The sequence below is a fragment of the Bacillus sp. FSL K6-1145 genome, from assembly GCF_038003425.1.
Classification (GTDB): Bacteria; Bacillota; Bacilli; order Bacillales; family Bacillaceae; genus Bacillus; species Bacillus pumilus.
Genome location: NZ_JBBOPC010000001.1, coordinates 3,459,727 through 3,575,069, shown reverse-complemented (window position 1 = coordinate 3,575,069; position 115,343 = coordinate 3,459,727). Strand labels below are relative to the sequence as shown.

Annotated in this window: 113 protein-coding genes and 2 riboswitches (2 of these 115 only partly in view); of the genes, 82 read left to right on the top strand and 31 right to left on the bottom strand. The window is 42.5% G+C overall.

The features are described from left to right. Positions 1-94, bottom strand: the beginning of a protein-coding gene (locus MHH41_RS18180; RefSeq protein ID WP_251190588.1) for a TetR/AcrR family transcriptional regulator. It extends 557 nt beyond the left edge of the window; only the first 94 of its 651 coding nucleotides appear in the window; its start codon is at positions 92-94; its stop codon lies off the left edge, out of view. A gap of 161 nt (positions 95-255) precedes the next feature. Between MHH41_RS18180 and MHH41_RS18175 the strand changes: the two genes are divergently transcribed. The 7 genes from MHH41_RS18175 to MHH41_RS18145 all read left to right on the top strand — a co-directional run bounded on the left by MHH41_RS18175 (position 256) and on the right by MHH41_RS18145 (position 7,021). Next, complete coding sequence (locus tag MHH41_RS18175) at positions 256-1,368, top strand: CdaR family transcriptional regulator (RefSeq protein ID WP_340866630.1); 1,113 nt, start codon at positions 256-258, stop codon at positions 1,366-1,368. Positions 1,369-1,485: 117 nt separating this feature from the next. Next, complete coding sequence (locus MHH41_RS18170; RefSeq protein ID WP_050944605.1) at positions 1,486-2,757, top strand: GntP family permease; 1,272 nt, start codon at positions 1,486-1,488, stop codon at positions 2,755-2,757. Between the two features lie 31 nt (positions 2,758-2,788). Then, positions 2,789-3,928: a glycerate kinase gene (locus MHH41_RS18165; RefSeq protein WP_340866629.1), complete on the top strand. Its 1,140-nt coding sequence runs from the start codon at positions 2,789-2,791 to the stop codon at positions 3,926-3,928. A gap of 92 nt (positions 3,929-4,020) precedes the next feature. Then, positions 4,021-4,359 (top strand): zinc ribbon domain-containing protein YjdM, encoded by a 339-nt coding sequence (locus tag MHH41_RS18160; protein WP_003215145.1) that lies wholly within the window; start codon positions 4,021-4,023, stop codon positions 4,357-4,359. Positions 4,360-4,684: 325 nt separating this feature from the next. Beyond that, complete coding sequence (locus MHH41_RS18155; protein ID WP_212045746.1) at positions 4,685-5,614, top strand: ABC transporter ATP-binding protein; 930 nt, start codon at positions 4,685-4,687, stop codon at positions 5,612-5,614. Continuing rightward, a complete protein-coding gene (locus MHH41_RS18150) occupies positions 5,611-6,564 on the top strand; it encodes an ABC transporter permease (RefSeq protein WP_050944602.1) in 954 nt (317 codons plus the stop codon). The genes MHH41_RS18155 and MHH41_RS18150 overlap by 4 nt, the downstream gene beginning before the upstream one ends. Positions 6,565-6,592: 28 nt before the next feature. Next, entirely contained in the window at positions 6,593-7,021 is a 429-nt protein-coding gene (locus MHH41_RS18145) for a DUF4064 domain-containing protein (RefSeq protein WP_003214965.1), read from the top strand. Positions 7,022-7,066: 45 nt separating this feature from the next. Here MHH41_RS18145 and MHH41_RS18140 read toward each other — a convergent pair whose 3' ends face one another. From MHH41_RS18140 to MHH41_RS18110, 7 genes are all read right to left on the bottom strand, one after another. Continuing rightward, positions 7,067-8,395 carry a CitMHS family transporter gene (locus tag MHH41_RS18140; protein WP_003214912.1) on the bottom strand — a complete coding sequence of 443 codons (1,329 nt, stop codon included), beginning with the start codon at positions 8,393-8,395 and terminating at the stop codon, positions 7,067-7,069. A gap of 297 nt (positions 8,396-8,692) precedes the next feature. Beyond that, positions 8,693-10,759, bottom strand: coding sequence for a beta-galactosidase (locus MHH41_RS18135; RefSeq protein WP_340866628.1), 2,067 nt, complete (start codon positions 10,757-10,759; stop codon positions 8,693-8,695). 23 nt (positions 10,760-10,782) lie between these two features. Further along, positions 10,783-11,991, bottom strand: coding sequence for a glycoside hydrolase family 53 protein (locus MHH41_RS18130; RefSeq protein ID WP_340866627.1), 1,209 nt, complete (start codon positions 11,989-11,991; stop codon positions 10,783-10,785). 11 nt (positions 11,992-12,002) lie between these two features. Beyond that, positions 12,003-12,845 (bottom strand): sugar ABC transporter permease, encoded by an 843-nt coding sequence (locus tag MHH41_RS18125; RefSeq protein ID WP_003215217.1) that lies wholly within the window; start codon positions 12,843-12,845, stop codon positions 12,003-12,005. Between the two features lies 1 nt (position 12,846). Next, positions 12,847-14,085, bottom strand: a complete 1,239-nt coding sequence (locus MHH41_RS18120) for a carbohydrate ABC transporter permease (RefSeq protein WP_080984766.1) — start codon at positions 14,083-14,085, stop codon at positions 12,847-12,849. Between the two features lie 138 nt (positions 14,086-14,223). Then, complete coding sequence (locus MHH41_RS18115) at positions 14,224-15,489, bottom strand: extracellular solute-binding protein (RefSeq protein ID WP_340866626.1); 1,266 nt, start codon at positions 15,487-15,489, stop codon at positions 14,224-14,226. 172 nt (positions 15,490-15,661) lie between these two features. Further along, on the bottom strand, positions 15,662-16,657 hold the full coding sequence (locus MHH41_RS18110; protein WP_137054150.1) for a LacI family DNA-binding transcriptional regulator: 996 nt from the start codon (positions 16,655-16,657) through the stop codon (positions 15,662-15,664). A 172-nt stretch (positions 16,658-16,829) separates the two neighbouring features. On the opposite strand from MHH41_RS18110, the gene MHH41_RS18105 reads away from it, so the two are divergent. Continuing rightward, positions 16,830-17,729, top strand: a complete 900-nt coding sequence (locus MHH41_RS18105; RefSeq protein WP_003214942.1) for a LysR family transcriptional regulator — start codon at positions 16,830-16,832, stop codon at positions 17,727-17,729. A 217-nt stretch (positions 17,730-17,946) separates the two neighbouring features. Here MHH41_RS18105 and MHH41_RS18100 read toward each other — a convergent pair whose 3' ends face one another. The 3 genes from MHH41_RS18100 to MHH41_RS18090 all read right to left on the bottom strand — a co-directional run bounded on the left by MHH41_RS18100 (position 17,947) and on the right by MHH41_RS18090 (position 21,613). Continuing rightward, positions 17,947-19,623 (bottom strand): hypothetical protein, encoded by a 1,677-nt coding sequence (locus MHH41_RS18100; protein ID WP_212045741.1) that lies wholly within the window; start codon positions 19,621-19,623, stop codon positions 17,947-17,949. A gap of 82 nt (positions 19,624-19,705) precedes the next feature. Next, positions 19,706-20,116 carry a hypothetical protein gene (locus tag MHH41_RS18095; protein ID WP_003215061.1) on the bottom strand — a complete coding sequence of 137 codons (411 nt, stop codon included), beginning with the start codon at positions 20,114-20,116 and terminating at the stop codon, positions 19,706-19,708. 12 nt (positions 20,117-20,128) lie between these two features. Further along, positions 20,129-21,613: a lipase family protein gene (locus MHH41_RS18090; RefSeq protein WP_340866625.1), complete on the bottom strand. Its 1,485-nt coding sequence runs from the start codon at positions 21,611-21,613 to the stop codon at positions 20,129-20,131. A gap of 127 nt (positions 21,614-21,740) precedes the next feature. Here MHH41_RS18090 and MHH41_RS18085 point away from each other — a divergent pair, with 127 nt between their 5' ends. From MHH41_RS18085 to MHH41_RS18045, 9 genes are all read left to right on the top strand, one after another. After that, positions 21,741-22,241 (top strand): DUF1433 domain-containing protein, encoded by a 501-nt coding sequence (locus MHH41_RS18085; RefSeq protein ID WP_226804485.1) that lies wholly within the window; start codon positions 21,741-21,743, stop codon positions 22,239-22,241. An 84-nt stretch (positions 22,242-22,325) separates the two neighbouring features. Beyond that, positions 22,326-22,808: a DUF1433 domain-containing protein gene (locus MHH41_RS18080; protein WP_340866624.1), complete on the top strand. Its 483-nt coding sequence runs from the start codon at positions 22,326-22,328 to the stop codon at positions 22,806-22,808. Between the two features lie 69 nt (positions 22,809-22,877). Next, the gene (locus MHH41_RS18075) at positions 22,878-23,357 is read left to right on the top strand and encodes a DUF1433 domain-containing protein (RefSeq protein ID WP_340866623.1); all 480 of its coding nucleotides are present in this window, start codon (positions 22,878-22,880) and stop codon (positions 23,355-23,357) included. A gap of 63 nt (positions 23,358-23,420) precedes the next feature. Continuing rightward, positions 23,421-23,900: a DUF1433 domain-containing protein gene (locus MHH41_RS18070; protein ID WP_340866622.1), complete on the top strand. Its 480-nt coding sequence runs from the start codon at positions 23,421-23,423 to the stop codon at positions 23,898-23,900. Positions 23,901-23,997: 97 nt separating this feature from the next. Beyond that, positions 23,998-24,933, top strand: a complete 936-nt coding sequence (locus tag MHH41_RS18065; protein WP_340866621.1) for a nucleoside hydrolase — start codon at positions 23,998-24,000, stop codon at positions 24,931-24,933. 92 nt (positions 24,934-25,025) lie between these two features. Next, entirely contained in the window at positions 25,026-25,883 is an 858-nt protein-coding gene (locus tag MHH41_RS18060; RefSeq protein WP_268459072.1) for a MurR/RpiR family transcriptional regulator, read from the top strand. Between the two features lie 185 nt (positions 25,884-26,068). Further along, the gene (gene gntK / locus MHH41_RS18055) at positions 26,069-27,613 is read left to right on the top strand and encodes a gluconokinase (RefSeq protein ID WP_340866620.1); all 1,545 of its coding nucleotides are present in this window, start codon (positions 26,069-26,071) and stop codon (positions 27,611-27,613) included. 24 nt (positions 27,614-27,637) lie between these two features. After that, the gene (locus MHH41_RS18050; protein WP_003214692.1) at positions 27,638-28,966 is read left to right on the top strand and encodes a GntP family permease; all 1,329 of its coding nucleotides are present in this window, start codon (positions 27,638-27,640) and stop codon (positions 28,964-28,966) included. Between the two features lie 80 nt (positions 28,967-29,046). Continuing rightward, positions 29,047-30,153 carry a DNA alkylation repair protein gene (locus tag MHH41_RS18045; protein ID WP_212045733.1) on the top strand — a complete coding sequence of 369 codons (1,107 nt, stop codon included), beginning with the start codon at positions 29,047-29,049 and terminating at the stop codon, positions 30,151-30,153. A gap of 32 nt (positions 30,154-30,185) precedes the next feature. Here the strand turns inward: MHH41_RS18045 and MHH41_RS18040 are convergent, their stop codons facing one another. Next, positions 30,186-31,523: an amino acid permease gene (locus MHH41_RS18040; protein ID WP_012011793.1), complete on the bottom strand. Its 1,338-nt coding sequence runs from the start codon at positions 31,521-31,523 to the stop codon at positions 30,186-30,188. A gap of 319 nt (positions 31,524-31,842) precedes the next feature. Here MHH41_RS18040 and MHH41_RS18035 point away from each other — a divergent pair, with 319 nt between their 5' ends. After that, positions 31,843-33,357, top strand: a complete 1,515-nt coding sequence (locus tag MHH41_RS18035; protein WP_137054160.1) for a methyl-accepting chemotaxis protein — start codon at positions 31,843-31,845, stop codon at positions 33,355-33,357. Positions 33,358-33,399: 42 nt separating this feature from the next. On the opposite strand, the gene MHH41_RS18030 is transcribed toward MHH41_RS18035, so the two are convergent. Then, positions 33,400-34,383, bottom strand: coding sequence for a Gfo/Idh/MocA family protein (locus MHH41_RS18030; protein WP_212045775.1), 984 nt, complete (start codon positions 34,381-34,383; stop codon positions 33,400-33,402). Positions 34,384-34,527: 144 nt separating this feature from the next. Next, positions 34,528-34,887, bottom strand: a complete 360-nt coding sequence (locus MHH41_RS18025; RefSeq protein WP_212045732.1) for a MerR family transcriptional regulator — start codon at positions 34,885-34,887, stop codon at positions 34,528-34,530. 308 nt (positions 34,888-35,195) lie between these two features. Between MHH41_RS18025 and yidA the strand changes: the two genes are divergently transcribed. Beyond that, positions 35,196-36,008, top strand: coding sequence for a sugar-phosphatase (yidA, locus tag MHH41_RS18020; RefSeq protein ID WP_003215147.1), 813 nt, complete (start codon positions 35,196-35,198; stop codon positions 36,006-36,008). Positions 36,009-36,044: 36 nt separating this feature from the next. On the opposite strand, the gene MHH41_RS18015 is transcribed toward yidA, so the two are convergent. Further along, positions 36,045-37,052, bottom strand: coding sequence for a helix-turn-helix transcriptional regulator (locus tag MHH41_RS18015; RefSeq protein WP_212045731.1), 1,008 nt, complete (start codon positions 37,050-37,052; stop codon positions 36,045-36,047). Positions 37,053-37,181: 129 nt separating this feature from the next. Here MHH41_RS18015 and MHH41_RS18010 point away from each other — a divergent pair, with 129 nt between their 5' ends. Together MHH41_RS18010 and MHH41_RS18005 are read left to right on the top strand one after the other, a co-directional pair. Then, the gene (locus MHH41_RS18010) at positions 37,182-37,889 is read left to right on the top strand and encodes a class I SAM-dependent methyltransferase (protein WP_340866619.1); all 708 of its coding nucleotides are present in this window, start codon (positions 37,182-37,184) and stop codon (positions 37,887-37,889) included. Next, positions 37,886-38,983 carry a saccharopine dehydrogenase family protein gene (locus MHH41_RS18005; RefSeq protein WP_309216094.1) on the top strand — a complete coding sequence of 366 codons (1,098 nt, stop codon included), beginning with the start codon at positions 37,886-37,888 and terminating at the stop codon, positions 38,981-38,983. The genes MHH41_RS18010 and MHH41_RS18005 overlap by 4 nt, the downstream gene beginning before the upstream one ends. 29 nt (positions 38,984-39,012) lie before the next feature. Here MHH41_RS18005 and MHH41_RS18000 read toward each other — a convergent pair whose 3' ends face one another. Next, complete coding sequence (locus MHH41_RS18000) at positions 39,013-40,833, bottom strand: acyltransferase family protein (protein ID WP_309216093.1); 1,821 nt, start codon at positions 40,831-40,833, stop codon at positions 39,013-39,015. Between the two features lie 241 nt (positions 40,834-41,074). On the opposite strand from MHH41_RS18000, the gene MHH41_RS17995 reads away from it, so the two are divergent. The 11 genes from MHH41_RS17995 to MHH41_RS17945 all read left to right on the top strand — a co-directional run bounded on the left by MHH41_RS17995 (position 41,075) and on the right by MHH41_RS17945 (position 51,392). Then, positions 41,075-41,950, top strand: coding sequence for an aldose 1-epimerase family protein (locus MHH41_RS17995; RefSeq protein WP_340866618.1), 876 nt, complete (start codon positions 41,075-41,077; stop codon positions 41,948-41,950). A gap of 60 nt (positions 41,951-42,010) precedes the next feature. Next, positions 42,011-42,955, top strand: a complete 945-nt coding sequence (locus MHH41_RS17990; RefSeq protein WP_003214694.1) for a sugar-binding transcriptional regulator — start codon at positions 42,011-42,013, stop codon at positions 42,953-42,955. A gap of 83 nt (positions 42,956-43,038) precedes the next feature. After that, positions 43,039-43,710, top strand: a complete 672-nt coding sequence (deoC, locus tag MHH41_RS17985) for a deoxyribose-phosphate aldolase (RefSeq protein ID WP_137054167.1) — start codon at positions 43,039-43,041, stop codon at positions 43,708-43,710. A 166-nt stretch (positions 43,711-43,876) separates the two neighbouring features. Continuing rightward, complete coding sequence (locus MHH41_RS17980) at positions 43,877-45,058, top strand: NupC/NupG family nucleoside CNT transporter (protein WP_340866617.1); 1,182 nt, start codon at positions 43,877-43,879, stop codon at positions 45,056-45,058. Between the two features lie 25 nt (positions 45,059-45,083). After that, complete coding sequence (locus tag MHH41_RS17975; RefSeq protein WP_106035751.1) at positions 45,084-46,385, top strand: pyrimidine-nucleoside phosphorylase; 1,302 nt, start codon at positions 45,084-45,086, stop codon at positions 46,383-46,385. 181 nt (positions 46,386-46,566) lie between these two features. Then, complete coding sequence (locus MHH41_RS17970; RefSeq protein ID WP_003215380.1) at positions 46,567-47,010, top strand: MarR family winged helix-turn-helix transcriptional regulator; 444 nt, start codon at positions 46,567-46,569, stop codon at positions 47,008-47,010. A 14-nt stretch (positions 47,011-47,024) separates the two neighbouring features. Next, positions 47,025-47,663, top strand: a complete 639-nt coding sequence (locus MHH41_RS17965) for a nitroreductase family protein (protein WP_003214802.1) — start codon at positions 47,025-47,027, stop codon at positions 47,661-47,663. Positions 47,664-47,688: 25 nt separating this feature from the next. Further along, entirely contained in the window at positions 47,689-47,982 is a 294-nt protein-coding gene (locus tag MHH41_RS17960; RefSeq protein ID WP_339206358.1) for a putative quinol monooxygenase, read from the top strand. 189 nt (positions 47,983-48,171) lie between these two features. Continuing rightward, positions 48,172-50,553, top strand: coding sequence for an immune inhibitor A domain-containing protein (locus MHH41_RS17955; RefSeq protein ID WP_335355908.1), 2,382 nt, complete (start codon positions 48,172-48,174; stop codon positions 50,551-50,553). Positions 50,554-50,760: 207 nt separating this feature from the next. Beyond that, the gene (locus MHH41_RS17950) at positions 50,761-51,015 is read left to right on the top strand and encodes an ORF6C domain-containing protein (RefSeq protein ID WP_012011773.1); all 255 of its coding nucleotides are present in this window, start codon (positions 50,761-50,763) and stop codon (positions 51,013-51,015) included. A gap of 5 nt (positions 51,016-51,020) precedes the next feature. Then, positions 51,021-51,392: a DUF1304 domain-containing protein gene (locus tag MHH41_RS17945; protein ID WP_050944576.1), complete on the top strand. Its 372-nt coding sequence runs from the start codon at positions 51,021-51,023 to the stop codon at positions 51,390-51,392. 34 nt (positions 51,393-51,426) lie between these two features. Here MHH41_RS17945 and MHH41_RS17940 read toward each other — a convergent pair whose 3' ends face one another. After that, on the bottom strand, positions 51,427-51,591 hold the full coding sequence (locus tag MHH41_RS17940) for a hypothetical protein (protein ID WP_003214630.1): 165 nt from the start codon (positions 51,589-51,591) through the stop codon (positions 51,427-51,429). Between the two features lie 253 nt (positions 51,592-51,844). Between MHH41_RS17940 and MHH41_RS17935 the strand changes: the two genes are divergently transcribed. The 11 genes from MHH41_RS17935 to MHH41_RS17885 all read left to right on the top strand — a co-directional run bounded on the left by MHH41_RS17935 (position 51,845) and on the right by MHH41_RS17885 (position 64,260). Next, complete coding sequence (locus MHH41_RS17935; RefSeq protein WP_003215149.1) at positions 51,845-52,501, top strand: type 1 glutamine amidotransferase domain-containing protein; 657 nt, start codon at positions 51,845-51,847, stop codon at positions 52,499-52,501. A gap of 142 nt (positions 52,502-52,643) precedes the next feature. Further along, entirely contained in the window at positions 52,644-53,771 is a 1,128-nt protein-coding gene (locus tag MHH41_RS17930; RefSeq protein WP_226804466.1) for a hypothetical protein, read from the top strand. A 56-nt stretch (positions 53,772-53,827) separates the two neighbouring features. Next, a riboswitch (TPP riboswitch) is annotated at positions 53,828-53,931 on the top strand. A gap of 87 nt (positions 53,932-54,018) precedes the next feature. Continuing rightward, positions 54,019-54,705, top strand: a complete 687-nt coding sequence (tenA, locus tag MHH41_RS17925; RefSeq protein WP_050944574.1) for a thiaminase II — start codon at positions 54,019-54,021, stop codon at positions 54,703-54,705. Then, positions 54,702-55,301, top strand: a complete 600-nt coding sequence (locus MHH41_RS17920; protein ID WP_050944573.1) for an ECF transporter S component — start codon at positions 54,702-54,704, stop codon at positions 55,299-55,301. Before tenA ends, MHH41_RS17920 begins: the two co-directional genes overlap by 4 nt. After that, positions 55,276-56,874: an ABC transporter ATP-binding protein gene (locus tag MHH41_RS17915; RefSeq protein WP_340866616.1), complete on the top strand. Its 1,599-nt coding sequence runs from the start codon at positions 55,276-55,278 to the stop codon at positions 56,872-56,874. The genes MHH41_RS17920 and MHH41_RS17915 overlap by 26 nt, the downstream gene beginning before the upstream one ends. Beyond that, positions 56,864-57,598 carry an energy-coupling factor transporter transmembrane component T family protein gene (locus tag MHH41_RS17910; protein WP_106035748.1) on the top strand — a complete coding sequence of 245 codons (735 nt, stop codon included), beginning with the start codon at positions 56,864-56,866 and terminating at the stop codon, positions 57,596-57,598. The genes MHH41_RS17915 and MHH41_RS17910 overlap by 11 nt, the downstream gene beginning before the upstream one ends. Positions 57,599-57,748: 150 nt before the next feature. Continuing rightward, positions 57,749-58,588, top strand: coding sequence for a methyl-accepting chemotaxis protein (locus tag MHH41_RS17905; RefSeq protein WP_106032041.1), 840 nt, complete (start codon positions 57,749-57,751; stop codon positions 58,586-58,588). A gap of 172 nt (positions 58,589-58,760) precedes the next feature. Further along, complete coding sequence (locus tag MHH41_RS17900; RefSeq protein WP_340866615.1) at positions 58,761-59,576, top strand: YwqG family protein; 816 nt, start codon at positions 58,761-58,763, stop codon at positions 59,574-59,576. A 224-nt stretch (positions 59,577-59,800) separates the two neighbouring features. Beyond that, entirely contained in the window at positions 59,801-60,634 is an 834-nt protein-coding gene (gene licT / locus MHH41_RS17895) for a BglG family transcription antiterminator LicT (RefSeq protein WP_340866614.1), read from the top strand. Between the two features lie 328 nt (positions 60,635-60,962). Then, positions 60,963-62,870: a beta-glucoside-specific PTS transporter subunit IIABC gene (locus tag MHH41_RS17890; RefSeq protein WP_106029439.1), complete on the top strand. Its 1,908-nt coding sequence runs from the start codon at positions 60,963-60,965 to the stop codon at positions 62,868-62,870. Then, a complete protein-coding gene (locus MHH41_RS17885; RefSeq protein WP_226804460.1) occupies positions 62,842-64,260 on the top strand; it encodes a glycoside hydrolase family 1 protein in 1,419 nt (472 codons plus the stop codon). Before MHH41_RS17890 ends, MHH41_RS17885 begins: the two co-directional genes overlap by 29 nt. 54 nt (positions 64,261-64,314) lie before the next feature. On the opposite strand, the gene MHH41_RS17880 is transcribed toward MHH41_RS17885, so the two are convergent. From MHH41_RS17880 to MHH41_RS17860, 5 genes are all read right to left on the bottom strand, one after another. Continuing rightward, positions 64,315-65,439 carry a 5-methyltetrahydropteroyltriglutamate--homocysteine S-methyltransferase gene (locus tag MHH41_RS17880; RefSeq protein ID WP_050944566.1) on the bottom strand — a complete coding sequence of 375 codons (1,125 nt, stop codon included), beginning with the start codon at positions 65,437-65,439 and terminating at the stop codon, positions 64,315-64,317. An 87-nt stretch (positions 65,440-65,526) separates the two neighbouring features. Continuing rightward, positions 65,527-65,639: riboswitch (SAM riboswitch) on the bottom strand. Positions 65,640-65,720: 81 nt separating this feature from the next. Further along, the gene (locus MHH41_RS17875) at positions 65,721-67,040 is read right to left on the bottom strand and encodes a gluconate:H+ symporter (RefSeq protein WP_212045721.1); all 1,320 of its coding nucleotides are present in this window, start codon (positions 67,038-67,040) and stop codon (positions 65,721-65,723) included. A 51-nt stretch (positions 67,041-67,091) separates the two neighbouring features. Beyond that, positions 67,092-68,513 (bottom strand): four-carbon acid sugar kinase family protein, encoded by a 1,422-nt coding sequence (locus MHH41_RS17870; protein WP_212045720.1) that lies wholly within the window; start codon positions 68,511-68,513, stop codon positions 67,092-67,094. Positions 68,514-68,520: 7 nt separating this feature from the next. After that, complete coding sequence (garR, locus tag MHH41_RS17865) at positions 68,521-69,414, bottom strand: 2-hydroxy-3-oxopropionate reductase (protein WP_003215219.1); 894 nt, start codon at positions 69,412-69,414, stop codon at positions 68,521-68,523. Positions 69,415-69,612: 198 nt separating this feature from the next. Beyond that, positions 69,613-70,470, bottom strand: coding sequence for a MurR/RpiR family transcriptional regulator (locus MHH41_RS17860; protein ID WP_181462008.1), 858 nt, complete (start codon positions 70,468-70,470; stop codon positions 69,613-69,615). 161 nt (positions 70,471-70,631) lie between these two features. On the opposite strand from MHH41_RS17860, the gene MHH41_RS17855 reads away from it, so the two are divergent. Next, a complete protein-coding gene (locus MHH41_RS17855; protein ID WP_050944564.1) occupies positions 70,632-71,309 on the top strand; it encodes a DUF3298 and DUF4163 domain-containing protein in 678 nt (225 codons plus the stop codon). A 279-nt stretch (positions 71,310-71,588) separates the two neighbouring features. On the opposite strand, the gene MHH41_RS17850 is transcribed toward MHH41_RS17855, so the two are convergent. Both MHH41_RS17850 and pepT read right to left on the bottom strand, forming a co-directional pair. Beyond that, positions 71,589-71,768: a hypothetical protein gene (locus MHH41_RS17850; protein WP_003215411.1), complete on the bottom strand. Its 180-nt coding sequence runs from the start codon at positions 71,766-71,768 to the stop codon at positions 71,589-71,591. A 288-nt stretch (positions 71,769-72,056) separates the two neighbouring features. Continuing rightward, the gene (gene pepT, locus MHH41_RS17845; RefSeq protein ID WP_050944563.1) at positions 72,057-73,289 is read right to left on the bottom strand and encodes a peptidase T; all 1,233 of its coding nucleotides are present in this window, start codon (positions 73,287-73,289) and stop codon (positions 72,057-72,059) included. A gap of 226 nt (positions 73,290-73,515) precedes the next feature. Here pepT and MHH41_RS17840 point away from each other — a divergent pair, with 226 nt between their 5' ends. The 5 genes from MHH41_RS17840 to MHH41_RS17820 all read left to right on the top strand — a co-directional run bounded on the left by MHH41_RS17840 (position 73,516) and on the right by MHH41_RS17820 (position 76,926). Then, the gene (locus MHH41_RS17840; RefSeq protein WP_034321782.1) at positions 73,516-73,839 is read left to right on the top strand and encodes a WXG100 family type VII secretion target; all 324 of its coding nucleotides are present in this window, start codon (positions 73,516-73,518) and stop codon (positions 73,837-73,839) included. A gap of 4 nt (positions 73,840-73,843) precedes the next feature. Next, the gene (locus tag MHH41_RS17835) at positions 73,844-75,040 is read left to right on the top strand and encodes a DUF6861 domain-containing protein (RefSeq protein ID WP_339206347.1); all 1,197 of its coding nucleotides are present in this window, start codon (positions 73,844-73,846) and stop codon (positions 75,038-75,040) included. A 12-nt stretch (positions 75,041-75,052) separates the two neighbouring features. Further along, complete coding sequence (locus MHH41_RS17830; RefSeq protein ID WP_310425203.1) at positions 75,053-75,811, top strand: hypothetical protein; 759 nt, start codon at positions 75,053-75,055, stop codon at positions 75,809-75,811. A gap of 21 nt (positions 75,812-75,832) precedes the next feature. Continuing rightward, entirely contained in the window at positions 75,833-76,360 is a 528-nt protein-coding gene (locus tag MHH41_RS17825) for a YfjD family protein (RefSeq protein ID WP_050944560.1), read from the top strand. Positions 76,361-76,458: 98 nt separating this feature from the next. Further along, positions 76,459-76,926 (top strand): helix-turn-helix domain-containing protein, encoded by a 468-nt coding sequence (locus tag MHH41_RS17820; RefSeq protein WP_003214797.1) that lies wholly within the window; start codon positions 76,459-76,461, stop codon positions 76,924-76,926. Positions 76,927-76,985: 59 nt separating this feature from the next. On the opposite strand, the gene MHH41_RS17815 is transcribed toward MHH41_RS17820, so the two are convergent. Further along, the gene (locus tag MHH41_RS17815; protein ID WP_003214932.1) at positions 76,986-77,333 is read right to left on the bottom strand and encodes a helix-turn-helix domain-containing protein; all 348 of its coding nucleotides are present in this window, start codon (positions 77,331-77,333) and stop codon (positions 76,986-76,988) included. Positions 77,334-77,540: 207 nt separating this feature from the next. On the opposite strand from MHH41_RS17815, the gene MHH41_RS17810 reads away from it, so the two are divergent. The 6 genes from MHH41_RS17810 (at position 77,541) to MHH41_RS17785 (ending at position 83,261) form a co-directional block, all read left to right on the top strand. Further along, complete coding sequence (locus tag MHH41_RS17810) at positions 77,541-78,530, top strand: asparaginase (RefSeq protein ID WP_003215391.1); 990 nt, start codon at positions 77,541-77,543, stop codon at positions 78,528-78,530. Between the two features lie 28 nt (positions 78,531-78,558). After that, positions 78,559-79,980: an aspartate ammonia-lyase gene (gene aspA / locus MHH41_RS17805; RefSeq protein ID WP_050944559.1), complete on the top strand. Its 1,422-nt coding sequence runs from the start codon at positions 78,559-78,561 to the stop codon at positions 79,978-79,980. A 143-nt stretch (positions 79,981-80,123) separates the two neighbouring features. Then, positions 80,124-81,530 (top strand): Na+/H+ antiporter NhaC, encoded by a 1,407-nt coding sequence (nhaC, locus tag MHH41_RS17800; RefSeq protein WP_044140314.1) that lies wholly within the window; start codon positions 80,124-80,126, stop codon positions 81,528-81,530. 297 nt (positions 81,531-81,827) lie between these two features. Continuing rightward, positions 81,828-82,253 carry a YwqH-like family protein gene (locus tag MHH41_RS17795; protein WP_050944558.1) on the top strand — a complete coding sequence of 142 codons (426 nt, stop codon included), beginning with the start codon at positions 81,828-81,830 and terminating at the stop codon, positions 82,251-82,253. A gap of 37 nt (positions 82,254-82,290) precedes the next feature. After that, positions 82,291-82,554 (top strand): YwqI/YxiC family protein, encoded by a 264-nt coding sequence (locus tag MHH41_RS17790; protein ID WP_050944557.1) that lies wholly within the window; start codon positions 82,291-82,293, stop codon positions 82,552-82,554. A 281-nt stretch (positions 82,555-82,835) separates the two neighbouring features. Further along, entirely contained in the window at positions 82,836-83,261 is a 426-nt protein-coding gene (locus MHH41_RS17785) for a YwqH-like family protein (protein WP_003214784.1), read from the top strand. A gap of 45 nt (positions 83,262-83,306) precedes the next feature. Here the strand turns inward: MHH41_RS17785 and MHH41_RS17780 are convergent, their stop codons facing one another. Continuing rightward, positions 83,307-83,519, bottom strand: a complete 213-nt coding sequence (locus tag MHH41_RS17780; RefSeq protein WP_340866613.1) for a hypothetical protein — start codon at positions 83,517-83,519, stop codon at positions 83,307-83,309. A gap of 136 nt (positions 83,520-83,655) precedes the next feature. Here MHH41_RS17780 and MHH41_RS17775 point away from each other — a divergent pair, with 136 nt between their 5' ends. From MHH41_RS17775 to MHH41_RS17750, 6 genes are all read left to right on the top strand, one after another. Next, a complete protein-coding gene (locus MHH41_RS17775; protein ID WP_340866612.1) occupies positions 83,656-85,614 on the top strand; it encodes a BglG family transcription antiterminator in 1,959 nt (652 codons plus the stop codon). An 89-nt stretch (positions 85,615-85,703) separates the two neighbouring features. Beyond that, positions 85,704-87,014 carry a PTS sugar transporter subunit IIC gene (locus tag MHH41_RS17770; protein WP_050944554.1) on the top strand — a complete coding sequence of 437 codons (1,311 nt, stop codon included), beginning with the start codon at positions 85,704-85,706 and terminating at the stop codon, positions 87,012-87,014. A gap of 175 nt (positions 87,015-87,189) precedes the next feature. Next, positions 87,190-88,623 (top strand): glycoside hydrolase family 1 protein, encoded by a 1,434-nt coding sequence (locus MHH41_RS17765; protein WP_340866611.1) that lies wholly within the window; start codon positions 87,190-87,192, stop codon positions 88,621-88,623. A gap of 12 nt (positions 88,624-88,635) precedes the next feature. Continuing rightward, entirely contained in the window at positions 88,636-88,959 is a 324-nt protein-coding gene (locus tag MHH41_RS17760) for a PTS sugar transporter subunit IIB (protein WP_050944552.1), read from the top strand. 19 nt (positions 88,960-88,978) lie between these two features. After that, the gene (locus MHH41_RS17755; protein WP_024423898.1) at positions 88,979-89,308 is read left to right on the top strand and encodes a PTS lactose/cellobiose transporter subunit IIA; all 330 of its coding nucleotides are present in this window, start codon (positions 88,979-88,981) and stop codon (positions 89,306-89,308) included. Positions 89,309-89,373: 65 nt separating this feature from the next. Further along, entirely contained in the window at positions 89,374-90,228 is an 855-nt protein-coding gene (locus MHH41_RS17750) for a polysaccharide deacetylase family protein (RefSeq protein ID WP_408732766.1), read from the top strand. A 119-nt stretch (positions 90,229-90,347) separates the two neighbouring features. Here the strand turns inward: MHH41_RS17750 and fosM are convergent, their stop codons facing one another. The 4 genes from fosM to MHH41_RS17730 form a co-directional block, all read right to left on the bottom strand. Further along, positions 90,348-90,773, bottom strand: coding sequence for a FosM family fosfomycin resistance protein (gene fosM / locus MHH41_RS17745; protein WP_226804446.1), 426 nt, complete (start codon positions 90,771-90,773; stop codon positions 90,348-90,350). Between the two features lie 62 nt (positions 90,774-90,835). Then, complete coding sequence (gene ribD / locus MHH41_RS17740; protein ID WP_268459120.1) at positions 90,836-91,927, bottom strand: bifunctional diaminohydroxyphosphoribosylaminopyrimidine deaminase/5-amino-6-(5-phosphoribosylamino)uracil reductase RibD; 1,092 nt, start codon at positions 91,925-91,927, stop codon at positions 90,836-90,838. Beyond that, the gene (locus tag MHH41_RS17735; protein WP_003215082.1) at positions 91,914-92,675 is read right to left on the bottom strand and encodes a GTP cyclohydrolase II; all 762 of its coding nucleotides are present in this window, start codon (positions 92,673-92,675) and stop codon (positions 91,914-91,916) included. The genes ribD and MHH41_RS17735 overlap by 14 nt, the downstream gene beginning before the upstream one ends. Next, the gene (locus tag MHH41_RS17730; RefSeq protein WP_340866609.1) at positions 92,653-93,546 is read right to left on the bottom strand and encodes a VOC family protein; all 894 of its coding nucleotides are present in this window, start codon (positions 93,544-93,546) and stop codon (positions 92,653-92,655) included. The genes MHH41_RS17735 and MHH41_RS17730 overlap by 23 nt, the downstream gene beginning before the upstream one ends. Before the next feature lie 178 nt (positions 93,547-93,724). On the opposite strand from MHH41_RS17730, the gene MHH41_RS17725 reads away from it, so the two are divergent. The 15 genes from MHH41_RS17725 to cydC all read left to right on the top strand — a co-directional run bounded on the left by MHH41_RS17725 (position 93,725) and on the right by cydC (position 110,214). Continuing rightward, positions 93,725-94,057: a winged helix-turn-helix transcriptional regulator gene (locus MHH41_RS17725; RefSeq protein WP_050944548.1), complete on the top strand. Its 333-nt coding sequence runs from the start codon at positions 93,725-93,727 to the stop codon at positions 94,055-94,057. Between the two features lie 370 nt (positions 94,058-94,427). Next, on the top strand, positions 94,428-94,886 hold the full coding sequence (locus MHH41_RS17720) for an NEAT domain-containing protein (RefSeq protein ID WP_034620280.1): 459 nt from the start codon (positions 94,428-94,430) through the stop codon (positions 94,884-94,886). A gap of 20 nt (positions 94,887-94,906) precedes the next feature. Continuing rightward, on the top strand, positions 94,907-95,560 hold the full coding sequence (gene isdC, locus MHH41_RS17715) for a heme uptake protein IsdC (RefSeq protein WP_034620342.1): 654 nt from the start codon (positions 94,907-94,909) through the stop codon (positions 95,558-95,560). Positions 95,561-95,578: 18 nt separating this feature from the next. Then, positions 95,579-97,396, top strand: coding sequence for an NEAT domain-containing protein (locus MHH41_RS17710; protein WP_340866608.1), 1,818 nt, complete (start codon positions 95,579-95,581; stop codon positions 97,394-97,396). 75 nt (positions 97,397-97,471) lie between these two features. Then, the gene (gene isdE, locus MHH41_RS17705; RefSeq protein WP_003214804.1) at positions 97,472-98,359 is read left to right on the top strand and encodes a heme ABC transporter substrate-binding protein IsdE; all 888 of its coding nucleotides are present in this window, start codon (positions 97,472-97,474) and stop codon (positions 98,357-98,359) included. A 33-nt stretch (positions 98,360-98,392) separates the two neighbouring features. Next, a complete protein-coding gene (locus MHH41_RS17700; RefSeq protein WP_251190627.1) occupies positions 98,393-99,379 on the top strand; it encodes a FecCD family ABC transporter permease in 987 nt (328 codons plus the stop codon). Next, positions 99,366-100,136 carry an ABC transporter ATP-binding protein gene (locus tag MHH41_RS17695; RefSeq protein ID WP_003214769.1) on the top strand — a complete coding sequence of 257 codons (771 nt, stop codon included), beginning with the start codon at positions 99,366-99,368 and terminating at the stop codon, positions 100,134-100,136. Before MHH41_RS17700 ends, MHH41_RS17695 begins: the two co-directional genes overlap by 14 nt. Before the next feature lie 26 nt (positions 100,137-100,162). Further along, complete coding sequence (srtB, locus tag MHH41_RS17690) at positions 100,163-100,915, top strand: class B sortase (RefSeq protein WP_339160734.1); 753 nt, start codon at positions 100,163-100,165, stop codon at positions 100,913-100,915. A gap of 18 nt (positions 100,916-100,933) precedes the next feature. Beyond that, positions 100,934-101,872, top strand: coding sequence for an ABC transporter substrate-binding protein (locus MHH41_RS17685; protein ID WP_251190629.1), 939 nt, complete (start codon positions 100,934-100,936; stop codon positions 101,870-101,872). Further along, positions 101,869-102,882, top strand: a complete 1,014-nt coding sequence (locus MHH41_RS17680) for a FecCD family ABC transporter permease (RefSeq protein WP_050944543.1) — start codon at positions 101,869-101,871, stop codon at positions 102,880-102,882. Before MHH41_RS17685 ends, MHH41_RS17680 begins: the two co-directional genes overlap by 4 nt. 1 nt (position 102,883) lies before the next feature. Then, positions 102,884-104,005 (top strand): heme oxygenase, encoded by a 1,122-nt coding sequence (isdG, locus tag MHH41_RS17675; RefSeq protein ID WP_106029455.1) that lies wholly within the window; start codon positions 102,884-102,886, stop codon positions 104,003-104,005. 331 nt (positions 104,006-104,336) lie between these two features. Beyond that, the gene (locus MHH41_RS17670; protein WP_003214979.1) at positions 104,337-105,752 is read left to right on the top strand and encodes a cytochrome ubiquinol oxidase subunit I; all 1,416 of its coding nucleotides are present in this window, start codon (positions 104,337-104,339) and stop codon (positions 105,750-105,752) included. Further along, positions 105,739-106,755: a cytochrome d ubiquinol oxidase subunit II gene (cydB, locus tag MHH41_RS17665; RefSeq protein ID WP_340866607.1), complete on the top strand. Its 1,017-nt coding sequence runs from the start codon at positions 105,739-105,741 to the stop codon at positions 106,753-106,755. Before MHH41_RS17670 ends, cydB begins: the two co-directional genes overlap by 14 nt. Beyond that, complete coding sequence (cydD, locus tag MHH41_RS17660) at positions 106,755-108,491, top strand: thiol reductant ABC exporter subunit CydD (RefSeq protein WP_335363905.1); 1,737 nt, start codon at positions 106,755-106,757, stop codon at positions 108,489-108,491. The genes cydB and cydD overlap by 1 nt, the downstream gene beginning before the upstream one ends. Next, entirely contained in the window at positions 108,481-110,214 is a 1,734-nt protein-coding gene (cydC, locus tag MHH41_RS17655) for a thiol reductant ABC exporter subunit CydC (protein WP_050944538.1), read from the top strand. Before cydD ends, cydC begins: the two co-directional genes overlap by 11 nt. Positions 110,215-110,271: 57 nt before the next feature. Here cydC and MHH41_RS17650 read toward each other — a convergent pair whose 3' ends face one another. Further along, positions 110,272-111,309: a pectate lyase family protein gene (locus tag MHH41_RS17650; RefSeq protein WP_251190633.1), complete on the bottom strand. Its 1,038-nt coding sequence runs from the start codon at positions 111,307-111,309 to the stop codon at positions 110,272-110,274. 474 nt (positions 111,310-111,783) lie between these two features. Between MHH41_RS17650 and sigY the strand changes: the two genes are divergently transcribed. The 6 genes from sigY to MHH41_RS17620 all read left to right on the top strand — a co-directional run. Then, a complete protein-coding gene (gene sigY, locus MHH41_RS17645; protein ID WP_003214662.1) occupies positions 111,784-112,317 on the top strand; it encodes an RNA polymerase sigma factor SigY in 534 nt (177 codons plus the stop codon). After that, the gene (locus tag MHH41_RS17640; RefSeq protein WP_050944537.1) at positions 112,314-112,625 is read left to right on the top strand and encodes a YxlC family protein; all 312 of its coding nucleotides are present in this window, start codon (positions 112,314-112,316) and stop codon (positions 112,623-112,625) included. Before sigY ends, MHH41_RS17640 begins: the two co-directional genes overlap by 4 nt. Next, positions 112,622-112,834: a hypothetical protein gene (locus tag MHH41_RS17635; protein ID WP_003214995.1), complete on the top strand. Its 213-nt coding sequence runs from the start codon at positions 112,622-112,624 to the stop codon at positions 112,832-112,834. Before MHH41_RS17640 ends, MHH41_RS17635 begins: the two co-directional genes overlap by 4 nt. 312 nt (positions 112,835-113,146) lie before the next feature. After that, positions 113,147-114,517 carry an NADP-specific glutamate dehydrogenase gene (gene gdhA, locus MHH41_RS17630; RefSeq protein ID WP_253622030.1) on the top strand — a complete coding sequence of 457 codons (1,371 nt, stop codon included), beginning with the start codon at positions 113,147-113,149 and terminating at the stop codon, positions 114,515-114,517. An 83-nt stretch (positions 114,518-114,600) separates the two neighbouring features. Continuing rightward, positions 114,601-114,714, top strand: coding sequence for a hypothetical protein (locus MHH41_RS17625; RefSeq protein ID WP_003214702.1), 114 nt, complete (start codon positions 114,601-114,603; stop codon positions 114,712-114,714). A 126-nt stretch (positions 114,715-114,840) separates the two neighbouring features. Then, positions 114,841-115,343 carry the 5' end (the start) of a copper amine oxidase gene (locus tag MHH41_RS17620; RefSeq protein WP_253622031.1) on the top strand. Its footprint extends 880 nt past the window's final position, so 503 of the gene's 1,383 nt are visible here — the first part of the coding sequence; it begins with the start codon at positions 114,841-114,843; the stop codon falls past the right edge of the window.

The window sequence follows — 115,343 nt, the reverse complement described above, 5'->3', positions numbered from 1 at the left end:
TCGTTGTTTGCTGATAGCCTTTGGTAGAAAAAAGCTCTTCGGCTGCGTTTAAGATGTCATTTTTACGTTCTTCAGGATGTTTAACTGTTCTCATAAAGCCATCCTTTCTTTTGACTAGACTGTCGGTCGGTCCTTTGATTTGATTAAACCCTTTTCAATGTATCTTTGTCAATGCCTCATTTTTAAACACTTTGCATTTATTGTGCAATGACACTATGATACATTGAATGAAAATACCTTCAGGAGAGATGCCTCATGCAATTTTTAACCACTGAATTGGCACAAGAAATGGTTGAACGTACGATGCGTATTTTAGATAAAAACATCAATGTGATGAATGCGGATGGTGTCATCATTGGTTCTGGTGAACGAAACAGGATTGGTCAGAAACATGATGGTGCACGACTTGTTCTGACAAGCGGGGACAGTGTGGAAATTGACCACGAGGCGTCCTTACACTTAGAAGGAGTGAGACCAGGAATCAATTTGCCTATTTGCTTTCGTGAACAAGTAGTTGGTGTGATTGGCATTACTGGTGAGCCAGAGGACATTCGGCATCATGCCGAGCTGGTGAAAATGGCGGCTGAGCTGGTGTTAGAGCAGTCTTTTCTGCTTGAACGAGTTCAGTGGCGGCAGCGAATAGAGAGTGAAATTGTCAATCAGTTAATTTCTGATTCGGACGTTGGTGATCATCAGCTAAAGAACCGAGCTGCATGGCTGGGAATGGATTTAGATAAACGCCGAATGGCCATCATTTTTCAGCCAGTTCCATCCTCAGAAGACGCTGTGCATAAAATGATTCATGCGATTCAATACGATAAGAATGTGGATGATTTGCTTGGCATGACCTTTCGTCATGAATTGGTTCTTTTAAGGCAGCCGATTTCTGATCATTTTTTAAAGCATGTGGTTGGGCAGCTGCAAAGAACAATGGAAAAAGCAGTAGGAGGCCAGGTGCTGGTGGGGATAGGGACTGTCGCCGCCGACATAAGCCAGCTGTCATTGTCCTTTGAGCACGCAAGAGATTCCTTGAGGTTGGGGAAGGCTCTTGATCCGAAGGAAAGTATTTATTTTTTTGAATCTTATCAGCTGGAAAGGCTATTGATTACTGCAGGAGCTGTTGAAGAAAACAGTAGTTGGGTTGACTTTTACAAGCCAATAATACAAGAAGCGGAGCTTGCCCACACATTAAGAATTTACATTAAAGAAGGCGGTGATTTACAAAGAATTGTTGATCGTTTATTTATTCACAGGAATACATTGCGATATCGTTTAGATAAAATACAAGCTTTGACTGGAAAAGATCCCCGTCATGTGAAACAGTTGATGGAGCTTTATATGGCGCAGTTGATGAGTCAACTATCTTAATTGTGCATATGCACAATTGAATAAAGGAATAAATGAAAAAAGTTCATCTAGATTCACAACCCGATCCCAGTTAGTAAACGCTTACAATTAAAGAAAGACATTTTGGGGGGATCGAAAATGAGTGGAGATGTGACAGTAAGTACACTAGGAGCCATGACGGCACTTGTGGTTGCGATTGTTCTTATTCTAAAAAAAGTATCACCTGCATATGGCATGCTGGCAGGTGCTTTCATAGGCGGCTTGGTAGGCGGTGTAGATATTGTTCAGACCGTCAACGTCATGATGGAAGGCGCTAAGGATATGATTCCAGCTGTCCTCAGAATTATGGCGGCAGGTGTACTGGCTGGCGTTTTAATTGAGTCGGGTGCAGCTTTATCTATCGCCGAGGCGATCGTGAAGAAGCTTGGAGAGGCGAGGGCGTTATTAGCACTTGCACTGGCAACCATGATTTTAACAACAGTGGGTGTTTTTGTAGATGTAGCTGTTATCACGGTAGCGCCTATCGCACTTGCCATTGCGAAACGGGCAAAGCTGTCAAAAACGGGGATTTTACTCGCCATGATTGGAGGCGGGAAGGCAGGGAATATCATGTCACCGAATCCAAATGCCATTGCCGCTTCTGATGTTTTTGGTGTACCGCTTACTTCAATGATGGCTGCGGGTGTCATTCCGGCTGTGTTTGGATTGGCTGTTACATATGTGTTAGCTAAAAAGCTTGCAAAAAAAGGGACACCTGTTCTTGAAGAGGAAACCGCGTTAAGCAAAGGTGAAGTGCCAGCTTTTTTTCAAGCACTTGCGGGTCCGCTTGTCACCATTTTATTGTTGGCTTTAAGACCGCTTTTTCAAATCAATATAGACCCAATGATCGCCTTACCGATCGGAGGCATTATAGGCGCTCTTTTCATGAAAAAAGGGAAGTTTCTCAATGATTATGCGATGTCGGGGCTTCATAAAATGTCGGGTGTTGCGATTATGTTATTAGGGACAGGCACACTAGCAGGAATTGTATCAAATTCTTCCTTAAAAGATGTGTTTATTCAAGCACTCGATGCTTCGGGATTACCACCGTATTTACTTGCACCAGCTTCAGGGATATTTATGTCAGCCGCCACTGCTTCGACAACAGCAGGAACGGCGGTAGCGAGTGGCGTATTTAGCGGTACACTCATTGGGCTTGGTGTATCGGCCCTTTCAGGAGCAGCCATGATTCATGCTGGTGCAACTGTGCTTGATCATATGCCGCACGGGAGCTTTTTCCATGCAACAGCAGGAAGTGTTCAAATGGACATCAAAGAGCGGTTGAAACTCATGCCTTTTGAATCGTTAATTGGTTTGACATTAACTGTCGTATCGACCATTATTTTCGGCGTTTTTCAGTTGTTTGGCTGATGACATTTGATAAGAAACGAGGGGCTTTAGGATGAAAATTGTGATTGCACCAGATTCATTTAAAGAAAGTTTATCTGCATATGAGGTAGCATGTGCCATCGAACGAGGATTTCATGCGATTTTGCCAGACGCTGAATATATTAAACTTCCCATGGCAGATGGAGGAGAGGGAACTGTTCAATCACTAGTTGATGCGACCGGCGGGTACATGATCAATCAAGTAGTCACAGGCCCGCTTGGTGACCCTGTCGATGCCTTTTTTGGCATGTTAGGAGACGGTGAGACGGCCGTTATAGAGATGGCCGCAGCCTCTGGGTTACACCTTGTTCCGCAAGAAAAACGCAATCCGTTACTTACGACATCGAAAGGAACTGGGGAATTAATGCTTGCGGCACTAGATCAAGGAGCAAAGCATGTCATCATTGGGCTTGGCGGGAGTGCAACAAATGATGGCGGCGTTGGAATGATGCAAGGATTAGGTGCGGCTTTTCTTGATCAAGCAGGACAGGAGCTATCGCCAGGCGGTGGAGCCCTTCATCAACTAGCTTCTATTGATCTATCTGGACTTGACCCAAGACTGCAATCCGTTCGGCTGGAGGCAGCCTGTGATGTGGATAATCCTTTAACAGGTAAGAGAGGAGCGTCTGTCGTATTTGGTCCTCAAAAAGGTGCAGATGAAGAAATGGTTCAAGTGTTAGACAAGAATTTAGCTCATTTTGCTCACATAGCAGAAAAGCAGTTTACTGTATCCTTTGAAGATGCAGCAGGGGCAGGAGCGGCAGGAGGACTTGGTGCGAGTTTATTAGGCTTTTTACACGCCGATTTGCAAAGAGGAATTGACATTGTGCTGAAGGCTGTTCGGTTTGATGATGTCATCAAGGAGGCAGACCTAGTCATTACTGGGGAAGGCCGAATTGACCAGCAGACCATTTATGGAAAAACCCCAATCGGTGTAGCCAAAGCAGCAAAGCAGTATCACCGGCCTGTGATTGGTATCGCGGGCTCCCTCTCAAAAGACAGTGCTGTCGTACATGAGCATGGCATTGATGCACTTTTTAGTATCGTTCCAGGTGTAACTTCTCTTTCTGAGGCAATGAGAGATGGGGCTATTCATGTAGAAAGAACCGCTCGAAATATTGCGGCTGCTATATCAGTTGGAAGAAATAAGTAAACGATGAAAAATGTTTCCTTTTCTATCACATTCTTTCTATAGAAATGTGGTAAAATTGTATGAAATGCTATAGAAAGTTGGAGGAAACACAAATGTCTAATCTACCAAATTGTCCTTCATGCAGTTCAACGTATACTTATGAGGATGGCAGTCTGCTGGTTTGTCCTGAATGTGCGCATGAATGGTCACTTGAACAAGAACAAGCGGCAGAGGAGCAGCTTGTGGTCAAAGATGCGAATGGAAATCTATTAAGTGATGGGGATACGGTCACTGTCATTAAAGATTTAAAAGTAAAAGGCTCTTCTTCCGTTTTAAAAATAGGAACGAAGGTCAAAGGCATTCGTTTAGTGGAAGGCGATCATAACATTGATTGTAAAATTCCTAGCTTTGGCGCAATGAAGTTAAAATCAGAGTTTGTGAAAAAGGTATAATAACGAAAGGAGGCTGTCAGTAGAGGCCTCTTTTTCATTTCTTTATTCATAGGTGAAAGGAATAATCTTAAAAAAAATTCCATACATATATACCTGTTGAAAAAGGTTCATTTTAAAAAAATCAAGCCTCTTTTCACATAAAAGATTGTTGTTTTCTTAACCCTACCTTAAAAAAGGCAGAGGATTCTCTAAATTTTGCCTAATCCCCTTCACAACTTTTGGGCATTGCTGTACCATATGGAAGTGTTCTTCTATTTTTAACGGATCATGGTGTTTATCAGGAAATAGATGATAGATGATACTTAGACAAAGAAGGAGAGGTAACGTGACGAACGTTTTAGAACTGCATAATGTATCTAGGCATATTCACGGGAAAAAGATCGTTCAAGACTTGAGCTTTTCTGTCCAAGCGGGCGAAGTCTTTGGCTTCTTAGGACCAAACGGCGCAGGGAAAACAACAACCATTCGTATGATGGTTGGTCTTTCTCCAATTACATCTGGTGACATTCTGATTAATGGTCATAGTATTCAATCCTCATATCAGCATGCCATCCAAGATGTTGGTGCCATTATTGAAAACCCAGAAATGTATAATCATTTAACGGCAAGACAAAATCTTGTTCACTTTGCCAGAATGAATGGGAAAGTGGATGAAGGGCGAATTGATGAGCTGCTAGAGCTGGTCAGCTTACAGCACGTGAAACATAAGCGTGTCCGAACGTTTTCATTAGGCATGAAGCAGCGTTTAGGCATTGCGCAAGCACTTATACATAGACCGAAACTACTGATATTAGATGAGCCGACCAATGGACTTGATCCAGAGGGAATTCGCATGATACGAGATTACTTGAGAAGGCTTGCAAAGGAAGAAGGGCTAGCTGTCATTGTTTCAAGTCACCTCATGTCAGAAATGGAACTGATGTGTGATCGTTTTGCGATTATCCAAAAAGGAAAGCTGATTGCGATTGAGGATCAGCGTGCAGAGACGAATCAAGACGATTTGGTCAATTACCGAATGAAGGTCGCATCTGGTGAGCTGGCAGAAGCCCAGAAACTCATTGGTATATTTGAGGAAGGCACGACTGTAAGAGAAGAGGAGCAGTATTTATTCTTCTCCTTGTCAGAAGAGAAAATGCCGGAATTGATTCGTCATTTGAGCGGCGCGTCCATTCATTTGTACGAAATCAAAATAGAAAAACAAACCTTAGAAGATAAGTTCTTAAGCTTAACAGGTAAAAAGGAGGCAGACGTATGATACGCCTCATTCAAAACGAGTGGATGAAGATCAGTTATCGTGTTGGAACTTGGATTATGGTTGGACTTCTTGTTTTAGGTATGATTGCTACACTGATCTTTGTAGTGAAAACAAATGACAAAGATCAAGCTTCAGGTGAATGGAAAACCCAGCTAGAAATGATGAATACGGAAAACAAGAAAGAGCTCAAAGAAACAGAGACTGGTTTCTTTAAAAGAAACCTTGAAAAAGAGATCGCTATTAATGATTATCGAATCAAGCATAACTTGCCGCCAGCTGATCAGTTTAGCCACAGTGTATGGGATTATGTGAAAACAAACGCCAATTTACTTCAGCTAGTAGGTGTGTTTGTGATCATTATTGCTTCCACTATTGTGTCGGCTGAATACAAGCATGGTACAATCAAATTATTATTGATTCGTCCACCATCAAGGCTAAAGATCCTAATATCTAAATATATTACAGTACAGCTGTATGCTCTTTTACTTGTTGTGGTGCTATTTATCTTGTCCTTCATATTGGGTGCTATTTTCTTTGGACTTAGCACTGATTATGTGAATTTGGTGTATCACAATGGTGAAGTGATTGAACGTTCGCAGTTTGCAAATATGATCTATTATTATCTTGCTCATTGTGCAATGTTTGTCGTTTTGGGAACCCTTTCGTTCGCCATTTCTACAGTATTTAGAAGTGAAGCCATCTCCATTGCCATTAGTGTGTTAGCTTATATTGTGGGTGGATCAGTTACAGGTATTTTAATGCTCTTCTTTGATTGGTCAAAATATTTGTTATTTGCAAACGATCCATCCCAATACTTTATGGAACAGGTTACTCTTATCGAAGGTATGTCTCTAGGATTCTCATTAATCGTCCTAGTCATCTATTGGGCTATTTTCTTGGCCATTGCCTTAATTGTCTTCCAAAAACGAGAAGTGAAAACAGGCAGTTAAATTTTAAAAATTTTTAGGAGGTTTACACATGATTAGTCGTAAAGGTGAAAAAATTATGGGGATTATTAGTATTGTCCTCAATGCCATTGGTGTTGGATTTGGAGCATTAATCCTCTCGGTAGGTCCATCATTTTATAATGAAATTAATGAAGTGCTACAAGAGGAAGGCGAAACATTACCGATTGAAACGCTTCAAGCTTCAGTTAATGCATTTGGTACGCAGTTTATGGTCGTTTCTGGAATTGCAGCAGTGCTATCGATTGTCGGTGTTATTCTCTTGAAAACAGACCGCCGTGCCGTGATTTCAGGTGTTCTTTTCTTGGTGTCTGCTGTGACTCTTTTAATTGGAACAATCGGTCTTGCATTCGCTCCAATGGTTCTATTGTTTATCATTGGATTAATGTCTCTTATTAGAAAGCCGAATACAGACATTCACACAAGTGAATATCCTTCATAATACAAAGAAAAAGACATGCGTCGTTGTACGCATGTCTTTCTTTTTTTAAATGATACCGATTAGCATCGCCACGAACAGAAGGATAATACTGAATCCCCACATCCAAAAGAAGGAGTAGCGGATATGTTTCCCCATATCCACCCCTGCCAGGCCTACAGCGAGCCAAACAGCAGGCGCAAGCGGACTGACAAAGGTTCCGATAATATTCCCAATCATCATGGCATATGCCGCTGAAGTACCAGATACGCCAACCTCAGATGTAATGGATTCAACAATTGGCAGAAGGGCGTAATAATAGGCGTCTGTACTAGTCAGCATATCGAGCGGCACTCCAAGCATCCCGACAATAATATGTAAAAATGGCAGTAAGAAAGCTGGTAAAATATGAATACTGTCGACCGCAATGGCTTTCAGCATCCCTGTACCTTCAAGAATTCCTAAAAATGAACCTGCGGAGAAAATAACAGCCGCCATCATCAGTGCACTAGGTGCGTGCGCCTTGATTCTTTCCATCTGTAAATTTACATTCGGAAAGTTAATCAACAGTGCTAGTGACAGGCCAATCATAAACATATAACTAGCAGGAATTACGTTTAACACGAGAAGTACCACAACACAGACAAATAGAATAAGGTTCACCCAGATGAGATGATAACGCTTTAAAGAAGCGTCACCTGTTTCGCTAATAGACTGAATGGCACGATCCCAATCGGCGCCTTCTAGTTGAACAGCAGCTACTTCGTTTGCAGCAATTTTCACCCGAATTCGTTTTTCTTCCCTCTTTCCTAAAAAGAACGCCATTCCTAACACGAGCACCACCCCAATGAGCTGGATCGGAATAAGCGGCACCCAGAGTTCAGATGGATCCATATTCAAGACGCTTGCTGCCCGTCCAGTCGGACCAGCCCAAGGAATCATATTGGTTAATCCAGCACTCGTCCCAATTAATAACAGCAGCAAGTAAGGACTCATATGTAATTTTTTATAAAGTGGCAGCAGTGCAGGTACAGTTAATAAAAAGGTTGTAGCCCCTGCTCCATCTAAGTGAGCAATGATCCCAATTAAAGCAGTTCCCATTGCAACTGTGACAACATTTCCTTTTGTCAGCTTAATTAATGCTTTAATTACAGGTTCAAAGAACCCTGTATCTTGTAAAATGCCGAAAAATAAAATGGCGAAGATAAACATGGTCGCCACCGGCAATACTTTGATAATTCCTTCTTCAAAAAAGGTTTGAATGTCATTTATCCCAAATCCCGCAATCAGTGCCCCGATTAATGGCACCATGACCATGGCGACAATTGGACTTGCTTTCCCCCAAATCAGCAATACAACAATCGTTAAAATAATCAACAATCCAACAAGCGTTAACATAAGACCCTCCCCCTACAATAAACCGTTTACATTTGTTTGCTCTTTTTATCACAATGCAGTCCCACAGCTGCATTGAAAAAAAGGGTATCAAAAATATGAGCATTAGGCAACCGCTTTCATACCTATACAATGGTAAAAAAGGATGGTGAATCCATTCATGGTGCGGTATCAAACATGTCAAAAAATTTAGATAAAATATAAAGGTTCATATACATTTCTACTAATAAATATATTTATATAGGTATTTAGAATTATCTAAATAAAAGAAGCGTCCAATGAATGAACACTTCTTTTAAATTATTTTTTCAAGATGATGTACTCGTAAGGATCAAGCTGAAGCTTCTCTGGCACCTGCTCATCAGTCAGGATATTTTCATAGCTTTCCGCTGAATCTAGTGATATGTTCTGCTGCTCTTCTGTAAAATTCATCATAAACACATATTCCTGAGTGCCATCTGTTCGTTTTTGTACACTGACTCCCTCTGGAATCACCGCTGATAGGACGGGCTGTATCTCCATTTCTGCGATGAGTTCCTCGTAAAACTCATCATAAAAAATCTCCTCATTTTCGGAAGCCATATAGTATGCTTTTCCATCTCCAAAAGGATGGACAGTCAGGGCTGGCTGTCCTTCGTAGCAGCCGTTCTCAAAATGTCCTAACACAGAGGCCGTTTCAGGATGTATGGATTCGCAATATTGCCCGACATGGTAGGTGCGTCCATTCCCTGTGGTCATTAATACATGTTCATCTGGCATCAATGTGTTGATTTCCTCAGCCCAAATGCCAAGTACATGGCGGAGAGGACCGGGGAAACCGCCGAGGAAACAGAGGTCATTTTCGTCGACCATACCGCTCCAGTATGTCGCTATAAAAGTGCCGCCCCTTTTGACAAAGGCTTCGATTTTTTCTGCGACGCCTGGTTTGATCATGTAGAGCATTGGACCAACGAGCACCCGATAGGATGAGAAATCCTTTTCCATGCCGACAATGTCAACAGGAATGCCTTTTTTCCAAAAGCTTCGATAGTGAGTTTGACAAGCCTCTACATAGCGTTTGTTTGTATTATTTAAGCCTTGTGCATCATCAATGGCCCAGTGGTTTTCCCAATCATATATGATGGCGACTTCTGGTTGAACGGATGTCCCCGCGATGGGTTGCAGCTGCTCCAGCTGTTTCCCTAGATCAGCGACCTCTTGAAACACTCGCGTATGTTCATGTCCGGAATGATCGACTACCGCGCCATGGAATTTCTCGGAGGCACCTCGCCCTTGGCGCCACTGGAAGTAAAGCACGGAGTCTGATCCGTGGGCAATCGCCTGTATGGCAGAAAGGTGTGCCATGCCTTTGTGTTTGACCTTATTCACTTCATGCCAGTTCACAAGGCTCGGTGTACTCTCCATCACGAGAAATGGCTGCCCGTCCTTTAATGAACGATATAAGTCGTGAACGAAGGCAACGTTTGACGCTAATTCAGCGGTTGTTTCCCTGCCGCTATGCCATGCTGGATAGCTATCCCATGAAATTACGTCGACCTCTTTTGCAAATTGATGATAATCCAGTCCAAGAAATGGGCGCATATGCGGGTAGTCGCCCATAAAGTTGGTGGTCACTGGAATATGGGGCGTCAATTCCCGAAGCGGTTCAATTTCATTTTGATAAAAATTGATCGTTTGCGCTGTGACAAAGCGTTTCCAATCTAGGTTCATCCCGTGAATCATGTGCTCCCCGTGCGGTGCAGGTGACTCGATTTGTGACCAATCACTATACGTGTGGCTCCAAAATCCTGTCCACCATGCTTGATTCAAAGCTTCAAGGTCATGATTGTACTTGTCTTTCAAAAAGTCTCGAAATGCTTCCTGGCAGAGATCACAATGACATTCGCCACCGTACTCATTCGAAATGTGCCACATGATCAGTGCTGGGTGATCCTTGTAGCGTTCAGCGAGCAAACGATTGAGTGTATTCGTTTTTTCTCGATAAACCGTTGAGGTGAAGCAATGATTATGGCGAAGTCCATGTAAGTTACGCTGACGGTTCGCTTCGACGCGCAATACCTCTGGATATGCTTGTGAGAGCCATGCAGGTCGTGCCCCGCTTGGCGTTGCAAGAATGGCGTGTGCCCCCTGTGCTGCCAAGCGGTCCATGATGTCATCCAGCCATGTAAAATCATATTGACCTTCTTTTGGCTCTAGCTTACTCCATGCGAAAATGTTGATGGAGAATGTTTGACAATGTGCAAGCTTCATTAATCGAAAATCTTCGTCAATGATCTCCGGCATATGAAGCCATTGATCTGGATTATAATCGCCACCATGTAAGAATCCGTTTACATTTGGGTGAACGAGTGGGTAACGCTTTCCCATTTTGTCACGTCCTATCCTATTAATTACGGTGTCATTTGTTTAAATACGTCTAGAGAAGGCAGTGCTTTTCCGTTGAAATCAAACATCGCTTGATTTTCCCAAGCATTTCCGACCGTACCGGTTGTTTGGATATAAGCCAGCCCATATTGACTTGACCACGGGGCGCCTTTCGCTGGGATCCAAAGCGGCTCCCAATAAAAGAAACCTTTCCCGCGATTGTTTTTCACTTGTGAAATTTTTTCTGATAGATCTCGTATAAAAGATGCCTGGCCTTGAGGTGAAGCTGGGTAGCCGGCAGTATTGACTGAATCTTGGTTAAATGAGTTTTCTAGGTTGTCGCCATTTGCTGTTGTAAAACCGTAGGCGGTTTCTACCACGATGACGTCTTTGTTATAGCGGACGCTAATATCATTCATATTGTTAGTAAGACCGCTAAATCCGCCGTCCCAATACGGGTAATAAGATAGACCGATCGTATCGAATGAGACGCCTCGTTTGTTGATTTCATCAAACCACCAACGGGAGGCCCCGTTGTCCCCGCCATGGGCAAGGTGAAGCATGATGTTGATATTTGAATCGACAGAGCGGACTGCATTTGTGCCAGCCTTTAGCAAAGCGGCGAGCCGGTCAAATTCACCGCCGCCTTCACCCCAGCTTTTGCCGTTCGGCCACAGCATGCCTGAGTTCAATTCGTTTCCGACCTGTACCATGTTCGGCAGCGCATTTTGGGCTCTCATCGCTTTGAGTACATCCCCTGTGTAAGTGCCAACCGCTTTTACTAAATCGTTTTGTGAAAGAGATGCCCATGCTTTCGGTTTGAACTGTTTACCAGGATCAGTCCAGAAATCACTGTAGTGAAAATCAAGCAGCACTTTCATATTTTGTGCTTTTGCGCGTTTCGATAAAGCGATGGCTGTATTGAGATCATTTGTCCCGCCGTTATAGGCACGGCCTTGATTGTCGTATGGGTGGTTCCACAGTCTAATACGCACATAGTTGACGCCTTTTTCCTTTAATAGCTTGAGCGGGTCCACCTGTTTTCCATTTTGGTCGAAGTATCTGCCGCCGCTTCTCTCCACTTCCGCAAGCATGGAGCTATCGGCTCCTTTAATGAAATCACCTTGCAGTCCATTGATCGGCTGAACGGAAATGGCATCCGCTTTTGCTTCAGGTAAAATCCCTAATCCCATCAAAAAGAAAACGACAACCGTGACGAGCATCCATTTCTTCATCAAATCTCCCCTTATCCTTTTGTCCCGCCTTGTGTGAGGCCGGACACAAATTGTTTTTGTAACACAAGAAACAATAAAGCGACTGGAATCGCAATGAGTAAAGCCCCGGCTGCAAAGGTCGTGTAGCTGGCCCCCATTTTGTCTGACACAAGATTGTACAGACCGATCGGGAGTGTATACATTTCGGGTGAGCGGACAATGACACTGGAGATGATGAAATCACCCAGTGGTCCTGTAAATGAGTTGATGGCGACAACCGCCAAAATAGGTTTAGCAAGCGGCATAATAATTTGGATGAAAATTCGAAAATGCCCTGCGCCGTCCATTCTGGCTGATTCATCAAGATCCTTCGGAATCGCATCAAGATAGCCTTTCATTAAATACGTATTCATCGGAATTTGTCCGCCTGCATAAATCAAAATCAGTGCAAGATGGCTGTTAATCAGTCCAAGCATTTGAGCCAAAACGAAAATCGCAATCAGCGCTGAAAATTGAGGAATCATTTGCAGCAGTAAAAAGAGCATCAGCCCATTTTTCCGTCCTTTGAAACGGAATCTAGAGAAGGCATAGCCTGTAAAGCTAACAAGAATCAGCGTTAACAGCATTGTGGCAATACTGATCTTCATGGAGTTCCAATACCATTTTGCATAAAGTGCTCCCGGGCCAAAGAAGAGCTCGGTAAAGTGACTGAACGTTGGATTCTTCGGAAACATACTTGTGCTCATAAGGCTGTTTCCAGGATTAAAGGAAGCACCGATCGTCCAAAGCAGTGGATATAGAATACAAATGGAGGCAATGAAAAGGATAAAATAAGTAATGCTCAGGCGAATGAGCTTGTTTTGTTTTGATCCCATATCACATCATGTCCTCCTCTTTGAATGAATTCGTTCTCTTAAACTGCCAGAGTGCAATGGCGATGACAAAGATTGAAAGTAAAATCGTGACAGCCGCAGCGAGTGCATATTGAGAGGACTGCATCGTGAGTTTATAAATCCAAGACACCAAGATGTCCGTTCCCCCAGCGGTTGACCCCGCAACAGGCGGTCCCCCGCCATTAAATAAGTAGATGATATTAAAGTTGTTAAAATTAAACGTATATTGTGTGATGAGGATGGGTGCAATGGAATAGAGAACAAGCGGTAACGTGATGGACCGGAATTTCTGAAAAAAATTGGCTCCATCAATGGTCGCAGCCTCATATAAATCCTCGGGAATCGCCTGCAAAACGCCTGTTGTCATAATGAAAACGAAAGGAAATCCAAGCCAAGTCTGCATCGCAATGAGGGCAATTTTGCTCCAAAATGGATCTGTTAGCCATGGTTTTGGATCAATCCCTATCGATGCAAAAAGTGTATTGTTAATGGCCCCAAATGTATCATTGAACAGTCCAGCAAACACCAAAATGGTCACAAAGCCCGGAACAGCCCAAGGGAGAATCAAAATGGTTCTAAAAAACCGTTTTCCCTTTAAATCCTTCTGATTGAGCAGAACCGCTAAAAAGATGCCGAGGGCACATTGAAGGGTCGACGCGGCCAAAGTCCATACGACGGTCCAGCCAAGTACATCAATGAAGGTGTCTCTCCAAATATCAATGGAAAAGATATTTTGAAAGTTCTTGATTCCTACCCAGTCGATCAGATTGGCAGGAGGCGAGTGATATAAATCATAGTTCGTAAAGGCAAGCGCAAAGCTGAACATAATAGGAAAGACAACAGAAAATAGAAGTAAAAAGAAAGCAGGAGTGCTCATTAAGTAAGGAAAGCCTTGATCGATGAGCTGATGATATTGAGCACGGATGGAATGAAGTGGTACCCCTTGATCCCGTTTCTTTCCATTCATAAAAGCATCACGCATCATGAGTACATAAAAGCCGATACCAAAACCAGCTGTTAACAGCGCAATAATCCCCTTTGCTAAAAGAAAAACAGAGTTGTCACGAGGCAGCATTGTCCCAAGTGTGAACAGTCCCCAGAAGCCAATATTGAATAAATCATAAAATACAATCAAAAAAGCGGCGCCGAACAGGAAAAAGAGTGCCCCTTTGCCGTACTGTTTGTTATATATCTGCCCCATCCCGGGTATAAAGGAGAACATTAGCGCCCGTCTCCGGTGTGTCTTTGATTCCACTATGTGTGTGCGGTCTAGTTCAAGGTTACCCGTCACGTCTAACACCTACTTCATATAAAATTAGATCAACTACGGGCAGTTTGATAGACTACCCGCATTTGATGGTTATTTGGAGTGATTTGCTTTAATTTGAGAGTCGATTTGATTGACCGCATCATCAAGTGCCTTTTTCACATCTGTACGACCAGTTGCAATCAGTCCTAATGCACTATCAATCGGCTTCCACACCTCTTCCATTTCAGGATTGTTCGGTGTCAGTGTGGCGTATTTCGTTTGTTTAGAAACAGCATCCGCATTTGCGTTTTCCGTAATGGTTGGATCTTTCATCAGTTTTTTCACTGGTGGAATTTCCTCTGTTAATTCAAAACGCTTCTTTGAATTTTTTTCGTTCGTGATAAATTCAACAAATTTCTCAGCAAGTTCTTTATTTTTAGAATAAGAGGAGACGTTGTAGCTTTTTACACCTAAAAATGAGCTCATATGTTTTCCGTTAGGGAGTGTTGGCAGCTCGGCCACACCATAGTCAATACCCGCCTCTTTATATGGACCAAATGACCAAGGACCAGAAATGACGGCTGCTGCTTTTTTCTCTGTAAATAAGGAGTTGAGGACATTGATTCCTTGTTCACCAATGATGCCTTTCGGGAAAAGTCCTTCGCTAAAGAATTTTTGAATGTATTCTCCGCCTTGGATGGCGCCATCGTTGTTCAAACCAATGTCATTGACATCATAAGAGCCATCATTTTTCTGCTTGAAAATATAGCCTCCAGATCCGCCTAAAACACTTTGTGCATAGTAAATTTCATCCCATTTCGCAACAAAACCGTACTTTCCGTCTTTTGTCAGCTTTTTCGAAAGATCATACCAGCCATCAAGTGTCGTTGGTGCCTTTTTGACAAGATCTTTGTTATAAAAAAGGACAGTGGTTTCAACGGATTTTGGCAGACCATACAGTTTTCCATCTACCGTTTGTGATTGAATCGATTCGTCTGTGAAGGAGTTGATCACTTTTTGATCTGGCTTGATTTCTTGTAATAGCCCCTCAGTGACAGCTGATCCAATTTGATTGTGAGGCATCGTGATGACGTCTGGACCTGTCCCAGCTGCTCCATCTAGACGGAGAGCTTCGATTTGGTCGGCATAAGCTTTTTCGACCACTTTGATTTTCACATCATGTTGTTTTTCGAATTCTTTTACAGCGTCTTGAATCCCCTCAGTTTTTTTGACATCCTCCCACACTAGTAAGGTCTTTGTACCTGTAGATGCTGGCTGTGTTCCGCTTGAATTGTCATCTCCCGGTCCGCAAGCTGAAAGCAGAAGCACAGCAGTCCCAACGACTGCTGATAATGTCGCCCATTTTCCCTTTTTCATTAGTAATCCCCTCTCGTTCTTTTTTCACAGATGATAAGAAAACGCTTTCTTAATGTGAGAATATCAACTTGAGTAAAAAAAGTAAACATATTTTATTAAATTTATTAAGTAAAATTTTTTACTGATGTAGAGAGAAAAGAAGCCCTCCACATTGGATGGGGCTTCCAGTTGTTTAGATTGTACTTTTTCGAAAGACAGGTTCTGAGGCAATCAGCACAGTTTTCGGTAATGTTCTGCCGTCTACAAGTCTTTCTAACAGTAAATCAACTGCTGTTTCACAAAGTAAAGACGTGTGGATATGATACGTGGTGAGCGGTGGTGACACATATTGAGACACATGAATATCGTTGATACTAAAGACGCTCACGCGGTTCGGCAGAGAAAATCCTCGCTCATTTAATGCTTGTAAGCAGCCGATGGCAAGAGGATCACTAGCGACACAAAAAGCGGAAGGCAGGTCATCACCAAGCTCATCAATCGCCTTCATCATCAGCGCATAACCTTCATCTACTGAGAAATGGTGACCGACATAGACAAATCGTTCATCAAGGACATTGTGAGCCATCATATATTCACGGAAAGTCGTTTCTCGAATATCTGGAATATGTACATTCGTATTCAGATCTAGGTCTGTGCCGCCAATGAATCCAATGGATGTGTGCTCTTTTTCAATAAAAGAATCGATGATCTTTTCAACAATTCGTTTCAGGTTTGGCTTTACAGAATCAAAACGGTCTTCATCTGGCGACGTATCAATAAAAACGATATGCTGGGTGATCTCATATAATTGGTCAAGCTCTGACGTTTTAAATCGGCCGATGGCAATGATCCCTTCTGTAGAAGGATCAATGGAGTGAAGCCCATCAGATGGATTGTAAGCGGTGACATTTAAACTCCGAGTATTGGTAAGTTCCTCAATGCCTAGACGAATGGATTTAAAATAAATATCTTCAAGCTCTTCCTTTTCGGTCATCCAATAGAGAAAGGCGATTTTTTTTAATGAATGTTTGAATGTTTTCTTTTGATAGGACAAAGCTTCAGCGGCGGCGTATACTTTCTCGCGTGTTTGATCCGTGACAGATAGGTTAGGATCTTGGTTCAGTACGCGAGATACAGTCGCAATGGATAATCCAGCTTTTTCAGCAATGTCCTTTATTTTAGCTGCCAAATCAGCACCTCCTATAGAAAATATCTCCTTCTAGTATAGAGTCTTTAAAAAAATTAGTAAATATTTTTATTAAATTTTTTTCAGTTGAGCGCTTCTTTACGCACTGGGAAGGAATTAGTAAGATATATATATGAAAGGTTTTGGATTAAGATTTCTGATAGGAGAGGGACCGATGTATTACGATGCACTGAAGACATTTGTGACAGTTGTGGAAGAGAAAAACTTTACAAAGGCAGCCCAAAAGCTGCGGATTTCTCAGCCAAGTGTCAGTCTTCATATTAAGAACTTGGAGCAGGAATTCCAGACCGTTCTGCTCAATCGTTCGCCAAAGCAATTAACTGTTACACCAACTGGGGATATGCTGTACCATCGATCAAAACAAATCATTCGTTTATATGAACAGGCGAAGCAGGATATTTATGAGCATCATCATCTGGCAAGAGGGAAGCTGACAATCGGGGCGAGTTTTACCATTGGAGAGTACGTGCTGCCACAAATATTGGCAGAGTTTCATCAGCTCTATCCGCATGTGGACATTGAGGTAGTCATTGATAACACAGAGGCGATCGCCAGTCATGTCCGCTTATTCCATGTCGACATCGGTTTGATCGAAGGACAGACGAATGACAAAGAACTGACAGTAGAAACTTTTCTAGAAGACGAGCTCTATATCGTCGCGCCATTAGATCACCCCTTTGCTAAGAAAAAGGATGTCACGATTGATCAATTGCAAAACGAAACATGGATCACGAGAGAAGAGGGATCAGGTACCGGAGAATACTTACAGCACGTCCTGAAATCAAATGGACTGAAAGCACGGACATTTGTGACGTTTAGCAGCAATCAAGCGATTAAAGAGGCTGTGATTCATGGAATGGGGCTTTCTGTTTTATCTAAATATGTCCTCCAGCGAGGCAGCATTGGCGGTGAATTGGCTGTCATTTCTGTGAGAGGAATGGATTTCAAACGTAAATTCTCCTATGTCGAGTCACCGATGACAGGGGGAAATAAAAATAAGGAATTGCTTGTTGAATTGTTAAGGAAAGAGAGAAAAGACGCTTCTCCTCAGTAGGAGAAGCATCTCAGCGTGTAGACAAACCCTCGCATTCGGTGTCAGGTCTTCGCTCCGGTGCTCATGAATGTCCAATTCGCTCCGGTACTCGCCCTTCCTAGACTGCAAAGGTTTTCTATCACGCTGAAAAGAAGACAAAGGGCTAAAATCAAGATCATTTTAGCCCTTTGTCAATAATCTGAAAAGACGCTTCTCCTCAGTAGGAGAAGCATCTTTTTTATAACCCTTTAATGTTGATCTCATCAACTGGAAGGAAGATTTCACCCGTATCTGTGTATTTCATGGTGACCTGATCGCCTTCTTTTAAATAAATGACGAGAGGTTCTTTTTCAGATGACATGGTGTAGCTTTTCCCATCGTCTAGCAGGAAGGTAACGGTTGTATAATCACCGGTCTTTTCTTTGTAGACTCGTTTGACTTTCCCTGTCGTTTCTTTCTTTTCCTGCTTAGAGGAACTGTTAACGGTACCGCCGCCTTTTTGCAGAGCTGTCTTATAGGCTCTCAGTGCTTCGTTTGGTGTAGAAGCGTATGCAGCGATTTCAGGATTGGCTGCAGACACGATAAAGTAGTTTTGCAGGAATCCATTTGAATCGAGAACCGGCGTGAGCCAGCTGGCTTCTCCATAGAAATTATACAGAATCGGCATGCGACCTTTCCATTTCTTCTCGATGAAACGTTTCTCGATAATTTGCAGAGCGCCTTGAGAATCCATGTAGGACGCTTCAAGATTTCCGGTATAATAAGTCGCTTTTCCTGTTCGGGCATTTGTCAGGGCATATCCAAGCATCGAATCAACGCCCTCTTTCGGACTTGTGAAATCTGTGAAGTAGTACATATCTCCTTTTGAATCAAACACTGGACTCACATTGGCTTCTGTTCCTTCATCTGAAGGCAGCTTCACATCTGATTTTCCAAACATACTGTTCCAGAACCCGTGAATATAGTTTCCGAAATAACTGTTTTGCAGACTGACCGCTTCTGGTGAAACAGCACCATCAATAAAAGCAGGTACTTGATCTAGAGCATATTTCTTTGTTGCACCTGTTTTGGCATCAACAACGACCACACCGGAAGCTTTAAAGCCGTTACGGGCAGAGATAAAATCGCCATACGTGCGAATGTAATAAGGCTTTCCGTCATCATTGATTTCCAGCTGTGTGTCGCCGTAGAAAATCAAATCAGGGTATTGAAGGCGAATATGCCGCTCAATTTCTTTGTTGAAATAAGAGGAAGGTGTGTAAACCATCTCTGTTTTAACAAACTTTGGATTGGCAGATGAGTCGGTCGCACTTAATGTAAAGTAACCCGGCGTACTCCCTGAACGAATCCATTTAAAGAAATCCGAGAATTCCACTGGGGCGATGTACACATACTCACCGTTGACCTTCTGGATTTGCAGGCTGCCAAGCTCATAGTAACTTGTGTTTGGAACCTGTCCGAACGATTTCTTCATTTTGTTCCGAGCAAATTGAGGCGGGACACTCGCAGGTGTTTCCGTCTCATCAAACGCTTTGATTTCGACCTTTTGATCCATTTTGGAGACATCAAATTTCTCATTCGCATTGAATAGAAAAGCTGTCGCCATATAAACACCGAGCAGTAATAAAATAAGAAACAGCACGCCTTTGATCTTACGCTCCAATCCAACTGACAAAAAGGCGCCTGCTGCTGTCACAACAAGTCCAATCAACCAGAGGGATGAAGGGTTACGATCCAAATTGGTCATATAATAGAAAACAAAAATACCGACCATGAACAGCAAAGCAAGGCCTGCAATCCACATTAGCGGAACCTGCTGTTCTGTCCCTTTCTTTCTAACGATCAACTTGAGTGGTGTGAGCAAGAGGGTCAAGACAAGACCGATCACAACCGAAAACAACAAAATATATCCCACAAACAGATCTCCTTTCAAATCAATCACTCTTTTAGTATATACGAGTGAGACGAGGAAAAGATTCATCGGACGGAAGGTTCATCTAAATGCCAATCGAGTCGATGGCGGATTGAACATCTTCTTTCAGTTCGTAAAACTTGAGTCTTTGCTCGATTTTCTCTGTTAAGGCGTCAATGGCTTGTCCTGACATATGCGTATGGATGCGCTTTTGATGTTTATACACTTTGTTCTGAAGTTCATCAATTAGATCTAAAATTTTTCCCGCTTCTTGGCGGTCTTCTGCAAATTCATGTTGAAGCTGATGCCGGATGGCTCTGATTAGCGCTGTTTTCTGCTCTTCTTTGATCTTTGCTTTCAAAGCAGCCAGCTCTGCTGGTGTCATGTCTTCAGTGTGAAAGTTTGTTTGAGAAAAGACGGAGCTTGATGTATGCGTATCTGTCATTCGTTGCAAAAAACGGTCTGCATCTGTTGGTTGTTTCTTTGAAAATTCCATTCCTCGTTCTCCTTAAGAAATGCCCATATTCTTTGCCAGGGCTGTATCTGCATCATGGTATTCTTTTCCTAGCTGGCTCATATCATCTGATATTGAGTCCAGCCACCTTTTTATATTCATCGCGCTATCAATCGCTGTATCATACTCTTTGACGGAATAGAACTCATTCTCAAGTCCCTCTGTTTTTAAGTGGCGAATTACAGCATCCACATCTGATGCCGTCAGCTGGTCATACGAACCAAAACCGACAATTTGTTTGTATCTCGAACGAACTCGTTCTACCGATTGATCCACTTTGTCATCGAGTTTCTCGATTTTGCGAATGATTTGCTGTATATGGTGCTCGGCATATGTCGAGAATTTACGACCTGTGTTCATGAGAACATGCGACTTGATTAAAATTGCCACCACACTTTGCGGGTGAACATTCGACTGACTCAATTGATGTAACATGGCGGCAGTGAGAGAAGGGTTTTTTTTCAACATATCATCAATGGTTTCAACGGAGCCATCTGATGAAAAGGCATACCGATCTAAGCCATGGCTGCCGGCGAGGGCTTCAAGGAATAAATTCGCATCCAGTGAAGGATTCACACTCATTGCCCGATTGAGGAGATCTTTCATGAATTGGACGGCTTTGGAGGAATCCTCGGAGTAATCGACGCCTTCAGGTAAAGCGGCATCATACATCACTTTCACACGACCGATTTCTGTCGTATGTCGATTTAAAAGAGAAAGCCCGTCATTGAGATTGATATATTCTGTTAATCTACTGTGGTAATCACCTTTTAATGCTTTGGCTTGGAGGCCATCCGATAGATTGGGGTAAATATTCGGATTCTCAAAGGTGACCCCGCCTTTAATAAAATCATTTTTAACAAGAACATAGGACGCATTCGACCCGCCAAGTGAATGCCCTGTCACATACATCTTGGCATTTGGCATTTTCTTATGTATTTCTTTCGCATACCGATCTGCTTGAACCATTTGATTCTCTGCGCCATTTTCAAAGGGAATATTTTTAATCAGATACTTTGTATCCGAAACCATCCAATCTTGAACAATTTCATTTGTATAGGTGGTTGTGCCTGTTGTCATCTTAGTCGTCACTTCCTGTGAAGCCTTCGACCGACTAAAAGGAGGCAGCTTTGTCAAAATGGTAGAAAGAAGATCATCTGACTCTTTTTTTCCATGTTTTTTAATGGTATCTTTATATTGGCCTGCGCCAATCGGTTCAGAGCCACGGTAGGCGATGACTGCGTTTTTGATTTTGGTGAGGTCTTTGCCTTTGTTTGAAATACGATAATCCTCTCTTGAGACAAGGGTTAGTGCGTTAAGTCCTTTTTTTGTTTCTATATGGTCAATGACATACATGGTTTTACCGCTTTTTAAGCGTATATCTTTCGGATATGTATAATTAGAAATATCATAAGACTCTGACGATATATCATTATAATCTTTATCGCTAAGTCGATTAATTGAGTTTATCGTGGGCAATTTTTACACTCCTGTAATTTTTATCATAAATATTATATTATAGAGAGAAATAAATATCTATTATAAGTTTAATAATTAAGTAATTTAAAGATGAATGTTAACTTTCAAAAGGTGGAAGATATTTTATATGAAGAATAAAATCAAAATTTCGATTATTTTTATTGCCCTTATTACTATTATTTCAGTTACACTGTTTCTTTTAAACGGTAAGCAATCTCAAACAAATGAATCTGGAGGAAAGGTCATCGTGCAAGAAAAAGAAAAAAGTGAACAACAGAAGGCAGAAGAATTCGCAGAGAAAATGAAGCCGAAAATAGAAAAACGTTTGCATAAAATGGATATTCATAATTTTATCGAAACTATATCTTTTAAAAAAGGAGTAACCATTAATCCGATGGGATATATAAGAGTGAGGGGATATGTGAATGGCGAGCCAGAAAGGTTTGAGTTTTCTGCATCATTAGAATATAGATCTAATGAAGTCGGTTCTATGAGCATCTCATCTGATTTATCAGACCGTTTCGAGAATTGGGCTGATTTTGATCCACAAGTGAAAGAAGATTTTTTGAATAGCCTTTCTAAAAAAGAACGTGAACAGTATCTTAAGGATATTGGAGAAAAAGAGTAAAGCAGGTACTCACCTACCTGTTTTTATTTTTGCCAATTTCATAGATAGATTGATTAAAAGTTCATTAAGGAGTTTTTGCTTTTTATGAGAAATACAATGAAGTTTCCTATCATAATTGTGGTCGTTATCATCTCATTAACTGCGTTCATTGTACAGTACATTAATCAGAGTCTGTCAGATGATGTAGTGCAAGAAAAAAGCGATCAAGAAAAAGCAGAAGAGTTTGCAGAGAAGATGAAACCAAAAATCGAAGAAGATTTACATAAAATGGACATTCACAACTTTATAAAATCTATTACGTTCGAAAAAGATGTGACTATTAATCCCATGGGGGATATTGTTATTAACGGGTATGTGAATGATGAGCCGGTAAAGTACAATTTTTCAGCATCCCTACAATATAGGTCTAAAAAGATAGGTTCAATGAGTTATTCATACGAGTTATCAATTCGATTCAGGGACTGGGAAAAATATAAAGATGAACCAGAATTAAAAGAAAATTTCCTGAAAAGTCTTCCCAAAAAGGAACGCGAACAATATCTGAAAGATGTTGGTGAAAAAGAGTAAAACAGGTACTAGCTTACCTGTTTTTATTTTGTCAAGGCTGATTAAGTTCACTAAGGGGGTTTGTCTTATATGAGAAACGTAATGAAACTATCTATCATTATTGTGGTTGTCATCATCTCAGTTACTGCCTTTGTTGTTGAGTATATTGATCATAGTGTGTCAGAGGAAATAGCGGAAGAGAAGAACGATCAAGAAATAGCAGAAGATTTTGCAGAGAAGATGAAGCCTAAGGTTGAAGAGCACTTGCACAAAAGAGATATTCATAACTTTATCAAAACCATAACGTTTGAAAAAGATGTGACCATCAATCCTATGGGGGATATTATAATCGATGGCTATATAAATAATGAACCGGAGAAGTACGGATTTTCAGCTTCTTTACAATATAGAGCTAAAAAAATAGGTTCAATGAGTTATGATCCTGAGTTGTCATATCGTTTTAAAGATTGGGATAAATTTAAAGATGAACCAGAATTAAAGGAAAACTATCTTAAAAGACTCTCTGAAAAGGAACGAGAACAGTATCTTAAGGATATTGGAGAAAAATAATAAAACAGGTAATCACCTACCTGTTTTTTATTTTTCATTATTAAGAAGGTGGCAATGGTAGACATGAAAAACACAATAAAACTTGTATCTGTTTTGGTCGTTATCAGCATTGTCTCAGTGACTTCGTTAATCACTCAGCACAATAAGCAAAGTAAATCAAATGATGTGGTAAAAGAAAAGAGCGATCAAGAAAAAGCAGAAGAGCTCGCAGAAAAAATGAAGCCTAAAATAGAAGAATTTTTACGCAAAGAAGACATCCATCAATTTATTAAGACCATAACGTTTAAGAAGAGGGTAACTATTGATCCAATGGGCTACATCGTAATTAGAGGATATATAAATGGTGAGCCAGAAAAGTACGAGTTCTCCGCTTCATTAAAGTATAGAACAAAAAAAATCGGTTCAATGAGTTATTCAGCAGAACTAGGAGATCGTTTTGAGAACTGGGATGATTTTAATCCTCAAGTGAAAGAAGACTATCTGAATAGTTTATCTAAAAAAGAACGCGAACAGTATCTCAAAGACATCGGAGAAAAGGAGTAATTACAAGTGTTCAACTTCTGATTATCTCCAAATCGTTGAAAAGGTATATGCTATCATTCCCCTAACAACACTTTCAAATAAGGGAGAGATTTCACCCATGCCAAATACTAAGAAATTGATCTTGGACGTAGATACTGGAATCGATGATGCGATTGGGATTTTGCTGGCGGTGAAAAGTCAGCAGTTTGATATTTTGGGGATTACAACGGTGTGTGGGAATGTGTCTGTCGATGCGGCTACATTGAATACGTGTAAAGTGCTTGAGCTGGTTGAGGCAGATGATATTCCTGTCATCAAAGGTGCAGCAACCCCTCTTTTAAGAGAGCCCCATTATGAACATCGGGTTCACGGAGAGGATGGGATTGGCGGTGCTTTAAAGGATGCTCAGCCTATGAAAAAAGCAGATGCTGGTTTTGCGCCTGATTTTATCATCGACCGGGTGATGCAGTATTCGAAGCAGGTTACGCTTGTGTTGACAGGACCTTTAACGAATTTAGCCCTTGCAGTGAAAAAGTGTCCTGAGCTGATTCATCACGTGAAAGAAGTCATTTTTATGGGTGGTGTCGTTGAGGGTCAGGGGAATGTCACGCCGGTAGCGGAATTTAATACATATGCAGACCCAGAAGCGGCAAAGTTAGTGCTGGATGCAGGGTTCCCTTCATTGACTCAAGTGGGATTAGATGTCACGAGACAGGTCTTGCTTACGGATGAAAGAATTGATGCGATTCAGAATGAAACGTTGGCCCATTATATTAGAGAGAGTACAAGCATTTATCGTCAGCGCTATTTTGAGCGCAATGGTGTGTGGGCGTGTGCCATGCATGATCCGCTTGCTGTCAGTCTTGCCATTGACAAGCAGCTCGTGAGCACACAGGCTTTTCATGTGGACGTCGAGACGAAGAGTGAGTTTTGTGATGGACAGATGATCTGTGATTTTCAGCATCAATGGGAGAAAGAGCGCAACGTTCAAGTGTGTACGGATGTAAATGCTGACGCTTTCTTTGATTTATTGATCAAAACAATGAACGCTTAAAAAAGAAGTCTGTGCAAACAGGCTTCTTTTTTATAAGATGGGAACATGAGGAAATGTATGCGTTCACATGAATAAGGGAGGAGTGAAGTCAATTGGCTTCTGTTAGTTTAAGTAGTATTGAAAAAATACGAGCAGCAAGCAGGGGATTGCCGCCAAAGCTGAAAGCAATTGCAGAGCATATTACGAGTGAGCCCCGCGACATCATCCATTTATCTATTGTCGAGCTTGCGAAAAAAACTGCAAGCTCAGAGGCAACGATTTTTCGTCTTTGTAAAAGGCTTGGATTTGAGGGCTTTCAAGATTTGAAGATTGCTATTGCCCAGGAAATAGACCAAACAAAGCCTAATTATGTAGATGAAGAAATGAGTCTTGATGATGATATGGCTATTTTTATGCAAAAGGTTTTTCAGACGAATATATCCGCTTTAAAGGATAGCTTTCAATTATTGAATCCAGGGGATGTAGAAAAGGCCATACAAATCATTCATGAAGCAAAACGCTTAGAGTTTTATGGGAGTGGTGGGTCTGGCCTCATTGCGACTGACGCTTTTCATAAATTTATGAGGACAGGCATCAACTGTATTGTTCACACAGATTCTCACTTTCAAGCGATGTCTGCTGGTCTTCTTGACCAGCACAGTACAGTGATCGGTATATCTCATTCTGGACGAAATAAAGATTTGCTCGATGCGATGAAAACAGCAAAGAGTAAAGGAGCTAAAACCATCGGTATTACAAGCTATCAGCGCTCACCATTGAGTCAGCTTGCAGATGTCACGTTGTATACTGCGACACAAGAAACGGCTTTTCGAACAGAAGCGATGTCCGCAAGACTTGCGCAGCTGACGGTCATTGACGTTCTATATTTTGCACTTGCTCACTTAAGGCAGCAGGAAACAATAACAAATTTAAAGCAAATGCGAGAAACCATTTCACAAAAAAGAGTGTAATGATTCCAAAAATAAATTTTTCTTATAATGAAAAATGCTGATGTGGTAACGATTGTGAGCTTTTTAGTGAAAATAATTTTCTTTTCGGTCGTTGAATGTCGAAAAAATTATTTTTATAATGGGATCTAACAGGCAATTCAAAAACTACATATGTGACTTCAAATCAATGATTGGGCGTGATACAGATGAAGGGGAACCAGGCGGTAATTGGTTTGGATATTGGAACAACAAGTACAAAGGCGGTTCTGTTTGGACCTCAGGGGAAGGTATTAGCGAAGCATTCAGTTCCTTATGAGCTCATTCAGCCCCAGCCAGCATGGGTTGAGCAGGATCCTGAAAAGATATTAGAAGCCGTCATTGCGAGTGTAAGAGGTGCATTGACGAAAGCAGCATTTGATGAAGAAAATCTTATAGGCATCGGGATCAGTACAGCGATGCATTCCTTAATTGTGATGGATAAGGATGGAAAAACATTAACGAACAGTATCATTTGGGCAGATAACAGAAGTGCAGAACAAGCGAAACGAATTAAATCAGATATGGATGGATTCCACATTTATAAAAGGACAGGTACTCCGATCCATCCAATGTCACCGCTTTCAAAAATACGTTGGATGAAAGAAATGGCACCGAATGTCTTTAAGAAGGCAGCAAAATTTATTTCGATCAAAGAATATATTCTTTATCATTTTTTCGGTCAGTATGTCGTCGATTATTCAATCGCTTCAGCAACGGGACTGTTCCAATTGGAAACGCTTCGATGGGATGAGAAGGCGCTTCGTATTGCTGGAATTGAAGCCTGTCAACTATCTGAACTTGTCCCAACGACATATCAACTGAAAGGACTTCAGCCAGAGATTGCACTGCGCATGGGCATTAAAGAAGATACACCATTTGTCATTGGTGCGAATGATGGCGTTCTAGCGAATTTAGGTGTGGGCGCGATTGGCAAAGGAGAGGTGGCTGTTACGATTGGGACAAGCGGTGCTGTCCGTACGGTTGTAGACAAACCAATTACAGATGAGCAATCAAGAACGTTCTGCTATGCCCTGACAGATAAGCATTGGGTTGTAGGAGGACCGACCAATAATGGCGGGATCATGCTGAGATGGCTGAAGGATGAATTCGGGTCATCAGAGGTGGAGGTAGCAAAGCGTCTAGGTGTGGACCCTTACGATCTGATGATGGACATCGCGGAAAAGGTTCCAGCTGGTTCTGAGGGTCTGCTGTTTCTGCCATTTTTATCAGGTGAGCGGGCACCTTATTGGAATCCAAATGCGAGAGGCACCTTCTTTGGAATCGGTCTTCAGCATAAGCGGGAGCATTTTATTAGAGCTGTGTTAGAAGGCGTCATTATGAGTGTTTTCTCGATCGGTGTTGCCTTAAGAGATTTAACCGGTTCAGCAAAGGATGTCAGAGCTTCGGGCGGATTTGCACGATCTCCGCTGTGGCGGCAAATTTTAGCGGATACGATGGGTAGAGAAGTGCTTGTTCCAGAAAGCTACGAGGCGTCAGCACTGGGGGCGGCTGTCCTTGCACTTTATAGTTTAGGTCATATGGAAGAGATAGAAGAGGTTCAAGAGTGGATTCGAATCTCTGCTCGTCATGAACCTAATATGAAGAACAATGAAATTTACATAGAGCTGTTTTATTTATATGAGCGCCTCTACGACAAACTGAAGGATGAATTTGATGTCATTAGTGCGCTGCAATTAAAACAAAATCGTTAAACATCAGGGAAAAGGTGGGAGAACATGCTTTTATTCATCGTGATTGCGGCGATTGTCCTTTTACTCATTCTCATTACAGTCGTTAAGTTGAATCCATTTGTGAGCTTAATTATTACTTCGATGCTAGTGGGCTTTGCGACGGGGATGGATTTGCAGGAAATCATTCAATCGATTAAAACGGGATTAGGCAATACGTTATCATTGCTGGCCATTGTTCTAGCGCTTGGTACCATGCTTGGGAAAATGATGGCTGAATCAGGGGGAGCAGAGCGAATAGCTCAAACTTTAATCGGCCGGTTTGGGACGAAGAATGTGCATTGGGCAATGATGTTTGTTGCTTTTATCGTGGGGATACCTGTCTTTTTCCAGGTCGGTTTCGTTCTTCTCATTCCTTTACTTTTTACAATTGCCATTGAAACAGGCATCTCGCTCGTGACCATTGGGATCTCGTTAATCGCTGGCTTGTCTGTCGTGCATGGGCTAGTCCCGCCTCATCCAGCGGCAATGGCAGCCGTTGGCATCTATCATGCCAACGTGGGGAAAACCATTTTCTTCTCTATTATTGTGGGATTGCCGACAGCGATTATTGCTGGCCCGCTGTACGGTAAGTGGATTGGAAAACGGATACATAAACCCGTTCCGGAGATGCTGAGAAAGCAATTCACTGAACGAAATGAAGATCGAAGGCTCCCCGGCTTTGCGAATACGATGTTTACCATATTGGTGCCGGTGATTCTGATGCTTCTTGCCACATTGGCGGACATTATCTTACCAGAGGACAATATGTGGTTCCAGGTATTCAAGTACATCGGAGATCCAATAACAGCACTGCTGATTGCAACAGTTTATTCATTTTTCAGTCTTGGCTTTATGCAAGGAATGAGCCGTGACCGGGTGCTTTCCTTTAGTAATGAGTGCTTAGGTCCGATCGCTTCCATCTTGCTTGTCATTGGAGCAGGAGGAGCTTTCAATAATGTGCTCATTGATTCAGGTGTCGGTGATTATATTGCAGATTTAGCCAAACACTCGCCGATTTCACCGATTTTGCTTAGCTGGCTGATTGCTGCAGTGATTCGTGTGGCAACAGGATCTGCGACGGTATCCATGATGACGGCAGCAGGTATTGTAGCACCAATTGCTGCAACTATGCCTGATGTGAGCAGGGAGCTGCTTGTGTTAGCAACAGGAGCAGGTTCATTAATTTTATCTCACGTCAATGACTCTGGTTTTTGGCTGATCAAGGAGTATTTTGGTATGACCATTAAAGAGACGTTTTTGACATGGACGGCTATGGAGACGATCATTTCCGTTAGTGCCATTGCATTTATTATGATCATTAATATGTTTATATAGCGAACAACAGCCTAGTTCTTTGGAATTGGGCTGTTTTTAATACCACTTTCTTCAGATTGGGGTAAAATAATGATATTGAAATGTGGGAGGTGGACACGATTGAACCATTAAAACATGTGTACAATGAATTATTTATCCAAGAATTAGCGGAGAAACTTACGCAGGCTTCAACTGTATTTGATGCTGAGCCATTCCAGCGGCTCGTATTTCAAGAGGATTGGCAGCAGCTTGAGTTAAAAGGACGGATGAGACGAGTCACTGAATCGATGCATGCCTGTCTACCAGAGGATTATGAGGAGGCAATTGAGGTACTGCGTCAGGCAGCCCCGCATTTTTCAGGACTTAGTGCGCTCGTATTTCCAGACTACGTCGAGACGTACGGCCTTGCACACTGGGACCTCTCGATCAAGGCGCTCGAATTCTTCACACCCTTTTCCACTTCTGAATTTGCCGTTCGGCCATTTCTGATTCAAGATCAGGACAAAATGCTGGCGCAAATGCTCGTATGGTCTCAGGATCAAGAAGAGCACATACGGAGGCTGGCTAGTGAAGGCTGCAGACCGCGTCTGCCATGGGGCTTATCTGTTCCTTCACTAAAAAAGAATCCTTCGGTCACGCTGCCCATTTTGGAAAACTTGAAGGCAGACCCGTCGCGGTATGTGCAAAAAAGTGTAGCGAATCATCTAAATGATATCTCTGCAATACAGCCAGACCTGATGAAGCAGACGGTTCAAAACTGGTATGGAACCAACAAACATACGAACTGGATTGTCAAACATGCATCCCGTACTTTACTCAAAAAAGGAGATCCAGATATTATGGCGTTGTTTGGTTATGATGACGATCCATCCGTTCAAATAACGGATTTGAAGATCGTACAAGACCCTATTCGGATCGGTGAGAAAATGACTTTTCATTTTACTCTTCAAGCCGATAAGCCGCTAAAGCTGCGTGTAGAGTATGCCATAGACTACGTCAAAGCTCGGGGGACCCGCAATCAAAAGGTATTTAAAATCACAGAGTTTGAAACAGGCTCAGCGTTACATAGGGAATTCGTCAGGACACAGTCTTTTCAAAATATGACGACAAGAAAACACTATGAAGGAATCCATACATTAACAATCATCATCAACGGCATCCCAAAAGCGTCGATTGATTTTGAAGTGACAGAAGACAGCAGCTCATGAAAAAAACCCGCCTCAATGGCGGGTTTTAGCGTTTAAGCCTTCTTTTTCATTAAGAATGAAGCAATGATGGCTGCGATTAAGAAACCAATGCTGATAATTGAGCTAGGCAAGTTTTCTTGTCTGAATAGAAACATCACAAAACTCACACTTAGTACAAGACCTGCAAATAAAGTCAAATACGGAAACAGCCACACCTTAAAATAAGGCTCCTGTGGATATTTTGGGCGAAGTTTCAGATGTGCCATGCAAATGCTAATCCAAATGAGTGAAACAGCAAAACCAGGAATGGCTAGCATATAACTGAAAATTTGCTCTGGGTATAAGTAAGCAAAGAATGTCCCGATGAGAAGAAACAGAACGGTCACCCATAAACTCAAAATGGGTACGCCTCTTTTATTGACCTGTGCCAGTTTTTTCGGACCGCCATCTGATTTAGAGAGAGAATGCATCATTCTCGTCGTGCCATAAATGCCAGAATTGGCCGCCGATAGAACGGCTGTAATCAATACGAAATTAATGAAGTGAGAGGCGCCTTGCATACCGGCTGCTGAAAAGACTTGAACAAAGGGGCTGTTATTTGGATCAATTTGATTCCAAGGAATGAGTCCACAGATGATCAAAATCGGCAAAGTGTAAAATAAGATAATACGCCACATCATACTTTTAACAACACCAGGCAAGACCTTTTCGGCATCCTTTGTTTCTGTAATAGTCAGCCCGATCAATTCAGAGCCCCCGTAAGAGAAAATAACAACTAATAAAGAGGCAAAGATCGCACCCCATCCGTTCGGGACGAAGTTTTGATAGTTGGTGAGTGCAGATGTGCTTTGTTCGTTCGGAATGATCCCAAATAATAGGGCTGCACCAAGAATAATAAACACAATAATAACGAAAATCTTCATTCCAGCGAACCAAAACTCAATTTCACCAAAGTATTTTACATTATTTAAGTTAATTCCGATGACTAAGAGTGAGCAGAGTAAACATAGTGACCATAGCGGCACGTTCGGTAACCAGTATTGAAGCAGGCTGCCTGCCGCAATAATCTCGATGACACACACAGTGAGCCACATGAAACAGTAAACCCAGCCGACAACAAATGAAAAACGTTGACCAAGCGCAATCTGTATCAGGTCGCGAAGGTTATTTCCCGGATAGACAATCGCCATTTCAGCTAAGGCTGCCATCACGATGAGCAATAATAATCCGGCAAATACATAGGAAAAGATGACCCCAGGACCTGCTAAACCGATTGTATCGGCACTTCCTTTAAAGATTCCTGTACCAATGACCCCGCCCAATGCAATCATGCGAATGTGACGCGGTGATAAAAGCTTTTTTAATTCTTGTTGTTCCTGATTCGCGCTCATGACGTTCTCCTTTTTTAAAAATGCTTATGTTCCATTTTCTTTTTTCGAGACGTCAGTGTCAATATAAAAAAAGAGATTTTTCAGACAAAAACGGCGGTTGATTCTATCAAATGAGCCGTTTTCTTCCATAAATCCTTTCCATGACCCATCCCCAAAATCTGAAACTTCGTGAAAAAATGAACATTTGCCTTCATTCTGACATAAACAATTTTCAGTTTTTGTCGATATATCAACTGTATTACTAAAGTCCTAATAAAGAATTGTTTATAACTGTAAAATATTTCAAAAAAGCATGAAGAAATGAAAGGAGTTATGAAAGATGTTTATGAGAAAAGCAAATGATTCATCGTCGGGAACCCTTTTAAATGAGAGCAGTCGATTAGTAGAACGAATTGAGAAGGGAGACCTTTCAGCAAGAATAGATACTGCTGCATTCTCTTCAAGTCAAACGATTGAAGCAGTAGCCCAAATAAATGAAGCTTTGCAAAAGATGCAGGAAGTTAATGAAGATATTCAAATGCGTATGAATTTAGTGACAAAAGCCATTCAAGTTGGTTTATGGGATATGGTCGTGATCGCTGGAGATCCGGTCAATCCAAAAAATGAGTTCACATGGACGGATGATTTCCGCAAAATGATCGGCTTTCAAAACGAGCACGATTTTCCGAACGTTTTAGACAGCTGGGCATCTCGAATTCATCCGGATGAACAAGAATATACCCTAAATGCATTCTCTTCGCATTTATCGGATCATTCGGGACGTACACCATATGATATCGAATATCGCTTGAAGTTGAAAAACGGAGATTATCGCTGGTTCAAAGCAACTGGCACGACCATTCGTGATCGAAATGGTGTCCCTCTTCGTGTGGCGGGAGCTCTTTTTGATATTCATGATCAGAAATTAAAAGAAGAAGAACTGCAAGCATTCGTGACGAGATATGATTTGATTAACCGTGCGCTTGTGGAAGCTCCTTGGGACATGGTCGTAGAGGCCGGCGATCCAGTCAATCCATACAATGAGTTCTGGTGGTCCCCGCAGTTCAGAAAAACGCTTGGTTTTACAGACGAAAAGGATTTCCCGAACGTATTAAGCAGCTGGAGCGACCGCCTGCATCCTGAGGATCAAGAAAAAGCTCTCCAAGCTTTTGCAGATCATTTAAATGATCACTCTGGACGCACACCATTTGATATTGATTACAGATTGCAGAGTAAAAATGGCGAGTATCGCTGGTATCATGCCGGTGGTGAAACCATTCGTGATGAAAAAGGTGTTCCTCTTCGTGTGGCTGGAACCATTCGTGACATCACGTTAGAAAAAAACAAAGAGAAAACAGCCGATGAAATGGCTTCACAAGTAGAACAGCTTTCAAGTTCAATCAGCGAAATGGTATCAGGCATTAGCTCTGTGACAAATCAAGCGCAGGAGCTGGCTGTCGCTCAAGAGCAGTCAACGTCTGCCGCACACTTAGCAAAAAATAGTGCAGATGAGACGAAAAATATTTCTGACTTGATTAAAGAAGTAGCGAACCAAACGAACCTGCTTGGTCTAAATGCTGCGATTGAAGCGGCCAGAGCTGGTGAGCAGGGACGAGGATTCTCGGTCGTTGCAGATGAAGTGCGTAAGCTGGCGCTTCATAGTGCCAATGCAACGGAGAATATCGAATCTAGCTTGACGGAAATGAAAACGCAAATTGATGAAATTCTTGAAAATATCTCGAATATGACAGCTCTTACGCAAACACAGGCTGCTTTAACAGAGCAAGTAAATGCTGCAGTCGATGAAGTGAATCACATGTCTCAGCGTCTTGTGGCGTATTCAAAGAGTATTTAATTGTCAGAAACCGCCCTCTCGTGTAGAAGGCGGTTTTTATCATTAAAATTGATCTGCTGGGAAAACAATACCTGCATCATTTCTTGCAGCATCAAGGACTTTCATCACAGAAAGACTCTCATCAAGCCATGCATAGCACTGTTCATGATTATTTGTTTCAATGATGTGCTGAAAAGCCTCTGCTTCATAAAACAGGCGGTTTGAATTTGTTTGTGCATTAAGTGAGATCACCTGGTCATTCACATGAAGCAGCACTTCCTCACAGCCATTCGCCCCATTTTTCACATGAATGAAGCCCTTTTCTCCTTGAATCAATGCAAAATTCATGCTGCTTGTATCCTTACTGCCGACACTTGTCGCAATGAAATCATTGTAGGTGAAAGTCAAAACACCAGATGTATCGATGCCATTGGGATGACGGTTTGCCTGGTAGCGGATCTGTTCCGGTGATCCGAAGAGATTCATGATGAAATGGACATTATAGATATTAATATCCATCAACGCTCCTCCTGAGAATTCAGGGTTAAAGACATTTGGCGTTTCGCCGGCTAGCAGCTGATTGTATTTGCTTGAATATTGACTATAGTTGCATTGAACCAGTTTGATTTTACCTAATTGATGAAGGTGTTTTTTGATTAAATGATAGTTTGGCATATGAACGGTCGTAATGGCTTCAAAGAGGAGAAGCTGCTTTTCCTTTGCGAGTGCGATTAAGGCTTCCAGCTCTTTGACATTAGAGGTGAAAGGCTTTTCGCAAATCACATGTTTTCCGTTTCTTAATGCAGCCGTGGCATGCTCGCTATGTAATCGATTCGGTGACGCAATATAAACAGCGTCAATGTTTGGATCTTCTAGCATAGCCGTTAAATCCGTATAAGTCGTTTTTACACCAAATTGGTCTGCGAGCTTCTTTGCCGTTGCTTCCTTTCTTGAATAGACGGCGTGACAAGAAGCGCCATCAAGCTGTTCAATCGCTTGCAAGAAGCTTTCCACAATCACACCTGTTCCAATGGTTGCAATGTTCATTCTATTCAAAACCCCTTCCACTCGTTTGATATCAAGTAAAGCTGTCTCTAGTATAACTGATGTTTGAATCGTACGCGCACTTGAGACCTGGGCGTAGAGGGGCGCCAGTGGCAAACACTGGCACATCTTTGGCAACCCTTACAATTAGCTGATGTTCGCTAATGTTTGTTTTGTTAATAATTGAATGGCAGCTTTCCTCTTCTTTAACTCTTGAATGGAGTGTTGAATATCCTCAACTTTTTGTTCGAGCAGCTGTTCAGCTTCTGTCTTTGATTGTTTTTCAAATATCGATTTAATAATTTCACGAATTTCTTTGAGTGAGAAATCTAGCTTTCTTGCTTCTGTGATAAAGGATAGCATGAGTACATATTTTTTATCATATAAACGATAGCCGTTATGTGCTCTCTTTGGTTCGGGGAGCACACCCTCATTTTCATAAAAACGAATGGTTTCAATATGCACACCAGACATTTTTGACAATTTACCTCTAGTAAACGTAAGCATTCCCTGCACCTCCTTTCTTTGCTATCCATCATACAATTAGATTTGCTAGTTTCAAAATATTCAGTGGTGAACATTTGTCTTCATTTTCCCGTTGGAAAAGGGTAGAAACTCTATTTAAAGCAGGATGAATAGAATACGATATAATAGAGAAGGCTTATGACAATTTTGTTACAGTGAGAACAAGTAGACAGCGTGATGAAAAAACGATAGGCTAAAATAGGTAAATAGTAATGATATAACCTGTCATCATATAGATGATGGCTCAAAATAGTGCAGCACGTTTTTTGCTGAGAAAAGGGGACCAGTGAATGTATAAATTAGTTGCAATTGATATGGATGGTACGTTATTAAATGATCAACATATGGTGCCGGATGAGGTGTTTGAAGCCATTCAACAGGCGAAAGCAGAGGGCGTTAAAATTGTGTTATGTACAGGACGGCCTATTGGCGGAGTGAATCGCTATTTAGATGATCTTCAGCTCAATCAAGAGGGAGATTATGTGATTGCCTATAATGGGGCGCTCGTCCAAAACAGTCACACAAATGAAGTGGTGTCAGAACTGACGTTATCCTATGAGGATTTAACTTCTTTATATAAGCTGAGCCGTGAGCTCGATACACCGATGCATTATTTCGATTCCGCTCATTTGTACACACCGAATCGTGATATTAGTGAGTACACAGTACTTGAATCTTATTTAACAAAGCTGCCGCTTAAATATTTACCTGTTGAAGAGGCAGATCCTTCAATGAGACTTCCGAAAATGATGTATATTGATCAGCCAGAACGGTTGGAAAAGACGATACAAGCCATTCCATCTGAAGTAAAAGACAAGTACATGATGGTGAAAAGTACAGATTTCTTCCTTGAAATCCTGCATCCTGAAGTCAGCAAAGGGAATGCCGTGAAGCTTCTAGCGAAAGAGCTGGGGATTGCTCGTGAAGAGGTCATGGCCATTGGTGACAATGGGAACGACGTATCGATGCTGGAATTTGCGGGCTGTGGTGTTGCCATGGGAAATGCCATTGATGATGTCAAAGCAGTAGCGGATGTTGTGACAAAGTCCAATAATGAAGCCGGCGTTGCACATGTCCTGCATGAGTTAGTTTTAGGGAAATAAACGAAAAAGCGGTCTACCAGTGAGGTAGCCGCTTTTTTATATGTGAGAGAAAAAGTAAACAAGCATCCGTCTGCTGCTCAAATTTGTCTTTTGTAGCATCGCCTTCACATGATCATGGACGGTATGGGTTGAAATAAATAAAGTGCTGGCAATTTCCTTTGTAGACTGTCCTTTTAATAAGCAGTCAAGGACGTTCATCTCTCTTTCTGTCAGCTTGTACGTTTTTGCCGCATAAGGAAGAATATCATTGGTTTGGGCTCTCTTGATGTGAATCATGACAGCCTCTTCCTGACCGGCTGCCTGCGCTAATCGAAATGCTTGAAGAGAGAGGAACAGCCCCGTAGGCAATCTCGTCATGCTTGCCGCTGTTTGGTCGATGCCGCCGTATAAAAGTTTTGCCCCTAATGCTCTAAACGGGCGCGGCATAACCGCCCTGTCATGGATTTGTTCAAAGGCTTGAAACGTCTGAAGCCAATGAAGACCCGTCTCATTTCCATAAAGAAGGTTGTAATCGTGCGAGAGAATGAGGAAGCCTTGCTGCTCCGCCGCCGCGTCCTCTTCGGTATCTCTTTTCCTGAAAAGTTCATCTCTCAGCTTGGCTGCGAGCCTAGGCGTTTGTTCGATGACCGCTCGAATATCTTGTTCTTGAAAAGGTTCCTTGTTCTTTAAACGATAGAGGCTGGCAATGCCCCAGCATTCTCCTTGAATCACAAGAGCTGCCCGCAATTCATCAGACCATCCTTTAGGTAACAAAATGTCTTGGTAGCGCTCACTGCTAAGGTATTCTCCGCTTTGGACTAGGCTCGCAGCATGAACGGGGCCTTTGGCTAGAGACTCATGCTGATGTACGTCCTTTTTTAAGAACTCATTTTGAAACAGTTGGTCATGAATGTCTTCAATCGGTTCATCTGTGAAGGACCCTGTCGAGAGGAGAGTGGCTGGATCAATGGTCGTGATACAGGCGGCATCAAAATCAAGGACGGCAGCAAGCTCGTCCCGAATGTGTTGTCTCAGTTGCTGAAAATGAGTGGCTGGATTGGTCACATGATCTCCTCCTCAAAAATCCCCACTTTTAGGGATCGTGTTTTCTGTTGTCTCTTTTTACAATAAAGATGTCATATCGTTAGTGTACAGGAAACGATGTAAAGCGGAAAGGAACTGGAGGAGAAAGACATGAAAGGAAACCAGCATTGGCACGATCCCGTTGCTGAGTCATATGCAGCGACGATTGCCTATAAAGTACCCGGTTATCAGCTATTGCATGAGTTGACAATAGACGTATTAGAAACTGAATTAAAGGGAGCGGCTCCCCGCATCCTGACTGTTGGAGCGGGCGGGGGTGAAGAGATCATCAACATGCTTCAAAGAAAAGAAGGCTGGCTCATCACAGGGATCGATCCGTCACCTTCTATGCTGGACATGGCGAAACGGCGAGTTGCACAGCTTGAGATGGAGTCGCGTGTCACATGGCATGAGACCTCATTAGATAAGGTTTCTGCTGAACCTGTTTACGATGCAGCGGTGAGCTTGCTTGTCATTCATTTTATAGAAAAGCGCCAGCTCTTTTTAGAAGAGATTGCCCGCAGGCTTCAACCAGATGCGCCGTTTATATTGGCATTTATAAAGGGAGAGATGAAGTCCCAAGCATTTCAACAGGAGCTTCACATGCTTTCTCTTTTCATGCAGCGGCAAGGTCTAGAAAAAGAAGTGTTTACGTCCTTTAAAAATAGGCTGGGAGGCGCGACACACCCTGTTCCCGAGGAAGAGATAAAAGATCATTTAATCAAAGCAGGATTTGAAGACATCAGACCTTATTTTCAGGCAGGAATGATTAAGGGGCTTGTTTGCAAGCGAGGTCGTAGAGAGGCGGATGAGAAATGAGATCACAGGTGATGGTGATAGGCGGCTATGGACATGTTGGACAGCAAATATGTCTTCAGCTAAGCGAAGTGTATCCCGGACAAATTGTAGCGGCAGGCAGAAGCTATGAGAAGGCAGAGATATTTTCACGCCAGACAAAAGGGAAAGTTCTTCCCTATCAACTAGATGTCAGTGAGCCGTTATTTTCGGACTGGGTGGATCAAACAAAACTGGTGATCATGTGCCTTGATCAAGAAGATCCGTCATTTGCTGAAACAGTTCTGCGGTCAGGCATTGATTATATAGATATCTCTGCGAAAGGGGCGTACATGGAACAGATGGCAAAACTGGATCACCAGCACACCAGTGCAACGGCTTTACTCAGCGTCGGGCTTGCGCCTGGCCTTACGAATTTATTGGCAGCGAAAGCAGCATCTATGCTCTCATCAGTGAATCAAATAGATATAGGGATTATGCTTGGATTGGGTGATCAGCATGGAAAAGCCGCCATTGAATGGACGCTTGACAATGTCCATACTGACTATGTGGTTACTGAGCATCATCAGCGTAAAAGAGTCAAAAGCTTTACTGGAGGCAAGCGTATAGATTTTGGTGTGAAACTTGGAAAGCGGCAAGCCTATCAGTTCCCCTTCTCTGATCAGCAGACATTGCCTTTGACGCTCAGCGTGCCTTCTGTGACAACAAGGCTTTGTTTTGATTCTCGCGCGGCAACGCGGGCATTTGCTGTCACAAGGAGCCTTGGAATGACGTCCCTTCTCACTGTGCCGAAAATCAAGGAACGAGCCATTTCTATGATTCAATCTGCTCAAATGGGAACAGATCAATATGCAGTGAAAGTGGAGGCGACAGGAATGGAGAGGAACAAGATTCATCACGTAGCACTTGGAATAAAAGGGCATGATGAGTCTCAAGCAACAGCTCAAGTCGCCTCTGCTGCGGCACTGCATTTATTGGGCAGGCGGTTTCAGACAGGTGTGTTTCATATCGAACAATTATTTTCATTAGCGTATGAGAATGGTGATTTTGCGTTGGTGGATCAAAAAACGAAGGAAAAGCGTGTGTTAGCGCTGAAAGCCAGCCTTTTAACGGCATAAAAAGAAGACTAGCAGGATGCTAGTCTTTTTTATGACGATGACACATCTCCTTTTTTCTTGATGCTAGCTGTAATGAGCTGTGTCAATGTATCAGAGCCTTTTGTTGAAAGGTGAACACCATCAGGCTGAAAATAAGAAGGCTGTCCAGTAGCGGCTGAATGCCAATCGACCAGGGTCACATTGGAATGTTGATCGGCCACTCGCTGAATGACTGCATTCACATCGCTTTCCCAAGACCTTGGGACTCTCGTGTTCACAAGGAAAATGTGCGCCTTTGAAAATTGCTGAATGAATGCTGTCAATGTGCCCTCAGTAAAATAGCCATTCGTGCCAAGCTCAATGATAACAGCGGCATCAGATTGATTAAATGAAGCATACTGAGGAGCGATGCTGACGGCTTCGTTCATTTGTCTGCCAACCTTTGCATCGATGGTGATTTGTGCATATGCCTTTTCAAGATTCGGCGCTATGTCCAGCATGACGGAATCACCAATAGCAAGAATTTGGTGAAACTGCTTCTGATCTGCTGCTTTCTTCTCGTGTTTTTCTTTCTTTTTTTTCGTTTTCGATTCCGTAGAGTCTCCTGCTTTTTTCGGTGCCGTCTTAATTTGTGTCACTTCCTTGGCATGTGGAGACGTATGGGACGAACTGGACATGCCAATGGTAAATAAGATTAAAAGAGCTGCAGTGATTCCAAGGAACACTTTATGAGACGTAGACCATTGTTTGAATCCCTTTTTCCAAATAGACCAAGAGGCAAAATATTGTGTGAAGCCAAGCCGGCGAATCGGCTGTTCGATGAAGCGGTAAGAGGCCTCTGCGATAAGTAAAATGGCAATGATCTGCAATGCGACACGCCCCATAGAAGGCTGTCCAATTTCAATGACAGGGGTGGTCAGCACGATGATGGGATAATGCCACAGGTAAATACCATAAGAACGCTTTCCAATCCAGACGAGCGGCTGATAGGAGAGCCATTTTCCCAATAGGCTTGCAGGGTGGCAGATGCACGCAATTAAAATCGCTGCATTAAGACAGAATAAAAGCATGCCGCCTTGATAGAGAAAACCGTCAAATTCGTCCACTGCATAAACACATAGAAGAAAAACCGCAAACGAACCAAAACCAGCGATATGTAAAATACGTCTGCCAACAGGAAGGAGCTTTTTGCTGGACAGTCTTTGCATGGGCCATACAAATGCTAGGCTGCACCCAATCAGAAGCGCAAATGCACGAGTATCTGTTCCATAATAAACCCTGCTTGGGTCCGTATCGGGTGAATAAAGGATTGCCATCCATAAGGCGGAGACAAGTGCAAGGCCAAAGGTGATCATTGGCAGATGGGATCTATTTTTCACCCATTTTAGCCCAGCAATCAATAGTACCGGCCAAATGATATAAAATTGCTCTTCTATCGCCAAAGACCACAAATTTTTCAGTGGAGATACAGCGTTGAAGCTATCAAAATAAGACAGCTGATGGAAAATGTACCACCAGTTACTGACATAAAAAAAGGACGATAAGGCATCGCCACGAATGGACAATAGTGCATTCGAACCCGCAATTGCACACCAGCTGACGGTTAAGAAAATCATCACGTAAGCAGCTGGAAGGAGCCTTCTGATTCGGCCCATCCAAAATGGTAAAAGCTCTTGATAACCCAAATCCTGCTTATGTAACAAGATCGTTGTAATCAAGTAACCAGAAATCACAAAAAACAAATCAACGCCAAGAAACCCGCCGCTTGCAGGTCCAATATGTAAGTGATAAGCAATGACCGCCAATACAGCAACGGCTCTTAGCCCATCTAGTCCTAATATATAACGTAAACGATTCTCCTTGCTGCTCATGAAAATGAATCCCCCATTTATGTCAAAAAGCTTCTTTTTTGTTGTCACTCCAAAAGAGCAACGATTCTTTTATTTTATATAAGATTAGACGAATCAGCATCACATTTTGTTGGCGAATTTCTGTCTTTTTTTAAAATTTTTATATAAAGAAAGAATTGATGGTCAGGAAGGCTGCCTTATTTTTATACTCAAAACCAAAATCCCTGTCATAATAAAAGAAGATGGAAAGGGGATGTGTGAAATGAGAACAATTGAAAATGATCAGTTATTGATTCAGATCAATGAGAGGGGTGCCGAGGTCAGAGAGGTGCTTCATAAGGAAAGTGGACGTCAATATATGTGGTCTGGAGATCCTGCATACTGGGGCAGGGTGTCGCCTGTCTTATTCCCGATTGTTGGACGATTAAAGAATGACCAATACAAGATAGATGATCAAACCTATGAGCTCACGCAGCATGGATTCTTGCGTGATGTTGATTTTGATTTACATGAAGAAACGAAACATACAGTGACCTTTCAATATGAATCAAAAGGCCGCCACATCGAGCAGTATCCCTATGAATTTACCGCCCGTATTCGATACGAGCTGTCGGAAAATGGTCTGATGATTTCCTGGGAAATTGATAATGTCGGAGATGACACGATGTATTTCTCCATCGGAGGTCACCCCGCATTTCAAGTTCCGCTAATTGAAGGAGAGCGCACAGCAGATTATTCCCTGACATTGACGCCTTCTACTGAGCATCTTTCTGTCCAATATGAACTGAAAAATTCACTTGTCAGGGAGAAAGAAAAAAGCATTCAGCTTAAACCAATTCAGCTTCGACCAGAGCTTTTTCAGCATGATGCGATGATCTTTAGTCATATCAATCGAGTGTCATTGGTGTCTCAGGCAGGTCACGGGGTTGAGGTTGATCTCACTGGTTTTCCGTTCGTTGGTATTTGGTCACCTTATCATCAAGAAACGGGCACAATGGCTCCTTTTGTTTGTATTGAGCCTTGGTACGGTATTGCCGATGTTGAAGGGACGAATGGGCAGTACAAGGAAAAGTTCGGTATTCAAACTTTAGAGAAGAATGAGACCTTCCAAGCCGCCTATACGATTTTTTTCAAATGAACATTTGTGCATGATAAGTTGAACAATTTGTTATGATAGAAGAAAAAAGGAGGCGTACGAATGGATCGGGAGAAACAACAACTGAGTATTGAAGCGGCAAGGCTGTATTATTTATCGGATTACAGCCAGCAGGAAATTGCCAAACAGCTCGACCTGTCGAGACCAACTGTATCTCGGCTGCTTCAATATGCGAAGGAGAAGGGGTACGTCCAGATAACGGTAATGGACCCGTTTGAAGACTTGAATGAGCTGTCTTCATTGCTCAAGGAAAAATATGACCTGCTCGAAGCTCATGTGGTGTTTTCGCCCAAAGATGATTATCCAACGATCACTGAATACTTGAGCCAATTTGGTGCTGAGTACTTGCAAAACACAGTAAAAGACGGTGATATCGTTGGTGTGAGCTGGGGAACCACCATGTATCAAATTGCTCAAAAGATGCAACCTAAACAGGTCAAAGGTGTAGAGGTTGTCCAGCTGAAGGGTGGGATTAGCCACTCCCATGTGAATACATATTCTGCGGAAACCATCCAGCTGTTTGCCGAGGCCTTTCAAACAGCACCGCGCTATTTACCGCTTCCTGTTGTATTTGATAGTGCTGCCGTCAAGGAGATGGTTGAACAGGACAGACATATTCAGCGCATCATTGAAATGGGCAAACAGGCGAATATTGCTGTGTTCACTGTTGGAACGGTAAGAGATGAAGCCCTTTTGTTTAGACTTGGTTACTTCCGCGAAGAAGAAAAAGCACTGCTCAAAGCATCCAGCGTTGGGGACATCTGTTCGCGCTTTTATGATCAAGAAGGACGCATTTGCAGTGAAGCGATTAACAACCGTACGATTGGCGTGGAGCTTGATGATTTAAGAACAAAAGAACGCTCTATTCTTGTTGCTGGCGGACATCGCAAGGTTGCTTCTATCCACGGGGCACTAAGAGGAAAATATGCGAACGTATTGATGATTGATCAGCATACAGCAAAGGCTCTTTTAAATGTCACAAAATAGATGAACAAAATTTCATAACTATGTTTACAAATGTTCATCGGTCATATATGATGAAAGTATCATAATTAAAAGGAAGTGTAAGCATGACGATAGCAAATCTTATTGATCATACAGCACTAAAACCAGATACATCGAAAGCTGCAATCATGCAGTTACTTGAAGAAGCAAAGACTCATCAGTTCGCATCTGTTTGTGTGAATCCAACATGGGTGTCTCTTGCGGCGAAAGAACTAGCAGGAACAGGCGTTGATGTTTGTACAGTCATCGGTTTCCCGCTAGGTGCAAACACAACAGCAGTGAAAGCATTTGAAACAAAGGATGCCATTGAGAACGGTGCAACCGAAGTGGACATGGTCATCAATATTGCGGCATTGAAAGACGGCGAATATGATGCAGTTGAGCAAGATATTCGTGCAGTTGTAGACGCAGCAAAAGGGAAGGCACTTGTGAAAGTCATTATTGAAGCGTGCTTACTCACAGATGAAGAGAAAGTCAAAGCTTGTGAGCTTTCAGTGAAAGCTGGCGCTGATTTTGTGAAAACATCGACTGGATTTAGTACAGGCGGTGCAACTGCTGAGGACATCGCATTAATGCGTAAAACAGTAGGACCTGACATCGGTGTGAAAGCATCAGGCGGCGTGAGAACAAAAGAAGATGTTGAGGCAATGCTAGCTGCAGGCGCTACCCGAATTGGTGCGAGTGCAGGCGTTTCTATTATCAAAGGGGATCAATCAGCTCCTTCGAAAGACTATTAATTCATACGATCCTATGGTAGGATAACATTCGTGACTCATAAATGATGAAAAAGTCATATGCGGAAGGATCTCACTTCTGGGAATTTCTTCCGCACTTTGTTTGCGAAATAGGGTTTGTTCCATACAAGCGCATTAATGTAAACGAATTCATTCGAGGAGGAAAAACATGAAATACGTGATTGGTATCATCGGTTTGCTGGTGATTCTCGCCATTGCATGGCTGGCTAGTAACGGCAAAAAACGAGTAAAATTCCGTCCAGTAATTGTCATGATTGTACTGCAATTTATTTTAGGTTATATTCTGCTCAATACAGGTGTTGGAAACTTTCTAGTCGGGGGCTTTGCAAGGGGATTCCAAATGCTTCTAGGCTATGCCGGTGAAGGAATCAACTTCGTATTTGGCGGATTAATGAATGATAAGGCGTCAACTTTCTTCATCAATGTCTTACTGCCGATCGTCTTTATTTCGGCATTGATCGGTATCCTGCAGCATTGGCGTATCCTCCCGCTTATCGTACGCGGAATCGGGTATTTGCTTAGTAAAGTAAATGGAATGGGGAAACTAGAATCCTACAACGCAGTAGCGTCTGCGATTTTAGGTCAATCAGAAGTCTTTATTTCCATTAAGAAACAGCTCGGATTATTACCTCAACAACGTCTTTATACATTGTGTGCATCTGCGATGTCAACTGTATCGATGTCCATTGTCGGTGCATACATGCAAATGATTAAACCAGAGTATGTTGTAACAGCACTCGTGCTGAACCTATTTGGTGGGTTTATTATTGCGTCTATCATCAATCCTTATGAAGTGGCTAAGGACGAAGACATGATTGAAATTGTAGAAGAAGAAAAGCAATCCTTCTTTGAAATGCTTGGCGAATATATTATGGATGGTTTCAAAGTAGCGATTGTTGTCGCTGCGATGTTGATTGGATTCGTTGCATTAATTGCGATGATTAATGGAATCTTTACAGCTGTCATCGGTGTTTCTTTCCAAGATGTACTTGGTTATGTATTTGCCCCATTTGCTTTTATTGTTGGTGTACCTTGGGGCGAAGCAGTACAAGCAGGAAGCATTATGGCAACTAAAATGGTTTCCAACGAATTTGTGGCAATGCAAATCCTGTCCGGTGATGCTTTCCATTTCACTGCTCGTACAGAAGCGATCATTTCTGTATTCCTTGTATCATTTGCGAACTTCTCTTCTATCGGTATCATTGCTGGAGCAGTCAAAGGCTTAAACGAAAAACAAGGGAACGTTGTCGCACGCTTTGGATTAAAGCTTCTATTTGGTGCAACACTTGTCAGCTTCTTAACAGCAGGCGTTGTCGGTTTGATTTACTAATTTAAGAAAAGGAATGGTGAAAACAATGAGAATGGTAGATATCATTGCGAAAAAACGTGACGGAAAAGAATTATCTTCAGAGGAAATTTCTTTCTTTGTCAAAGAGTATACGGACGGAACAATTCCTGACTACCAAGCAAGTGCCTTGGCTATGGCGATTTTCTTCCAAGATATGACGGATCAAGAACGTGCTGACTTAACGCTCGCTATGGCGAACTCGGGAGACACGATTGACCTCTCTGCCATTGAGGGTATTAAAGTAGACAAGCACTCAACAGGCGGTGTAGGCGATACAACAACGCTTGTACTTGCTCCTCTTGTGGCTGCACTTGATGTACCTGTTGCGAAAATGTCTGGCCGCGGCCTTGGACATACAGGCGGTACAGTGGACAAGCTTGAAGCGGTAAAAGGCTTCCACGTAGAAATTACAAAAGACGAATTCATCGAGCTTGTGAACCGTCATAAAGTAGCGGTCATTGGTCAATCAGGCAACCTGACACCAGCGGATAAAAAGCTTTATGCCCTTCGTGATGTGACAGGAACCGTTAACTCCATCCCGCTCATTGCAAGCTCTATTATGAGTAAGAAAATTGCTGCTGGCGCAGATGCGATCGTACTAGATGTGAAAACAGGTGCAGGTGCTTTCATGAAAACACCTGAAGACTCTGAGAAGCTTGCAAAAGCCATGGTCCGCATCGGAAACAACGTTGGCAGACAAACGATGGCTGTCATCTCTGATATGTCTCAGCCGCTAGGATTAGCGATTGGAAATTCCCTTGAAGTGAAAGAAGCGATTGATACGCTTAAAGGCGAAGGCCCTGAAGACTTAAACGAGCTTGTGCTCACTTTAGGAAGTCAAATGGTCGTTCTTGCGAAAAAAGCAGAAACGCTTGATGAAGCAAGAGAAAAGCTAATTGAAGTCATGAAAAACGGCAAAGCACTTGAGAAATTCAAGGAATTCTTAGAAAATCAAGGTGGGGACGGCTCGATTGTAGATCAGCCGGAAAAACTGCCGCAAGCCCCTTACCAAATCGACGTTCCTGCAAAGGAATCAGGTGTGGTTGCTGAAATCGTCGCAGACGAGATCGGTGTTGCAGCGATGATTCTTGGAGCAGGACGTGCGACAAAAGAGGACGAGATCGACCTATCTGTCGGCATCATGCTGAACAAAAAAGTCGGCGATCGTGTTGAAAAAGGAGATTCACTCGTGACACTTCATGCAAATCGTGAAGATGTTGCGAATGTCGTGGAGAAAATTTATGACAACATCCGCATCGCAGATCATGCTGATGCACCAACTCTCATTCACACTGTGATCACAGAATAAAGAAAAAAGGACAAAAGTGCTTCGCCGCTTTTGTCCTTTTTTTGTTCATTTCTTTTTCTATTGAGATAAAAAATTTCACTTTATGAAACAAACCTCTTGCATTCATTAAATAATGGGTGTATATTAGTTGACGAGTCAATGATTGATATATCAACTAATTGATCTGAATAGAAAAGAGGGGATGGCATTGACTGCATTTTGCTCTGAAGAAGCAGAGGTATTATACCGTTTGCAGTGTGTGAACCGTATGATGGGCGTGAAGTTCGAAGCATGCACGGGCATCAGCCAATCAAGACTAGAGTTGCTATCACTGTTATTCCAAGCAGACGAAATCAGCCAGTCAGATTTGCAGAAAAAAGTAAATATTGATAGTGCGGCTGTGACGCGTCACTTAAAACAGTTAGAAGCAAAAGGAATGGTCACGCGCAGAAGAAAGCCAGAAGATAATCGAGTCACACTTGTTCGTCTGACAGAAGAAGGCAGAACAAGAATCGAAGCTTCTAAAAAAGAAAAAGAACGATTTATCTCAGAAATGCTTGAAAACGTAAGTGACGAAGAACGAAAGCTTCTCACTGATGTGCTCAGCCGAATACAACAAAACATCGAAAAGATTCAAACAACCTAAAGGAGTGTTTCAACATGGCTACAACATTAAAAACTAACGATTTTATGGAAATTTTGAAAGGACGCCGTTCTATTCGTAACTATGACCCAGCTGTGAAAATCAGCAAAGAAGAAATGGCAGAGATTCTAGAAGAAGCAACAACTGCACCATCATCAGTGAATGCACAGCCTTGGCGCTTCATGGTCATTGACAGCCCAGAAGGTAAAGAAAAGCTTGCACCACTTGCAAAATTCAACCAAACTCAAGTGTCAACATCAGCAGCTGTCATTGCAGTATTTGCAGATATGAAAAGCAATGAATACTTAGATGAAATTTATTCAAAAGCAGTAGAGCATGGCTACATGCCGCAAGAAGTGAAAGAAAGACAAATTGCTGCACTAACTGCACACTTTGAGGTACTTCCAGAGCAAGTGAATCGCGAAACAATCTTAATTGACGGTGGAATTGTGTCTATGCAGCTTATGCTTGCAGCACGTGCACACGGCTATGATACAAATCCAATTGGCGGTTTTGATAAAGAAGTCATCGCTGAAACATTTGGCTGGGATAAAGAACGTTATGTACCAGTGATGCTGTTATCAATTGGGAAAGCTGCTGACGAAGGTTATGCTTCTTACCGCTTACCGATTGAACGCATTACAGAGTGGAAATAATATCTTTTAAAAAGGAGACGATTAGATGATTATTATTCATGCAGGGATGACCATTCATCCAGAAAAAGAAAACGTATTTCTAGAAGAAATCAATGCATTAATGAAAGCTTCACAAGCCGAAGAAGGCAATATATCCTACAAGCTGTTCAAGGATACAGATAAGGAACATACCTTCTTAATGGTAGAAGTGTGGAAAGATGACGCTGCGGTTCAGAGCCATAATGCGAGTGCACATTTCCAAGCTTTCGTAGCGAAGGCAAAAGAATTCTTAGCCGCTCCACTTGACGTTGTTGCCTTTCAAGGCCAGCAACTTTCATAGTAAAACAACAAACACCCTAGGCGTTTATCGTCTAGGGTTCTTTTATTTTCGACACCTTGTTCCACCCATTTCATTCCCGTATTGTGCATTTTCCACAAAATTTCTGAAAATAAAATGTTTTTCGACTTAAGTATATTGGAATATGCTAGAATGAGATATTATTTATTACCAAATTAGGGAGGAACCAAAATGAAAAAAGGGAAATGGACGAGCATTGCACTAACGGCTGTCCTCGGTTTAGGCACATTGACAGCTTTCAGCACCCCACTATCTGCCCACACTACAGAAAAGTCAACATCCTCAGACGGCGGTCATTATTCAGGTATTCCATTCGATGCAAGTGTTGTGAATGAAGACCGTCTCATCAAAGCCTTGAAAAAACAAGGAAAGATCAAAAAGAATGCCAATGAAGCAGAAACCCAAAAAGCATTAAAGAAATATCTAAAGAAAAAAGAAGAATCTGCTATGAAACAAAGTGCAAGCACCTTAACAGAAGAGCCTGAATTTCTGAAAGAATACAAACAAAAGGTACATAACAAATTAGCCAAAAAGAAAAAGTTAAAGAAGCATAATGGAAAAGAAAGCAATCATGTAAAACCGGTCAAAAAGGAAAAGTATAAAGGCGAAGTTCGCAATGATAAGGTATTGGTTTTATTAGTAGATTTTAAAGATTATAAGCATAATAGTATTAAAAAAGAAGAGACTGATATGTACTATGACAAGTACGATCAGCAGCACTATCAAGACATGCTTTTCGGAAAAAATGGCTACATCGGTCCAGATGGGAAACGAAAAGTATCCATGAAGCAATATTATGAGAAACAGTCTGGCGGCAGTTACACGATCAGTGGAACGGTGGCTGGCTGGTATACAGCGAAGCATGAAGCAGCCTATTATGGCGGGAACGTACCTGATGAATCAGGCAGTGACGGCAGACCGCGTGAATTGGTGAAAGAAGCACTCGAAGCAGCAGCAAAGGACCCGAACATTGATCTCGGTGAATATGATCAATGGGACCGCTATGATATGGATGGCGACGGCGTTTATAACGAACCAGACGGCATCATTGACCATCTGATGGTCGTTCATGCTGGCGTAGGTGAAGAAGCTGGCGGCGGACAACTTGGCTCTAATGCGATTTGGTCGCACCGCTGGTCACTTGGTGATGTATTTGAAATTCCAAACACTGAATCTGAAGTCGGACAAGGCGGAAAGTTAGGCGCGTTAGATTACACCATTGAGCCTGAAGATGGCGCGGCAGGCGTATTCACACATGAATTCGGACATGATCTTGGTCTTCCTGATGAGTACGATACACAGTACACAGGAGGAGGCGAGCCCGTTTCCTACTGGTCGATCATGTCAAGCGGAAGCTGGGCAGGTAAAGTCCCTGGAACGGAACCAACAGGCTTTAGTCCATATGCGAAAGAAATGCTTCAAAACTTACATGGTGGTAACTGGCTTACTGGACAAACCATTGATGGTAAAACATTAAAGAAAAGCAAAACAGTGCTGATTGATGAAGCAGCAACAAAAGGAACGAACCATGATGCGGTTCGGGTAGATTTACCAGATAAAGAGATTGTTGTCACAAAACCTGCTCAAGGACAAAATTCGTACTTCAGCGGAACGGGTGACAATTTAAATGCGACCATGACGACAACAGGTATCGATTTGTCGAAAGGGAGCAAAGCAGAGCTGACATTTAAAGCATGGTACGATATCGAAGAAGATTATGATTATGCGTATGTAGAAGTTCGTGAAACAGGAACTGATCAGTGGAAGACCATTGCTGGTAACATCACGAACGATCGAAATGAAGCTGGAGCGAACGAAGGCAATGGAATTGACGGAAAATCAGACGGATGGGTAGATGCAGCATTTGATCTTTCTGCTTATGCAGGGAAGAAAATTGACCTGCAATTCCGCTATACAACCGATGCAGGCTATTCACTGCCAGGCTTATTTGTAGATGATTTAAACATCACTGCAGATGGGACGAAAGTGTGGTCAGATGATGCCGAGGGCACATCTACTTTCACCTTTAACGGATTCTCGAAATCGAATGGAAAACAATATGCAGCTCAATACTATTTACTAGAGTGGCGCTCATATGCTGACGTCGATAAAGGGTTAAAGCATATCAAACGAGGGGCAAGCCTCATGAGCTATAATAACGGTTTGGTCGTGTGGTATGTCGATCAATCCTACAGTGATAACTGGGTAGGAAAACACCCAGGGAACGGTTTCCTTGGGGTAGTAGATGCAGATCAGCAAGTATTGAAGTGGAGTGACGGCTCCATTGCAGCCACAGGTTTCCAAGTACATGATGCAGCATTTTCTTTGAATCCAAGTACGAAGCTCAATATTGATTATACAGCGACAACTGGCTTAACGTTGGTAGATCGCTATATTCGCCCGACTCGTACATTTAGTGATAAAAAGAATTATGTGAATCCAAATAATCCAGATGCAGGGCGTGATGTCCCAACATACGGTCTATCCTTTAAAGTCGTTGGACAAAGTAAGGATCGTTCTGTTGGAAAGGTATTAATTTCTAAAAGTAACTAAACAGAAAGCCGGATTCTACCATTGAATCCGGCTTTTTGCTATGGTAATAAACTGTTTTTGATGAAAAGGGCGGCTTTTTGGTCGAATGTCTGTTCTTTTTTATTTTGATATCCGAATGAAATCATTATATAATAGAGACTGGAAGGTTTTTCTTTCATACATGGTTCTTTTTAGCTGTTAAAACAAAGGAAAGGATGAGCGTTACCAATGAGTTGTGTCACTGCTAAGCAATTAAAGGTGATTAGAGGGACGATGCAGACTTTTTGCAGCCATTTGGAGTATGATGGTCACGGTAAGCTTCATATCAATACCATCATGGCTTTTATTAAAAAGGAGTTTGGTGTGAGGAAAATGAAAGACATTCCACAAAGCCGCTTTACTGAAGCGCTTGAATTAATACAAGACTTTGATTTATACACGGATAAAATAGAGATTCGTGATCGTCTATCAGAAAGGAATTAACTAAATTGAATATTTTGGCAATAATACTAGTAGGAATTGTCGCATTAGAACACCTTGTCATTATGTTATTAGAAATGTTTTTTATGGAATCAAAGATGGCAAAGAGATCCTTTAAGCTGCCAGAACACTTGCAAAAGGATCCAAATGTAAAAGTGATGTTTGCCAATCAGGGGCTTTATAACGGGTTTTTAGCTGCAGGACTGATTTGGGGGCTCATTCTCGGATCGAATACTGTTGGATATATGATTCAGCTATTTTTCATTATTTGCGTGATCATCGCTGCGGTATTTGGCGGTGTGACCTCTAATAAATCAATCATCGTCAAGCAAGGAGTACCAGCGCTTCTTGCATTAATTGCGCTTATCCTGGCAATTTAACCATAAATAAAGTCGCCCGAGTAAAGGGCGGCTTTTATCTTTTTCGAAGACCCATTAGACGAATAATGGATGTCAGACATAGCGCAACGGCAACAGCCAAAATAATTTTTCCATACATGACCCCTGTTAAGTTCATCAAAAAGACGGCCAATATGATACAGAGCGTGATGATGATCATCACAATCGAATAGGTTTTCATCTCTTTTCCACTCCTTTAAAAGTCCCCTCACATCCGTGAGGTCTATCCATCTTACCTCATATGATATCACTCAATGACAATTTTACATGAAATTCCCTACCAATAGAATGTGACATATTGATTAGATTAATGACATGCCATATTTTTCAGAAAATCGGGTATACCATAAAGAGTTGCACCGAAGTTCGATTGCTTGATATTTAATTGCGCAAAATGTAAAATGAAAACATGATAAATCGAAAGGATGATCAAGATGAGTAAGAAAGTGTTATTAGTATCGACAAGCAGTTCAGAAATGAACGGACATCCAACAGGCTTATGGCTAGAAGAGTTGGCAGAGCCATTTCATATTTTTAAAGAAAATGAACTAGACGTTCAAATTGTCTCTATTCAAGGTGGAACTGTCCCTATTGATAAAAATTCAATTCCAGAAGGTGTTCCAGCGCAATATGAAGATGTATATGAATTACTTCAAGACACAAAGGCGCTTACAGATGTGAACCCAGCTGATTATGATGGCATCTTCTTTGCGGGAGGACACGGCCCAATGATCGATTTTGCGTCTAATCAACTGGTAGCCGATGCAATCTTAGCTATTTCAAACAAAAATGGTGCAGTTGGAGCTGTTTGTCACGGCGTTTCAGCATTCATTGATGTGAAGGATCAAGATGGCAAATCATTTATCGAAGGTAAAAAAATCACAGGCTTCACAAACGAAGAAGAGGAAGCTGTTCAGCTGACATCAAAAGTTCCATTTTTATTGGAAACAAAACTTCGTGAGCAAGGGGCAGCGTTTGAAAAAGGAGATGCCTTTGCACCATACGCTGTAGTTGACGGACAAATCATTACTGGACAAAATCCAGGTTCTAGTGCAGAAACAGCACGCCTGTTTGTTAAAACCATTTCATAAAGTGATCAAAAAACCAGTCGTAGCAAATACGGCTGGTTTTTTTGTCATAAAGATTTCCTAAAAAAGACCATAACAATGAATGAAATAATGGTAAAATATTCACAGGGTAAAAAACCCAATTGAGGAAAAAGGGGATGTTCCTGTGAGAGCATTATATGGAAAAATCACTGCAGCTTTATTATCCATTCTACTCGTCACAACAGGTTTATTTTCACCAGTATTAAAAGCAGAAGAAGCACCGAAATCAGATGGGAAATTGTCACCACTGACGGAAAAAGCCATTCAGCAAGTGCAAGACTCGTTTTTGAAACAGGATGAAGGAACCGCTATCCAAAAGAAGCAGCTAAAAAAATCTTTTAAAGTAGATAAGAAAAATGGAATCAGTATCAAACGAAAAGCCGCTAAAGATGGTAAGATGCGTACATCTTCCGTTCGCTCCATTGATGGACTAGCCATCAACCAATCGGTTGTCTTATCAGAGGATGACCCAGTCGATTTATGGTTGTTAAGTACGACTTCACCTCAGGCACTCATCAGCCGAATTACCTCTTCAAATCCCGATTATTTCGTACAATTATTTGTTGTTGATTATGAAACTGGACAAGCTTATCCGACGGACTTGATTCAGCCAGCAGGCAGTCTCCTTGGTTTGACCAATTTACCAGCAGGTGACTACGCATTCGGTATCACAAGCGGTGGAAATTTCGGAGACTCTTACACGTTACAAGTGAATGCAAAAAATCCACCCAATTTCACAGGGGCTGTTTCCCTCTCTTCCACCCTGCAATACTTTGTAGCTGAGTATGCGAAAGGGGATGTTTTCGCTAATGGTACAAAAGTGTATAACAAACAATCTAAGACCGCCGATTATAAATGGGAGCGTGTATTTTATTTCTCCTATGACGGAAAATATGATCAGAGAACCCATTCTGTTGAAAGTGTGAAAGTGAAAAGTATTTCGGCACCAGTATCGTACTCTGCTCCTTATGCGAGTTCATCTGAGGCCATTCTCGTCTACTTAGATGTGGAGACGTTATTTATGTATCATGAATCATCGTTTGCTAGCGGGCAATACTACCATAGTAGCTTTGTTGATACACTTGGAAAGACAACGCCAAGGCGTTTAGATATTGATGATATGACAAATTACGGCGATCATATTTTAGCTGTTGATTTGAAAACGGGAAAACCAATTGATTTCTTCAGTGTCCTTAATTTTTACTATGCTGCAGGGATCGAAAAGCTGCCTACGATCAGAACGTTGAATTAAGAAAGGCGGTTGACAGCAAATCTCTACATGTGTAGAGTAAAGATAATTAAATGACAAAAGTCCACTAGGGGAGTCATGTATGACTGAGACAAGAGAAAATCTTGGACCCTTTGAACCTGATCTAGTTTGTACTAGCGGAGGGAAGTGGAGCTGGACCTCGTCTTATTCATGATTGAATCGATAAGAAGGCCGCTCCATTTGGGGTGGCTTTTTCATTTATTCAACTGAAGAAGAGGAGGCTTTTTTTATGACGTTTTCAGCGCAATTAAGAGAAGAAACAGAACCATTATTTGAAGCCATTTATCAGCATCCGTTTGTCAGAGGGCTGGCAGCAGGAAAGCTGGAAAAGGAACAGATCATTCATTACGTCAAACAAGATGCAGAATATTTACATGCTTTTATTAAAATTTATGCAGCGGCTCTTAGCAGATGTACAGACAAAGGAGATATTGCCTTTTTCCATCAGCAGATTGCGTTTGTACTAGATAGTGAGACACACCCTCATCAAAATCTTTGCCGAGTGGCAGGTGTATCATATGATGAGCTCCAAGGTGCCCCGCTTGCTCCGAGTGCTCATCACTATATTCATCATATGCTGCAAGTTGCCAAGGAAGGCACGCTTGGAGAAATCATCGCTGTCCTGCTTCCATGCCCTTGGACATATTGGGAAATCGGGAAACGAATGCTCGCAGATGTGCAGCCTGACCCATCACATCCTTTTTATGAGTGGATCACATTTTATGGAGGGTTAACCGACTCTATTACAGTAGAGCTTTGCAAGCGGCTCGATCAGCTGGCGGAAGCAGCAAGTGAGAAAGAAAAGGAAAAAATGAAACAGCACTTTATCTTAAGCTGTCAGCTTGAGTACAAGTTTTGGGATATGGCGTTTACGGTGGAAGATTGGCCAGTTCCATTGGAGGTGCATTCATCATGACATGGAAGATGAAAGAAGTTGTCCTTGCTGTCATTTTATCCGTTGCATGTGGTGTCATCTATTTAGGGTGGTCCACACTTTACTTACCCATTACAGCACTTGTTGGCCCAGCAGGAGGCAACATCATGTTTGGCATTTGGGTGATTGCCAGTCCAATCGTCGCGTATATCATCCAAAAGCCGGGAGCTGCCCTGATTGCAGAAACAGCCGCTGCCGCAGTGGAATTACTAACAGGCAGCCACTTCGGTCTTGCAGCCCTGCTGATTGGTGTATGCCAAGGGCTTGGGGCAGAAATTGCTTTTGCTCTTTTTGGTTATAAACGATATCGCATGTGGACACTGATGCTGTCAGGTGCCTTTGCAGCTGTTGGAGCAATGGCTTACAGCCTCGTTGCGAATGGCTTTGGTTATTACACGCCTCAAGTTTTACTCATCACACTGATGACTCAAATCATCAGCGGAATGATACTGGGCGGATGTTTAGCAAAAGTAGTGGTGGACGCATTATCTAAAACCGGTGTACTAAATCAATATGCCATCATGAAAGAAAAACGAAACAAAGGTGAACAGCATGGATTCATTTCTCGCGTGCAATAATCTCACTGTCCGTTTTTATGAACAGCCTCAGCCCGTTTTGCATCAAATCTCTCTTTCCATTCAAAAAGGAGAAAAGGTGCTTATTTTAGGACCAAGCGGCAGCGGTAAATCCACGCTCATCTCCGTTCTGGCTGGCATCATTCCAGAACATTTAGAAGCTGACATGCAGGGTGAAGTGATATTGCAAAGACATACAGGCGTCATGTTTCAGGACCCTGATTCCCAGTTTTGTATGCATCGCGTCAATGAAGAAATTGCTTTTAGCTTGGAGAACCGCTCCGTCCCTCGTGACGAGATGGATGGCATCATTCAACAGCTCATGCAAAAAGTTCAACTCGATGTCGATCCGAATACAGACATTCTCACATTATCTGGCGGCATGAAACAGCGATTGGCGCTTGCTTGTTTACTAGCATTAGAGCCAGATGTGCTGTTCTTTGATGAACCGACCGCACAGCTTGATCCAGCAGGCAGAATGGAGATATTTCAACTTCTACAGCAGCTTGCAGCTGATCAGCGACAAACCATGATTTTTGTAGAGCATGTGCTAGATGGTGTCATTGAATGGATGGACCGGGTGATTTTATTAGACGATCAAGGCAGCATCTTAGCAGATGGGTCTCCAAAAGATGTATTGACGACATATGAAAAAGAAATGAAAGAGGCAGGAATTTGGAGGCCGAAATTATTTCCCGAGAAATGGTCTGCGATCCTTCAAGATCCATTTCATCCAATGAGTCACAAGCTTATGCAAACCTTTGAAGCAAGAAAGAAGCAGAATGAAAAAGTGCCGTCGACTAAGCGGGAGACCATCATTCGTTCAGAAGATCTTCAATTAAGCTACGGGAAAAAGAGGATTATGAGTGATCTTCAGCTTGATATCAAAGCAGGGGATTGGGTGGCGATCATTGGGGAAAATGGAAGCGGGAAAAGCACATGTCTTAAACATTTGGTTCGTTTAGAGCCAACGAAAAAAGGCCACATTTTTTTAAAAGAGACACTCCTTAAAAAGTGGTCAGACCGAGAACTATATGAAAAGGCAGGCTTTGTGTTTCAAAATCCGGAGCTTCAATTCATACAAGATACAGTGTTCGATGAAATTGCATTTGGTGGAAGGCAGCGTAATTGGCAAGAATCCGTTGTGCAAGAAAAAACAATTCAGCTGTTGAAAGAGTTCGGTTTAGAAAAACATGCAAAAGCTCATCCTTTCACTTTAAGCTTAGGTCAAAAAAGAAGGTTGAGTGTGGCCACAATGCTCCTTTTTGATCAGGATGTCCTATTGTTAGACGAACCAACTTTCGGACAGGATGAAAGAACAGCGAAGGAATTAATCAGGCGCTTGAAAGAGCGTCAACGCCAAGGTACCACAATTTTAATGGTCACACATGATATGGACCTTGTCGATGAGTGTGCCAATCAAGTGCTTCTTTTTCATCAAGGAAAGCATGTGTATGATGGCACGCCTTATGATTTGTTTTCAAATCAGGAACTTGTCGATGCTTATCAGCTGAGAGCCCCGCTGCATTATCGCTATGTGGCTGAAAGAAAGGATGTGCTGACGATTGCAAAGTAATCACTCCTTTCTTTCCACTGTGAATCCAGTCATCAAATTACTCGCTCATCTGCTTGCGATGTGTTGTCTCATGGCGATATCTGATCCTAAAACAACCTTCATCATCTGGCTGTTTGCACTTTGTGTTGGACTTGTCTTAGGCGGATGGAATTTGAAGTATCTTTTCACAAGACTTGTCCCTTATCTGCTCTTTTTTATTCTCGTGTTCTGGATGATGGCGGCCTTTGGCAAGGGGGATCATACTGTTTGGAAATGGGCATGGTTTCATATGACAGAGGAGAGTTTAAGAAATGGACTCACCATCGCTCTCAGAATGCTTGGCTTTGTGACATTCGGTCTCCTGTTTACGTCCACAACAGATTTGACAGCATTTATGATGAGCCTCATTCATCAGTGCAAAATGTCGCCAAAATGGGCGTATGGAATGCTTGCTGGCTTCCGGTTTATTCCGTTATTTCAAAGTGAATTAAAGCAAATGAAGGCGGCACATAAAATCAGAGGCTATAAGCAAAAAAACAGCTGGAAAGCCTTTATGCGTTATGCACTTCCACTTTTTACACAGGGCGTACGAAAATCAGAACGTTTGGCCATTGCGATGGAAGCAAGAGGCTTCACGGGTGAGAGGGAGCGGACGTATTATCATGTCATCAGCACTTCATGGATCGACTATATGTATCTTTTGCTCATCGTTATCAGTGTCTTGATATGCATGTCTTTTTCTTAAAAACCCCCCACATTCTCTTGATAGAATGTGGGCTTTTTATATGTCTTAGGTCATTTGATTGATATTAGTACACATTACAGGCTGTAATAGATCTTATAACGAACCGATAAAGAGAATGTACTGAGAAAAAGAGAGGATGAACGTGAGCGAATGTCACAGAAAATTGATAACATAATAGACGCTTTACCAATCATTGGACTAGCTATGAGAGAGCAACTAACCTTTTCTGTTTTAGGGAAAGAGAAGGTTCTTTATTATCAGCAACACGGAAACATTGACCTAGGGTTTAAAGCTGGAGATATCGTAGCTCCAGGATTCGAAAACTTTTCTATGTTGAAAAATGGGAGAGAGCCATCGTTTATCCAAATTCCGAAAGAAGTATACGGGATTCCAATGGATATTGTAGCCGTTCCAATTAAAGATGAAGCGGGTCAAGTAGTCGCTGCTTTCTGCGTTGCCTATGATCAGACCAATCAACAACGATTAGATGACATCATGACAGAGAGCAACCAAGCTTCCGAAAAACTAGTCGCAATGGTACAGCAAGTTGCTGCACATTCAGAGGAACTACAAGCGACAAGTGAACAAATTCTACAAAACACGAAAACCACTGTAGAAAATTCCTCTAAAATCAATCAAGTGTCCAATCTTATCAAAGGTATCTCTGATCAAACGAACTTACTTGGACTCAACGCATCAATTGAGGCTGCAAGAGTAGGTGAAGCAGGAGCAGGCTTTGGAGTGGTCGCAACGGAAGTGAGAAAGCTGTCAACTCATGCGAAACAAGCGACAACTGATATTGAAACAGCGTTAAAAGATGTGCAGGGATCGATTAAAGGAATGGAAGAAGAAATAGCACAAATTGTCGCTTCTTCTGAGCATCAAGCAGAGCTTGTAGGCACGTTCACAAAAATTATTGAAGGCCTTCATGAAACAAATGAAACGATGAAATCACTCGCAGAAGACTTAGTGAATTATCAAGTGAAATAAAAAATAGATCGACCAAAACCTCCAGATCAATCGGAGGTTTTTTTCGTTTTAAGGTAAGGAACTTGTTAGGATATTGACCGATTGATCGCTGACAGGCAGTGTACACTTCTGTATGATAGAAAAAGAGATACTAGTCTGGTCAGTAGACCTATTCATAAGGAGGAAGGCCATCGTGACACAATCAGCGAAGCTGCAAGAAATCATAGCACCTTACCGTAAAATGTTAGATCAAACGGAACAGCCAACGATTCAACTAAAGATGAAACAAGGAAAAACAGGACCATACGACAGCAAAATTGCAGGTGATCCTTACTTCCCTAAAAACGATGAATATCCAGTTGATGGTGAAGGACACCCTATGAAGCTTTTGGCACAAATTAATTTTGGCCAGCTGCCGAAGCTGAAGGATTATCCAGAAACAGGACTTCTGCAAATTTTTATTTCTGTGCATGATGATCTTTATGGGATGAATATTGACCATAAAACAGAGCAAAGAGATTTTCGGATCAAATTTATTGAGGAACCTTTCTTGGCAGAAGAAGAGTTGTTGACTGATTTTTCTTTTGTGAAAATTCCTGATGATTTTTATTTTCCTGTAACGAAGGAAGGCGCCATTACAGGTGAACGATCAAGTGAAACGATTAGTGTAGAAGATTTCCGCTTTGAGAAAATCACAGGTAAGCGAAGCTGGGACCTATTCGAAGATATAGAAGGTATTGATGGAGATGAAGCAGATGCCTTGTTAGATGAATTTTATGAGACAGAGAGTGGCTTTGGTCACAAATTGGGTGGATATCCAGGCTTTACACAAGAGGACCCGCGTACCTACGAAGACCAGGAACATACCGTTCTGTTATTACAAATCGACTCAGATGATGAAGTGGACATGTTGTGGGGAGATTGCGGAATCGCCAACTTTTTTATCAAACCAGAAGACCTCAAACGAAAAAATTTCGAGAATGTCGTCTATAATTGGGATTGCTCCTAATTTTGTAAAAAACACTCTTTATAGAGTGTTTTTGTGTATGTTTTTAGACTTTTTTGCCCCTATTTCGTCATTTTTGAGAGGTAATATGTCATTCTTTCTAGTTGACCGTATCAAAAAAAAATGTAAAATCATCTTAAAGTCCTCTTTTTTGAAAATAATAATAACATGACATATCAATCAACAATGAGATGCTCGAAAAAGCGGAATGTACTGGGGGGTATCAATTGATCATTTCGAAAGTAATCAATAATAATGTGGTCAGTGCGTATGATGACGAGCAGCATGAACTGGTCATTATGGGCAGAGGGATCGCTTTTCAAAAGAAAAGTGGAGACCCGATTGACCAAGAACGTATTGAGAAAGTATTTTCCATTCAAAATAAAGATATATCAGAAAAATTCAAAACCCTGCTTTATGATATTCCAATCGAGTATATGCAAGTGTGTGAGGCGATTATTGATCATGCGAGAACAACCCTTAATAAAAATTTGAATGACAGCATCTATGTGACACTGACAGATCATATCACTTTTGCTATTGAACGTCATCAAAAAGGAATGGACATCAAAAATGCCCTGCTCTGGGAAATTAAGCGGTTGTATAAAGATGAGTTTATGTGTGGTGTAGAAGCGATTCGGATTATTCAGGACAAGCTCAACATTCATCTTCCTGAGGATGAAGCCGGTTTTATTGCGATGCACATTGTCAATGCAGAGCTCAATGAAGAAATGCCGAACGTGATTCAAATTACCAAACTCATTCAAGATATTTTAAATATCGTCAAGTATCACTTTCAAATTGATTTAGACGAGGAATCATTAAACTATTTCCGTTTTGTCACGCATTTGAAGTTTTTTGGACAGCGTCTGTTTAACGAAACACAAATGGAAAATCAGAATGAATTCCTGTATGAGGTCGTAAAAGAGAAAAACACTGCAGCTTTCCAATGTGCTGAGAAAATTAACGATTATGTTCAAAAAGAACACAACCGAAGTCTCATAGAAGATGAGATGCTATATTTAACTTTGCATATCGACAGAGTGATAAAAAGAAAATAAATTTAAAAAGAAAGCGTTGACATCATAAAATTAACATGATACTTTATAACTATAAACAACATAACCCACAATCTTTTAGGATTGTTACTGGTCAAGCAGGCAAAACCTAAATCATTGTCCCTATCTTTGATAAGGCATGATTTAGGTTTTTTTTATATCCAAAGACTTATAAAAATTAAATAACGATCAATCGCTATGAAGGATTGTTACTGGTTAAGCAGGCAAAACCTAAATATCGATTAATGTCTGAATCGCTATTTTTCGGACATTAATGGATGTTTAGGTTTTTTCTATATCATGATTTAATCAACGATTGGAGGGTAATACAATGAACCACAAACAAACAGCAAAAGAAGTTCTAGAGCTTGTCGGCGGTGAAAAGAATGTTAAGCAAGTCACGCATTGTATGACAAGACTTCGCTTCAACTTATACGATGAAGGCAAAGCGGATAAGGAGAAGCTGCAATCAACAGACGGCGTCATGGGTGTGAATCAAAGCGGAGGTCAATATCATGTTATTATTGGCAATGATGTTTCAAATGTCTATCAAGCGATGATTGCTGACTCAGGCCTGTCAACAGATGTAAAATCAGGCGGTACAGAAGAAGCGTCAAAACAAAATGTGATATCTAAGCTTTTCGATTTTATCTCTGGTGTCTTCACACCGATTCTTCCAGCCATTGCTGGTGCCGGTATGATCAAAGGGATCTTGGCACTCATGCTTACGTTCCAGTGGATATCGGATAAAAGCAGCACATATGCAATTTTAACAGCTATCGGCGACGGAGCCTTTTACTTCTTACCGATTCTGCTTGCTGTAAGCGTAGCCAAAAAAATTGGCACAAATCAGTATATCGCTGCTGCCATTGCAGCCGCCGCACTGCACCCGCAGTTAACGGCTTTACTAGGCGCAGGAAATACAGAATTTCTAGGGCTACCAGTGGTTGCCGTTGTGTACTCTTCATCGGTCATTCCGATTCTACTCACCATCTGGCTCGGCTCATATGTTGAAAGATTCGCGGAAAAATATAGCCCAAAATCATTGAAGATCATCCTTGTTCCAACGGTCACACTTCTTGTCGTAGTACCAATTATGCTTATCGCAGTAGGACCGCTTGGTGGGATTATCGGAAATGGCCTTTCAGGTGGAATTGATTTATTGTTCAAACATGCAGGTATTTTGGCCGGACTCTTGATCGGCGGCTTCATGTCACCATTGATCATTACGGGCATGCACTATGCACTACTTCCAATCATGATCAACAACATTACGTTAAACGGTTTTGACTTCATTCTTCCAATGATGTTTGTAGCAAATATGGCACAAGCAGGCGCAGCATTCGGTGTCTTCTTAAGATCAAAAAACAAAACATTCAAATCATTGGCGATGTCTACAAGTATCACTGCATTAATGGGTATTACTGAACCTGCTATGTATGGTGTGAACATGCGATTGAAAAAACCGTTCCTTGCAGCCCTCATTGGTGCAGCAGCAGGCGGCGTGTTCATGTCAATCTTTAAAGTAAAATCATATGTGATATCTGGATCAGCAGGTCTCCCGGGTCTCCCGACATTCATTGGCCCAACATTTGTCTACTCTATCATCGGCTTAGTAATCGCCTTTGTCGCAGCAACGATCATGACACTTGTTCTAGGATTCAAAGATGTACCAGTGAAAGATGATACAAAAGCAGACAAACCAGAAGAAAAGAAAGACACAGCAGCACTTCAAAATGAAGTGGTACAAAGCCCGCTTGAAGGCCAATTAAAGCCGCTAAATCAAGTAAATGATGCAACATTCTCTAATGAAATCATGGGTAAAGGTACAGCTATTGTCCCAGCAGTTGGACGTGTAGTAGCACCATTCAACGGCAAGGTTGAAACCATTTTTCAAACGAAACATGCCATTGGCTTAAAGAGTGACCAAGGCACTGAGCTTCTCATTCATGTTGGAATTGATACGGTGAAGCTCGGCGGAAAACATTTCACAAGTCATGTAGAGTCAGGTGATCTTGTTCAAGCAGGAGATGTGCTCGTTGAATTTGATATCGAGGGCATTCAGCAAGAAGGCTATGATGTCACCACACCAATTATTGTGACCAACACAAACGATTTTGCACAAGTTGATGCGAAAACAGAAGGCACGATTTCAGTACAAGAGACACTGCTCACAGTCAGTGTAGAAGAAAACGAGGAGGGCATTCAACATGAACAAGTTAGAAAAAACATTTCCTAAAGGTTTCTTATGGGGCGGCGCTGTTGCGGGCAACCAAATTGAAGGTGCTTATAATAAAGATGGAAAAGGCTTATCGACAGCTGATGTATCACCGCACGGGATTATGCATCCATTCGATGAATCAATGAAAGACTTGAACTTATATCATGATGCGATTGACTTCTACCATCGCTATAAAGAAGATATTGCACTCTTTGCAGAAATGGGATTCAAATGCTTCAGACTATCCATTTCTTGGCCACGTATTTTCCCAAATGGCGACGATGCTGAACCAAATGAAGCAGGCCTTGCTTTTTATGACAGAGTATTTGATGAACTGCATAAGCATGGAATTGAACCAGTTGTCACGATTTCTCATTATGAAATGCCGCTTGCACTTGTGAAAAACTACGGCGGTTGGAGAAACCGTAAGCTTGTCGATCTTTATGAAACATACGCGAAAACGTTGTTTACTCGCTATAAAGACAAAGTGAAATATTGGATGACCTTTAATGAAATCAACGTCGTGTTACATGCGCCTTTCACTGGTGGCGGACTTGTATTTGAAGAGGGCGAAGACGAGAAAAGCATTCAATATCAAGCAGCGCATCACCAATTTGTTGCAAGTGCTTTAGCTGTCAAAGCAGGACACGAAATCATTCCTGATGCGAAAATCGGCTGTATGATCGCAGCGATGACAACTTATCCGTACAGCTCAAGACCAGAAGATATGTTTGCAGCGATTGATCAAGATCGTAAAACATTGTTCTTCTCAGATGTACAGGCAAGAGGCTACTACCCAGGTTACATGAAACGATACTTCCGCGAAAATGGAATTCATATTGAGATCCAAGATGGTGATGAAGACATCCTAAGAAACCATACAGTGGACTATATTGGCTTCAGCTATTATATGAGCTTTGTGACAAGTACAGATCCAGAGGTTCTTGGACAAGTGACTGGTGGTAACCTATTTGAAGGCGTGAAAAACCCTTATCTAGAAGCAAGTGATTGGGGCTGGCAAATTGATCCAAAAGGACTTCGTACAACACTAAACCAACTATATGACCGTTACCAAAAACCATTGTTTATCGTAGAAAATGGATTGGGAGCTGTCGATCAAGTAGAAGAAGACGGTTCCATTCAAGACGATTACCGAATTGATTACCTCAGAAGCCATTTGCTAGAGGCGAGAGAAGCCATTGCAGACGGAGTAGACTTGATGGGTTATACAAGCTGGGGCCCAATTGACCTTGTCAGCGCATCAACAGCTGAAATGAAAAAACGGTACGGCTTCATTTATGTCGACCGTGATAACGAAGGAAAAGGTACATTAGATAGAAAGAAAAAGAAAAGCTTCGATTGGTATAAACAAGTGATTGCGACAAATGGTGATCATTTAGATGCATAAAAGAAAAAAGACAAACCATTCATACTGCGGTTTGTCTTTTTTTTGTCAAGGGGACTATGAAGTCCACACTTGATCTGCAATCTCAATCACATGACGAAGCTTTTCCCATTGCTGCTCTTCTGTTAACAAATTGCCTTCCTCCGTTGAGGCGAACCCGCATTGCGGACTCAAGCAAATCTGGTTAATGTCGACGTATTGAGCCGCTTCCTCGATTCGTTTTTTAATCTGTTCAGCAGGCTCAAGCTCACCATATTTTGAAGTGACAAGCCCTAGTACGATTTGGAGGTTTGGGTTCTTCACATAGCGAAGGGGTTCAAAACCGCCAGAACGATCGTCGTCGAATTCTAAAAAGAGACCATCCAGATCTAAGCCGGCAAAAATCGTTTCTGCCGCTGCTTCATAACCGCCTTCAGCTGCCCACGTCGATTTAAAGTTACCACGGCAAATGTGCATAGTGATCACCAAATCCTCTGGACGATCGGCAACTGCTTCATTAATTGTTTTTGCAAATGACTCACGCAGTTCATCTTCTTCTCGGCCAAAGGCTTTGATTTGTTCATGCCCTTTTTCAGAAAAGAACACGGCCCATGCTGTATCATCCAGCTGCAAGTAGCGGCAGCCTGCATCATAAAAAGCACGGATGGCTTTTTTATAAGCCTGTGCCACATCATGGTGGAATGCCTCTAGGCTGTCGTATACTCCTTCTTCAAGCTTTCCACGGAAAAAGAGCATATTCGGACTTGGAATCGTCATTTTAGCCGTATGATCCCCAGCGATGCTGTGAAGGAATCGATAATCCTCCAGCATTGGATGATCTGTAAAATCAATCTTGCCCGTTACCTTGATGCCCCGTGCTTTTGTCGTCGTATTGTGGAATTGAATACCTTGATCTGCTTCAAATCCTTCGACCCCATCGAGCCCCTCAAGAAAGTCAAAATGCCACCAAGCACGTCTGAATTCGCCATCTGTGACAACCTCTAATCCAATTTCCTTTTGCTTCTCAACAATACGAGTGATTTCTTCATTTTCAATTTGTCGGAGCTGCTCTGCTGTCAGTGTGCCGTCTGCTTTTTGCTTGCGTGCTTCCTTGATACGTTCTGAACGAAGTAAACTGCCTACTTGATCTGCGCGAAATGGCGGTTTCGTTGTTTTCTTTCCAATGGTTTGTACTTGTGTCATGCTGAATCCCTTCTTTCTACAGGTTAAAAATCAAATAAAAAAGCTCTTCCTTGGATAAGGAAGAGCATCATATACTGAGAGAACTCTGCCTTATCTTCAAACAAGCATCTGCTTGCTTAAGGAATTAGCACCATTCTGTTCCGAGGAACAGCGGTTGCCGGGTTTCACAGGGCCAGTCCCTCCACCACTCTTAATAAGGTTACCTTTTGATTCAATTTTCTTAATAAACATAATTATTCAACTTTTCCGAGTGAAAGTCAATGGTTTTTACAGTTAATTTTCTACATGAACAAATCAGCGACGAGAACACCCGCTAGTCCGACAAGTGAAAGAACGGTCACCATCAATGTCCACGTTTTAAAGGTTTGGGCCATGGACAGGTTAAAGTATTCTTTGTAAATCCAGAAACCCGCATCATTCACGTGAGAGAACGTAATACTGCCAGCACCTGTTGCGATCACCATTAATTCTGGGCTCACACCTGTCAATCCAATCAAAGGAGCAGAAATGCCAGCCGCTGTGAGACCGGCGACGGTGGCTGATCCTAAAGATATACGAAGGACCGCAGCAATCAACCAGGTGAGAAGCAGGGGAGAAAGCGTGCTTCCTTGCATGATTCCTGCAATGTATTGATCAACCCCGCTATCAATGAGCACCTGTTTAAAGGCGCCGCCACCTGCAATAATTAATAAAATCATGGCAATAGAACCGATAGAATCTGTGATCGACTTCATCACATCCTGCATGCTCTTGTCTCTGCCAAGTCCAAACGTGTAGATAGCAAGAAGCACGGAGATTAACAGTGCAATCGCCGGTTCACCTAAAAACTCAGCGGTTGGCAGTAATGGGGAGGACGGGAAGAAAATTTCTAAAACTGCTCTGAATGTCATGAGCAATACAGGCAAAACAGCGGTGAAAATACTAATGCCGAAGCTTGGCATTTCTCCTTCTGTAAATTCCTTTGGATTAAATAAGTTCTTTGGAATATGTGCGTGCAACTGATCTTTTTTAAATAGTTTCGTAAAGAGAAGTCCACCTACTAAAACAGCAGGAATCGCTAAAATAATCCCAACTAATAAGGTTTGTCCCATGTTTGCTTGAAAGACATTTGCAATGGCAGTCGGCCCTGGGTGAGGAGGGAGGAAGCCATGTGTGGTGATGAGTGCAGCAACGAGCGGCATGCCCACATAAAGCACAGGTAGTCTTGCAGCTTGTGCGATCGTAAAGACTAGTGGAATTAAGATAATGAATCCGGTTTCATAAAATAGAGCAATTCCGATCACAAATCCCGTCAGCATCGTTGCCCATTGAATTTTTCCAATACCGAATCGGTCAATGAGTGTCATCGCAATACGCTGAGCTCCGCCAGAATCAGCCATCAATTTACCAAGCATCGCCCCAAAACCGAGAACAAGTGCGAGGTGACCGAGCGTACTGCCGAGTCCTTTTTCGACGGAAGCAATCGCTTCAAGTGGTGACATTCCTTCTAAAACAGCAACAATTAAAGAAACAATAATCAAAGATATGAAAGCGTTTAACTTAAAGACAACCATGAGTAAAAGCAATAATAAAACGCCAAGTCCGATAAACACTAACGACATGATCTTTCCTCCTTTGTGGTGCATAAGGGAGCGCGAAAACGCCCCCTATGCTTATCCTTCTAGTATGTCTACAGCTTCTTTTAACGTATCCCTTGAACCAACATTTCCCGGGAAAATCACATAAGACATGAAAGGGAATTTACTATCTTCGCCTGTTTGCCAAACGGGAATGCCTGGTCTGATCTGCCCTGCCACAGTTGCGCGTTTCACGTGAAGTCCTCTAGTTCCAATATCGCTGGAGGTAATGCCACCTTTGGCAATGAGATACTTAGGGCGAATTGTGAGACGCTGGACAATGCTTGTCACAGCATCACTAATTTTTACAGAGAGCTTTAATTCTTCCTCCTGACGATCATCCCCAAGATCAAGCCGTTCTCTTCTTGTATAAACCGCCACAGATTGACCAGATGCTAATAATGCCTCGGTTTGCTGAATCACGCGGTCAATTTCTTGATGAAATAGGTCAGGCTCCAGCACGAGATGTGTATTAAACTCAATAAAAGCTACCTCTTTATTTTGTTGAAGCGCTTTTAATTGATCTGTTGTCTTCTTCACATGAGAACCAATCATAATAAGACCACCGTGCGGGCTTTGTTCTTGTATCAAGTCATGTCTTGTTAATAAGGCACGATCCCCTATACCGCCAAGAACTTTTGTAAGTGCCGCCGCACTTCTGAACATGAGTTGCTTTCCTGCTTGAATGGCCTTAATGAGAGCGGTGACAAAGACTTTGACATCGTCATAGTCCACAGCGTTTACAACCACCTTTTTAAAATCGGTCACACTCATGAGCTGTTTTTTTATTTGATCAATTCGTAAAGCCCGTAGATCATCTAATGAAATGTAGGTGGTGTTCTCTTTCGTGAACGAACCGTCTGACTTTTCTTCAATCCATTCTCCGAGATGAGATGACTGAAAGCCGAATGTGCGATCTCGTGCAAATTCTGTTTCACCAGCAGGAATTAATTCGTGTCCTTCTTGGACGTAATGAATATTGTTGATCGTCAAGCGTCCACCTTCTTGGAAAAAAGGAAGAAGGATTTCTCCATCGAATTGGGGTGAGCTTTGTTGTTCAATTGTGGTTTTGAGTACTTCAGTTTCCAGCGGAAAGTGTCCACGAAGAGTGGAATCTCCTCGGCTGACAATGATGAAATTCTGATCAACCCGTTCCGCTACCTTCACAATTGTGGAAGCGATTGTTTCGTGCACAGCAGTCGTTTCCTTCTCTGTCATACTGCGAGAATTGGTCAAAATAAAGAACATGCGGCTGTCTTCAAGAAAACCGGCTTCGATGCTTTCTTCTGACCAATCGGTGAAAACAGAGACGCCATGTACGGTTTGAATCCCTGTTGGATCATCATCTAATACAATGACTTTATGATGAAAGCTGTTCAGTGCTTGTTCGTATGCTGATTGAATGATCTTTGTATCCGCTTTCGGAATGGCATTCAGTATGTCAGTGCTTTTCTTCATGACCATCTCATCCCTTCTTCACTTCGACATGAGCCATTTTTTCGTAATATTGAACGATGCCGCCATGGTCAAGCCCAGATTTTCCGTCCGCTTTGAGGGCGTGGAAGATTTCAAGCAGCTGGCTAGAAAGCGGGAGAGGAACGCCGATATCATGAGCAGTTTCCATCACATTGGTTAAATCCTTTAAGTTGATGTCGATACGTCCGCCTGGTTCAAAGTTTCGTTCTAAGATGAGAGGGACCTTTGCATCGAGAACGGCACTTCCTGCCAGCCCGCCGCGAATGGCTTCATACATTTTGTCAATGGCAATGCCCGATTTAGCGGCAAGAACGAGCGCCTCGGACATAGCGGCAATATTTAAGTTGACGATGATTTGATTGGCGAGCTTCGCTGTTGTTCCGCTTCCATTTGTGCCAACTAATACGACCTCTGTGCCCATCGCAAGCAGGACATCCTTCACTTGCTCAAAGATGGTTTCTTCGCCGCCAGCCATGATGGCAAGTGTTCCGTCTATTGCCTTCGGTTCTCCGCCGCTGACAGGTGCGTCGATAAATTCCACCTGATGCTGTTTTGTAAGAGCAGCTAAAGCTCTAGAAGTAACAGGGGAAATTGAGCTCATATCTACGACAACAGTGCCAGGTTTAGCTGTAGTTAAAATGCCATGATCACCTGCAACAACTGCCTCTACATGCTCTCCTTTAGGAAGCATTGTGATGATGATATCGCTTTCAGAAGCGGCATCAGCTGCTGAAACAGCACCTTTTGCTCCGGCTTCTTGTAACGCTCGAATCGCTTCCTCATTTAGATCGAAAACAGTCACAGTATGACCGGCTTTTAATAGATTGAGTGCCATAGGCTTTCCCATAATACCTAATCCAATGAATCCAATTTTCTTTGTCACATTGAACGCCTCCTATATAGAAAACCCTTATAAAAAGCGCTTTCTTTTTCTTTTGTTAGTATATATACTATCTTTTTGTTTTAATAGTAGGAAATAAACTATTGTTCATTTAATGTACATGACGTGATAGGAACGTGTCAACGGAAAATATGAGAAAAGTCACAAAAAAAGACCGGAATCAGCTCCGGCCTTTTGCGTTCATGTTTTATTTTTAGCTACGGCTAATCGAGATTGTTTCACGTTTTCAATGGCATCTGATCCTAGTTCTAAAACAGCGGCGACGTATAGTACATCAATGATTACAAGCTGGTTAATACGGGAGATCATAGAGTCAGATCGATAGGTTGTCTCCCTGGAAGAACTGAGCAGATGAAAGTCAGATCGCTTTGCGAGCTCTGATTTCGGATAGCTGGTGATAGAGGCAACCTTTGCTCCCTTTTCTTTAGCAAATTGCACGGCATCAAGAATTTCTCTACTCTCTCCTGAATGGGAGATCGCAACGATAAAATCGTGTTCCGTGGCGTGAGTAGCAATCATGTTCATCATATGCGGATCACTGCATAGACTCACTTCAAAACCAAGCTGGAGGAACTTATGATAAGCATCTCCAGCAATAAAGCTGGATGCACCGGCTCCAAAGAATACGGTTTTATGTGCCTGCTTCATTTGTTCAATGAATTGTGTGACGGCTTGGTCTTCTAATATATGCTTCATATCTTGAATAGAGTTTGTTGTTAACTCTATGACCTTATGTTTAATGTCAGCTACACTATCGGATGCCTCGATCTCGCCGTATATGGATTGAGGCGTATTGGTCGCAATATCCTGTGCGACATGGACACGAAACACTTGGTACGATTCATAGCCAATTTTTCGTAGAAACCGAAAGATCGTCGTTTCACTAGTATTGCATTCAGCAGCGAGTGCACTAATGGAATGAAGCACAACTTTCTGAGGATTTTCTAAAATGTAATTGGCAATCTTTTTTTGGGTCGGAGACAAACTATGAAACGTCGTCCGAATGTGACTAAAAATATTCTCTTCTATGATAAACACCACACTTCATCTAGCATTCTACATTAAGCATACAGGAACTTATGAAAACGGTAAACAAACCCGAAGTGGGAAAAGAAAGAATAAAATGTAAATACTGCTTTTTTTGGTTCTTTTGTCATGGTATACTCAATTGGTAATAGACAAAAATGGGGGTTTTTACTATGACAATGAAAAAAGGCCTAACGATCAGTCTGATCATTTTTTCACTGATTGTTTCGTTGTTTGCGCCAGTTGGATCTGCGGATGCCAAACAAGCAAAAAAAGCAAAAGTAAGCACACACTATTATAAAAAGAAAAAAACATTCAAATATGCACAGGTGAAAAACCTAAGCAAGGCGCATATGAAAACCATCAATCGTGATTTAAAAGAAGATATCGCATTCTCTTATTCTACGTACTTGTTCTTAAAGGACGAAGCGAAAAAGGAAGGCTTTGGGAAGATCACTTACGAGAGATCGTTTAAAACGAAATTTAACAATGGGAAGAAGCTCAGTATCTTAAACTATGATTACATGAATGATGGTGGTATGCATGGAGATACGATGGTTTCCAGCATGAACTATGTGTTAACAAAGAAAAAGACAAAGCAACTGTTCTTGACAGACGTTGTGAAAACAAAGAAAAAGCGTACGAAAGTGAGAGATTATGTCTATAACTATACAAAGAAACATAAAAGTAAATTCTATGCGAACCTGAAAAAAAGAGACATTGAAATCAACTACAACACGCAGTATTACTTCACGAAAAAGGGAATTGCTGTTGTCTTCCAGCCATATGAAATTTCACCTTACTATGTAGGAATTCCTGTGATTCAAGTTCCTGCGAAGGTGTATAAATAAAAGGAAAAACGACCAATGAATCTGGTCGTTTCAGCGTGTAGACAAACCCTCGCATTCGTTGTCAGGTCTGTGCGCTGGTGCTCACGAATGTTCAATTCGCTCCGCTCCAGTGCTTGCCCTTCCTAGACTTCAAAGGTTTTCTATCACGCTGAAAAGAAGACAAAGGGCTAAAATCAAGATCATTTTAGCCCTTTGTCAACAATCTGAAACGACCAATGAATCTGGTCGTTTTTTTATGTACTCACACAAAAGAGCCCCATATGAGGCTCTTTTTCAGATTTATACTTGTTTAGGTGCATCGTTTAGTGGGTGACGGCGTTTTCCGTTGTAGTGGCGGCGCATACGAAAGATTTCAAACTCCGAAAGCTCTGCGCTTTTTCGTTTTGGTGTGCGGTTATCTTTTTTGAAAGAGAATAGTAAGTAGCAGCAAAGTGAAGCGATAATCAATAAAATCATCATATGACATTCCTCCAATTCATCCTATTCTTTAAGTGTAGACAGGGTGAGTGATGTTTATAACTGAAAATATGCAGCAGAATCGGTTTAGTTCTTAAGGTTTAGGCGATCTGCTAATTTAGGTCTAAAATACTGGTTGTTTTTAACTATTATATTTCCAGTTATTGCACTCGTCAAGAAGAATTTTTCTGGGGTTGTCTCTATTAGTACGAATAAATGTCATAAAAGTTTCAGAAAATTGTAAACTTTTATTAAAAAACCGTTCCCGAACAGGAACGGTTGTAAACATATCTATGCTTTTTCTTCAAATAGACGGGCGATTTCAACGATGACTTCTGTTGCTTTCACCATGTTCTCGACAGAAATAAATTCATATTTACCGTGGAAGTTTTCCCCGCCAGTAAAGATGTTTGGCGTTGGAAGACCTTTATATGAAAGCTGGGAGCCATCTGTACCGCCGCGGATCGGTTCGATCACAGGTGTCACTGAGCGGTTTTCCATTGCTTCATGGGCAATATCCACAATATGTTTCACCGGCTCAATTTTTTCTCTCATATTATAATATTGATCTTGAATTTTGAGATTGATGCTGTTTTCTCCGTAAATGGCTTTTAAGTCATTTGCTATTTTTTCAAATAGTGCTTTGCGTTCGTTAAATTTGTCTTTATCAAAATCACGAATAATATATTGCAGCTCTGCTTCTTCGACTTCTCCTACAAACTTCGTGAGATGGAAAAATCCCTCGTAGCCTTCTGTGTATTCCGGAGATTCATCAGAAGGAAGCTTGTTATGGAAGAGCATCCCAATCTTCGCAGCGCTGACCATTTTGTCTTTTGCTGTCCCAGGGTGGACGTTGTTTCCTTTAATGGATACTTTCGCACCTGCTGCGTTGAAGCTTTCATATTGCAGCTCCCCGAGCGGTCCTCCGTCAATTGTATACGCATAGGAAGCGCCAAAGGCATCAACATCAAATTTGTGCGGCCCTCTGCCAATCTCTTCATCGGGTGTAAAGGCGACGCGAATTTTTCCATGCTTGATTTCTGGATTTTCAATTAAGTAATGCATGGCGGTCATAATTTCTGCGATACCAGCTTTGTTATCTGCACCAAGCAAGGTTGTGCCATCTGTTGTGATCAGCGTATGTCCTTGATACTTTTGTAAATTTGGAAACTGTGATGGAGATAAAACGATATGTAGTTCTTCATTTAAGGTGATGTCGCCGCCTTGATAGTTTTCATGAAGCTGCGGTTTCACATTCTTGCCGGTGAAGTCAGTAGCTGTGTCGATGTGAGCCAGGAAGCCAATGGTCGGCACGTCTTTGTCTGTGTTAGATGGGATCGTTCCCATGACATAGCCGTTTTCATCCATTGTCACTTCTTGAATCCCGATGGATTTCATTTCTTCAACTAGTTGTCTCGCTAAGTTCAACTGTCCTTCAGTCGATGGGCAACTTTCCTTATCTGCATCCGACTGCGTATCTACCTTCACATAACTTGTGAAACGCTGAATCATTTCCTCTTTCATGTATACGTCACTCCTTTTGTAGAATACGTTCATTTTATCATGTCTTGAATGCGCTTCATAACAAGAAAGGCTTTCTCTGGCAATTAGAGAGGAAAAAGACCTACTTTCATTTGGTGATGTGTTGAATGGTTCTTTAGGGTGATTTTTTTGGGTGTCTTTTTATTTATAATGAGGACATATAAAATCATCCATTTGTACGTTAAATTGGGAGAAAGGGGTGCGAAAGTTGGATTCTAGTCAAACGCTGGCACTCGCTCAAAAGTTTCAGGAAGCAGCTGATGAGATTCGGCAGTCAAAGCAGCTGCTGGAGAATCGGCTCAAGGCAGTAGGATCAGGCTGGCAGGGAGAAGCAAGGAATAAATTTGATCAAAGCTTTGAGGAAACAACGGCACGCTATGATCAATTCGAAAAGGACTTGCTTGAAACAAGTCAGGAACTGCGCGATGCAGCGGTCAAAATCGAGGAACGGAAAGCTGAAATAGCCAGAATGGAAGAGCTTGAGCGAAAGAGACGAGAAGAACGGAGAGAAAGAAACCGAGAAGGGAGATGATGTGATGGCACGTGACATAGTGGTTGATCCAGATCAGCTGACAGGGCTTGCGAATGATGTTGTAGGCGAACTTTCTACCATTGAAACGAAGCACCGCGATTTACATAGTGAACTGGATGGTCTCATTTTAGGCTGTGATCCTCGGTATAGTAGCTGTTTTTCAGGCGTCGGGGATGCATGGGGAGCAGGACAAGCATTGATCAGTAAATTGAGCAGTGATGATATTACGATTCGTCATGCAAAAGATAAAATGGTCGAAGCAGACGATATTTTACGGAAATTGTACAGTATCTATGATCAATATGGTACACTCACGAGCTTAGCTGGTATTGTGATGATGCAGGCGAAATACTACGGGCTTGGGATGACGACTTTCATTAAAGACAATGGCCGTTATGCAGCGCAGCATTCAAAGCTGCTGCTTGATCTGACCAGCCGGGTAGAAGGAACGAGATTTGACCGGCTAGCAAGGATTTGGCTGAGTAATAAAGAATTATTAAAACGATCAAACTGGTCGATGGCTGATTTGGTCCATAAGAAATTCACAAAATTTTATCCTGACGATACAGTTGCATTCACGAATAGTGTCCGTGACTTTACAAAAGGAAGTATCAATTGGAAGGACACGGCTGCGATCAAGTCTGTTTTGAAAAATGGATCAAGATTCGCGAAAGGAAATGCCATCATTGCAACGGTTGTCACTGGCGCAACGGAAACGGTCGGCTGTGGTTTGAAAATTGCTGAGAACTATGCAGAATTCGGTGATCAGCCAGAAGTCCTGAAGCGTGAAAATGCTAAGGCTGTTGGAAATGCAGTGAACAATACGGTCTTTATCGCTGGCGGGTCTGTCGCAGGTGCCGTTGTCGGAGGAGCTCTTGGAAGCTTTGCAGGACCGATTGGAACCGTCGTTGGAGGAGCCATTGGTTCCGCAGTCGGTGGATTTATAGGAGAAAAAGTTGCCAAGCTGACATCAGGCTTTGCTGAGCAGGTTGCAGTGAAATTAAAGGACCCAATTCATGCGGTCGTGGATAAAGGGAAACAAGCATTCGAGCTGGCGGGTAAAGGTGTGAAGGCAGTTAATGACACCATTGATCATGCAAATCAGGTGATACATAAAGGGATAGAAAAAACAAAAGAAACCGCAGATTCGCTCATAAAAGGTGCAGGCGATTTCTTTAAGGGTGCATTTTCTTTTGGATAAGGAGAGATCAAGTTGGATCAGCTAAGTCTAAGTATTGAGGAACTCATCTTTAGTTTTTACAGTGAAGGCTATTTTGAACAGGGCATGTCCTTAAAGGAAGCCTATTATCCTGATGTAGAGGACGAGCGCCTAGGGTTTTTATTTGAAATTGCATGCCGCTCTTTGCTCGCAAAAGGTGTACTTGAATTTCGAAACAGACAATATCGTTATAAAGCGGAATACCGTCATTTCATCCAGGCGATGAATGATGCATCTCACACCGTCAAGGCATCTCGATTTGGGGATGAAGATGAAGAAGTCAGTACCTCCTTTCACACGACACAGATGGGCGTATATGCGCACCATACACTTTATGATCAACAAGTCCATCAGATTCAAAAACTGAAAGATGACCAGCAGGCAGAGGAGCAAGTGACTGCCTTTTTCAATATACAGATGAGTGATCACCCTGCACCTGTCGTCACCCTGCAAGCAGAGGAATTTGAAAAGCTATTAGAGCAAGCAAGTGAGGCGAAGAATGAGTGGCCCTCCTTCCTTCATCGAGCAGAGAACGAAGAACTCGTGCAGGCATTTGTTTCTGATGTACAGACAAGAAAAGGAAAGATGGACTCCCTCATGAAGGTCGTCTACGACAAAAATAATACGCCTGATGTGGAATCCATGTTATTTGTCATTCCAGGTGAGAAACAGTCGTGGCTTGTGTCGGGAATAAAAGAAAATGAATTTCGCGTGGAGACGGCTCATAGAGACGGATTACGTTCTATATTCTAATGGAGAAAAGGAGAATGACGCTTGAATCCAAGTGAAGTAATAGAAGTGAGAAGCAGGGCCTTTTTAAGGGTATGGGCATTCTTAGCAACGGGCGGCTTCGGTATCATTGGTATTTGGTTGTTTTCAGAAGCTCTTACATTTGAATCGAATTATACATTGTTTTTATTTTTAGGCGGACTATTAGGCATTGTCTATGGCTTGATCTCTTTTTTGATGATTCTGCCGGCTTTTACGAAGAGGGGAAATGTGATTTTTCGCATTCAGCGCGGAAAAAATGGTGCTGTACTGTATCGAGAGCGGACGATCCCTTTTCATGACATTCAATCCATTGATATGCGCAGGCATCGGTACAGTGTAAGGGGATTTCTCTTCATGGATGTGCTCATTCGGAAAATGGATGGGAAATTGATCAAAATTCCAGCGTACAGTATTTTAGATGAAGAAGTATTCGAGCAAACCGTCAAACAAGAGATCTATCCATATTTAAATCAGGCAGCCCAAGAGAATTGGAGACAGCAGCATGGTCAGGTCGAAGAGCAGATCAATTAGATAGTATTTGCCAATATTCTAAAGGATGAGGCGCCACTTTTTCGAAGAAATCGTGTATGATGTCAGTAAAGACTGAACACTCGGAGAGGTGATGAGAGATGGATAAAGAGATGGTAATCGACCTCGTCACAGAACAAATGACACGGATTCGAAAAGAAAAGAATTATACGCAGGACCGCATGGCTGAGGTACTTGGTTTATCGAAACGGCATTTGCATCAGGTTGAAAAAAATAGGCTGCGCCTCAACTGGACGCAAACGGCGGCCGTATGTGCATTATTCAGAGATAGTGACATTTTAAAAGGGACACTAGGGGATGATCCGCTTGAGATTCTGGAAGTCGTGGCACATGATGAATTGCATCTATCGGTGGAACGGACAATCGGCGGAAAGGTTTGGTGGCGGACTTCTATCAAAAAAGGCACATTTCGTCTTCAGCAAAATGTGCTCAGTCAGCATTACCGCATCTTAGATGATGAGAATTATCGCTATTATAGTTCATTTAATAAAGAAGAAGCGAAGCGGCGGTTAGAGGAATTAAGTCAGCTGTCTTCTCCTTATTCTTAAGCAGCTGAAAAAGGAAAGAGAGGCACCCGATTAATAGGGGCCTCTCTTTTCTATGTTTTTTATACTTTTAGGGTGTTTTTCGCCCGAATAAAGGCAACAAGCTGTTTGATTTCTTCATCATTTAGGGGAACGCCGTCTACAAGAATGGTTCCTTCTTTTGCTTCCGTCAGTTCAATTTTGATGTCAGAGATTTTACGTTGTATCTCTGGCTCGTCCGTTCTACCAAGTAAAAAATCAATGGACGTATCATACAAATCAGCCAGGCGCTTCACTGCTTCAAGCGAAGGTCGTCGGTACCCAGATTCGTAACCGGCATAGGTGCTTTTGGCGATACCTAGGCGATCTGCCGTATGCTGGAGAGACCATTTTTTCTTTTTTCTAAGAGTGGTTAAACGATCGAGTATCATTACATGAACGCTCCTTTATATACAACAACAGTATATCATATTTTGTGATAGAATGTACGCGTTATGCGTAATAATTTCTTGATTAATTCGCGTTATGTGACTATAATGGCAATGAAGGTACGCGTAAAGCGTATATTATAGAATAGCACAAGCTAGCTTATAATATGTGTGACAAACGAAGTAATTTTACTGAAAGAGGTGGACCTGTTGAAGAAATTATTGCTTTTAACCACTGGTGGGACGATTGCATCTGTAGAGAGTGAAAATGGTTTGGCTCCAGGTGTTAAAGCTGAGGACCTTTTAAGCTATTTAAACGAAATTAATGCAGAGTACACAATGGACACAAAGTCCCTAATGAGTATAGATAGTACAAATATGCAGCCTGAATACTGGGTGGATATCGCAACAGCCATTTATGAAAATTATGATCAATATGACGGCTTTGTCGTCACGCATGGAACCGATACAATGGCCTATACATCAGCAGCACTATCTTATATGCTGCAAAATCCGGATAAGCCAATTGTCATTACAGGCTCACAAATCCCGATTACGTTCAAGAAAACAGATGCGAAGAAAAACATCACCGATGCGATTCGCTTTGCATGTGACGGCGTAGGCGGCGTGTATGTTGTCTTTGATGGCAGAGTCATTCAAGGGACACGCGCAATCAAACTAAGAACGAAAAGCTATGATGCATTTGAAAGTATTAACTATCCATATATTGCATCGATTGAAAACCATCAAATTGAATACAATAGCAAAGTAAAAAGATCGTCAATGAAACCGCTTAAATTAGATGCATCCTTAAACACTGACGTTTGTCTCTTGAAATTGCACCCAGGTCTAAAGCCTGAGTTCTTAGATGCAATCAAAGGTGTTTACAAAGGAGTCGTCATCGAAAGCTACGGCAGTGGCGGAATTCCTTTCGAAGGAAGAAACCTTTTAGAGAAAATCAACGAATTGCTCGAAGAAGGCATTTCTGTTGTCATCACAACTCAGTGTCTTGAAGAAGGAGAAGACATGAGCGTGTATGAAGTAGGACGTAAAATCAATCAAGAACTAGTGGCACGTTCACGAAACATGAACACAGAGGCCATCGTGCCGAAACTCATGTGGGCACTAGGTAAAACAACAGACCCAAGAGAAGTGAAAAAGATTATGGAAACGCCAATCGCAGAAGATTTAGTGATTTAACTATTCTATAGAAAGCAGGTCATATCAGATGGTTCAAGCAACTTATCGCTATGAGAAGGATTTTCTTGGAGAAAAAGAAATTCCGGCAGACGTGTATTATGGGGTTCAAACCCTTCGTGCAAAAGAAAACTTCCCGATAACTGGATATCGCATGCACGAGGAACTGATTAGAGCCTTTGCCATCGTGAAAAAGGCAGCTGCTCAAGCCAATATGGAAGTTGGACGTTTATATGAAGGAATTGGAAATGCCATCGTACAAGCCTCTGATGAAGTCATTGAAGGCAAGCTGCATGAGTACTTTATTGTAGACCCAATTCAAGGCGGCGCAGGAACGTCGATGAATATGAATGCCAATGAAGTGATTGGAAACAGAGCGCTAGAAATCATGGGACATCAAAAGGGTGAATACATCCATTTAAGCCCAAACACACATGTAAACATGTCACAATCAACGAATGACTCGTTTCCAACATCTATCCATATTGCTGTATTGAAGCAGTTAGACATTCTGCTTGAGACAATGCAAACGATGCAGGACGTATTCAAAAAGAAAGCGAAAGAATTTGATCATGTGATCAAAATGGGACGTACGCACCTACAGGATGCTGTTCCAATTCGTTTAGGACAGGAATTTGAGGCTTACAGCCGCGTGCTCAGCCGTGATATTAAGCGGATCAACCAATCAAAGCAACATTTATATGAAGTCAATATGGGTGCAACAGCTGTTGGGACAGGCCTAAATGCAGATCCTCGTTATATTGAGATCGTCGTGAAGAAGCTAGCCGATATTTCTGGTCTTCCGCTTGTAGGCGCAGAGCATCTCGTGGATGCAACGCAAAATACAGATGCTTACACAGAAGTGTCTGCTGCATTAAAAGTATGCATGATGAACATGTCTAAGATTGCCAATGACCTTCGCCTAATGGCTTCTGGTCCGCGTGCAGGTCTTGCTGAAATTGCATTGCCAGCTCGTCAGCCAGGATCATCCATTATGCCTGGGAAAGTCAATCCAGTCATGGCAGAGCTCATTAACCAAATCGCATTCCAGGTCATTGGGAATGACCACACCATCTGTCTTGCCTCTGAAGCAGGTCAGCTTGAGTTAAATGTGATGGAGCCTGTTTTGGTCTTTAACTTGCTTCAATCTATTAGTATAATGAATAACGGATTCCGTTCATTCACAGATCATTGCTTAGTGGACATTGAAGCAAATGAAATACGTTTGAAAGAATATGTCGAAAAAAGTGCAGGCGTGATCACTGCCGTGAACCCTCACTTAGGCTATGAAGCCGCGGCTAGAATCGCAAGGGAAGCCATTTTAACAGGACAATCGATCAGAGATCTTTGCTTGCAAAATGATGTGTTAACAGAAGAAGAACTTGATATTATTTTGAATCCATTCGAGATGACAAAGCCTGGCATTGCGGGTGCAGAGCTCCTAGAGCGATAATAATATCAAAAATTTTATTTTATTAATATGTAGAATTGCCTGTGAAATAGAGAAAAACAGGCAATTCACTTTCTTTCGAATTGACACACTTTTTTCACAATATTTTGAAAACGCTTAACGCACGCACAAAGGGAGGAAACACAATGAAATCACCACGTCTGCCGTCTATTTTAGAAGTCGTGTTTGTACTTGGCTTGTTTTTAGCAATTGTTTTATCTTTTACTCTTTATTTCAAATTGGATATTCAACTGGCATTGTTTATCTCATGGTTTATGGTCATTGCTTTAGGTATTCGATTAGGACATTCATACAAAGACCTTCAAAACGCCATTACAAAAGGGATATCGAATGGTTTAGAGGCTGTTTTGATTTTAATTGCAGTAGGTGCACTTGTTGGAACATGGATTGCCGGCGGAGTGGTACCAACATTAATTTATTACGGACTGGAATTTATTCATCCTAATATTTTCTTACTAGCTACGCTGATCATCTGTTCCATTATGTCTGTTGCTACAGGTACATCATGGGGTACAGTTGGAACTGCAGGTATTGCCATGATTGCAATTGGTGAAGGATTGGGAATTCCATTACCTATCGTGGCTGGAGCCGTTTTATCTGGAGCCTATTTTGGTGATAAGTTATCTCCTTTATCTGATAGTACGGTGCTCGCTTCCTCACTTTCAAAAGTGGACGTGCTCGCACATGTTAGAGCGATGATGGTCTTATCCATTCCTGCCTTTGTTATTACAGCCATTATGTTTACAATCACCGGATTTATGTATGGCGGAAAAAATATTGATCAAGGCAAAGTAGAGTTTTTGAAACAAGCACTGCAGGACACATTCACCATTAATATTTGGATGATTATTCCGGCGTTGATTGTTGTACTATTACTTGTCTTGAAAAAACCTTCAATGCCTGTTATTGCTATTGGTGCACTTCTTGGCGCTGTCTGGGCAATGGCATTCCAGGGAATGAATCCAGCCGATGCACTTGGTACAGCTTATAATGGTTTCTCTATTAATTCAGATGTTGATTTCTTAAATACGCTGTTAAATCGTGGCGGTATTGTCAATATGTTAGGATCTCTAGTGGTGATTATTCTCGGACTTGGTTTCGGTGGAGTACTTGAATACTTGGGCGTATTAAAAGTCATCGTCGCTACATTCGAGAAGAAATTGCATAATGCAGGAAATGTGACTCTATCAACACTTGTTGTTGCATTCTTCGCCAATATCTTTGGCTGTGCGATGTATGTATCATTAATTCTTACACCGAAAATTATGGAAAAGAGCTATGATAAATTAAAGTTAGACAGACGAGTTTTATCCAGAAACTCAGAGGTCGGTGGTACGCTGACGTCAGGAATGGTTCCTTGGTCAGATAACGGGATTTACATGGCGGGAATTCTAGGCGTATCGACATTCTCTTATTTACCATTTATGTGGTTGAGCTTTGTTGCCATCGCTCTTGCTATTATTTACGGATACACAGGGAAATTCATCTGGTACGTTAAGAATCCACAAGAATCAGAAGAATCAGCTTCATAAGCCGTTTACAAAAGCCGCTCCTCAACCGGGCGGCTTTTGTTTGTCCTAGGTCTGTATGACTATATGTGACATATAGCCAAGAATCAGGAATTAAGACCCCTTATAAAAGAGGTCTTAAGGGGTAATGTGAAGCGGAATGAAAGCATATTTATCCCATAAAAAGGGCACAAATCCCTATTCAAACATGAGTCTTTGAACCTTATAATAACAATATTGGAAAAAGTGCTATTCACCTTACGCTCGTTTAGAGGATCTCTAAGCAGCGTTTTTATTTTTTGTCAGGAGGAGGAACCCATAATGAGCTTATCGGATATGCTGTCTGCCCTAAACGGTGGCATTACAAGTAAAAAAGCAGAAATCGAAGAGAAAATCGCTCGACTGAAAAAGGCGAAAAGTAAGGTCGAACGTGAACAAGATGCGGCAGAGACAGACCTGAAGCAAATCAAGCAGCCAAAGCTTGGGACCTCTTGGAAAGGTGAGCGAAGCCAGGATTTCAAATCAGAGCGGAATGAAGCACATGATGCGCTGCAAACGATTGTGAACGACAAGTACCCACGCTACGTGAGCCGCATCGAATTCAAAATCAGTACGTTAGAAGCCGAACAAGCTGCGTTATCCTTTGCCAGTTCCTTAGCAGGAGACGCCGCACGTCTTGCTGAAAAAGGAGAAGACGCAGTAGAGGACGCCAAACGCTTGATCTCAAAAGCATGGAGCAGCTTATAAGCTACCTTCATGCTGAACAAATCTGGAGGATATCACGATGGGACAAATTAAGTTAAACTACCAAACAGTTATGGATCAACTAGATGAAGTCTCCCAAGCAGTCGAAGCATTAACGATCAAAAAAGCAGCAGATAAAGCAGGTGAAAACAGCCTTGAATTTGTGACCAAGTGGACGGCGCGCGAAGCAGAGGTGAACGAAATGGTTTCAAGTTTTAAAGAAGCCTTAATCAAAAATGTTCAGGACACGCGCTCTAATGTGAAAACCTTAAAAGAACAGGACGAAGCGATTGCGGCAAAATAATGGCAATCATTTTTCTAATGGGTTTCATGGGATGATACGAAATATAGTTCTAAGGGACCATATATAATTCGGGAAGTACGACCTTGTGTTATTCCGATTTTCTTCCAAACACGTCACTAAAAGGACACCTTTTCCCTATTTAAGACTGAGGCTTTTCACCTTATACTATACTTAATGAAAGCAAAACGATAGAAATGTCAGGTTTGGAAAAATCAAGTGAGTCGATCGTTTCCAAGGCTCTGATCTGTGCTTTCGTATGAGGTCCGATAGAGGTGGATGACATGAGTTTATCCGAGATGCTACACCATCTGCATATGGGAATTGAAAACAGACGTGCAGAATTTGATGACATGATCTCTCGGTTAAAGACAGCCAAAAGCAATATTCGAACAGAACAAGATCTTGCGCAGTCAGACATAAAGGAAATCAAGAAACCTGCTCTAGATTCGTCATGGAAAGGTGAGAGAGGAACCGACTTTCATCGCCATCGAAAAGATGCCTATCATGTAATGCATGACATCGTGAACAATGAGTATGAAAAATATATCGCCGAGATTGATCAAAAAATATTGCACTTTGAATTAAAAAAAATGGAGCTGGCTGTTGCCAGTAACTTTGCCGGAAGAGCCCAGGACGTGATGGAAAAGGGTGAGGATTTTGCACTCGATGTTAAACATCTGATTGAACGGGGCTGGAAGGCTCTTTAAAATAATAAAAACAGCCATCTCATCAGCGAGCGGCTGTTTTTTTGTTTAGTCACATCCACCACCACTATCCCCGGAATCTCCCCCGCAGGAGGCATCAGAAGCGTGATGAGTATAAGAATCAGTATAGGTACTTGTTGTTGAACTGTGATGTAAAGAACGCTTCGCAGACGTACGTTGATCCTTTGATGTGAATAAATGGGCGATGATTGCTCCTAAAGAAGCCAATATCATAATAACAACAAACATAAAAGAACCCATGATGCATCCCTCCTCTTGTTTCCTATTCATACGAATGAGCCATATCGTGGTTCCCGATTTGAAAGAAAAACTGGGCAAAGAGTTCTACTTTCGTTTATGATGATAGGCAAAAGTAAATGCCAAGGGAGGAGAGCCTATGCTATCTCTACGTCAGGAGGAGCTGCTGAAACGACTGATGCAAGCGGAACAGGAACTGACTAGTGAAGAAATTGCCCGCATGATTGGCGTCACATCAAGAACGATCCGAACAGATATGAAAGCGCTTAAATATATTTTGGATGAACATGGGGCCGTACTACATATCAAACGCGGGACAGGGTATACATTGACCGTCGAGGATTATGGGTCTTTTCGTACATTTTTGAAAAAGTCGTTGAGAGAAAGAAACGAAAAAAAGGAGCAGACCATACCCAATCAGCCTGAGGACCGTGTAGCCCATCTATTGAAAAGGCTGCTTCTGTCAGAAGACTATATTAAGTTAGACGCGCTCGCAGACGAATTATTTGTGAGTGAATCGACAGTGAAAAATGATTTGAAAGCGGTCAGACATTTGTTTTCATTACATGGCCTTTCTGTGTCACATCGTCCTAAATATGGACTGCAGCTGACAGGGGATGAAATGAAATTAAGATATTGTATGGCTGAGCATGTGTTTCAGCAAGCGCATGCGAACCCTGCGCTGTTACCTGAAGAAACGTATCAATTGATTCAGGATATCGTGCGTTCACGTACAAAAGTAAGCGGACTTCATCTGTCAGAAATCGGTTTAAGTAATTTAGTCACCCACATCGCCATTGCATGCAAACGAATTGAAGAGAAAAAACTGGTCATGATGCCAGAAACGGAATTAAAAGAGATTCAAGTGCAGCCTGTTTTCCAAGTAGCTCAACAAATGGCAGAGGATATTCGGCATGTCCTAGCGATTGATTTTCCATTATCTGAAATGGCGTATATTGCGATTCACTTGATGGGAGCGAAAATGATGGCATACGGAGATACCGGTCATACGCTATGTCATCTTCTAGACGAAGATCACTTTCGCTTCATCCACCAACTGCTTGCTTATGTAGAGGAGCACATGTCACTTGATATTCAATTTGATAAAGAATTAATCGTTGGATTAAGTCTTCATTTACGTTCCGCTATTCATCGTTTTAGGTACGGTATGAACATTCGTAACCCTTATTTAACGGACATTAAAAGGCATTATCCCATTGCATTTGAAGCTGGCGTCTATATGGGTAGGTGGCTGAGAGAAAAAGAGGGAATTGAGATTCATGAGGATGAGATTGGGTATTTGGCGCTTCATATCGGTGCTGCAATCGAGCGGACAAAATCACAGCATGTGAGAAAGAGATGCCTGATTGTATGTGCGACGGGTGTCGCCAGCAGTCAGCTCCTTCTTCATAAACTGACAGCGGCTTTTAGCGGAAAGCTGGAGATCGCTGGCACTGCAAGTGTTGGAGAAATTCCTTCGTTTGATTTGAGAAGCATTGATTTTATTATTAGTACCATTCCGCTTCAGAACACGTTGCCGGTACCAGTGATTGATGTACATACCATTCTAAGTGACGATGATATTGTGCGGCTGAAACGGTTTGTTCAGGGCGCGCAGGATACAGGGGTTTTGCGGTATGTGAGTCCGGCGCTGACATTTTTTCAGCAAGACCTTCAATCAAGGGAAGAGGTACTGCAATTTTTCGTAAACGTGCTCAAGGAACAGGATCGCATCCCGGAAGAGTTTGAACAATTATTGCTGGAAAGAGAGCAAGTGTCACCGACATCGTTCGGTCATTTGGTTGCGATCCCTCATCCGATGAAGCCGGCAACAGATGACACGTTTTGTGCGATCTGTACGTTGAAAAAACCGGTGCTGTGGGGTGAAAATCGGGTACAAGTCGTTTGTTTGTTAAGTATCCAGAAGACGTATCAAAAAGAATTGCAATCACTTTATCAATTTCTTGTACGGCTGACAGAGCGCAAGGAAGTGGTGGAGCAACTCATCAAGGCCGCTTCATTTGAGGAACTGACGGCGGCGCTTCAAGTATTGGAGCATCCGAATGAAAAAACGGGACACCCATTTCCGCATCTGTGAGGAAAAAGATTAGATGTTAATGAAAGCGCTTTTAAAATAACATCAAAAAGGAGGATGATCACGAGTTTTTGCAAAGGGGGAGACAGATCATGAGCTTCAAGGAGAAAGCGGCAGACGTCATGGGGAATGTGGCTTATCGCATCACGAATCAGAAGTATATTATGGCGATTAAACAGGCATTTGTCACACTGATGCCAATCATCATTACAGGGGCTTTTGCTGTATTGGTGGCAAATATGATCATGAGCCCGGAAACAGGGCTTGCTCATTTTGAGATGTTCAGATTTTTAGCGGAGCTTCAGCCAATTATGAAGGCAATCAATTATGCCACGCTGAACTTTTTAACGATTGGGGCTGTGTTCCTCATTGGGATAGAGCTTGGGAAAATCAACGGGCACAAGTCCCTGTTCCCAGGGCTGATGGCATTGATTTCATTTATATCTGTTATTCCAACGACACTTCTTCTTGAAGTGGATGGATCGATGCGTGAGGTTGTAGATGTACTGGCAAGGCAATTTTCCGATCCAAAAAGTTTATTTTTAGGGATGATCATTGCGATCGTATCTGTGGAAATTTTTTGTAAGCTGACCAAGGTGAAATGGCTGCAAATCAAGATGCCAGATTCTGTTCCATCGAATGTGGCAACATCTTTTTCATCACTTTTTCCTTCGATCATTACGATTACGATCATTAGTTCATTCGGCTTTGCATTTCACCGTTTGACAGGCATTTATTTGCATGAAGCAGTGTATAACGTGGTGCAACGCCCGCTAGAAAGTGTCGTACAGGGTCTACCGGGGATTTTAACGTTGATGTTTGTGGCGCAATTCTTCTGGGTGATCGGCATCCATGGCAACCAGATGATCAAACCGATCCGGGAGCCGCTCTTATTAGGATCAATTGCAGTGAATATGACAGCATTTCAAGAAGGAAAAGAGATTCCGAATATCATCACGATGCCATTTTGGGATGTGTATATGAGCATCGGTGGTTCAGGTGTGACCATTGGGCTTTTGATTGCGATTTTTATTGCTGGAAGAAGGGAAGAGATGCGAAGTATTGCCAAGCTCTCATCTGGGCCGGGCCTCTTCAACATCAATGAACCCGTTATTTTTGGCTTGCCCGTCATGTTAAACCCTGTGATGGCAATTCCATTTATCGTCACACCACTTGTGACAGGAACGATTGGTTACATTGCGACAGCTACAGGGTTTGCTGGAAAAGCCGTCGTGATGGTGCCGTGGACGACACCACCGATTGTGAATGCATGGCTGTCCACCGCTGGCAGCATGGGGGCTGTCATCACACAGCTCATCTGTATTGTGGTCGCAGTCTTCATCTATTTGCCATTTGTCCTCTTGTCTAACCGCAAACCAGAAGCGGCACCAGATTCAGAATAAAAGGAGAGGCATGAATGAATATGCAATGTAGGTGGTTATGATCCCATTTCACTTGACCGTAAATATACGAAAAAAGGGCAGGAAGTCTCGATATGGGGGCAATTGTGAAGGCTATGTATTTGCAAGGAATTTGGGAAGGACTTCTCGTTCAAACGAGGAAAGGGAAGGTGGCGACATGAACAGAATCGAGATTCCAAGAGATTTTATCCTAGGTGCTGCGGCCTCTGCTTGGCAAACGGAGGGATGGAAGGGAAAGCAAGCGCATCAGGACTCGTACATCGATTTATGGTATAAGAACGGGTATCACGTTTGGCACGAAGGATATGGCCCGGCTGGTGCGACGAACTTTTACGAGCGCTATCCAGAAGATGTAGCTCTCATGAAAGAAATCGGTCTGACTCATTATAGGACATCGATCAATTGGTCGAGGTTTCTCATCGATTACGAGAAGGGGATTGTGGATGAAGCATATGCCCGTTACATTGATGATTTAGTCAATGAATTAATCGCAGCAGGTGTAGAGCCGATGTTTTGCTTAGAGCATTATGAGCTTCCAGCCGTGCTGCTTGAAAAGTACGACGGATGGTCATCAAAGCATGTCGTCGAGCTGTTTGTTCTCTATGCGGAAAAGGTGTTCGAGCGATATGGAGACAGGGTCAAGCATTGGTTTAGCTTTAATGAACCGATTGTTGTCCAAACACGCGTGTACCTAGATGCTATACGTTATCCCTTTGAGCAAAATACGAAGAAATGGATGCAGTGGAACTATCATAAAGCGCTGGCAACAGCAAAAGTAGTGAAGCTGTTTCGGGAGATGGGATTGAAGGAATCAACAGGTGCAAAAATTGGGGTGATTCTCAATCCAGAAGTGACGTATGCAAGATCCTCTGCTCCGCATGATCAAGAAGCGGCACGGATATATGATTTGTTTTTCAATCGAATGTTCTTAGATCCCTCCATCAAAGGAGAGTATCCAGAAGAACTGCTTGATGTGTTAAAAAAGCATGAGATTCTTTTCGATGCGACAGAGGAAGAGCTTCAGGTCATCAAGAATCATACGGTTGATGTCGTTGGGCTCAACTTATACTATCCGCATCGTGTCAAAGCACCGAGTAAGGCGTGGAATGAGATGACACCATTTCACCCGTCTTATTATTACGATATGTTTGAGCTTCCAGGAAGAAAAATGAATCCATTCAGAGGATGGGAAATTTACCCGGACATTGTCTATGATATGGGCATGAGAATTAAAGAAGAATACGGAAATATTGAGTGGTTTGTGGCCGAAAACGGCATGGGCGTAGAAAAGGAAGAACGGTTTAAAAAAGAAGACGGTATCATTGATGACCAGTATCGCATTTCATTTATCAGCCAGCATTTGAAACGGGCACTTCAAGCGAAAGCAGAAGGCTCAAATTGCAAGGGCTATATGCTGTGGGCTTTTACGGATAATGTATCGCCGATGAATGCCTTTAAAAATCGCTACGGATTAGTCGAAATCCAGCTGGAAAATGAACGGAATCGTCAGTTGAAGGCATCAGCGTATTGGTACCAGACATTAATTAAAACAAGGGAACTGAAGGTCCAAACAGAAGTCAACTATCGATAGGAGTGTTGGGATATGAAACGAATCATTCTCGCTTGTGCCGCAGGAATGTCGACATCCATTGTAGTATCCAAAATGAAGGCAGCCGCAGAAGCGAAGGGGCTGGATTATGAGATATACGCCATACCTGAAGGGGCTATTGCGGATGAATTAGAAGAGCATGGAGAAGATGTGCAGGTGATTTTACTTGGACCGCAAGTAAGCTTTATGAAAAAGGCAGCAGAAAAAACAGCGGCACCTTACCAAATACCTGTTGATGTCATCAATGTGAGATTATACGGAACAGCGAACGGAGAAAAAATACTAGAGCATGCTCTGAAACTAGCAAATGAATCTTAAGTAATTGGAGGAGAAGCAGATGACGGTATTAGAGGAAATGCAGGGAGCAGCCTTTCAAATCATTGCTCATGCAGGCGAGGCAAGAAGTCATTATGTTGAAGCGATTCGTCTAGCAAGAGCTGATGATTTTGAAAAAGCACAGCAGTTGATTGAAAAAGGGGAGGAAGCGTTTCGAAGCATCCACAACCTGCACTTGTCGCTGATCCAAAAAGAGGCGGCAGGTGAGCAGCTTCCCTTTTCTTTACTGCTGATACATGCAGAAGATCAAATGCTCACAACAGAGACCATTCATCTGCTTGCCATCGAAATGATTGAAATGTGTAAAAAAATGAACACCCTGTCAAAATAGATATCAGGTAGTAACCAATTTCTGTTATAATCATTCGATAGATAGAGAGAAAGCAGGATTGGTGAATGAAAAAAACATGTATGTTGATTGCGGTTGGTCTTGTGGCGCTGCTCATTTCGGGCTGTATGGAAACGAAGGAGCAAACGGAAGGAAACCAGCAAGTAGTCAAAGAGGAAAAGGGTCAATTACAAGCAAAAGAAACAAAACAGATTCAGCAGAAAGAAGAGGCAGAGATAGATACACAAAACTGGATTAAGCAAAAGGAACCGGTAGAGCTTCCGATTTTGATGTATCACAGCATCTCCAGCGGTAACTCGCTTCGTGTACCAAAGAGCGAGTTTGCGGCTCATATGAAATGGCTGAAGGACAACGACTATGTCACGCTGTCGCCAGAAGAAGCGTACCGCGTCTTCACAACAAATACGAAGCCAAGTGAAAAGTGTGTCCTTATTACATTCGATGATGGATATACCGATAACTATACAAAGGCATTTCCGATTTTAAAGCAGTATGGAATGAAGGCAACGATTTTCATGATTGAGCAATCCATTGGCCGTCCGAACCACTTAACGGATGAACAAATGGATGAAATGATGGCAAATGGGCTATCGATTGAGAGTCATACTATTCATCATTTAGAGCTCAATCGTTTATCAAAGAAGCAGCAGAAAGAGGAATTAAAAGGGTCAAAGGCATTCTTTGATCAACGTTTTTCTCAGCGTACGAGAATGATCAGCTATCCTGTCGGGCGCTATAACGAAGACACGCTAAAGCTAGCGAAGCAAGCCGGTTATCAAATGGCTGTCACCACTGAACCAGGACATGCGAAGAAGGAACAGGGCATGATGTCCTTGCACCGTGTTCGCGTGTCACCGGGACTTTCACCCGAAAGCTTTGGCAGGCTGGTAGAAGGGAAGTAACTATCAATGTTTCACATGAAACATTTTACGACAAGTTTCACGGTGATGATGGGTGAATCGACATTGGCGGTTCAAAAGCGAAACAGAACTTTCATGTAAATGGAAGTTCTGTTTTTTTATCATTCATCAAAAAATTTCATATGTGCTTTTTCTTGTTTGTAATAATCGATTCGATCTTTCATGGTACCTGTATGAAACTCAAATTTATGTCCGTCAGGGTCCGTAAAGTAGATCGACTGATGATCTTTTTCATCTCTTGGGCGACCTGGTAAGATGTTGACATTCAAATGTTTTAGCTTGTTGTACATGTGATCTATATCCTTTTCATCGATTGAAAAAGCGATGTGTGTGTAAGAGTGCTGGATGTCTTGACGAGGAATGTCCTTTTCCACATTCAGTGCAAGCCATAGCCCATTTAAATCAAAGTAAGCTGTTTTTTCTCCTTTTACTAATAAACTGGCGTCAAATACTTTTGTGTAAAAATCAATAGAGGTTTCTAAATCAGAAACAGAAAATAACAAATGATTCATTCCTTTTATCGACATCACATTCACCTCAAACTGTCATTTTAAAAAAGCCTGTAGATGGGGTCTACAAGCTTTTTTGTTTATTGATAAACGGGATAGCCCGTTATTTTAATATCTTTCCCTAGTGTTTCTACTGAGAGCTGATCCAGTTCAATGGCATCACTCATGAGACGTATGCCTTCCCCTCCGAAAAAGGAAGGAGACAGCCTTCCGCCAATGAGTTTAGGTGCCATATAAATGACCAATTTATCTACAAGCTGCTGTTCTAAAAATGAAGCATTGATCTGGCCGCCGCCTTCAATCATGAGGGAGGAGACATTTCTTTCTCCCAGCATTTGAAGTACTTCTTGCAGGGGCACCCGCGTCTCGCTGTCTGTTACAAAGACGCTGACGCCGGCTGCTTCTAAAGCGGCTCGTTTTTCCTCATCGGCTTGCTTTGTTGTAAAGATCCATGTTGGTGCCATCTGATCAGTGACGATCTTTGCTGTCAGCGGTGTTGATAGCTTAGAGTCTAAAACAATTCGAACCGGATGATGCCCATTTGGAATCCGTGCAGTTAGTGAAGGGTCGTCATGAATAACAGTTTGAGCACCGACCAAAATCGCATCATTGATGCTGCGGATATGATGAGCATCATAACGGGATGTCTCAGATGTAATCCATTTGCTGTCAGACGTAGCAGACGCAATTTTTCCGTCTAAGGTAATACCTGCCTTGAGCGTCACGAAAGGTGTTTTTTTCGTAATAAAATGATTAAACACTTCATTCATGAGAATGGATTCCTGCTCAAGCACGCCTGTAATCACTTGGATGCCAGCATCTTGTAAAATGGCGATTCCGCGGCCAGCGACAAGCGGGTTCGGGTCAAGTGCTGCCACGACAACGGTTTCGACGCCTGCTTTCACAAGTGCCTCCGCACAAGGACCTGTACGGCCATGGTGGGAACAAGGCTCGAGGGTCACATAAATAGTGGCTCCTTTTGCCTTGTCTCCAGCCATTTTAAGTGCATGAATTTCAGCATGTGGTTCACCGGCTTTCATATGAGCACCGACTCCAACAATTTCATTATCGCGCACAATCACAGCCCCGACGAGCGGGTTCGGTGATGTCTGGCCTTTCATTGCCCGTGCATTTTCTAGGGCTAGATTCATATATCGCTCATGATGTGGCAATCGTACGCACCTCTTGCTCCGCCTTCATGTGACCTGAGCGGTTGATTTTTGTCTGCAAGTATTTTTCATTAAATTCTGAGACATCACCCCAAAGCGGAATACGTCCAGAAAGAGATAAACCTGCATGGCTGATGGCATCTGTCTTTTTCGGATTATTGGTAATGAGTCTGACTGGCTTTGTACGAAGTGTTTGAAGAACCGCGATGGCTTCTTCATATTGACGCGTGTCATCTTCAAAGCCGAGTGCTTCGTTCGCTTCTACTGTATCGTAGCCGTTTTCTTGAAGGATATAAGCCATGGCTTTCGTGAAAAGTCCAATACCTCGGCCTTCATGGTTGGCTAAATAAAACAGGGCACCTGCACCATTGTCCTCAATCATTCGCATGGACTGCTTCAATTGGAATCCGCAGTCGCAGCGCTTGCTTCCGAAAATATCACCAGTGTGACAAATGGAATGCATGCGGATAAGAGCTTCGTCAGCGTGCTCGAAATCTCCATACACTAGCACGCTTGACTGCTGATGATCGGCAAGCTGGCGGGACGAGAGGCTTTCAATTAAAGCTTCATCTGACAATGGCTCTAACCCGTCGTCTTTTAACCATGAATACCAGTTGAACATCACCGTTCTACCGTCTAAATTCACTGGCAATTTAATGGGTCCAGTGATATATATATACCCGTCTTCTTGCTGTACTCGTTTGATTTTATCTTTTAAAATGGCTGTTTTAAGATCTGTGTGTTTGTCCATATTCTGCACCTTCTTTTTTGTCTGTTTCTTCAATCTGTAAACGAACGAGAACGCCAAATGGATCAACAAATTCGTTACTTTTCCCTATTGTTTTCACTTGAGTGCCTGCTTTTGTTAGGCGCTCGACGACGGACTGTCTGTCTGCTTCTTGTGGGAATACGAGTGTATAGCTTCTAATTCCTGAAAAACGTGGATCAATGGCTCCTTTTCGTCCGCGTCCCCATGCATTAAAGGCAAGGTGATGGTGGTATACACCAGCGGCGATAAATACGCTTGCTGGTGGAGCAATTCGGATATGAAAACCGAGCGTATTGACATAAAAGGAATCAGCTTCTTCTGGGTTCAGATGGAAATGTAAGTGTCCCATGACTGTCCCAGCCGGAAGTCCTTCCCACGTCGTATCAGCGGCTTCTTGCAGGAGACCATCTCCATCAAGAGGTGCATTTCCGCCACCTTTCAGTTCTCCATGCTCACCTACCCAAACGTCCTCAGGGCGATCAGCATATATTTCTACGCCAATGCCGTCAGGGTCACTTAAATAAATGGCTTCACTGAAAAAGTGATCGCTTGCTCCAATTAAAGGATAGCCTTTTTTGATCACATGTGCCAGCCATGTGCCCAGGTTTTTTCTGGTAGGTAATAAAACAGCAAAATGATAAAGTCCTGGCTCATGATCAGGTTTCTCCTTGAGCTGTGCATCTTCTTTTAACAAAAGGATTGGTTCCTTTGCATTGCTTCCAAGAGTGACGGTGGATTCCGTCTGTTCTAATAAAGTAAAACCTAAAATGTCTGTATAAAAAGGCAAAGAACGCTCAAAGCTGGACACATGTAATTCTGTTACACCTAATCTTACCTGCTCTATTGTATTCAAAGCTCGGTCATCTCCTTCATGTTATATGCATCTGCATGTTCAATGGTTTATTGAAAATCTATAAAAATGAATACCTTGTTACTTAAAGTAACTAAACTATATAATAGTTAGTAACTTATTTCAAGTAATTAATTATGTTATAATGAAAAAAAGAGAGAAAAGCGGGAGGGAGTAAGGTATGGCTCAAGTAGATGGCTGCCCAATCACAGATGCCATGGAGATTCTAGGCAAGAAGTGGGTCATTCTCATCATCAATCAGCTTCTGACAGGCCCTAAGCGTTTCTGTCAGCTTGAAAATGAAATGAACATCAGCGGCAGATTATTATCTGAAAGGCTGAAGGATTTAGAGGCTGAAGGACTCGTTGAGAAGAACGTATACCCTGACATTCCAGTACGGATTGAATACGAATTAACAGCGCAAGGGAAGAAAATAGAGCCGATTATTCGTGAAATGTATGCTTGGTCTTTAGAACGTAAAAATAGCAAAAAAGGGGAACATGTTCCTTCCTAATCGATTTCGATCAGTCTGTCTGATCGAAATTTTTTTGTGCGATTTTCCAGAAATCTAAGTCAATAGTATGAAAAATGATGTTGACAATAAATTCACTCATCATATAAGATCAAGAAGAAGAGGGTTCTTTTCCCTGTAATGGAATGGAGGTCATGCCATGGTATCATGAATGGGACAGATTGCCTAAAACACGTGTCAAACCATCATTTAGAAACAGACATCTTTGGCTTTTAGGAAGCAAAGATTTATTTTTTCAACTCAATTGATAATGATTATCATAATCATCTATAAGTGTGATCAAGCGCTTATGAAGGTTATTTTTTTTATTATCCATTGAGAATAATTATCAATATCATTTAGGGGGGTTCACATGAAAGCCATTCGTTCAACATCACACGTATTATTGTTCTTTAGCTTTGTTCTATTATTTGCTCTAGCCCCGATTAGCTCAGCCTCAGCAGCAGGCTTAGCAGATGGTCAACATTCAGCACAATATGTGGTATGGAAGGCAGATAGCGATTCGACTTCAACAGCGAATACGTATTTTGAAAAACCAGCCAAGCTTGTTGTGAAGGATGGAAAAATCAAAGCACAAGTCACGTTAACGAATAGTTCTTGGATCACTAGCTTTAAAACACTTGAACAAGGTGTCTACAAAGATGCGAAGGTGATCAGTACAAACACAGCTGCGAATAAGAGAACAGTAGAATTCAACGTGAACAGCCTGACAGAAGTCGTACCAGCAAAAGTGAGCGTGACTGTACCGGTCATCGGATATACAGGTAATTACGACATCCGTATCAAGTTTGATGCAGCATCTGTTCAGTAAAAAGGGAGGAAATTCGCTTGATGAAAAAAATGATGAGGCTATCAGTCTTCATGACCGCTTTATTATTGGCACTCATGCTGCCTTTTTCAAACGCACAGGCTGCCACGTTAAAGGATGGTACATACTCCGTCAACTATACTGTGCTCAAGGCTGAAGGAAATGCGGTCTCTATGGCAAATGACTACTGGCTGAAGCCAGCAAAAGTGATTGCAAAAAATGGGAAGCTGACAGTACAAATGACCATTAAAAATAGCAGCTGGGTGACGGAATTTAAAGTTCCGGGAAATGGCGGCTATGTTGATACAACGGTTCTCTCAACCAATAAAAAAGCCAACACAAGGATTGTTCAGTTCCAAGCTCAGAGCTTGTCTAAACCAATCAAATCAAAAATTCATGTCACTGTAAAATCTGCTGATTATGATCATGATTATACCATTCAGCTGAAATTTGATGAGAGCAGCATGAAATCACTTTCGTCTAACAGCACAAACAAATCAGCGGGTGAAGCAGAAAAGCAGCAGCCATCAAAAGAATCAACGAAAACATCTGATTCATCCACGACAAAACAAGAAGAGAATCCTCAAACTGGTGATACAAACCAGACAGGGTGGCTCCTTGTGCTTGCTCTATGCTCAGGCGGATTTTTAGCAAGAAAGTGGATCATCAAGCATTAAGGAAGGAAGTGTCACCATTTGAAACGTCTTTTTCATCTAAAGGCAGCCATTCTGCTCGTTTTATTCAGTTTATTGACTGCATTTCAGATTCCTCAAGGAACGGCTCAAGCTGCATCATTTGTTGATGGTGAATACACGGTCGGATTCACTGTTTTAAAAAATGGCAGCACAGAAGCGTCCATGATGGATACGTATACAGAAAAGCCAGCTAAGCTGATTGTGGAAAATGGCAAGACGACTGCCTATGTCACACTGAAGCAAAGCAAAGAGATTACAGATTTCAAGGTCGAACAAAATGGCGCTCTTGTCACCACTGAAACCGTTAGTGAGGATGCAACTGCCAATACACGTGTGATCAAGTTTGATGTTGCCGACCTATCAGCCAAATTAAACGGCTGGGTGAAAATTTACTGGGATTTAGGCGGCTTTATTTATGACGAAGCATATGACGTACAGCTTGCATTCGATCAAAGCAGCCTAACGCTCGTTACACCTGCAAAGCCAGACGATAACGAAACAAAACCAGATGACGAAAATGGCACAAAGCCAGGCGATAGCGAAACAAAGCCGGATGACCAAAATGGCACAAAGCCAGACGATAACGAAACAAAGCCGGATGATCAAAATGGCACAAAGCCAGACGATCAGCAGACAACACCAGACAATAACAATGGTACAAAGCCAGTGGATTCTGCGCAAAATCAACTGAAAGATGGCGAGTACCGCATCAATTACAGTGTGCTCAAAGGGGATGAGGACGAGGCATCTCGGATGAACCAATACTTCTCACATCCTGCATCCTTAACCGTCAAAAACGGAAAGCAAACCATTTCCTTTACGGTGAAGGACAATACGTCTGTTGCTTCTTTGAAAATAGAGAAAAACGGCTCTTATCAAGAAGTGAAGACCGTCAGCACAGATCAAGCAAAGAACACAAGAGTGGTGTCATTTGATGTCGCTGATTTGAAAAAAGCGGTCAAAGGAAAAGTTCACATTGTAGTAGCGGCCGCCCACTATGACCAAACTTACGATATTCGTTTTCAATTCGATGCAAAGAGTATCGCGCCACTTAAAGGCGGACAGGTAGAGGAAGAAACACCTGCTGCACCAGAAACACCAAAACCAAACACACCATCACCAGAAACAAATAACGGCGGAGCTCCTCAAGAGACGGCTCAGCTTAAAGATGGTGTATACAAGCTTCCTTTCTCAATGAAGAAAGCAGACAAGGATGAGCTTTCTCGTATGAACGATTACGTCGTGAGCCCTGCGACATTGGTTGTGAAAAATGGCCGCCATTTCGTTTCATATACAGTGAAGAATAGCTCAGCTATCACGTCCTTCCAAGTAGGAACAGGTGGCAAGTTTGAGGAGACGCTTGTTGCAAAAACAGATCAAAAATCAGATACACGAGTGATTCAATACGAAGCCAAAAGCTTAAGCACGGCTCAGGCAGCACGCGTGAAAATTGATATTCCAGCTGCGAATTATCATGAGCAGTACGATGTCAAACTTATCTATGACACAAAAGGAATTGCTCTTGGTGAAGGAAGCGGGATTCGATCGATCATCGGAGACGATGAGAGTATCGGCTTTGTCAAAAATCCAAATGATCGCGATTCTCAATCAAATCAACCAAATCAACTTGAGAATTTAGCGCCAGAGGAAACAGGCGCAGAGCAGCTGACATTTACTCCATCAGATGACCAAACCAAGTCTGAGACTGGACAGCTGAATCCAAAAACAGGAGATACCTCTCTTCTTTGGGTGTATATTCTTTTATTCGGCGGGTCATTATTCGTACTCGTCAGAAAGTATCAAACAAGAACAAGATAGATGGTTTAGTTGAAGTGAGATGCGCCGAGATCATCGACGCATCCACTCTCTTTTTTCGAAAGGGGGCTTCTGTTTTTGAAGCATCGAATGTTATGTACCTTGATCGCTGCCCTTAGTGTGTGCGTGATCTTATCGGGCTGCTCACAGTCAGCTGAAAGCTCAGCAAAAGGCAAAAAAAACGCAGATTCAAATGCGCGCATTGTGGCAACGACTGTAGCTGCTGTGGAGATCATGGATGCCTTAGAGATCGATCTTGTTGGGGTGCCAACAAGCCAAAAATCCTTGCCAGCTCGTTATAAAGGACTGCCAGAAGTCGGCAATCCAATGAGCCCAGATATGGAAATCATCCAATCACTTCAACCGACAGATGTCCTGTCCGTTACAACCCTTCAATATGATTTAGAGACACCCTTTCAACAAGCAGGTGTCCCTGCCACATACTTAAATCTCGAGAGCATGGCTAACATGGAGAAGGCGATTACGAAGCTTGGAGCTCAGTATGACAGAAAGAAACAAGCCGAGCGCATTGTGTCTGACTTTGAGCAAAAAAAGAAAGACATACAAGAGAAGACGAAGGGAAAACGAAAGCCATCCGTTCTGATTTTGCTTGGTGTACCAGGCAGTTATTTGGTGGCGACAGAGCATTCATATATTGGTGATCTTGTGCGTATCGCAGGCGGAGAGAACATTGTCAAAGGCGAGAAGATGGAGTATTTGGCTTCCAATACGGAGTATTTACAAAAAGCCAATCCAGATATCATCCTCCGGGCCGCACATGGGATGCCAGATGAAGTCGTCCGCATGTTTGATCAAGAATTTAAAACAAATGACATTTGGAAGCATTTTCATGCAGTCAAGCAAGACCGGGTGTATGACCTCGAAGAAAGCTTATTCGGGACAACGGGCAATTTAAAGGCAGCAGAAGCACTAGATGAACTAACGCGTATGCTGTATCCGTCATAAGCGGCGAATTTGAATGATAAAAGGACGTTTAAGATGAAAAAAACAGGGATTTTATTTCTGACAGTCAGTGTCTTACTGGTGTGCGTGTTTATTTATTCCGCCATTACGGGGAGCATTCATGTCACCCCGATTGAATTATTGGAAGGGCTCATCACCGGTCAACATGCACAGGTAGAAATCATTAAAGATCTCAGAATTCCTCGCATGCTCATTGCAATGTTTACAGGGGCCGCTTTATCTGTCTCCGGTGTACTGCTGCAGTCGGTCATGAGGAATCCATTAGCTGATGCCGGCGTCATTGGGATTTCATCAGGAGCCAGCTTCTTTTCTTTAATGGCCATAACAGCACTTCCTCAATTTTATTTCTACTCTCCTTTATTTTCGGTGTTAGGTGGAGCCATTGCGTGTTTCCTCGTGTATGTTCTGTCTTGGAGGGGTGGATTAAGCCCCATCCGCATGATTTTGGTTGGGATCGCCATCAATGCCATGTTTACTGGAATGGCTGAAGCATTTGTGACCATTTGCAGCTATTTCAATATCACGATCAATCAGTCAGGACAGTCGAATCTCACGATGAAAACGTGGGGAGATGTTCGCTTAATCGGAGTCTATGGCGTCGTCGGCCTTGTCGTAGCCCTTTTCTTTAGCAGATGGTGTAACCTCTTGGCTCTTCAGGACAAGACAGCGAAAAATTTAGGATTGCGTGTGACCAGAATGCGCCTTTTGATTTCCATCACAGCTGTATTGCTTGCGGCGGTGACAGCAGCGGTCGCAGGCGTGATTGCGTTTGTCGGTTTGCTTATCCCACACATTTCAAGAAGACTTGTCGGCTCGGATCACCGGGTACTCATTCCATTTTCTGCGTTAAGCGGGGCTTTGCTGATTCTGACGGCTGATACGCTCGGCAGGACGCTTGTCGCGCCAAATGAAATTCCTGCTTCTACGATCATGGCCGTGATTGGCGGGCCATTTCTGATCTTTTTACTAAGAAGGGGGGACCGTCTCCATGGACATTCGTGAGGTGTCATTCTCATATGACCAGCAGAAGGACATCGTTCAATCGGTCACAACACACATTGAAAAGGGGAAAATCACAACCATTATCGGTCCGAATGGCTCAGGGAAATCTACACTGCTTTCATTGATGGCGAATAACCATGCGCCAAACAAAGGGCAAATTCACTTAGACGGCCAAGCACTGAATGCATTTAAGCCAAAGGAGCTGGCAAAAAAGCTGGCTGTCGTCCATCAGCAAAATGAAGCGCCGCTTGATTTAACGATCGAGAGGGTCGTGGCATTCGGCAGAACGCCGTACCAGACGATGCGCGGAGGAGACAAGGAAGAGGATGAGAGAGCGATAGAGTGGGCGCTTTCCAGTACAAAGCTAACGGAAAAACGAAAGGTGCCGCTCGCCTCACTGTCAGGCGGTGAGCGGCAGCGAGTATGGATTGCGATGGCACTTGCGCAAAAAACGTCGATCCTTTTCTTAGATGAACCGACAACCTATTTGGATATCTATTATCAATTTGACATTCTTGAGCTGATCCGTGAGCTCAATGTCGTACATGGACTAACAATCGTTATGGTGCTACACGACATGAATCAGGCTGTCCGCTACAGCGATGTCATCATTGCGATGAAGAATGGCCGGATTATGAGTGAAGGACAGCCAAATGATGTGTTAACAGAAGAAAATGTGCGGCACATTTATGATGTGTCCGTCACGATTAAACAGGATGCAGAAACAGGGATGTATATCGTGCCTGTTGGTATATAAGCTGTGCAAAAAGCAGGTGAGACAGTGTGAAAAGAGGAAAACGGGTCTGGCAGCGGATGCTGACGATCGTCTGTTTAGGTGTATTCATTTATAGCGGGTCAGCCATTGGCTTAGAGCTGTTCGGCTATTATCAAAATCGTCAGGTGCTTGCAAAGGCTCAGACGATGTATGGACATGAGCAAGGAATGAATGAAAGCCGGGGGCCGGGAACCATTCGTACGTCATTTGATGAACTGCGGAAGGTAAACGATGACATTGTCGGCTGGATCAATATGAAGGACACGATGATTCAGTACCCAATCGTCCAATCTCGCGATAATGCGTTCTACTTAACCCGTAATTACTTAAAAAACGACACCCGGGCAGGCAGTATTTTTATGGATTATCGCAATGACGTCTTGCATGAAAGCTCGAATACTGTGGTGTACGGACATCGGATGAGGGATGGGTCCATGTTCGCTGGACTCACAAACTATTTAAAAAAGGATTTCTTCGATGAGCATCGGACATTTCAGTACGATACGCTGTATCAAAGCTATGAAGCGGAGATTTTTGCCGTGTATGAAACAACGGTGGACTTCGATTATATTCAAACCGATTTTCGAGATCTTGGCGAATATGCGCACTACTTGCAAGCTGTGCGGAAAAAATCAATCTACCAAACGAAAACAGACGTGTCCACAGATGACCTCATTCTCACTCTATCGACCTGTGATCATGTGCTTGCACCGAAAAACGGGCGTCTCGTGGTACAGGCAAAGCTAAAGAAAGTTTACTAGAAAAGGAGAGACAGACGGTTGAAATTTTCACATGTGATCTTCGTGGGACTTGTCTCGATGCTTCTCCTCGGCGGATGCAGTCAGGCAGCACCTGTAGAGAAAGGGAGCGGTCAAGGTGCGCTGAAGATAAAGGACTTTGCCGGCAGAACGCTGTCGTTTGAGGACTCCCCTCAGCGTATTGTCTCATTATCGACTGGAGACATGAGCATCCTATATGCCTTAGGCGGTGAGGTGGTCGGTCGTCCGGCCGCCGAATTACCAGAGAGCTTACAACAGGCTACATCAGTCCAAACAATTGGTACCACACATCAATTTGATGTAGAGCTCATCACAAGCTTAAAGCCCGATGTTGTACTTGGGAATGAACAATTAAACAGCAAGGACATCTCTACAATAGAAGGAATTGGTTCACAGCTTCTTTTGACAAGTGCCAATTCAGTGAAGGACATCCAGCGCCAAATTACGTTATTCGGAGATTTGCTAGGGAAGCAGCAAAAGGCAAAAGCGCTTAACAAGCAAATCGATCAGCGGAAAAAGCAGGTCAAACAGCCTCAGAAAAAAGTGAAGACACTCGTTGTATACGGGGCACCTGGCACATATATGGCGGCACTTCCTCAATCCTTAAGCGGAGATTTACTGCACATCGCTGGAGGGACGAACATTGCTGAGAATGAACCAGCACTCGAGAAATTCCCTCAATACGCTCAAATCAATGCAGAAAAGGTCATCGAAGCTGATCCTGATCTTATCCTGCTTATGACCCACAGCAATCCTGAAGATGTGAAAGCGGGCTTTATGAGTGAAATGAAACAGAATGCCGCATGGCACGATGTATCAGCTGTCAAACATGGACACGTCGAGATTCTGCCTAGTGATCTATTTGGGACGAATCCAGGCGCAGACGTGATGAGAGCGATTGATGAGCTAGAGAAAAGATTGAAGCGATTGTCATCATGAAAATGAATGCAGAATTAGATTTTCAAAAAAGACAGTCGAGGCGAAGATGGCTGATACCCGGACTATTCATCTCGTTAGTTGTAGGCGCATGCCTAGGGCTTGCATTAGGTTCTGTTCAATTATCACTGCAAGATTTACTCGCTGCTTTGACGGGATCAGGTCAGCCTGTCCATGAGAAAATTGTGATGGATTTACGCCTACCGCGCGTTCTCATCGGTTTCATCGTTGGGGCCTGTCTCGCAGCATCAGGGGCGATTTTACAAGGAGTCGTCCGAAATCCACTCGCTGACCCTGGCATCATCGGTGTGACGGCTGGCGGCGGATTGGCTGCTGTGCTTAGCATGATTGTGTTTCCACAATTCACGTATTTGCTGCCAGCCGCTGCTTTCCTTGGCGCTTTATTAGCGGCACTTGTGGTGTATATGCTCTCATTTGATCAAGGGGTTTCACCGCTGAAGCTGATTTTGGCGGGAGTGGCAGTCAATGCCCTACTTGGGGCGGTGATGAATGGGTTTATGGTGCTTTATAGTGAGCGTGTGCAGGCTGTTCTGCCCTTTTTATCAGGAGGATTAAATGGACGGAGCTGGCATCATCTAACCTTCGTGTCGCCCTATGCGCTTGCTGGGTTGTGCCTTTGTTTTTTTGCCATCAAGCCGGCAAATCTTCTTTTGCTTGGCGATGAATCGGCTCAGCTGCTCGGTCTCAGAGTAGAGCGCACCCGGTTTTTCTTAATTGCACTGGCGGCACTTTTAGCTGGTGCAGCAGTAAGTGTGAGCGGCTTAATTGGATTTGTCGGACTAGTCGTTCCTCATTTTATCCGTCTTTTAATTGGAGATGACTACCGGTATCTGCTGCCAATCTCGATGCTGGGCGGAGGCGTGCTTGTGGTTTTTGCAGATACAGCCGCAAGGGTATGGTTTACGCCAGTTGAACTGCCTGTCGGTATCCTGCTTGCCTGCATCGGTGCACCTTTCTTCCTCTATTTATTAAAAAAGAAAGGGAGGGGTTAAGTTGGATGTGATCGCTATGGATGACGTGAGTCTCAGTCAAGGAGGCTTTCAGCTGTCATCTATTTCAGCAGCTGTTCCTAAAGGAAGCGTGACAGGAATTATTGGACCGAATGGATCAGGGAAGTCGACTTTTATTAAAGCAGCCGCACGTCTTACGTCAATCGAAAGCGGCACGATATACATTCACGATATACCGCAAAAAGAGATGACAGCTCAGGAGATCGCAAAGGAAATCGCCGTTCTCATGCAGTCGAGAACAGCCATTCCATCTATGACCGTACGGGAGCTGGTCGCACTTGGACGCAGTCCGCATCGTTCGATCTGGAAAAAAAGCTCGAAGACAGATCAAGAAGCGATTGAGTGGGCGCTTGATGTGACCAATAGCCGGATCAATGAAAATAGAATGCTGCATACATTGTCTGGCGGAGAAAGGCAAAAAGCGTATATTGCGATGGCGCTCGCTCAGAAGACGGAGACGATTATTCTGGATGAGCCGACAACTTACTTAGATATTGCGCATCAGCTTGATTTACTAGAGCTGCTCAAACAGCTGAATAAGACGCATGGAATCACCATTTTAATGGTTCTTCACGACCTGCAGCAGGCAGCAAAATATTGTGACCGCCTTATTGCGATGAAGCGTGGTCAGATTTATCAAATAGGGACACCAAAAGAAGTATTAACAGAAAGCTTTTTCAAAGAGGTCTTTGGGATTCAGGCTGAGGTTCACTTAGACGGTGAGCATCCGCTTATTATTCCAATCGCTTCGATCCAACAACAAAAGGGAGATGAACAAAACATGATCATTGTCAACAACCAGGTAAGAGTAGAAAAAGGCAGTGCCGACCACCTCGTCAAGCGTTTTAACAAGCAGGGACAAGTAGAATTCATGGAAGGATTTTTAGGCATGGAAGTATGGGTCACACAGCAGACAACCGATTACGATGAAGTGACCATTCATACACGCTGGAATCGAAAAGAAGACTTTGTGAATTGGACAAAATCTCAGGCATTTGGTGATGCGCACGCTCATGGAAAAGCGAAACCTGAAGGTCTATTAAAAAACAAAATTACGTACTATGAAGTGCAAGTCACTAGACCAGCCTTACAGAAAAAAGCCTAAAAAAGAAACACAGCGCTGCAACTCACGTGCAGCGCTATTTTTTTACGTTTTTTTACTTTCTGTCACATATCTTTGACAAAGTATTCAAACAACTGACACAATACCTCCCAATTTTTAGGTAAAATTTACTTTATTTTTGAAGCGTATGGGTGTAAAGTACAGGTATAAATAACTAACCGAATGAAAAGCAAGAGTAAAATTTCACCGAGTAAACCATTTCAAACAGGCTATTGTTTGTGAACCATTGAACAAATAGTGAACATTTTGTGAAATGGTGAGCATAGACATTTCGAATCATTCGGCATGTGAAAGTAAGGGAGGATGTAAGGCTGTGAGTGAGCTGTTTTTAGCAAGATTTCAATTTGCTTCAACGACATTATTTCATTTTATTTTTGTTCCTATGTCAATAGGTTTGGTGTTTATCGTTGCATTGATGCAGACCCTTTATGTCGTCAAGAAAAAAGAGATTTATAAAAAGATGGCGAAGTTTTGGGGTCATCTATTCTTACTCAATTTTGCAGTAGGTGTGGTGACAGGGATTCTCCAGGAATTCCAGTTTGGGATGAACTGGTCAGATTATTCAAGGTTTGTCGGTGATGTATTTGGTGCACCGCTTGCCATTGAAGCACTGCTCGCCTTTTTCCTTGAATCTACATTTATTGGACTTTGGATATTCGGCTGGGATCGTCTGCCGAAGAAGATTCATTTATTGTGTATTTGGCTTGTTTCCCTTGGTACGATCTTTTCGGCGTTTTGGATTTTACTCGCCAACTCATTTATGCAAGAGCCAGTTGGATTTGTCATTAAAAATGGCCGTGCAGAAATGAATGACTTTGGCGCTCTTGTAACGAACCCGCAGCTTTGGGTTGAATTCCCGCACGTTCTGTTTGGTGCGCTGGCTACAGGTGCATTCTTTATTGCAGGAGTTAGTGCCTATAAAATGATCAAAAAACAAGAAATCGCCTTTTTCAAAAAATCATTCCAGATTGCCATGGTTCTCGCTTTAATTTCTGGTTTAGGTGTGGCATTCTCTGGACATGATCAAGCGAAGCACTTAATGGAATCACAGCCAATGAAGATGGCAGCAAGTGAAGCCCTTTGGAAGGATAGTGGAGATCCAGCGGCTTGGACACTATTTGCCAATATTGATACAGATAAAAAAGAAAACTCTGCGGAGATCAATATTCCGTTTGCTTTAAGTTACTTGGCTTATTCCAAGTTTAGTGGAGATGTGCCAGGCATGCTGACCCTTCAAAAAGAATATGAAGCAAAGTTTGGTCCTGGAGACTACATTCCGCCAGTAAAAACAACCTTCTGGAGCTTTAGAATCATGGTTGGTGCCGGCATGCTGATGATTTTTGCCAGTATGATAGGCTTGTACTTGAGCTTTAGAAAGAAACTCGAAACGAACAAATGGTTTTTACGCTTCATGGTAGGGATGATTGCATTCCCGTTTATTGCGAACTCAGCTGGCTGGATCATGACTGAAATTGGGCGTCAGCCGTGGACGGTCTTTGGTATGATGACGACGGCTCAATCGATTTCGCCAAACGTATCGTATGGCATGCTGTTATTCTCAGTCATTAGCTTTACGACGATGTATCTGATTCTTGCCATCTTGCTTGCCTACCTATTCATTCGAGAAATTAAAAAAGGTGCACATTCGGAAGAGGATACAGATCAAAAGGATGAAACGGACCTGTCTACAGATCCATTTGATGGAGGCGCATATCATGGCATATCTTAACGAGATTTGGTTTATTCTTGTCGCAGTATTGTTTGTTGGATTTTTCTTCTTAGAAGGATTTGATTTTGGTGTTGGGATGTCCATGCAGCTGCTTGGAAAGGATGCGCACGAACGCCGCATTTTAATTAACACGATTGGTCCTTTCTGGGATGCGAATGAGGTCTGGCTGATTACAGCTGGGGGCGCTATTTTCGCTGCTTTCCCTAACTGGTATGCCACGATGTTCAGTGGATACTATATACCGTTTGCGGTTCTCCTCTTAGCACTCATCGGGCGCGGAGTCGCCTTTGAATTCCGAGGGAAGGTTGAGAAAGTCTCTTGGATCAAAGCATGGGACTGGGTCATCTTCTTTGGCAGTCTGCTGCCGCCGTTTTTACTCGGTGTGCTATTCACAAGTATTTTACGCGGGATGCCAATTGATCAAGACATGAACATGTACGCTGGTTTTACGGATTTTGTGAATCTTTATTCAGTGATTGGCGGGTTAGCTGTGACGGTTCTTTGCCTTCTGCACGGATTGATTTTCGTCACACTTCGTACAGAGGGTGATTTAAGAGATCGTGCGAGAAAGCTTGGCAAGCGTGTCCTGCTTATTGCGCTGCCAGTTCTTGTCCTATTTGTTGGTGTATCTATCATGGAAACAGACATTTATACGGTACGTCCGATCATCACCATTCCGTTAACTGTCCTCATTGTGGTTTGTTACGTAGCGGCGCTATTCTTTATGAAAAAAGAACGTGATGGCTGGACATTCCTATTCACAGGTGCGGGCATCATGGTGACAGTAACGATGCTGTTCACTGCATTGTTCCCGCGCGTCATGATTAGCTCAATCAACCATACGTTTGATCTGACCATTCAAAACGCTGCATCTGGATCTTATTCACTGACGGTGATGACGATTGTTGCCATTTCTTTGCTGCCCTTTGTGCTTGGGTATCAAATTTGGAGCTATTACGTCTTCCGTAAACGTGTAAGCGGTAAGGAGCCAATGACCTACTAATGGATAAACGTTTGCTTCAATTAAAAGGAATGAGAGGGCTTCTTGCCCTCTTAGGTATTGTGTCACTCATCCAAGGAGCAAGTATTATTTTCCAAGCACAGTGGCTGGCACATGCCATTACTACGCTGTTTGACGGGAAAAGCCTTTCGCAGGCAACGCCTTATGTCCTGCTGTTTCTTGCTGCCTTTCTGGTGCGGCACGGTCTCACCTTGATTCGGGAGAAGGTCATGTTTACCTACTCTTCCCGAATTGGAGCAGACGTCAGAAAACAGCTGTTAGACCAACTCTTTCGTTTAGGTCCAGCTTTTACAAAGAAAAAGGGTACAGGAAAGCTTGTCACATTAGCGATGGAGGGAATTGCTCAATATCGTCAGTATTTACAGCTATTTTTACCGAAGATGGTGAACATGGCTGTGATACCGGCAATGGTCCTCATCTATGTTTGGACATTAGACGAAACATCTGCCGTCATTTTAATCGTGACGCTGCCGATTTTAATTATCTTTATGATTTTGCTAGGTCTTGTCGCTCAGCGTAAAGCGGCCAAACAATGGAGATCGTATGAGAAATTATCCAATCATTTTACTGATTCTCTCCGCGGCCTTGAAACGCTTCGTTATTTAGGCATTAGCAAAAAACATTCCCGCAATATCGGGGAAGTGTCAAAGCGATATCGAAAGGCGACCATGAGCACGCTGAAGGTCGCATTTCTTTCATCATTTGCGCTTGATTTCTTTTCCATGCTGTCGATTGCAACCGTCGCTGTCTTTCTCGGCTTGCGATTAATTGAAGGAGAGCTTCTGTTATTGCCGGCTTTGACGGCGCTCATGCTGGCACCGGAATATTTCCTGCCAGTACGTGAAGTGGGCAATGATTATCATGCCACGCTAAATGGAAAAGAAGCGAATGAGGCGATGCAGGTCATTTTAGAAGAAAAGGGCTTCCGCGCGCAGGAAACACAATCAGTGCAGTTGAACGAGTGGAATGAACAGTCTGCGCTCACCCTGCAAGATGTGAGTGTCCAGCATGACGAACATGCCCCTTATTCGATTCAGGATGTAGATCTCACTGTGAAAGGGAAGAAGAAAATCGGAATCATTGGTGCCAGTGGTTCAGGGAAATCGACATTAACCGATGTGCTCGGCGGCTTTGTTGAACCGACCTCAGGTCAAATCACACTAAACGGCCAGCCGCTTGTTCATTTACAGATGAAGGAATGGCAAAAGGAAGTCGTCTATATGCCGCAGCACCCTTATTTATTTCACATGACATTAAGAGAAAACATTCGTTTTTATGAACCGCATGCAACAGATGAAGAAGTGGAAAGAGCTTCCAGTGAAGCTGGCTTATCTCAGCTCGTGGCGCAGCTGCCAAATGGTCTTGATGAGGTCATTGGAGAACAGGGAAGAGGGCTAAGCGGCGGACAGGCACAAAGAATTGCGCTTGCGCGAACGGTGCTGGGCAAGCGGTCCATTATGCTGTTAGATGAACCAACGGCACATCTCGATATTGAGACAGAGTATGAATTGAAGAAAACAATGCTTCCGCTGTTTGAAGATAAACTTGTGTTCTTAGCGACACATAGGCTTCATTGGATGCCAGACATGGATGAGATCATTGTCATGGATCAAGGAACGATTGCGGAAATGGGTACACATGAATCATTGATGCAAAGAAAAGGCGTGTATTATCAATTGGTACAGGAGCAAATGGGGGCGGTCACACATGGTAAGTAAAGGCTGGTTTATACCTTATATCAAGGAGAATCAAAAGCTGTTTGCGCTAGTTTTATTTCTTGGGGCAATTGCAGTATTCTCTGCTTCTATGCTGATGTATACGTCAGGATTTCTCATTTCAAAAGCTGCCACAAGACCTGAGAATATACTTATGGTCTACGTCCCAATTGTAGCTGTCCGTACCTTTGGTATATCACGCTCAGCTGCCCGCTATGCAGAAAGATTGGCGAGCCACCAGCTCATTTTGACCATGATTGAAAAAATGCGTGTCCGCCTATATGACATGGCTGAACGAAGTGCGAAACAGACAAAGCTGGGTACAGGTGAAATGCTGGGGCTCTTGTCAGATGATGTTGAGAGACTGCAGGATGCCTATTTAAAAACCATCTTTCCATCTATCGGTGCGCTGCTTTTATATGCCGCATCGATTGGGGCACTTGGCCTATTCTCATGGCCTTTTGCTGGCTTGATGCTGCTTTATATGGCACTTCTCGTATTTGTTTTCCCATACGTCACAGTGCTAGTGAACCGGGCGAGACAAATTCAAATGAAAAAAGGCAGAAATGAACTGTACAGCCATTTAACAGATGCCGTCATGGGCGTGAGTGACTGGTTGTTTAGCGGTAGGCAGAAAGATTTTGTTGATGAATATGAACAGAAAGAAGCGCAGCTGTTAGCGCTTGAAGCAGCTAAGCACCGATTTATCCGTCTGCGCCAGTTTTTTGCACAGCTTATCATTGGAGGAGCTGTCGTGCTTGTCGTGTATTGGAGCGGTTCAGTTGTGCAGTCAGGCTCGATGTCACACACCCTGATTGCAGCCTTCGTGCTTGTGCTTTTTCCGTTAACAGAAGCCTTTCTTCCACTCTCAGATGCAGCTGGTGATATTCCAGTCTATCAGCATGCTGTCAGCAGATTACATCATTATGAAAAGCTTTCGTATGAAGGAGAATCTGATCGCAAGATAGTGGATCAGTCAGCTGTTTCTCAAGATGAAGCTGTTTCTTTTGATCAAGTGTCCTTTGGGTATGATTTGCACCAACACGTGCTAAAGCACCTGTCATTTTCATTGAAGCAAGGAGAATCACTTGCTCTCTTAGGAAAAAGCGGTGCAGGAAAATCGACTATTTTGAAGTTGTTAGAAGGAGCTGTCGTGCCAAATCAAGGAGCTGTCAGTATCCAGGGGAAACCGGTCGAAAGCATTCGAGAGAACGTGTCCACCTATGTGTCAGTACTCAATCAACAGCCGTATTTATTCGATACCTCTGTTTTAAACAATATTCGCTTAGGCTCTCCTAATGCGACAGAGGAGCAAGTAAAAGAAGCAGCGAGACAAGTGCAGCTGCACGATACCATCGAATCTTTGCCAGAGGGCTATCACACCGGTGTGCAGGAGACAGGAATTCGTTTCTCAGGTGGAGAAAGACAACGGATGGCGTTAGCCCGGATTTTGCTGCAAAACACCCCGATTGTTGTATTAGATGAGCCCACCGTCGGACTTGACCCACGCACAGAGCGTGAGCTGCTTGAAACCATTTTCCATGTGTTAAAAGGAAAAACGGTCATTTGGATTACCCATCATCTCACTGGCTGTGAGGCATGTGACCGCATTATGTTTATTGAAGATGGACAAATTGAGATGCAGGGGGAGCATCAGGATTTACTGAAAGAAAACCTGCGCTATCAAAAATTGTATGAGATGGATCGTCCGTTTTCTACAATATAAATAGATGAAATGACAAGAACGTTCGGACAGAGATTTCTGCCCGAACGTTTTGTGGTTTTAAGGATTTACCTTTCCAACACCAGCATTTGATACAACTTCTGATTTGACATTGTTCACGTTAAGCAAGGAGTAGTTATAAGGAGGGTTGTACGTACCTGTAGAAGACGTTGGCAGACTGCCTGTGCTGTTAATAAATGAGTTGTTGATGACATGCCATGTACCGACTTGACGGCTGTCCCAGCTGCCGATCGCATTTTTTGTATTTTCAAATACGTTGTGCTCAATTCTCATTTTTGCGCCCATACGAGAGTTAATTGCAGTTGTCAGGATGCCTTTGTAATAGTTGTTATAGACATGTCCTTCCCCAAAGCGCATAGATGGTACACGAGAATTCAGGTTTTCGAAACGGTTGTTGTGGAATGTGATTTTTCGGTTGTAGTTGTCGTTATCAGAGCTGCCCATGAGCATCGTTTTCCAGCTATCATGAACATAGTTCCAAGAGAAGGTAATATAGTCGGAGTCATTTTTCACATCAAATAACCCATCATAATCATCTTTACCAGAGTTTAATGTATTGTACAGTTCATTATGATCGACCCATACGTTTTTAGAAGCGCCTTCGATTCCGATGGCATCCTTATCACCGATTTTGCTGTGATGGATTTTCAGGTTGCGGATGATGATGTTATTGGCACGCCATACTTTAATGCCAATTCCATTAAATTCACCTTTTGTGCCTTTGCCGACGATTGAGACATTGTTTGTATCTTTCACATCGATTTTATTGGCAGATGTATTAGAAGGGGTAATCGTCCCGTCGACAACAATTTTTAATTTTTCGTTTGTTCCTTTACTTTTGAGGGCAGCCAATAGTTCATTTCCAGTTTTGACTGTGACGGTTTTACCGCCTTCACCGCCTGTTGTACCGCCATTTAATGTGGAGAATCCTTGTTGATTAAAATTGGCCATAATAGAAGGGCTTTCGGGATACTTTGCTGCCGCCTTTGCCTCCCCATTAGGTGCAAATAATGAAGTCACGAGACCAACCGCTAACACACCAGCTAACATTGGAACTTTTTTCTTCAAAGTCAACATCTCCATTCATTTTTGTTTTAATGTAAACGTTTCCAAAAATAAGCTGCAATTCAACTGCTCCTCCTTTCTTCGCCAGTATCGCCTTTTTCGGAATGTAGGAAGAGCATAGCATGCAAAAAGGTATCATCGGCTAAGAATTGGCGCTGTGTATTCCATGATTTTCTAGAAAACTAAGGCCATGATTATTTTATTTTCGTCTAAATGAGACAAGGATCATTGACGATAGGTATTGGGATGACCTAGTGATTATGGGGGAGAGCATCTCCGCTTGACAGAAAATCAGAACGCATCATTTTGTTAGAGCCGAAAGAATGTCATAATCATTACATAAGAAAAAACTGGATATTTAACGCTTCAATTGCTGGATCAACAGGGAGAAAAGCAGACAAGCTAAAAAAATAAAATCTATTTTGAACGATATCGTCATACGTGTCGTCTCATGAATAAGAGAAGAAAAAGGAAGGAGGGGTGTGTTTGGAGCAGACAGAAGAGACATTATTGATTCAGCGGGCAAAACAGGGGGATGATGCTGCATTTACAGCTCTTTATCGCCATCATTATTCCTTTCTTTACCGTTATATAATGAAGCTCACCCTTCAACAAGAGCTTGCAGAAGAAATCATGCAAGAAACGATGCTGAAAGCGTACATGAAACTCTCTTCTTTTAGAGGAGATTCCTTATTTTCAACATGGCTCATATCCATTGCATCTAGACAATTTTTGGATCACCAGAAGAAAAGAAAACGTGAACAATTGAGGGAAGGAAAGGCGAATCAAGAGACGATACGCCGTTTTAAATGGGAGATTCAGCAAAAGGGACATACATGGCATGAGATGTGGGATGCTCTTAACGAATTGAAGGCTCAGGAGAGAGCGCCGATTATTTTGCACTATTATTATGGCTTTACTTATCCAGAGATTGCTTCAATGCTCGGGATGAGAGAAGGTACTGTGAAGTCGAGGGTTCATCATGGATTAAAGAAAATTCGAAAGGAGTGGTCTCAATGAAGGAAGATCAGTTCACCGAACGTTTAAAGGAAGAGTTACAGCAGCTAGATGATCAAATCGAAGTGAAAGAGCCAAGTGAACAGGCTGTCATGATGATGCTGAAGCAGGCGAAGGAACAAGAGAAAAGGCGTTTTAAACAAGAAGTACTGGCGTACGTTCTCATCAGTCTGACCATTCTCACACTATTTGTCGCTGCCATCACCCATTTGCCTATCATCTTCATTCTTCTTCAAGTAGTGAGTGTGCCGCTCTGCGTTGTTGTCGGCATCAAGGAATATCAACACATTAAAGGAGGGTCTTCCTTATGAGTCAGTCGGAGATGATCATCTTATTGTGCGCATTGCCGTTACTATTTGCGCAGGGCCTTCTTTTATTTATGGATGCCAAAAAAAGAGGACGTTATAAGTGGTTTTGGGGCATTGTCGGTTTAATTAACTTCCCATCGTCTTCTATTTTATATTGGCTTTGTGTCGTGTACCCTGATCGAAAAAAAGAGAAGGAGATCCGAAAAGATTGAGCAGAGGCCTATAAAACTTTAGGCCTTTTTTCTTGTTGAAGATCAACTAGAAATCATTCATGGTTCATCTAATTGTCAAAGAGTGCGGGATATATAACGTCTAAATCATGATTTCTAGCTCAATAGTCACTCTGTAAGAGATACTTTCTAAAAACGATTGCGGCGGCTGCTTGATCCATCTCAAATCGGCATCATTTTCATCTGTTATCAGTATTGATCAGTTTTTACAAATGGTGTTAAATTAATCTCAATATGCGTTAGAAAATCTAACAGGATAAATGTGTGAAGATATACAAAGGAGGCAGATGAGACATGTTGACCTTAGATCGAGCAGCACAAACAGCACAAAGCTACATCGACCGTGTGTTAGAAGAGGTGGAAAAACGAAATCCTGGTGAGGAGGAATTTCAGCAAGCCGTAAGAGAAATTCTCGAATCACTCGTTCCCGTTTTTGCAAAGCATCCAGAGTATGAAAAACAAGGCATTTTAGAACGACTCATCGAGCCTGAGCGGCTTGTGGTATTTCGCGTACCATGGGTAGATGATGAGGGGAAAGTACAAGTTAATCGGGGATTTAGGGTTCAATTCAACAGTGCCATCGGTCCTTATAAAGGAGGCATTCGTTTCCACCCATCTGTCAATGCAAGCATTATTAAGTTTTTAGGATTTGAACAAATCTTTAAAAACGCACTGACTGGTATGCCGATCGGTGGAGGAAAAGGTGGATCAGATTTTGATCCTAAAGGGAAATCGGATGGAGAAATCATGCGTTTCGTTCAAAGCTTTATGAGTGAGCTCAGCCGATATATTGGACCTGATCAAGATGTGCCAGCAGGTGATATTGGCGTAGGGGCACGCGAAATTGGCTATATGTTTGGGCAGTACAAGAAAATGCGTGGTGCTTATGAAGCAGGTGTGCTCACAGGGAAAAGCCCTGGATTTGGAGGCAGCTTAGCGAGAAAAGAAGCGACAGGCTATGGATTGGTGTACTTTATGGAAGAAATGTTAAAAGCGCATGGACTTCAATTTGAAGGACGTTCAGTTGTCGTGTCCGGCTCAGGGAATGTGTCTATTTATGCGATGGAGAAGGTCATAGAGCTAGGTGGTAAGGTCGTTGCGTGCAGTGATTCAAGCGGAGCGATTTATGATCCACAAGGCATTTCACTTGAAACAGTGAAGCAGCTGAAGGAAGTAAGCAATCAACGGATTGGGGCATACATAGACATTCACCCGCATGCTGAATTGATTGAAGATTGCGAACAAATTTGGTCTGTTCCTTGTGACATTGCGCTTCCATGTGCAACGCAAAATGAAATATCTGAGATGCAGGCACAGCAGCTCGTGGAAAATGGTGTCATTGCGGTAGGAGAAGGAGCGAATATGCCTTCTACTCTAAAGGCAGTCAAAGTTTTTGAACAGAATGATATTCTATTCGCGCCAGCAAAAGCGGCGAATGCAGGCGGGGTAGGTGTCTCAGCGCTGGAAATGGCGCAAAATAGTGCAAGAATGTCTTGGACATTTGAGGAAGTAGATGATCAGCTGAAACTAATGATGCAGACGATTTATCGTCAGTGTACAGAGACAGCAGACGAATATGGACACTCTGGAAACTTAATAGTAGGAGCAAATATTGCAGGATTTCGCAAAGTGGCAGATGCGATGATCGCACAAGGCGTGATTTAACTCCTGCTCTCCCGCACCTGTTTATTTCATGACAAGATGGGGAATCTTCCTTGTAAGAATGACAATAAGGAGGCGCGGGAGAAATGAAAAAATGGCTGAAACAAATTTTTAAATGGGCACCTGTGATTTATCCAGTGGTGAGAAAAATATATAAAGAGCGGAAAGCATCTAAACGTCGTAACGTATCAGCCGGATAATCCGGCTTTTTTTTATGCAAGCATGACCGAATTGTGCGCTAAACAAAAAAGATGATAGATTTGAATGATCCATTTCATGCTTCTTTCCGTTAAGTACATAACAAACGGAAAGAGGAGGAAAAACAGATGAACATGAAAAAAGCGATTTTAACCATTCCGCTTAGCGCAGCATTACTATTTCCGGCAGCCCATAGCGCAAGTGCACACGAAGGACATATGCATGGAGAGGCAAAGAAGACATCTTCGTCACAAGAGGTGTCAAACAAAGCAACCGATCTTCGAGCAGCACTAGACCAGTTATTTTCGGAGCATGCCTACTTAGCAGTCATCACAATGCAAAAGGGAATTGACGGCAGCAAAGATTTTAAACAAGCAGCGGCAGCGCTAAATGACAACACAAATGACTTATCGGAAGCCATCGCTTCTGTGTACGGAAAAAAAGCAGGGAAACAATTCAAAGACATTTGGTCAAGCCATATCGGCTACTTTGTGGATTATGTACAAGCAACCGCAAAGAAAGATGAGGCAGGTAAAAAGAAAGCTGTCAAGCAGCTTGATCAATATCGAGTCAAACAAGCCGACATGCTCGATCAAGCAACAGGCGGGAGATTGAAAGCAAGTGAGCTTGA

Bases quoted from the DNA above. Each gene is read 5' to 3' on its own strand.
- MHH41_RS18175 (WP_340866630.1), top strand. From the start codon at position 256: ATGCAATTTTTAACCACTGAATTGGCACAAGAAATGGTTGAACGTACG.
- MHH41_RS18170 (WP_050944605.1), top strand. From the start codon at position 1,486: ATGAGTGGAGATGTGACAGTAAGTACACTAGGAGCCATGACGGCACTT.
- MHH41_RS18165 (WP_340866629.1), top strand. From the start codon at position 2,789: ATGAAAATTGTGATTGCACCAGATTCATTTAAAGAAAGTTTATCTGCA.
- MHH41_RS18160 (WP_003215145.1), top strand. From the start codon at position 4,021: ATGTCTAATCTACCAAATTGTCCTTCATGCAGTTCAACGTATACTTAT.
- MHH41_RS18150 (WP_050944602.1), top strand. From the start codon at position 5,611: ATGATACGCCTCATTCAAAACGAGTGGATGAAGATCAGTTATCGTGTT.
- MHH41_RS18145 (WP_003214965.1), top strand. From the start codon at position 6,593: ATGATTAGTCGTAAAGGTGAAAAAATTATGGGGATTATTAGTATTGTC.
- MHH41_RS18140 (WP_003214912.1), bottom strand. From the start codon at position 8,395: ATGTTAACGCTTGTTGGATTGTTGATTATTTTAACGATTGTTGTATTG.
- MHH41_RS18135 (WP_340866628.1), bottom strand. From the start codon at position 10,759: ATGGGAAAGCGTTACCCACTCGTTCACCCAAATGTAAACGGATTCTTA.
- MHH41_RS18130 (WP_340866627.1), bottom strand. From the start codon at position 11,991: ATGAAGAAATGGATGCTCGTCACGGTTGTCGTTTTCTTTTTGATGGGA.
- MHH41_RS18125 (WP_003215217.1), bottom strand. From the start codon at position 12,845: ATGGGATCAAAACAAAACAAGCTCATTCGCCTGAGCATTACTTATTTT.
- MHH41_RS18120 (WP_080984766.1), bottom strand. From the start codon at position 14,085: ATGTTCTCCTTTATACCCGGGATGGGGCAGATATATAACAAACAGTAC.
- MHH41_RS18115 (WP_340866626.1), bottom strand. From the start codon at position 15,489: ATGAAAAAGGGAAAATGGGCGACATTATCAGCAGTCGTTGGGACTGCT.
- MHH41_RS18105 (WP_003214942.1), top strand. From the start codon at position 16,830: ATGTATTACGATGCACTGAAGACATTTGTGACAGTTGTGGAAGAGAAA.
- MHH41_RS18095 (WP_003215061.1), bottom strand. From the start codon at position 20,116: ATGGAATTTTCAAAGAAACAACCAACAGATGCAGACCGTTTTTTGCAA.
- MHH41_RS18085 (WP_226804485.1), top strand. From the start codon at position 21,741: ATGAAGAATAAAATCAAAATTTCGATTATTTTTATTGCCCTTATTACT.
- MHH41_RS18080 (WP_340866624.1), top strand. From the start codon at position 22,326: ATGAGAAATACAATGAAGTTTCCTATCATAATTGTGGTCGTTATCATC.
- MHH41_RS18075 (WP_340866623.1), top strand. From the start codon at position 22,878: ATGAGAAACGTAATGAAACTATCTATCATTATTGTGGTTGTCATCATC.
- MHH41_RS18070 (WP_340866622.1), top strand. From the start codon at position 23,421: ATGAAAAACACAATAAAACTTGTATCTGTTTTGGTCGTTATCAGCATT.
- MHH41_RS18065 (WP_340866621.1), top strand. From the start codon at position 23,998: ATGCCAAATACTAAGAAATTGATCTTGGACGTAGATACTGGAATCGAT.
- gntK (WP_340866620.1), top strand. From the start codon at position 26,069: ATGAAGGGGAACCAGGCGGTAATTGGTTTGGATATTGGAACAACAAGT.
- MHH41_RS18050 (WP_003214692.1), top strand. From the start codon at position 27,638: ATGCTTTTATTCATCGTGATTGCGGCGATTGTCCTTTTACTCATTCTC.
- MHH41_RS18045 (WP_212045733.1), top strand. From the start codon at position 29,047: ATGTGGGAGGTGGACACGATTGAACCATTAAAACATGTGTACAATGAA.
- MHH41_RS18040 (WP_012011793.1), bottom strand. From the start codon at position 31,523: ATGAGCGCGAATCAGGAACAACAAGAATTAAAAAAGCTTTTATCACCG.
- MHH41_RS18035 (WP_137054160.1), top strand. From the start codon at position 31,843: ATGTTTATGAGAAAAGCAAATGATTCATCGTCGGGAACCCTTTTAAAT.
- MHH41_RS18030 (WP_212045775.1), bottom strand. From the start codon at position 34,383: ATGAACATTGCAACCATTGGAACAGGTGTGATTGTGGAAAGCTTCTTG.
- MHH41_RS18025 (WP_212045732.1), bottom strand. From the start codon at position 34,887: ATGCTTACGTTTACTAGAGGTAAATTGTCAAAAATGTCTGGTGTGCAT.
- yidA (WP_003215147.1), top strand. From the start codon at position 35,196: ATGTATAAATTAGTTGCAATTGATATGGATGGTACGTTATTAAATGAT.
- MHH41_RS18010 (WP_340866619.1), top strand. From the start codon at position 37,182: ATGAAAGGAAACCAGCATTGGCACGATCCCGTTGCTGAGTCATATGCA.
- MHH41_RS18005 (WP_309216094.1), top strand. From the start codon at position 37,886: ATGAGATCACAGGTGATGGTGATAGGCGGCTATGGACATGTTGGACAG.
- MHH41_RS18000 (WP_309216093.1), bottom strand. From the start codon at position 40,833: ATGAGCAGCAAGGAGAATCGTTTACGTTATATATTAGGACTAGATGGG.
- MHH41_RS17995 (WP_340866618.1), top strand. From the start codon at position 41,075: ATGAGAACAATTGAAAATGATCAGTTATTGATTCAGATCAATGAGAGG.
- MHH41_RS17990 (WP_003214694.1), top strand. From the start codon at position 42,011: ATGGATCGGGAGAAACAACAACTGAGTATTGAAGCGGCAAGGCTGTAT.
- deoC (WP_137054167.1), top strand. From the start codon at position 43,039: ATGACGATAGCAAATCTTATTGATCATACAGCACTAAAACCAGATACA.
- MHH41_RS17980 (WP_340866617.1), top strand. From the start codon at position 43,877: ATGAAATACGTGATTGGTATCATCGGTTTGCTGGTGATTCTCGCCATT.
- MHH41_RS17975 (WP_106035751.1), top strand. From the start codon at position 45,084: ATGAGAATGGTAGATATCATTGCGAAAAAACGTGACGGAAAAGAATTA.
- MHH41_RS17970 (WP_003215380.1), top strand. From the start codon at position 46,567: ATGGCATTGACTGCATTTTGCTCTGAAGAAGCAGAGGTATTATACCGT.
- MHH41_RS17965 (WP_003214802.1), top strand. From the start codon at position 47,025: ATGGCTACAACATTAAAAACTAACGATTTTATGGAAATTTTGAAAGGA.
- MHH41_RS17960 (WP_339206358.1), top strand. From the start codon at position 47,689: ATGATTATTATTCATGCAGGGATGACCATTCATCCAGAAAAAGAAAAC.
- MHH41_RS17955 (WP_335355908.1), top strand. From the start codon at position 48,172: ATGAAAAAAGGGAAATGGACGAGCATTGCACTAACGGCTGTCCTCGGT.
- MHH41_RS17950 (WP_012011773.1), top strand. From the start codon at position 50,761: ATGAGTTGTGTCACTGCTAAGCAATTAAAGGTGATTAGAGGGACGATG.
- MHH41_RS17940 (WP_003214630.1), bottom strand. From the start codon at position 51,591: ATGAAAACCTATTCGATTGTGATGATCATCATCACGCTCTGTATCATA.
- MHH41_RS17935 (WP_003215149.1), top strand. From the start codon at position 51,845: ATGAGTAAGAAAGTGTTATTAGTATCGACAAGCAGTTCAGAAATGAAC.
- tenA (WP_050944574.1), top strand. From the start codon at position 54,019: ATGACGTTTTCAGCGCAATTAAGAGAAGAAACAGAACCATTATTTGAA.
- MHH41_RS17920 (WP_050944573.1), top strand. From the start codon at position 54,702: ATGACATGGAAGATGAAAGAAGTTGTCCTTGCTGTCATTTTATCCGTT.
- MHH41_RS17915 (WP_340866616.1), top strand. From the start codon at position 55,276: ATGGATTCATTTCTCGCGTGCAATAATCTCACTGTCCGTTTTTATGAA.
- MHH41_RS17905 (WP_106032041.1), top strand. From the start codon at position 57,749: ATGTCACAGAAAATTGATAACATAATAGACGCTTTACCAATCATTGGA.
- MHH41_RS17890 (WP_106029439.1), top strand. From the start codon at position 60,963: ATGAACCACAAACAAACAGCAAAAGAAGTTCTAGAGCTTGTCGGCGGT.
- MHH41_RS17885 (WP_226804460.1), top strand. From the start codon at position 62,842: ATGAACAAGTTAGAAAAAACATTTCCTAAAGGTTTCTTATGGGGCGGC.
- MHH41_RS17880 (WP_050944566.1), bottom strand. From the start codon at position 65,439: ATGACACAAGTACAAACCATTGGAAAGAAAACAACGAAACCGCCATTT.
- MHH41_RS17875 (WP_212045721.1), bottom strand. From the start codon at position 67,040: ATGTCGTTAGTGTTTATCGGACTTGGCGTTTTATTATTGCTTTTACTC.
- MHH41_RS17870 (WP_212045720.1), bottom strand. From the start codon at position 68,513: ATGAAGAAAAGCACTGACATACTGAATGCCATTCCGAAAGCGGATACA.
- MHH41_RS17855 (WP_050944564.1), top strand. From the start codon at position 70,632: ATGACAATGAAAAAAGGCCTAACGATCAGTCTGATCATTTTTTCACTG.
- MHH41_RS17850 (WP_003215411.1), bottom strand. From the start codon at position 71,768: ATGATGATTTTATTGATTATCGCTTCACTTTGCTGCTACTTACTATTC.
- pepT (WP_050944563.1), bottom strand. From the start codon at position 73,289: ATGAAAGAGGAAATGATTCAGCGTTTCACAAGTTATGTGAAGGTAGAT.
- MHH41_RS17835 (WP_339206347.1), top strand. From the start codon at position 73,844: ATGGCACGTGACATAGTGGTTGATCCAGATCAGCTGACAGGGCTTGCG.
- MHH41_RS17820 (WP_003214797.1), top strand. From the start codon at position 76,459: ATGGATAAAGAGATGGTAATCGACCTCGTCACAGAACAAATGACACGG.
- MHH41_RS17815 (WP_003214932.1), bottom strand. From the start codon at position 77,333: ATGATACTCGATCGTTTAACCACTCTTAGAAAAAAGAAAAAATGGTCT.
- aspA (WP_050944559.1), top strand. From the start codon at position 78,559: ATGGTTCAAGCAACTTATCGCTATGAGAAGGATTTTCTTGGAGAAAAA.
- nhaC (WP_044140314.1), top strand. From the start codon at position 80,124: ATGAAATCACCACGTCTGCCGTCTATTTTAGAAGTCGTGTTTGTACTT.
- MHH41_RS17795 (WP_050944558.1), top strand. From the start codon at position 81,828: ATGAGCTTATCGGATATGCTGTCTGCCCTAAACGGTGGCATTACAAGT.
- MHH41_RS17790 (WP_050944557.1), top strand. From the start codon at position 82,291: ATGGGACAAATTAAGTTAAACTACCAAACAGTTATGGATCAACTAGAT.
- MHH41_RS17785 (WP_003214784.1), top strand. From the start codon at position 82,836: ATGAGTTTATCCGAGATGCTACACCATCTGCATATGGGAATTGAAAAC.
- MHH41_RS17780 (WP_340866613.1), bottom strand. From the start codon at position 83,519: ATGGGTTCTTTTATGTTTGTTGTTATTATGATATTGGCTTCTTTAGGA.
- MHH41_RS17775 (WP_340866612.1), top strand. From the start codon at position 83,656: ATGCTATCTCTACGTCAGGAGGAGCTGCTGAAACGACTGATGCAAGCG.
- MHH41_RS17770 (WP_050944554.1), top strand. From the start codon at position 85,704: ATGAGCTTCAAGGAGAAAGCGGCAGACGTCATGGGGAATGTGGCTTAT.
- MHH41_RS17765 (WP_340866611.1), top strand. From the start codon at position 87,190: ATGAACAGAATCGAGATTCCAAGAGATTTTATCCTAGGTGCTGCGGCC.
- MHH41_RS17760 (WP_050944552.1), top strand. From the start codon at position 88,636: ATGAAACGAATCATTCTCGCTTGTGCCGCAGGAATGTCGACATCCATT.
- MHH41_RS17755 (WP_024423898.1), top strand. From the start codon at position 88,979: ATGACGGTATTAGAGGAAATGCAGGGAGCAGCCTTTCAAATCATTGCT.
- MHH41_RS17750 (WP_408732766.1), top strand. From the start codon at position 89,374: ATGAAAAAAACATGTATGTTGATTGCGGTTGGTCTTGTGGCGCTGCTC.
- fosM (WP_226804446.1), bottom strand. From the start codon at position 90,773: ATGTCGATAAAAGGAATGAATCATTTGTTATTTTCTGTTTCTGATTTA.
- MHH41_RS17735 (WP_003215082.1), bottom strand. From the start codon at position 92,675: ATGGACAAACACACAGATCTTAAAACAGCCATTTTAAAAGATAAAATC.
- MHH41_RS17725 (WP_050944548.1), top strand. From the start codon at position 93,725: ATGGCTCAAGTAGATGGCTGCCCAATCACAGATGCCATGGAGATTCTA.
- MHH41_RS17720 (WP_034620280.1), top strand. From the start codon at position 94,428: ATGAAAGCCATTCGTTCAACATCACACGTATTATTGTTCTTTAGCTTT.
- isdC (WP_034620342.1), top strand. From the start codon at position 94,907: ATGAAAAAAATGATGAGGCTATCAGTCTTCATGACCGCTTTATTATTG.
- MHH41_RS17700 (WP_251190627.1), top strand. From the start codon at position 98,393: ATGAAAAAAACAGGGATTTTATTTCTGACAGTCAGTGTCTTACTGGTG.
- MHH41_RS17695 (WP_003214769.1), top strand. From the start codon at position 99,366: ATGGACATTCGTGAGGTGTCATTCTCATATGACCAGCAGAAGGACATC.
- MHH41_RS17680 (WP_050944543.1), top strand. From the start codon at position 101,869: ATGAAAATGAATGCAGAATTAGATTTTCAAAAAAGACAGTCGAGGCGA.
- cydB (WP_340866607.1), top strand. From the start codon at position 105,739: ATGGCATATCTTAACGAGATTTGGTTTATTCTTGTCGCAGTATTGTTT.
- cydD (WP_335363905.1), top strand. From the start codon at position 106,755: ATGGATAAACGTTTGCTTCAATTAAAAGGAATGAGAGGGCTTCTTGCC.
- cydC (WP_050944538.1), top strand. From the start codon at position 108,481: ATGGTAAGTAAAGGCTGGTTTATACCTTATATCAAGGAGAATCAAAAG.
- MHH41_RS17650 (WP_251190633.1), bottom strand. From the start codon at position 111,309: ATGTTGACTTTGAAGAAAAAAGTTCCAATGTTAGCTGGTGTGTTAGCG.
- MHH41_RS17640 (WP_050944537.1), top strand. From the start codon at position 112,314: ATGAAGGAAGATCAGTTCACCGAACGTTTAAAGGAAGAGTTACAGCAG.
- MHH41_RS17635 (WP_003214995.1), top strand. From the start codon at position 112,622: ATGAGTCAGTCGGAGATGATCATCTTATTGTGCGCATTGCCGTTACTA.
- gdhA (WP_253622030.1), top strand. From the start codon at position 113,147: ATGTTGACCTTAGATCGAGCAGCACAAACAGCACAAAGCTACATCGAC.
- MHH41_RS17625 (WP_003214702.1), top strand. From the start codon at position 114,601: ATGAAAAAATGGCTGAAACAAATTTTTAAATGGGCACCTGTGATTTAT.